Below are 115,343 nucleotides of genomic sequence, written 5' to 3'. Positions count from 1 at the left end.
CGGCGACGTGCAGTCCGACATCGTCGCGCAGGGCTTCGGCTCGCTCGGTCTCATGACCTCGGTGCTGATGACGCCGGACGGCCAGACGGTGGAGGCGGAAGCTGCCCACGGCACCGTCACCCGCCACTACCGCCAGCACCAGCGCGGCGAGCAGACCTCGACCAACCCGATCGCCTCGATCTTCGCCTGGACCCGCGGTCTGGCCCACCGCGCCAAGCTGGACAACAACGATGCGCTCCTGAACTTCGCCCTGACGCTGGAAAAGGTCTGCATCGACACGGTCGAATCCGGCTTCATGACCAAGGACCTCGCCCTCCTGGTCGGTCCGGACCAGGGCTGGATGACCACCACCGGCTTCCTCGACAAGATCGACGAGAACCTGAAGAAGGCGATGGGCGCCTGAGGGCTGCCTGAGGGCGGCCTGAGGGCGGCCTTTCCACCAATGACACAGCTCAAGGCGCGGCCCCCGAGCCGCGCCTTTTGCTTGAAGGCTGCTCTCGCTCCGTCATTCCGGACAAGGTGAGCGAACGCGAACCGCAGATCCGGAATCCAGCGTACCAGTGCAAGCGCCAGCGAGCGCATCAACGCAGAGCAGCCGCGAGCGCGAACGAGCACAAGAACACAGACCATGTGCCAGCATCAGCGATGCGCAAATGCATCTTCGCCGGAGCCGCAAGGGTTGGATCAAGTCTGTCGCGCTCCGCGCGGCTGATGTCTGGATCCCGGCTCGGCGCTTCGCTGACGCTCAGCTGGGCCGGGATGACGTGGGCTCTGCGATGGCACTTCCGCGCATATCCCTCCCCTTGAGGGCCTGTCTCGCACTCCCCCAACAACTCCACCCCATATGTTTCGCGCGCTGCCGCCGCGCCGGCATTCCGGAACAGGCACACCCGGGCTATCGTCAGGGCCAGTCTCTCAGCCCGATTCGAGGATGGCCATGTTCCGGAAGACCAGCCTGATTGCCGCAGCCAGCCTTGCGCTGACCCTTGCCTTCGCAGAGCCGTCTCTTGCCGCCGGCGCCTATGAGCCGGCGCGCGGCAGCGCCGAACGGGCCGCGATCAACGATGCCGTCCGGCCGATGATGGAAGCCCGGCTTGGCGCGCCGGTCGAGTTCGTGGTCGAGCGGATGCAGGTCGCCGAAGGCTGGGCCTTCGTCATCCTGCTGCCGCAGCGCCCCGGCGGCAAGGCAATCGACCTCAGCCAGACCATGCTGGCGGACCTTGCCGAGATCAGCGGCGATGCCAGCCTCTACGCGCTGCTGCGCGAGGCGAACGGCCGCTGGAACATCATCGATTTCGCCATCGGCCCGACCGATGCCTTCTGGTACGGCCAGCCGCTCTATGAACGGCTTCCGGCCGGTCTGATCCCCCAGTAAGCGCGGGGCCGCCTGGCGTCACCTCAGCGTGACCCGGCGTCGGGGGGAATGTCGAGCGCCTCGGCCTGGGTCAGTTCTTCCTCGGCAATGTCGCCTGCGCTGCGCTGGCCCCAGGCCTCACGGCTTGCAGCCTCGCGCTCGATGCGGGCCGCAATGTGGGGATTGCGCAGCAGCAACTGACGCAGCGCCCCGGCGTCGAGCACGAGAAGCTGTGTCCGGGTGACCGCGCGCACGGTCGCGGCCCGCCGCCGCTGCCGCAGCAGGGCCAGTTCGCCGAAGAAGGCCCCCTCCCCGAGCCGGACGGTTTCGGTGGGCAGATCGACCTGCACCTCCCCGGCCGCGACGAAATACATGCAATGGGCCGCATCACCCCGCTCGGCAATCACCTCACCGGCCAGCACCGTATGGGAGCGCAAGAGCTTGGCGATCTCCGCCACCTCGGCCGCGTTGAGATCCTCAAACAGCGGCACGCGCGAGACCATCGACCAGGTGACGACGAAGTCCCGGCTGTGCACCTCGCGCGCGAAGGCCGAGGCAATGATGCCGACAGGCAGCGCCAGCAGCGCATACCCGGTCATCATCACCACGGCGGCAATCAGCCGGCCGAGCGGCGTTACCGGCACGGCATCGCCGTAACCGGTCGTGGTGGCCGTGGTGACGGCCCACCAGGCCGCCAGCGGGATGCTGCCGAACACGTCCGGCTGCACGTCATGCTCGACCATGTACATCAGCGTCGAGGCCACCAGAATGACACCACAGACGATGAACAGGCTGCCGAGCAAGGCCCGGCGCTCGCCGACGACGGCAGAGACCAGGGACCGCAGCGCGGGCGAGTAGCGCACCAGCTTGAGGAAGCGCAGCAGCCGCAGCACCGCCAGGGCCGGCAGGGCCGAGACCGGCAACACGAGCACCAGCAGCAAGGGCAAGACCGCGAGCAGGTCGATCAGCGCCATCGGCTGCACCGCATAGCGCAGACGCGCCGCGACGGGACCATGGCGCCGCAGCGGCGGATGCAGGTCGGCGACATAAAGCCGCGCCAGGTACTCGCCCAGAAACACCAGCCCGGCGACCATCTGCACGTCGGCCAGCCAGCCCCCCGAGGCCGCATCGATGCCCGGCACCGTTTCGAGGACGGAAATCGCCACCGTGACCAGCACGAGCAGGATCAGCGCGGCGTTGATCCACCGTGCCACCACGTCGCCGTCGCGGCTGTCCTCAAGCCAGCGATAGAGATCGGTCTTCAGTGATGCCATGCCCTTGCTCCCGGATGCCCTTCCTTTTGGCACGGGGGCGAGGTCCGCGGCAAATCCCGGCCCCCGCGGATGCGGTCCTGCGCATTTCGGTCGAATGCAATAAAAGACATAGGAATATTTGAGTATATCAATTTAAACTCTGCAGCGCTTGTCGATTAACGTCTCCTTGATGCTTGGGTGTAACCCTGACGCAGGACTACTCATAGTCTTTCCCGGCAGGTTCCGTTATGGCAGTTCAAGCTCTGAATGACGACATCGTGGAAAACTACAGGGCCATGGACGACCTGCCCCACGGCGTCTGGGTCGTCGACAGGTCAGGCTGCTACATTTACCAGAACCGCGCGGATCGGGAGGCGTTCGGTGATCTCCGCGGCAGCCGCCCGGACCAGAGCTGGATCCCCGGCGATCAGGCTTGCGAATGGCTCAGGGCCCATGACCGGGCCCTTGCCGGCGAGACCGTGCGCTACACCCGCAAGGTCGCAACGCGTCAGGGCCTGTCCTATTTCGACACAACGCTTGTGCCGGTGCAGCAGAAGGGACGCATCGTCGCGGCCCTGGGTCTTGCCATCAACAACGACCCCTGGGTGGCCGCGCAACGCGAGGCCGAGGATGCCCGCGCGCTCCTGGACGACGTGATCGAGACCATCCCCGATGCGATCGCCGCCTATGACGCCAATGACAGGCTGATCCTGTTCAACGCGGCCTACAAGAAGCTCTACGCCCTGTCCTCGCCGGCGATCCGCATCGGTGCCCGGTTCGAGGACATCCTGCGCTACGGACTGGCGGCCGGACAGTATCTCGACGCCGGCGAGACCAGCGAGGACCACGAGGAGTGGCTGCGCCGCCGGCTGTCCGCCCATCTCTCGCCCCCGCCGACCGCCCTGATCCAGCAGCTGCCCAATGGCCGCTGGCTGCATGTGCGCGAGCGTTGCTCCGCCTCGGGCAACATCGTCGGCGTGAGGACCGACGTGACCGCGCTGAAGGACGCGGAAGCCGTGATCCGGCGGACGGCAGAAACCGACGCGCTCACCGGACTTGCCAACCGGGCGCTGATGCTGGACGCGCTCAACACCGTGCTGCGGGGCCAGCGCACCGGGGACCGCTCGGGGGCGCTGTTCATGCTGGACATCGACCACTTCAAGACCATCAACGACACGCTCGGCCATGCGGCGGGTGACCAGGTCCTGCGGACCATGGCGGACCGGCTGCGCAAGGCGCTGCGCGCCGAGGACACGATCGCCCGGCTGGGCGGGGACGAGTTTGCCGTCCTGGCGACGGGCTTTGCCCAGGAGGACGCCTGCGCGGTGGTTGCCCGCAACCTGCACCGGGCGCTCACCGAGGAAATCAACATCCAGGGCCGGCTGCTGCGGCCGGGCGTCTCCATGGGCATCGCGCTGTTCCCCCGCGACGGCATGACGGCAACCGACCTGTTCAAGAACGCCGACACGGCGCTCTATCGCACCAAGGAAAACGGTCGCAACGGCTGGACGCTGTTCAACCAGGACCTCGGGGAGCGGCTGCGGCGCCGGGCGCAGATGCGCGAGGATCTGGCGGACGCGATGATGCTGGGCACCATCGGAACCGCGTTCCAGCCGGTCATCGACGTGCGCAGCGGCGCGCATGTCGGCTTCGAGGCACTGGCCCGCTGGACCTGCAACGGCACCCCCGTGTCGCCGGCGGAATTCGTGGCCGTGGCGGAAGATGCCGGGATGGGGCTTGCGCTGGGGCAGGCCATCCTCGACCGGACCTGCGCCAAGCTGGCCGGCCTGATTGCCGAGGGGCTGGACCCGGGCTTTGCCGCCGTCAACCTCGAGACGACACAGCTGAAATGCACGTCCTTCCCGGACATGCTGATGGAGACCCTTGGTCGCTTCGGTCTGCGTCCCGCGCATATCGAGCTCGAGATCACCGAGAACACGCTGCTGGACCGCTCGATCGACCAGATCACGCGAACCCTGCATGACCTTCGCGACCTTGGTTTCCGCTTCATCCTGGACGACTTCGGCACCGGCTATGCCTCGCTCACCCACCTGAAGCAGTTTCCGGTGAGCGGCATCAAGATCGACCGCTCCTTCATCATGAACATCCAGGACGGTGGCCAGGATGCGGTGATCGTGCGGGCCATGGTCGAGCTGGCGCACGGGCTGGGCATGAGCGTGGTTGCCGAAGGCGTGGAGACTGCGGAGCAATATGCCTTCCTGCGGTCGATCGGCTGCGATCTGGCCCAGGGCTATCACATCTGCCGCCCGACAATGGACCCGGATGCCATTCACGCCTGGCTGGCACGGACGCCCGGCCCTCCCGGCTGAACGCAGTCACAAAAAAGGCCGCCGGATGTCCGGCGGCCCCTGTGTCTCCAGGACGGAGGGTCGCGGTCGTTCAGAGGCTGGCGAGATGGGCCTCAAGGGCTGCAACCGCAGCCTCGGCCTTGTCGCCGTCCGGTCCGCCGGCCTGGGCCATGTCGGGCCGGCCACCACCGCCCTTGCCGCCAAGCGCCTCCGACCCGATCTTGACCAGGTCGACGGCGCTCACCGCGCCGGTGAGATCCTTGGACACGGCCGTCACGATCGCGGCCTTGCCATCATCGGCCCGGCTGATCAGCACCACCACGCCAGACCCCACCTGGGCCATGGCCTCGTCGGCAAGTCCCTTCAGGTCCTTCGGGTTGATGCCCTCGACAATGCGGGCGAGCAGCTGGAAGCGCCCGACGGACCGCACGGCGGCCGCTGCGCCCTCGCTGCTTCCGCCCATGGCCAGCTTCTTCTTCGCCTCGGCCAGTTCCTTTTCCAGCCGGCGACGGTCATCGACCAGCTGGGCGACGCGGGCGGTGATCTCCGCAGGGCCGACCTTCAGCAGACCGGCGATCTCGCGCACGCGCTGGTCCTGCTCGTCCAGATAGGCGCGGGCGGCCGTCCCCGTCAGCGCCTCGATGCGGCGGACGCCGGCGGCAACCGCCCCTTCCGCGACCAGGCGCACGAGGCCGATGTCACCGGTGCGGCGCACGTGGGTGCCACCGCAAAGCTCCACCGAATAGGCCTTGCCCGCCTTGGCCCCATGCAGGGCCGTGCCCATGCTGACGACGCGGACTTCCTCGCCGTATTTCTCGCCGAACAGCGCCATGGCGCCGCTTTCGATGGCGTCATCGACGGCCATCAGCCGGGTGTCGACCGGGGCGTTCTGCAACACGATCTCGTTGGCATAGGCCTCGACGACCTTCAGCTCGTCGTCCGACATGGGCTTGGGATGGGAGAAGTCGAAGCGCAGCCGGTCGGCCGTGACCAGCGAGCCCTTCTGCGCCACATGACCGCCCAGCACCTCGCGCAGCGCCTCGTGGATCAGGTGCGTGGCGGAATGGTTGGAGCGGACCTGGCTGCGGCGGCCATGGTCGACGGTCAGCTCGAGCGCGAGGCCGGCGGTCAGCGCCCCCTCCTCCACCGTCACCGCGTGAATGAACAGGCCATCGGCCTTCTTCTGCGTGTCGGTCACCGTCGCCTTCACGCCGGTCGCGCGGATCAGGCCGGTGTCGCCGACCTGACCACCCGATTCGCCGTAGAAGGGCGTCTGGTTCAGGATGACGAAGCCGCTCTGGCCGGCCGCCAGTTCGGCGACTTCGTTGCCCTCCGTGACGAGCGCCAGCACGGCACCCTCGGCCTGCTCGGTCTCGTAGCCGAGGAATTCCGTTGCGCCGCACTTTTCCTTGAGCGCGAACCAGACCGTGTCGGTGGCTGCCTCGCCCGAGCCGGACCACGCCGCACGCGCCTCGGCCTTCTGGCGTTCCATGGCGGCGGCAAAGCCGGCCGTGTCGACGCCGATGCCGCGGGCGCGCAGGGCATCCTGCGTCAGGTCCAGCGGGAAGCCGTAGGTGTCATAGAGCTTGAAGGCGGTCTCCCCGTCGAGCTCGCCACCCTCGGCCAGATCCGAGGTTGCCGTGTCGAGCAGGCCAAGACCACGCTCGAGCGTCTTGCGGAAGCGGGTTTCCTCGAGGCGGAGCGTTTCGGTGATGAGCGCCTCGGCGCGCACCAGCTCCGGATAGGCCCGACCCATCTCGCGGATCAGGGCCGGCACCAGCTTCCACATCAGCGGTTCGCGGGCACCCAGCAGATGCGCATGCCGCATGCCGCGACGCATGATGCGGCGCAGGACATAGCCACGGCCCTCGTTGGACGGCAGCACGCCGTCGGCAATCAGGAAGCAGGACGAGCGCAGGTGGTCGGCGATCACCCGGTGGCTGGCCCGTGCCGCGCCATCCGCCTCGACGCCGGTGGCGTTGACGGACGCGGAGATCAGGGCGCGGAACAGGTCGATGTCGTAGTTGTCATGCACGCCCTGCAGCACGGCGGCGATGCGCTCCAGGCCCATGCCGGTGTCGATGGACGGGCGCGGCAGCGGCAGACGCCCTTCGTGGGTCTGCTCATACTGCATGAAGACGAGGTTCCAGACCTCGATGAAGCGGTCGCCGTCCTGCTCGGCCGATCCCGGAGGGCCGCCCCAGATGTGGTCGCCATGATCGTAGAAGATCTCGGAACACGGACCGCAAGGACCGGTGTCGCCCATCGACCAGAAATTGTCGGCCGTCGGGATGCGGATGATCTTGCTGTCGCTGAGGCCCGCGATCTTCTTCCACAGGCCATGCGCCTCGTCGTCCTCGGAAAAGACCGTGACGGTCAGACGGTCCTTCGGCAGGCCGTATTCCTTGGTGATCAGGTTCCAGGCCAGCTCGATGGCCCGTTCCTTGAAGTAGTCGCCGAACGAGAAGTTGCCCAGCATCTCGAAGAAGGTGTGATGGCGGGCGGTGTAGCCGACGTTGTCGAGATCATTGTGCTTGCCGCCGGCGCGCACGACCTTCTGCGAGGTGGCCGCGCGCTGGTAGTCGCGCTTCTCCAGCCCCGTGAAGACGTTCTTGAACTGCACCATGCCGGCGTTCGTGAACATCAGCGTCGGATCGTTGCGCGGCACCAGCGGGCTGGACTCCACCACCTGGTGATCGTTCTTGGCAAAGTAGTCCAGAAACGCTGATCTGATCTCGTTAACGCCGCTCATCTGGGTCTCGCTCTTGGCTCTTTCTCGAGGCCCGGACTGGTGTGTCCGGACCCTCTTGGCCGGATCCCGTCCCGCCCAGGTCCGTCGTGGTCCATGGCCGGGCGGTCCTCCCGCGCAAGCAATTAACGCCTTTTATCTTTCGCTCCCGGGTGTGTCCAGCCGCGTGACCGGAGGAGCGGACAGGCCTTGCATCGCCCGCGAGCCAGGACGCCGATCTGCAGCCTGACGAGCACCAGACTGCCTTGCGGGGAGACGAGAGAGGAGAAGAATGAGGGGGCCTACGCGACGGGGTCGAAAAGGGGCCGGAAGAAGAGGCATGGGCTGCGCGAGGCGCCCCGGTATCGGCCCGCGCAAGGCGACCGAGAAAGACGGGCGGGCCGGGGCGGCCTGCCGGAGAGCCCCGGCAGGCGGCGTCCGGCCCCGCCCCTGTCACTCGTCCATGGCCGGGCCGTCGCTGTCGTCGGCAATGATCGCATCGGCGAGGATGCCGGCGTTCTGGCGGATCGCAAGCTCGATCTCGGCCGCGACCTCGGCATTGTCGCGCAGGAACTGCTTGGCGTTCTCGCGGCCCTGACCGAGGCGCTGGCTGTTGTAGGAGAACCAGGCACCCGACTTCTCGACGATGCCGGCCTTGACGCCAAGGTCGATCAGCTCGCCCATCTTCGAGACGCCCTCGCCGTAGATGATGTCGAACTCGACCTGACGGAACGGAGGCGCAAGCTTGTTCTTGACCACCTTGACGCGGGTCTGGTTGCCGACAACCTCCTCACGGTCCTTGATCGACCCGATGCGGCGGATGTCGAGACGGACGGAGGCATAGAATTTCAGCGCGTTGCCGCCGGTCGTCGTCTCCGGCGACCCGAACATGACGCCGATCTTCATGCGGATCTGGTTGATGAAGATCACCATGCAGTTCGACTTGGAGATCGAGGCCGTGAGCTTGCGCAGCGCCTGGCTCATCAGGCGGGCCTGCATGCCCGGCAGGTTGTCGCCCATCTCGCCTTCCAGCTCGGCTTTCGGCGTCAGGGCGGCAACGGAGTCGATGACCAGCACCTCGATTGCACCGGACCGCACCAGCGTGTCGGCAATCTCGAGCGCCTGCTCGCCGGCGTCCGGCTGCGAGATCAGCAGGTCATCAAGATTGACGCCCAGCTTGCGGGCATAGACCGGATCAAGCGCATGCTCTGCGTCGATGAAGGCGCAGATGCCACCGCTCTTCTGGGCCTCGGCGATGGTGTGCAGGGCAAGCGTGGTCTTGCCCGAAGATTCCGGCCCGTAGATCTCGACGATGCGGCCCTTCGGCAGCCCGCCGATGCCCAGCGCGATGTCGAGGCTCAGCGAGCCGGTCGACACGGTCTGCACTTCCACGGCCTGACCCTGGCCCATCCGCATGATGGATCCCTTGCCGAAGGCCCGTTCAATCTGCGACAGCGCGGCGTCGAGCGCTTTGGTCTTGTCCATCTGGCTGCTCTCTACAAGGCGAAGTGAACTTTGCGACATGGTGCGAGGCTCCTTATTCCACGACGGACCCGCTGTTTCAAACTGCGCTTTTGTACCGTCTTTGTTCTCACTTGCCAAGCGCTTTTAGCGAATTGAAATTTCGTGAGAAAAATCAGTTTGTTCCGTGTATGTTCGGCAGACGTGACCCACAAACTTCCGCTAGGGCATTTTGCAGCTTGCGAAACACGTTTCACGGCCGCGCCAGAATCACCCGCCTTGCCCGCTGACGGCGGCCCTGCTACGCCCGGGGAGAGGCGGCGCGGCTCCGGACCGGAAACCCGGCCCGGCCGGACTGCCACCGCCCCCCTGCATGCCCCCTTGCCCCAGGTGCCCGATGTCCATGCCCAGCGCCATCGCCTGTCTTGGCGCCGTCCACGCCGATCTCATCGCCCATGGCGAGCGCGCGGTCCTGCGCGAGACGTCCACGCCCGGCACGATCAGGATGACGCCGGGCGGCGTGGCCACCAACGTGGCCCGGGCCCTGGCGCGGCTCGCGGTGCCGGTCCGCCTCGCCGGGGCAATCGGTCAGGACGCCGACGGCACGGCGCTGGCCCGACAGCTCGCCGAGGAGGGTCTTGACGTCGGCGCCCTCGCCCGCACCAGCCTGGCGACGGGCCGATACCTTGCCCTGCATGATCCCGACGGCAGCCTCGCCGGCGCCATCTGCGACACGGCGATCACCGAAAGTCTCGACGAGGATTTCGTCGCCGCCGTGGCGCCGTTGCTGGCGGCCGCGCCGGTCTGGTTCTGCGAGACCAACCTGCCCGAGGCCGCGCTGGCCGCGCTGGCGGAGGCGGCAGGCGAGCGGATGCTTGTCGCCGACGCCGTGTCGCGCGCCAAGGCGCCGAAGCTCGCCGTGCTGTCGGGCCGGCTGGATCTCGTCTTCCTGAACCGTGCGGAGGCCGCCGCCTGGACGGGCTTTGCCGAGGAAACGCCGGCGGTGCCGCTGGCCCTTGCCGTGGCCGCACTCGGACCGCGCCGCGTGGTCCTGAGCGACGGCGGCGCGCCCCTGACGCTGGTCGAGAACGGCGAGCCCTTCCAGCTGGAGCCCCCGGCCGCCCAGGTGGTCGACGTCACCGGCGCGGGCGATGCGCTGATCGCCGGGACGCTGGCCGGACTTGCCCGCAGCCTGTCGCTGGAGGACGCCGCCATTGCCGGTCTGCGCGCCGCGCGCCTGACGCTGGAGGCCACCGGCGCGGTCGCAGCCGGCCTGTCCTGGCCGGCAATCGCCCCGGCCGGAACTGGAACTGGAACCGGAACTGGAACCGGAGCGGGAGCCGGTGACTGCGCCGGGAGCGGACCGGACACGGCCGGCCACCCGGACGAGGCGCTCGACCATGAACCGGAGACCGACAGTGACGTGTTCCTGCCGGCGCCGGACACTCCGACCGGGAGAGATTGAACGCGGCCGTCCCCTGCCGCTATAAGCCACAGACCCCGCCGGGCGCCGCCCGAGGCCGGCCCTGCCGCGCCGCGGCCCCGGCCACCAGACATTGAAGGGATCCGCCTTGTCCGCATCCGACACCGCCCGTTCTGACGTGGCAGCTGGCCCGTTGAATGGCCCGCATTCCGACCTGCCTCGCGATCTGAGCGGGCTCTTGCAGTTTTCGCAGGAAGTTGCCGAGGCCCGTTCAGCCGGTCGCCCGGTGGTGGCGCTGGAATCCACCATCATCACGCATGGCATGCCGTGGCCGCAGAACGTCGAGACCGCCCGGCAGGTGGAGGCCGACATCCGCGCGGCCGGGGCGGTCCCGGCCACGATCGCGGTGCTCGACGGCCGCATCCGCATCGGTCTCGACGACGCTGATCTGGAACGCCTCGGCCAGGCGACCGGCGTGATGAAATGCTCGCGCGCCGATCTGGCCATCGCCATTGCGACCGGGCGTCCCGGTTCCACCACGGTTGCGGCCACCATGATGGCGGCGCATGCCGCCGGCATCGCCGTTTTCGCCACCGGCGGCATCGGCGGCGTGCACAAGGGCGCGGAGACCAGCTTCGACATTTCCGCCGACCTCGACGAGCTGTCGCGGACGCCGGTCTGCGTCGTCTGCGCCGGCGCCAAGGCGCTCCTCGACATTCCCAAGACGCTGGAAGTGCTGGAGACGCGCGGCGTTCCGGTGGTCTCCTACGGGGTGGACGAGGTTCCCGCCTTCTGGTCGCGCCTGAGCGGGCTTGCCTCGCCCTACCGCCTCGACACCCCGGCCGAACTCGCCCGCCTGATCCGGGCCCGCCAGCTCTTCGGTGACCATGGCGGCGTGCTGGTGGCCAATCCGGTCCCTGCGGAGAGCGAGATCCCGCAGGCCGAGATGGCCGGCTACATCGACACGGCCATCGCCGAGGCCGAGCGCCGCGGCATTCGCGGCAAGGCCGTGACGCCCTTCGTGCTCGCGCTGATCTACGAGCTGACCGGTGGCCGCAGCCTTGTCACCAACATCGCGCTGGTGCGCAACAATGCCCGCCTCGCCGCAGCCATCGCCGTCGCGCTCGCAGCCTGAGACCGTGCCGCCCGGGCAGGCCTGACACCAGCGTCCCCCGGGCGGACGTCCCCACTGGCAGACGTCCCCTCTGGCAGACGTCCCCTCTGGCGGACGTCCCGGGATGGGCCTCGCCCCTTGCGCCCCGGCCTCACGCGCTGCTCCGTGTCCCCTGTCTCCTGCCTCTGCAGGCGCCCCGGACGAGCCCGGGGAGCAAGCTGCCGCAGTGTCACGTTCCGGTTACAGGGCAGACGGATATGATTGACATGTCCCGCCAAGGCGTTGACTTCACCGCGGGGGGCTGACCTACTCGTGTGCACTGCGCAAGGCCGGTGACGGTCGCTGTCGGCAGCAGACAAGGGACAAGGGCTGCAGGGCCGGGGCAAAGTCACCCGGACCCCTGACGGCGGCAAGGCGGGCACAGGCAGGGTCGCGCTCCGGGATACAGGTGCCCGGGACGGCGGCCGGCGGAGACGTGACCCGCCACAGGTGAACAAGGAGCGGCAAATGACCGAGACGACTGCGCTTTCTCCCCTCCAGTATCTGGACAAGGCCGTTGGCGCCCTGCGCGACATGGGGCTCATGCCGGAGACCCAGGCCGACGCCCCGATCAACGCCCTGCTGGAGCAGATCTCCGACCTGTCGCCGGACCGGATCGCCGTGATCACCCGGACCCTCGGCCAGTCCTCGACCTTCAACGAGGTCGTGCGCAACGAGATCCGTGCCATGAACATCGGCGAGCGCTACGAGGCGATCACCGAGGCGTTCAACTCCATCCGCGACGATGCCAAGGCCCTCGTCGATCAGCTGGCGGACGGCAAGCTGTCCTTCATGGAAAACCTGTCGAACAAGTGGCGTGACATGCGCCGCGGCACGATTTCCGACCGCTTCGACGACATCCGCAAGACCTACATCGAGGTCGCCCGCGACACCAAGGACCAGATCCAGCGCGAGCAGACGATCCTCAACGCCTACCGCGACTATCGCGGCGCGCTGAAGCAGGCGGAGGTGCTGGCGCTGGAGGTGCTCAACACCGCGACCGCCCGGCTCAATGACGCCAAGGTGGCCCTGGAGGCCGCGTCGGCCGAGGTTGCCGCCTATGCCGGCACCGATCCGGCAGCCAAGGCCCGGCTGGAGCTGGCGCGCGACGAGAAGATGCGCCTGATGCAGGACGAGGAGAAGCGCTACCAGGTCGCTAAGGACCTCTCCGACAACCTGACGATCGGCTACAACACCTCCGAGGTGATCATGGCCCGTCTGATGCAGACGACCAACGCCAAGGAGCGGGTCTACGCCCAGTCGGTGAGCTTCTTCTCCACCAACGAATCCGTGCTGACCGCGCTGAACGCCTCCTTCACCGGGCTGCAGGGCCTGCATGAATCGACCGAGACGCTCAACGCCATGAAGGATGGCGTCAACAAGAGCCTGGAAACCCTTGCAGAGATTGGCGGCGCCGTGCAGGAAGCCGCGCTGAAGGCCGGCTACGGCCCGACCGTGCAGGCCGCCTCCGTCAAGAAGCTGGTCGACAGCGTCATCTCGTTCCAGGAGAACTCGCGCACCATCATCAACGAGATGCGCGAGATGTCGACGAAGAACTCGGAAGAGATCCGCCTGGCAGTCGAGGACGGCAAGCGCCGCCTCGCGAAGCTGGCAGCGGAAGGGAATGCGCTGCGCTGACCCCGCCCCGGCCCCGCCCGGCTGAGGCCACGCGGGGCCGGATGTCTTGCGCATGTATTCCGCGGGCCCATATCTGGGCCGGAGGACAGTGATGGCCGAAACGGCAAGACCCGGGCAGGCGCCCCTTGATGACCTGATGATGGCGATGGACGTGGTCGACACGCTGCGCCATGACGATGCGCTGGTGCAGCGGGAGCTGGGCCGCGATCTGTCCGACGCCGCCCTGATCACCCGCCTGCGCGAGATCTATGCCTCCCAGGGCATTACCGTTCCGGATCACATCCTGGAACAGGGCGTGGCCGGGCTGAAGCAGGACCGCTTCGTCTACGCGCCGCCAGCGGCCGGGGTCTCCCGTCTGCTGGCCCTTGCCTACATCCGCAGGGGCCGGATCGCCCGGGTCGGCGGCATCGCGGTCGCCATCGTGGTTGCCGCCGTCGTCGGCTGGCAGACGCTGGTCGTGGCCCCGCGGGAGCGGGCGGCGGCTGCCCTGGCCCAGGAACTCTCGACGTTGCTTCCCGGCGACGTCGGCCGCCTGACCGCCGCCATCGCCGCGGTCTCGAACGACCCGCAGGCGCTCACCCAGTCGGCCACGCTGGCTGCCGACGCCAACCGGGCCATTGCAGCCCGCGACATCGCCGCAGCGCGCAAGGCCGTTGCCGATCTGGCCGCACTCGAGGCCGAGCTGAACAGCCGCTTCGAGGTGCGCATCGTGTCGCGGCCCGGCACGCCGACCGGTGTCACCCGCATCCCGGACGTCAACCGGTCGACGCGCAATTTCTATCTGGTTGTCGAGGCGATCGGTCCGGATGGCTCGCCGATCGAGCGGACCATTACCTCGGAAGAAGACCGCAAGGCAAAGACCGTCACCATGTGGGCCCAGCGCGTGCCGGAAGCCGTTTTCAACCGCGTCCGCGACGACAAGGCCAATGACGGCATCGTGCAGAACGCCCGGCTGGGCACCAAGCAGCGCGGCCGGCTTGCCATCGACTGGGCCATGAAGGTCGAGGACGGAGCGATCACGTCATGGTAGCCCCCGTTTCCGCCCTTGCTGCATCGCGCCGGCAGACCTGGTCCGGCTTCCGGCTTGCCACCCGTCTGGCCCCCAATCTGGCCTCCCGTCTGGCCACCAATCTGGCCCCAAGCAGGAGCTGCGTGACATGCTGAGTGGACGCCAGACCCTCGGATCCATCGACCAGGCGCTCGCGGACCTGCGCCGTGAAGAGGCCGAGCTGAACCACCGCGTCGAACGGGCCACGCGTTCGATCACCGACCTGCACGCCCAGCAGGGGGACGCGTTCCGCGCCCTCGCCCGGTTCCGGCTGGAGACCGGCAAGGCCGCCGACATCGACAGCCGGCTCGACGGCGCCTCCAGGGGCGCGCGCGACCTGCTGGAGGCCCGCTCCCGCGAGCTGGCCGCGCTGAACGAGAAGCTGCGCCAGCGCGAGGCGCGCCGGGCCGAACTGGAGCGGGACCGCAGCAAGCTTGCCGACGAGCGCGATGCGGCTGAGGACAGGCTCGAGGGCCTGTCCCAGAGTCTCGCGGCGCATCTTGACGCCGATGCCGCGTATCAGGCGCTGAAGACACGGGCCGAAGAGGCCCGGGCAACGGCCGAGGCCGCGCGGGCCAAGGCCGCGACAGCCGCCAGCGACCGGGCCGAAAAGGGCAAGGCCTATGAGGCTGACCCCTTGTTCCTCTACCTGTGGCAACGCGGCTTCGGCACCTCTGCCTATGCCTCGACGGGCCTCGTGCGCTCGCTCGATCGCTGGGTGGCCGGGCTGATCCGCTACGACGAGGCGCGTCCCAACTATGCGATGCTGACCGAGATCCCCGAGCGGCTGGCGACCCATGCCACGCGCGTGGAAGCGGAGGCAGGGGCGGCGGCGGAGGCGCTCGAGCAGGCCACCCGGCAGGCAGCAACGCGGCTTGCCGGCGAGGATCTCAACGCCCTGATCGACGCGCGCGTCGCTGGCATGACGCGGATCGACGCGGATCTGGAAACGCTTGAAGACGAGATCACGGCCCTCGGCGCCGAGCTGCAGCGCTACGCCAGCGGCGACGACGACACCTATCGCGCGGCCGAGGGCAAGCTTGCCGAGGCGCTGCGGGCCACCGACCTGACGGACCTGTTCCGCGCCGCGCTCGACACGCCCTCGCCGGAAGACGAGAAGATCGTCCGCCAGCTGCAGGATCTCGAGGCGCAGGCAGAGGATCTCGCCCGCGAGGTCCGCCAGGACCGGGAGCTGCTGCGCGACCTGTCCCGGCGCCGGGACGAGCTGACGAAGGTGGCGACCCAGTTCCGCCAGAACGGCTACGACGACTGGGATTCCACCTTCAAGGACGACAACCTGACCACGGTCCTGCTGGGCGAGCTGGTCAAGGGCGCGATCACCGGGGCCGACTACTGGGCCCGGGCCAAGCGCTCCCACAGCCGCAAGCCGTCCAGCCGCCGGCAGGGCGGGTTGCCAGGCGGGTTGCAGGGCGGGTTCGGCGGCGGGTCTGGTGGCGGGTCAGGTGGCGGCTGGGGCGGCGGTTTCGGAGGGGGCTCCGGCGGCGGCAACCGGTCCGGCGGCGACGGCTTCCGGACGGGCGAAACCTTCTGAGCGCCCGCGGGGGAACCGAAGGGGCGCTCACGGCATTGGGCGGTCGGGACGCGAAGGACGGCCAGCTGGGCCCCGCGTCGACACCGGGCCCCTTTGGCAGGCTCCGGAAGCAGGTGCCCGGACTGGCCGCGGAGTTGGCAGCGGAACGCGTGGATATGTCGAAGGGCGCATTTTCCTTTGCCAGCCGGCCCTGTATCACCGGGCTCGACCAATGTTTGCCCGCAGGGCCCGGCAGGACGCCGGCCCCCGGGCGTTAAGGCTTTCGTAACGACATTTTGGCCTGCTGTGGGTCTTCGACCAGCCGGGCACAACCTCTCGAGCACAAGGGATCTCCCATGCGCCAGCTTCTCGTCCTGCCGCTTCTTGCCGGCCTTGCCGCCTGCCAGTCGCCGCGCCCCGAGCCCGTTGCCCCTGTCGCGGTTCCCCAGCCGGCGCTGAATGTTCCGGCCGGCGCCCAGTCGCTCACCATTGGCGCGAGCCCGGAACAGGTCCGCGCCGCCCTCGTCGAAAGCGCGCAGCAGCGCGGCACGCCGGTGGTGCAGCAGGATGCCAACATGGTCGTGATCGAGCGCAAGATGACCGGCGCCAATCCGGCGCTTGATGCGGAATTCGGTCCCTCCGACAACGGCGACCGGATCATTCGCGTGCGCGTCCGCTTCACCGGCCAGCCCTGCAGCACGCTTGCGGTGCAGGACCTTGCCGTGGTCAACAATGCGCGCACCGCGCTCGAACAGAGCTTCGTCCTGCCGGGCAATGCCAACACCATGGAAAGCCTGAAGGGCCTCAAGACCCGCGCCGAACAGACCTCCGGCTGCCCGGCCGTGTGACCGCGCCGCTGGCGCGCAACAGCCGGCGGACCGGCGTCCGGAGAGGGAGCGGGTCTGCGCGCCTGCGGAAGCCCCGCCGTGACGATGAACCTTGCGGCCCTCCCGGGGCGTTCCACGCCTCGGGCATGATCGCGTCCACCGGGAAAACCGGCGGGGCGGAAACCGACCGGCCCCTCTCCCCTCCCCGGTGCCGCCGGATCATGTCATCCCACATCCCGGGATTCCGGATCACGTGATCGGGCGCGACTGACACAGGCCCGGCGGAGGGACGCGAGGACCGAGGGCGGTCCAACGCCCGCAGCCGATTGCCCCTCAGCTCGACAGCACGTCCTTCACGGTGGTGGCCAGCTGCTTCAGCGTGAAGGGCTTCGGCAGGAAGAAGAACTTCTCGTTCTCCGGCAGGTTTTCCTCGAAGGCATCCTCGGCATAGCCCGAGACGAAGATGATCTTGAGGTCCGGGCGCGTCTTGCGCAGCTCGACCAGCAGCGTCGGGCCATCCATTTCCGGCATGACCACATCGGACACCACCAGGTCGATGGTGCCGCCGGTTTCCTCCATCACCTCAAGCGCCTCGGTGCCGGAGGAGGCCTCGTGCACGGTGTAGCCGCGCGAGGCCAGGGCGCGGGCGGCAAAGGCCCGCACCGCCTCCTCGTCCTCGACGAGAAGAATGGTCGCCGACCCGGTGAGATCCTTGACCTTTTCCGGTTCCTCGACCGGCTTCTTCTCGACCACCGGCGCTTCCTTGGGGATGTGGCGCGGGAAGAAGATGCGGAAGGTGGTGCCGACACCAACTTCCGAGGTGCAGAAGATGTAGCCGCCGGTCTGCTTGACAATGCCGTAGACGGTCGACAGGCCGAGGCCCGTGCCCTTGCCCACCTCCTTGGTGGAGAAGAACGGCTCGAAGATCTTTTCCATGATCTCCGGCGTCATGCCGTGGCCGGTGTCGACCACCTCGATCATGGTGTATTCGCCCGGGGGCATGCCACGGGTGTTCTCGAAGCGGGTGGACTCCTGCTCGCTGACATTGCCGGTGCGGATGATGAGCTGCCCGCCTTCCGCCATGGCGTCGCGCGCATTCACCGCCAGGTTCATGATCACCTGTTCCAGCTGGTTCACGTCGGCCATGACCGGCCACAGGTCGCGGCCGTGCATCATCTTCAGCTCGATGGTCTCACCGAGCAGCCGGTCGAGCAGGACCGTCAGATCCGCAAGCACGTCATTGAGCGCCAGCTGCTGCGGCCGGAGCGTCTGGCGGCGCGAGAAGGCCAGCAGCTGGCGGACGAGACCCGCCGCACGGTTGGCGTTCTGCTTGATGTTCATGATGTCCTGGAAGGACGGATCGGTCGGCCGGTGGCTGGCAAGCAGCAGGTCCGAGAAGCCGATGATCGCCGTCAGGACGTTGTTGAAGTCATGCGCCACACCGCCGGCGAGCTGGCCGATGGCCTGCATCTTCTGGCTCTGCGCGAACTGCGCCTCCAGCGCGCGCTGCTGGGTCGTCTCCAGGGCATAGACAATGGCGACCTCGCCGTCGCCCGCCCCGTCCTGCACCGCCGAGACATAGAAGGTCGCTGACCGCCCGTCGGCCGCATTGGCGAGCGGCAGGTCGAGCGGGGCGATTTCGCCGATGCCCTTGGCAGCGGCCGACAGCGCCTTGCTCAGCTCCTCGCGGCCCTGCTCGCTGACGAAGCTTTGCAGCCGTGTGCCATCTCCGGCCGGACCGAACAGGCGCAGGAACGGCGCGTTGGTGCGCAGCACCCTGCCCTCGGCGTCGAGCGAGGCAATGGCAATGGGCGTGTTGTTGAAGAAACGGGCAAAGCGCACTTCCGCCGCGCGCAGTGCCTCGGCCACTTCCTCCCCGCGCGAGCGGTTCAGCACCAGCGTGCGGCTGTCGCCGGCGATCCCGTCGGCCCCGAAGGGCACCCGGTGAAGCAGCCGCGCCGGCAGGCCGCGGCCGTTGCGCGTCACAAGGTCGAGATCGAAGGTCTCGCTCTTCACCTCGCCGGCCTGGCCGCGCACGGAGCGGACCAGCTCGGCCCCGTCACCGCGAATGATGTCGGCGAGCGCGATGTCGCCGGCCTGGAACTGCGCAAGGTCGAAGCCCAGCCAGTCGGCCAGCGTGGCATTGAGATAGACCAGCTTGCCGCGGGCATCGCAGGAGAAGAAACCGGCCGGCGCATGGTCGAGGAAGTTGATGACGCGCTGCAGCTCCTGGAACGAGCTTTCCTGGTCGGTGCGGTCGCGCGTGATGTCGGCCAGCTGCCAGACGGTGAGCCGCCGGCCGGAGCCGCCGTCCTTGCGCGCCACGTTGAGCGGCCGCACCATGACGCGATACCAGCGTGCGCCGCCGTCGCTGCCATCCAGCGCATAGGGCAGCCGCACCTCTTCCTGGGCCCGCCGCCCCTCGCGCATGGCCTGCGACAGGCGGAAGATCACGTCTGCCGCATCCGGATCGGAGGAGAACACCCGCTCGACCGTGCGCACGTCGGCGGCCGTTTCGGCACCTGTCAGCTGCGCATAGGCCTGGTTGGCGTAGATGAGCCGGCCATCGGCGTCGGTGATCATCGCGCCCTCGTCGAGACTGTCGAGGAAGGCAGCGCCGAGCGGATTGGACGGCGCGCGCGGCGCAAAGCGCAGGAGACCGATGGCGCCGGCGAACAGCGAGAACACGCCGACAACGGCAAGGATGCCGAGCAGCGCCAGAACATAGGGTTCGGAGGCATCACGCCCCATCACCGCGAAGGCCGTCGCCGCGCCCACCAGGGCAAGCGCAAGCACAAGCAGGACGGCAATGTTGCCAGACCGCTCGCCCCGATCGACCACCGGCGCTGCCGGCTCCCCGTCCCGTTCGTTCATTCCAGTCCTTCTCCCTCCCGCTGAGCGGGATTCGGCGTGTGTGCCAGCATTCTGCGGGACGCCGCGAAATTCAACCGACGCAACACTAATTCGCGCGCCAACCCTTGGTTTTCCGCATCCGGTAAACGAAACCGATGACTTCCGCGACCGCCTTGTAGTGTTCTTCCGGAATGAACTGGTCGATTTCGACACTGGCATAAAGCGCGCGCGCCAGCGGCGGGTTCTCGATGACGGGCACGTTGGCGCCCTTCGCGACCTCGCGGATCTTCAGCGCGACGGCATCCGTGCCCTTGGCGACGCACTGCGGCGCCCCCATGCCCTCGTCGTATCTCAGAGCCACCGCATAGTGGGTCGGGTTGGTCACGACCACGGTCGCCTGCGGCACGGCGGCCATCATGCGACGGCGGCTGCGCTCCATGCGCAGCTGGCGGATCTTGCCCTTGATCTGCGGATCACCTTCGGTCTGCTTGTATTCCTCCTTGATCTCCCGCTGGCTCATCTTCTGCTTCTCGAACCACTTGCGCCGCTGCCAGACATAGTCGCCGGCTGCGATGATCGTCATCACGGCGAGGATGGCCCCCACGAGCTGCAGGATCAGCTGCTGGCTTTCCTGCAGCATCACGAGCACGTCGGCGAAGATGATCGTCTCGGCCCGGTCGCGCTGCGGCCACAGCACCGCGACCATGAGCGCCGAGACCACCACGATCTTGATCAGGCCCTTGGCGAAGTTGAGCAGGCTCTCGGAGGAAAACAGACGCTTGAAGCCGGACAGGGGCGAGATCTTCGACAGCTTCGGCTTGATCGTCTCGGACGTGAAGATCAGCGTGTGCTGGATCGCGTTGCCGGCCACGGCCATCAGGAACAGCAGGATGAACGGCACGCCCGTGATCGCGATCAGCGCGACGCCGGCATCCCACATCAGCTGCTTCAGCGCGAAACTGTCGGCAGGAATGCTGTCGGCGTGCTCCAGATACCACTTGAGATGCGCGCCGAGATCGCGTGTTGCCCCGGGCGCGAAGAAGGCGACCACCATCGCCGTTCCGGCCATGAGGAACCACGTCGACACTTCCTGCGACTTGGCCACATCCCCGCGCTCGATCGCCTCCATGAGGCGTTTTTGCGTGGGGTCCTCGGTTTTCTCGGTATCGTCACCTTCCTCGGCCATCGCGCCTCCTCAGCCCGCCGTGAACCGGCCAAGCTGCTCGGTGAAGTGACCGAGATACCAGTTCATGATCGTCCCGATCAGAACCAGCAGCAGCGCGATCCCGAAGGTGATGCTCACCGGAATCGAGATGAAGAAGATCTGCAGTTGCGGCATGAGCTTGTTGAGCAGCCCCAGGCCGAAATAGAAGACCAGACCCACGACGATGAACGGCGCGCTCATGCGCACCGCGATCGTGAAGATATGCGAGAACGTGTCCAGCGCGACCTTGGCGAAATCGCCGATCGGCACGATGTTGCCCGGCGGAAACAGCGTGAAGCTGTCATGCAGCGCCGCGATGACGAGAAAATGCGCGTCGGTGACAAAGACCAGCGTCACCGCGAGGATCGACAGGTAGTTGCCGATGAGCGCGCCCTGCTGGCCGGTGCTGACCATGTCGGCGCCCATCGCGAAGGCCAGGCCGATCTGGTTGGCCATGATCGTACCGGCGATCTGCAGCGTGGCGGTGATCATGCGCGCCGACAGGCCGATGGCGAACCCGATGATGAACTCGCCCGCCACATAGGTGCCGAGGCGCGGGATGTTCGAGGTCAGGTCCTGCGGATAGAACCGCGACACGACAGGGTAAAGGACCAGCGTGAGGCCGAGCGCGATCGTCAGGCGCATGCGCACCGGGATCGCCGATTCCCCCAGGGCCGGCAGCAGCATCACCATGGTGCCGAGCCTTGCGAACATCAGCATGAACATGGCGGCCACGTTGGGCAGGAAGGACAGCTCCAGCGTCACGCCCCGCCCTCCCTCAGCCGGTCAGCAGGATCAGCTCGCTGATCCGGTTCATGAAGGCGCTGAGCAGGCTGCCCATGAAGGGCATTGTCAGCACCATCGTTATGAAGATGGCGAGGATCTTCGGCACGAAGACGAGCGTCATTTCCTGGATCTGGGTCAGGGCCTGGAACAGGGCGATGACAAGGCCGACCAGCAGGCCGACGACCATGGTCGGCGCCGCCAGCAACACCAGGGTCCAGACGCCCTCGCGCGCCACGTCCATCACTTCAGGTCCGGTCATGCCTGTCGTCCTGCGCCAGAAAGCTGCTCCGGTTGCCGCTCAGATCGGCATCCGCATGATTTCCTCGTAGGCCGCGATCACCCGGTCGCGCACGGTGACCATGGTCTCCAGGGCCACTTCCGTCTCGGCGATCGCGGTCACCACGTCGACCACATCCGCCTTGCCCTGCACCAGGCCGAGGGCCATGTCGTTGGCCTTCTGGCCATTGTCCACGACGTTGTTGACGGCATCACGAACCATGCCGCCGAAGTCGGCGCCGGCAACAGGGTCGACCGCCGTCTCGGCGGCGACCGGCTGGGTCATGCGCGCCATGTTCTGGTAGGCATTGGCGGCAATCGAGGGAATGGACATGACTGTTCCTCCTCAGGACGCGGGGCACTCAGCCGCGCAGGATGTCGATGGTGCGCTGGAGCATCCGGCGGGTGGCTTCGATGACGTTCAGGTTGGCCTCGTAGGAGCGCTGCGCCTCGCGCATGTCGACGCTCTCCACCAGCGAGCTGACGTTCGGCATCCGCACGTTTCCTTCCGCGTCGGCGGCCGGATGGCCGGGCTCGTAGCGGGTCGGAAACTGCGACCGGTCCTCCTCGATGCGACCGAGCGCGACGATCTCCGCCTGCAGCTCGCGGTCGAACTCGTTCTTGAAGGTCGGGATCTTGCGCCGGTAGGGATCCTCGTCCGGGGTCCGGCCGACGGAATCGGCGTTGGCGATGTTTTCCGCGATCACGCGGATGCGCCCGTTCTGGGCCTTCAGGCCCGAGGCGGAAATGAAAAGCGACTTGACCAGATCCATGGCATGCCTCCCTTACGCCGTCTTGCCGAGGGCGGTGCGGATGAGCCCGATGCTCTTGGTGTAGAGGGTGGTCACGGCCTGGTAGTCCATCTGGTTGGCCGTCACCATCATCATCTGCTCTTCGAGCGACACGCTGTTTCCGTCGGGCGTGATCTCGAAGGTCTCGATGCGCGTTTCCCGGTTCGACGACGCCGACATGAAGCCCTGCAGGTGGCTGGCCTGCGTCCTGGCCGTCGAGAGCCCCTCGCTTCCGGTGCTCTCCAGCTTGTCGAGATCGAAGGCCTTCATGTCCTTCGCCCGGTAACCGGGGGTGTCCGCATTGGCGACGTTTTCAGACAGGACGCTCTGGCGCGACTGGTGCCAGTGCATCTTTGACTTCAGCGCCCGGAACATGGAGAGGTCCGACAAGGCCATGCGAGTCACCATTTGTTAACGGATTAGGCAAGTGTTGCCGGTCAAATCGTTAACGAATGGTTAATCGACTGCATATTGCATTTTCCAACATCCGCCGCATTTCAGTGGAAATCATGGATTTCTGCGGCAAATTCGACCCTGTCGGCAGGTCCGGACCCGGCAATTTTTGCCGCACGGTGTTAACCTTTGCTAACAGCCGGACAGAATCACGCTGCAGGTCCGGTCGACGGCGGTCAGGGACATCGGCTCACGGTGCCGGGTGCACCGGCGGGTCGCTCCGGCCGCCCGGAGCGCAAGCTCCGCGCAGCGAAGCAACAGTATACCTGACCGGCTTCAGATGGTATCTGCACTGCACCCGTTGCGGCATCCAGCCGGTGGAAACCGGTGACAGTCGCCAGAAAACCGAAGGCCCAGAACGGCTTGAAGAGGTTCGCATGTACGAATGGATCGCGGAAACATTTGGCGTGGGCGAAGGAATCGCGAAGGCGATGTCCTTCATCATCGCCCTTGCCATTGTGTTCGGTCTCATCGGCCTCGTGCTTTTTGTCCTGCGTCAGCTGACCGGGAACCGGATTGCCACCGGACGCAACCGGCAGCCGCGCATCGCCGTCATGGACGCGATGCACATCGACACGCGCCGTCGCCTGCTGCTGGTGCGCCGTGACAACGTCGAGCACCTGATCCTCGTCGGCGGCCCGACCGATGTCGTGGTCGAACAGGCGATCGTCCGGGGCACGCCGGTCTCGGCAAGCTATCCGCGTCAGGCCCAGGTCGGACCGCAGTACGGCACGCCGCCCTACGAGGGCGAGAGTGATCCCTACGCGGCCCAGCAGGGCTGGGCGCCGCAGCCGGTTGCACCGCAGCCGGTCGCTGCGGCCGCCGGGTTGCCGCCGCAGCCGCAGATGAGTGCGCCGCAGCCGGTCGAGCCCGTGGCGCCGGTCGCGCCCGCCCCGGCTGCACGCGCGTCCTCGCTGCGCCAGAGCCCGCAGGAAGCCGCGCTTGCCGCGCTGCGCGGACGCAGCACGACCCCGCGCATCGAGGAGGCGCCGCAGGACCCGGACAGCGCGGACAACGTCAAGTCCCTGCGCCCGCGCATCGCGGCCCTGACCGAACCGCTGCGCCGGGTTGCCCCGGACCCGCAGGGGGCACCGCAGCCCGCGCCGCGCCCGGCGAGTGCCCCATCGGTCGCAGCGCCCCAGGCAGCCGCCATGGCCCCGTCGCAAGCCCAGTCCCAGGCCCAGCCACAGGTCCAGTCGCAGCAGGAAACATCCCGTGCGGCCGTCCGGGCGACGGAAGGCCTCGCCGCCGCAGCATCCAGCCTCACGTCGAAGGCAGGCTCGTCCGTGGCGGCGGCCGGCGCGGCCGTCGCCGATCTCGCGCGCAGCCTCTCGCGGTCGAGCGAGCGCACCGCCCCGGTGCAGGAGCCGGAGGTCAAGCGTCAGCTGACGCCGCCCTCCTCCGGTCCTGCCGCCCGCGCCCGCACGGCCTACCCGAATGCGCTTGCCGCACAGTCCGCGCCGGCCGACACCAGCGCCGGCGCTGAGGTGAAGGCTGCGGATGCAGCAGCGCCACAGGCGCAGGCTCCGGACGTCCGGAGCCCGGCGCAGCCGCAGGCTGCCGCCCAGGCCGCACAGCCGCAGCCGCAGGCTGCCGCCCAGGTCACACAGCCGCAGCCGCAGGCTGCATCCGTGCAGACCTCTGCCCCGACCGTGCGCGGATTTGCCGGCTTCCCGGCCCAGCCGCGTCCGCAGGTCGGAGCCGACAGCGCGGCCCAGGCCGGGCAGACCGTCGAGCCGGTTGCAGCCGCGCCTGCCGTGTCGCTCCAGACGCCGCCCCAGGCGCGTCCCGCCGCGATCGGCGAGGTCCGCCTGACACCGCCGGCACCGGCGTCGACCAGCGTCGCCGCTCCGGTCGGCCCGGCACAGGTCCAGTCTCAAGCCCAGTCATCGACAGAGACATTGGCACAGTCTCCGGCCCAGGTGCAGGCAACTCCCGCCGCGCCGGCGATCTCGTCCGAGGTCCGGCTGACGCCGCTCGGCGCTGCCGCACCGGCCGCCGCCGCAGCTGCGACCGGGGTCGAGGCGGAGGTGGGCAACGATGGCGCCAGTGATGACATCTTTGACGTGCTGCGTCCCGAACCGCGCGCAGCCGCGACACAGTCGGTGGCCGAGGCCGCGACGCTGGCCGAGCTGACCGTCGCGCCGCCGCTCGATGCGGAACCGGTGGCCCAGCCGCTGGCGCAGACCCAGACCCCGCCCGTCGTTCCGGTGGCGGCCCAGCCGACACCGGCCGCGCAGGTGATCCCGGAGATCCGGCTCAGCCCGGCGGATCTGGTCGCGGCCGTGAGCCAGCCTGCGGGCGAAAGCGCGGCGCCCGATGTGGCGCCGCTGCAGGCCCCGGGCCGGGCGCCGGCCGTGGAGGTCAGCCCGGCTCCGGCGAACCGCGACGAGGCCGGCGTCAACGCGATCGAGGAAGAGATGGCGCGCCTTCTCTCCGAGATCGGCGTGCAAGGACGGAAATGACGGCGCGGACCGTCAGCGCCGCGCCGGCTGGCAGAAGCCTCTGGCGCGGAGCTGTCCCCCCTGTCCGCCTGGCCCTGACAGGCCTCGCGGTTTTCCTGCTCGGGCTCGGTGGAGCCGAGGCCCAGCAGATCACCATCGGGTTCGGTGAAGGCACGACCGTCACGGAGCGGGCGGTCCAGCTCGTCGCGTTGCTGACGGTCCTGAGCCTTGCGCCCTCGATCCTGATCATGGTGACGAGCTTCACCCGCATCGTCGTCGTGCTGTCGCTGCTGCGCTCGGCCATCGGCCTGCAGACGGCACCGCCCAATTCGGTGATGATCTCGCTGGCGATGTTCCTCACCGCCTTCGTCATGGCACCGACCATCCAGGTGGCCTACAACGAAGGCGTCCGGCCGCTGGTGGAAGGCTCCATCGAGTTTGATCAGGCCTTCGAGCGCGCGTCCGAACCGTTCCATGTCTTCATGCGCTCCCAGGTGCGCGAGAAGGACCTGATGCTGTTTCAGGAGCTGTCGGGCCAGCCGGCGCCGGAGACGCCCGAGGAACTCTCGCTGCATGTGCTGATCCCGGCCTTCATGATCAGCGAGCTGCGTCGGGCCTTCGAGATCGGCTTCCTGCTCTACCTGCCCTTCCTGATCATCGACCTCGTGATCGCCTCGATCCTGATGTCGATGGGCATGATGATGCTTCCGCCCGTGGTGATCTCGCTGCCGTTCAAGCTGATCTTCTTCGTGCTGGTGGACGGATGGGCCCTGGTCGCCGGCAGTCTGGTCCGAAGTTTCGGAACCGGGGGATAGCTTCCGCCGCCGCCGCCCGGCCTGTCCGGACGCGGCGACGGCGCCTCTGCATCCGCTTGCCTGTCCGGGCTTCGGTTCAGTGACCGGTCAGCCGTTGCCGGTCTGGGCGTTGGCCATGGACTCGCCGCCCGGCTCCGGGCTCATGTACTGGCGGCGATACTCTTCCATGAAGGTGCTGAGCGTGTCGATGGCGGCCAGGCCGCGCGCGACCTCCAGAAACTCCACGCCCTGTGCCTCGATCGGACGCGTGACCACGTCGAAAGCAAAGGCTTCCGGGCTGTCCGACATCTTCGGGAGGTACTTCGTCCGCAGACGGTCGAGGCTGAGCTGGTCGCCGGCCAGCGAGTAGGCGATCCCCGCCTTGAGGATGTCGTTGCGCTCGATCTGTTCCAGCGGAATGTTGTCCGACCAGCGCGAGCCATACATGGCCTCGAGCTGGTCCCCCGCCTCGCGCCAGCTCTGCGCCGCCCAGAAGGTGTCGGCGCGCAGCCGGTCCACTTCCGCGCCCCGCATGTTGCGCACCAGTTCCAGCGCCAGATCCGGACGTCCGCTTTCCGTGAGCGCCCGCGCCTCGACGATGTTGCGCTGGCGGTCGAGGGTCGAAGGCAGGTTCGCCTGGCGGGTCCGGTTCAGCACCGCCAGTGCCCGCTCCGGCTTGCGGTCCATCAGATAGATGGCGGCGAGATCGGCAGCGATCTGCGATCGCGCGGCCCCCTTCAGCCGGTTGTCCACCTGGTGCTGCAGCAGTTCGGCAGCCTGATCAAGAAGCTCCACCTCCACGAGACGCTTGGCAAGGCCGCGCACCATCTCGTCGCCCTGCCGTCCGGGCGGCGTCATTTCGCGGAAGTCATAGAACAGGGCCAGCGCCTTGACGGCGGGCATCTCGTTCGCCTTGCCGTTCAGGAACAGGTTGGCGAAGAGCGCGTTCATCTCTTCCTGCAGCAGGCGCGTGGTCTCGGATTCGGAATCCGACTGGACCGCCAGCTTCATCGCCTCGAAGGCCTCGCGGTAATTGCCGCGCTCGGCCTGGAGCTGGGCGAGGAAGCGCAGTGTCCTCAGTTCCACCTCGTCGCCGCGCCACCAGGTTGCCAGCGTCGCCAGCTCGTCCACGGTCTGCTCGGTCGTCAGCTCGCCGTCCCGGTGGCGGATGCGCAGCGCCCGGTAGGTCGCCTCCGCCGCCCGCGGCCGGTCGTCGGTGCGGGCCACCAGATCGAACGCCGTCAGCGCCTCGAGCGACCGGCCGGATGCGTCGGCAACCCGGCCACGCAGCAGGTCGTAACGGGCCGCCTGGACCGGCGAGATCAGGCTCGGCTCGATTTCCGCGAGAATGGCATTGGCCATGCCGAAGTCGTTCAGCTCCACCATTGCCTGTGCGGCGGCAATGTTGAACTCCGCCTGGATGCTGACGGGATAGTTGCCGATCACGGCCCGGCCACGTGGCATGGAAATGCGGGCACCCGGCCAGTTGCCGAGCGCCACCTCGACGATGGTCTGCCACACCGCCGCATCGGGGCTGTTCTTCAGGTCCGGCCGGTTGAGATGCGGATAGGCCTGATCAGGACGCGCGGCCAGGGTCTGGGCCGCGCCCATCATCAGGTTGAACGCGCTCTCCTCCGCAAGAGCCGGATCCTCCTCAAGGGCCAGTTGCATCATGCCGAGCGCTTCGTAGGGCAGGAGATGCGCGAGGAAGAACCGGGCCAGATCCATGCGCGGCGCCCGGCGGCGCTCCTCCGGCGCGTTGGTCAGGGCCGTTTCCAGCTCCATGCGCCGTTTCATGAACTCCTCCTCGTCCTTGGTGGTGAGGCTGGTGAAGTCCACGTAGTTCGGCTGGTTCGGATCGACGATCGTGTTGAGGACGCGCGAGCCGCGCTGGTTGCCGTTCGACAGGGTCAGCCCCTGTTCGCGCTGGAGAATGATGTCGTCACCGGCCAGCTCCGGCTTGAACCCGTCGGTCTGCGGCACGACGGCCACGCCATGCGCCGAGGCCAATGTCTCCAGGTCGACGAACTTCTGCGGCTTGAGCAGGCCGCGCGCCGGACCGAAGCCGGTCACCACCACGATCTGGTCCCCGACAAAGGGATCGGTCAGCGTCCGGATTTTCTGCGGCTGCTGGAAGGGAATGCGCAGCACGCTGCCACCGTCGGAGCGCACGTTGCGTTCGATGGCCAGCGGACGGGTCGGTTCGACAATCATGTCGCCCACAACCAGGTTCCAGGCGTTGCCATCCGCCCCCACGGTCGCCAGCGCCGAGGAGACTACATCGACCCTGAGCGCCTGATGGTCCGGGAACTCCTTCATCTCGATGCCGGTGGCCACATCGGCCAGCGCCGAGCGGATCGCCCGGATGTCGATGGTCGCGGTGGTGTCGAACAGCATCCAGATCGAATCGTTGCGGCGGAACACCGCGGTGGCAACGGGCTCGCGGAACGGGAAGACCACGCGCACCGTGTTGCCGATGCGCCGTGCCTCGGCGGCAACGAAGTTTCGTACCTCGTTGGCCGCATCGACCGGCAGGCTTTCCGGCGAAGGCTCGGGGGTCGGCAGCACGGAGCGCGGCTCCGGGGTCGGCGCTCCGCCCTGCGCGCGCCAGGGATCCTGGCTGGGAGACGGCCCGGCCTGCCGCAGGTCAATCGCCTGCGGGATCTCGACGCCCTGCAGCACGCGCGGCTGCGGCTCGCCCTGATCGCTTGCCTGCACGCTCGGCGATCCGGAAAACGGCATCGGATCCAGCGGAATGGCATTGATGATGCGGTCGCCGAAGTCCTTCTGGGCGCCAAGCACGCGCGGCTCGCGGGCCGGCGTGCCGGTGGCAGTCTCGGCCACCTGGATCGCCGGCTGAGCCTCGGCGCCCGGGGGCATGAAGGCCACCGAACCGACCGTCGAGGGGTCGCCGCCCTCGGGAAGCACGGTGCCGGCGGCCATCTGCACCGGCGCGGGCGTGCTCGTTCCGGGCTTGGCGCGCGGAAGCGCAAAGGCCGGACCTGCGACAGGCCCGGCATCAGCCAGAACGGGAAGCGGTTCGACCTGCGGCCCTTCGGCGCCGGGGCGCGGCGCGGTCTCGGGCTGGCCGAAGGTTCCACCCGGCGGGCCACCGCCGGGCGCAGGCGCGGGAGCTGCAGGAGCAGCGGCGGCCGGATCGACCGGCGCCGGCGGCTGGTCCTCGCGCCGCGTCGCCGGGGCAACGATCAGCTGCTGAGCCCCTTGCGGGCGACCGTTCAACGCCTCGCCGATTGCGGCATTGACCGGATCGGTCGCGCGGCTCTCGGTCGGCGTGATGTCGATGACATAGGTCTGTTCTTCCCGGAAGGCGCGGATGTCGACCGTCGGGTCGATGCGCATCAGGAACTTCAGCTTGCCACCATCGAGGAACGAGGTCGCATCGACCACGCCGGGCGGCAGGTTGGCGCGCAAGCGGCTGACGTCGAGCTGGGCGGCCTGGTTGAAGGTCACCCGCACGATGTCGTCCTCGCGGACGAAGGAGGTGTCGAACTGCACGGTCCAGTCGAACACAAGCCGGGTGAAGGTCGGGTGCTCGCCGATGCGCAGGTCCACACGCGGCCCCTCCTCCGCCTTCAGCCGGGCCTGTTCCAGCGCGCGCACCTGGCGCATCGCCTCCTCGGCACGGCGGGCAAGCTCGCGCACGACATCATCGGGCAGCCCCGGGGGCAGACCCTGCCAGTTGGCAGGAAGGATGTCGACGAACAGCTTCTCGCCGGCCTCCAGCGTGTTGATGCGGAACTTGTCCTTGAGCGCAAAGCGGATCGCCGTGCCATCCGGGTCGCGCCGGGCAACGGCGATGTAGTCGCGCAGCTGCAGGGGAACATCGTCAACGCTGATGGCGATCGGCTCTTCAAAGGCGATGCGCAGGACGCCGCTGGTAACCGTCGCATCGTAATGCGGCAGCAGCGTCTTGTCCTTGAAGGTCAGGATGAGACGGCCATAGCCTTCCTCGGCCTTGGCCTGCAGCTCGACGATGGCAAGGTTCTCGGCCTGCGCGGTCCGCAGGGCAAGCGACAGGCAGAGCGGAACGAGAAGGATCTGGAGCGCGAGGCCGGCCGCCAGCAGCCGGGCAAACCGGGCCCGCGCCCTCCCCGGCAGAAGCCGGGCGGCTGCGGCGCCCCGGGACGAGGCGAACTCATACGCTTGCCTCACAAACATCAACAAAGTCAGGGTTATCCTCTCGCTCGGCGTCACGCCTAACCCTAGGGCGCTGGCCTTAACGCGGCCTTACATGAACCCCTTAAACTGGCCTGATTTCAGTTTCCGCCGATCTTGGGCAGCTGCGCCGGTGCGTCGGCGGAGGCCTGCTGGCCGGTATCGCCGCTGGCGATCGCCACCGTCAGCTTCTCGGCGGCTTCCGGGTTCATCTTGGCCAGAATGTCAGCCATCTTGCGCGGCTTCATCTGCCGCACGACCTTGAGCAGGATTTCAAGCTCCAGCCGGTCGAAAATGCGGGCCGCATCCTTCGGCTTCATGTTCTCGTACATGACCACAAGGGCGGCGACTTCGCTCTCTTCCTGCTTGCGCTTCTCCTCGACGGCCTGCTGGATCTTCTGCTCCAGAGCCTTCAGCTCGTCGACGCGCTGCTGGACCCGGTCTTCCGTTGCCTGCAGCAGCTTCTCGCGCAGGTCGATCTGCCCTTCCTGGTCCTGCAGCGCGCGCCGGCGCTGTCCGAGGCTTTCGAGCACCGCGCGCTCGGCGGCAGACCCGCCGATCTCCATTTCGGTCGGGATGGGCGGCTCGGCATTGGCGGCGGCATCGCCAGCGGGCGCGGCCTCGGCGGGGGCTTCGCCGGCGGCAGGGGCCGCCTGCCCGGCCTCGCCGGCAGGCGCGGCAGGCTCAGTCCCTGGGGCGGGAGGCTGCGCACCTGTGGCCGGTGGCGGCGGCGGCGTCTGGCCCGCCGGGGCCGATTGCGCCTGTGCTTCCTGAATCGGCAAGACATCGGTCGGGTGCCCGAGCACGAGCCCGAGCACCTTCAACCCCAGCAGGGCGCTGGCTGCAATGCCGACAATCGGAAGCAGTCGGAGCGTCAAGCTGCGGCCTCCTCCGACTTCTTGCGGAAGCGCTCAAGACGCGCCGTCGCCTCGGCAGCCGCCGCGCGGATGTCGCGGGTCGACACACCGGGCTGGGCGGTCATCGGAGCGGTGGGCTTCACGGCCGGGGCAGCGGGCGGCACCGGGGCCTGGGCAGCCGGACGGTAGGTGCCTGCGGCAGCCGGCTGATAGGCCGGGGCCGTCGCGGCCGGACGGGCAGCCGACTGCGGCGCGGTGAAGGCCGGGGTTGATGCGGGCGCCGGGGCCGCGGCCGCCGGGCGGGCAGACGGATAGCCGCCCTGTGCCGCGGCTGCCTGGGCGTAGGCCTGGGCCCGCGCCTGGATCTGGGCCTGAGCCTGGCTCTGGCCAGCGGCCCGACGCGCGGCCTCGGCCTGGTCTTCTGCGGCGCGGCGATTGGCCTCTGCGGTCTGCGCCGACTGGGCGCTGCGGGCGGCCTCGGCGATCTGCGAGATGCGCGCCAGGACAAGCTCGCCCTCGCCAAGCTGTTCGGCCAGCATCTTGGACATCTGCTCGGCCTGTCCAAGGCGGCTGCCCAGGGTCTTGTCGGCCTCGTTGGCAGTCGCCTTCAGGCCGAGAATGGCGCGCTCGGCGATTTCCGTTGCCGTGATCAGCTCGGAGATCGTGGCGCGCAGCGTTTCCTCGTCGGCCCTCAGCCGCTGCAGCCGGCGGTTGAGGATCCAGCAATATCCGATGGTGACGACCAGAAGCACCGCCACCAGGCTCTCGATGATCATTCCGATGGGCAGGGAGCTCATGTGCTTTCCATTTCCTTCTGCATCGCGCGCTCGAAGGCCGCCAGTGTCATCTTTGGCCGCCGCAAGCCGCGCGTGACCCGAATCGCGATCGAATCCTCAACTCGGCCGAGTGTACCCTCCGTCAGGGGCACGTTGCCGCATTTGATGGTGATGGGATCGGTTGGTTCCACATTGAAAATGAGCGTTTGACCCACGTCGAAGCTCAGAACACGGCCGAGAGGCAGGAAGGTCTCGTAGAGAACCGCGTCGACTTCGACTTCCGCTGCGTAAATTTCACTAGCCAGATGGCCTTCCCAGATCGGATCGCGGCCGAACTTCTCGCCCATGAACATCTGCAGGAGCAGATCGCGGATCGGCTCGAGCGTGGCATAGGGCATCATGATTTCGATCGTGCCGCCGCGGTCTTCCATGTCGATGCGCAGCTCGACAAGGATGGCCGCGTTGGCCGGGCGCGAAATCGCCGCGAAGCGCGGGTTGGTTTCGAGGCGCTCCAGATTGAAGTGCACCGGCGACAGCGGCGCGAAGGCCTGCTGCGCGTCGGCCAGGATGATTTCCAGCATCCGGCGGACGAGGTTCACCTCGATCGTGGTGTAGGGCCGACCCTCGACGCGGATGCCGCTGGTGCCGCGGCCACCGCCGAGCAGCACGTCGATGATTGAATAGATCAGGCTCGATTCAACCGTCACCAGGCCGAAACCGTCCCATTCCTCGGCCTTGAAGACGCCAAGGATCGCCGGCAGCGGGATCGAGTTCAGGTAGTCACCGAAACGCACGGACGAAATCGAGTCGAGCGAGACTTCGACGTTGTCGGACGTGAAGTTGCGCAGGGACGTCGTGGTCAGCCGGACGAGCCGGTCGAACACGATTTCCAGCATCGGCAGGCGCTCGTAGGACACCATTGCCGAGTTGATCAGCGCCCGGATGCCGCTCTGGTCGCCGGCGATCGTGTCCTCGATGTTGAAGCCGAGGAGGTTGTCGATTTCCTCCTGGTTCAGGACACGGTCGGCACCGCGCGTGGCGTTCTCGAGTTCCGGCTCGCTGTCGTCGATCATCGCCGCCCACTGGGCCGCCATGTCGTCGGCGTTGCCAACACCCTGCTCTTCCAGCGCAGCCCCCCAGGCGGCGGCGAGGTCGTCGTCGTCGTCCCCTACCCCCTGCTCGGCCAGGGCTGCGCCCCAGGCATCGGCCAGGTCGCCATCCGTCAGATCGTCGTCGTCGTCAGCCATGCCGCACCATCACTGGATCAGGATTTCCTTGAAGAGGACCGCATTCACCTTGGACGGATAGACCGAGAGGTTGATGCGGCGCAGCAGTTCTTCCTTGAGCCGGAACAGGCCGGCGGACCCTTCCAGATCCGCCGGACGCAGCTCGCGCAGGTAGATCTGGAACGCATCGAGAATGCGGGGCAGCAGCGGCGTGATCCGGTCGACCGTGGCCTGGTCCTGGACCTCGAGCGCAATGCGCACCCGCAGGTAGGTCGCCCGGCCCGTGGTCGACAGGTTCACCGTCATCTCCGGCAGCTCGAAGAAGACGACCGGCACCTGCTCCTCGACGGGCGGCGCGTTCGGATCGACTTCCGGCTCTTCGCCGCCGGCAAACAGGAAGAAGTATGCGCCGCCACCGATCAGCAGCAGGGCCGCCACGGCACCGCCGCCGATGATCATCAGCTTCTTCTTGCCTAGACCCTTCTTGCCTTCTGCGCCGTCTTCGCCTTCGGCTTCAGCTTCCGCCGCCATGGACTGCTCCGCCTGCCTCATCGCCGCCTGCGCGCGCGTGAAATGGTTTCTAAAGGGTTAATGGTTAACGAGTGGTTACCAATCCCTTACCGGATTCACCCGGCAGGTGTTGCCGACTGGTTCGTTTTTTCCTCACCTATTTGCCGACCCGGCCGAGGCCAAAAAACAAAAACCAATCGTTTCAACGATTTAGGAGTTGGCACGCTCCCTGCTTATGTGGGGACGGACGACGGGCCTGGGGAGGTCTGGCGTCCCTCGGGGAGCATAAGGAATCGTTAACATGGAAAACGCGCAGTTAATCAACCTGTCGCGTCAGATCACGCTGCGGCGCCAGATGGATGTGGTCGCGAACAACATCGCGAACCTCAACACCTCGGGCTTCAAGGCCAAGCGCATGATCTTTCAGGAGTATGTCATGCCTGTCGCGGAGGCGAGCGCCTTTCCGCGCGGCGACCTGCGGCTGTCCTATGTCCAGGATGCCCGCACGATCACCAATTTCCTCGCCGGCAGCATCCAGCTCACCGGCAATCCGCTGGACGTCGCGGTGGATGGCGAGGGCTGGTTTGCCGTCCAGATGGAGGATGGCACCGAAGCCTTCACCCGCAACGGCGCCTTCCACCTCAGCAACACCGGGCAGCTGGTGACCTCCGAAGGTCGCCCCGTGCTGACCGAAGGCGGCCCGATCAGCTTCACCCGCGAGGACGGCAAGATCTCCATCTCCGACGACGGCACGATCTCCACGGAGCTGGGCACGCGCGGCCGCCTGCGCCTTGTGGCCATGAACAACCCGCAGAACGCCATCGCCATCGGCAACAATCTCGTCACCTACGAAAATCCGGACCCTGTCGGCCGGGTCCGCGTGATCCAGGGCGGGCTGGAAGGCTCCAACGTCCAGGGCGTGGTCGAGATCGCCGACATGATCGAGATCACCCGCAAGTACGAGTCCGTCACCAAGATGCTCAAGGACACCGATGACCTGTCACGACAGGCCATCGAGCGCCTCGGCTCGACCCAGGCCTGAGCGGCAGGAGAACTGACAGATGAAGGCACTCCATATCGCCGCAACGGGCATGAAGGCCCAGGAACTCAACGTCGAAGTCATCTCGAACAACGTGGCCAACATGCGGACCACGGGCTTCAAGCGCCAGCGCGCGGACTTCCAGGATCTGCTGTACCAGAACCTGCGCCGCATGGGCACGGACACCTCGGCCGCCGGCACCATCGTGCCGACCGGCGTGCAGATCGGCTCCGGCGTGAAGACCGCCGCCACCGCCCGCATCATGAGCCAGGGCAACCTGCAGCAGACCGACAAGGAACTCGACGTCGCCATCCGCGGCGAAGGCTTCTTCCAGATCCAGCTGCCGGACGGTACCACCGCCTACACCCGCGACGGCTCCTTCGAGCGCGACGCCACCGGCACGCTGGTCACCGTCGATGGCTACTCGGTCCTGCCCGGCATCGTCATCCCGCAGGATGCCCGCGACGTGACCATCTCCACCGAGGGCGCGGTGCAGGCGATCGTCGGGGGAGCCGCGCAGCAGCTCGGCCAGATCCAGATCGCCCGCTTCGTCAACAAGTCCGGTCTGGAAGCCATCGGCGACAACCTGTTCCTCGAGACCGAGGCATCGGGTGCGGCCCAGGTCGGCAACCCGGACCAGGACGGCTACGGCAACCTGCAGCAGGGCTTCCTCGAGATGGCCAACGTGGAGGCCGTCTCGGAGATCGCCGACCTGATCGCCGCCCAGCGCGCCTACGAGATGAACTCGCGCGTCATCAAGGCGGCGGACGACATGTACTCCACCACCACCAACATCCGCTGAGGGGAGGATCTGATGCGTCGCTTCGTCCTTGCCGGTCTGGCGCTGCTGGCGTCGGCCCTGGCCGCCGTCCAGGCCCTTGCCCTCGAGGCTCCGGTCCTGCGCTCCCAGGTCGCCGTCAGCTCCGATGTGGTCACCGTCGGCGACTTCTATTCCAACGCCGGCCTGCTCGCCAACGTGCCGCTGTTCCGCTCTCCCGACCTCGGTCACAGCGGCCGGGTGCCGGCCGACGTGGTGGCCGAACGCGCCCGTGCGGCGGGCCTGTCTGCCGCCGGGACCGACGGGCTGCGGGACGTGCTGGTCGAGCGGCAGTCCATCGTTCTCGATGCCGACCGCCTGTCGGCCCTGGTCGCCGGAGCCCTCGCGGGCCAGGCCGAGGATGTGCGCCCCGAGGACCTCGACATCGCCTTCGCGCGGACACCGCAGCCGGTGCATGTGGACCCGGCCGCCGGCGATCCCGTGCGCATCGAACAGGCGCTGTGGTCGCGGGCCGATGGCCGCTTCGACGTGACGGTGGAGATGGTCACCGCTGCCGGCCCGCGCAAGCAGGTCATCAGCGGCGTGGCCCGGGAGATGGTGTCCGTCCTGACCCTGGCGCAGCCGCTGGAGCGCGGCCAGATCGTCAGCGCGGATGACTTCACGGTCATGCGCCTGCCGCGCAGCCGGGTTCCCGCCCGCTCGGTGACCGACCCGGCAGAGGTTGCCGGCCTCGCCGCCCGCAGCAACATGCGACCCGGCCGCCCCCTGTCGCGCAGCGACTTCGAGCGCCCGCAGCTCATCGCGCGCGGCGACCAGGTGACCCTCGTCTACGAGGTCGGTGCCATGCGCCTGACCACCAAGGGCCAGGCGCTGGCTGCCGGCGCCGAGGGCGATCTCATCGACATCGTGAACACCCAGTCCCGCAGGACCGTCACCGGAACTGTGATCGGGCGAGGTCAGGTCCGCGTCGGCACCGCGCCGCGCACCGTTGCCGCCCTGGACGAAACGCCGGCCAAGGAGACCGCGCAGTGACCCGCTCCCTTCTCTCCACCCTCGCCCTGTCCGTGCTGACCGTCGGGCTGGCCGCCTGCGGCACGGCTGACCGGCTTGCCCAGGTCGGCCAGCAGCCACCGCTCAATGCGATCCAGGACCCCACGACCATGCCGGGTTACCGGCCCGTGCAGATGCCGATGCCCGCGCCGCAGCCGGCGCATTACAATGCCAACTCGCTCTGGAAGTCGGGCAACCGCGCCTTCTTCGAGGACCAGCGGGCCGGACGGGTCGGCGACCTTCTGACCGTGGTCGTCACGATCTCCGACCGGGCGCAGATCGAGAACCAGACGGAGCGCTCGCGCACCGGCTCCGATTCGGCCGGGGCCGGCGGTGCGCTCGGAACGGCGATCGACACCGTCTTCCTGCCGGCCGGCGTCAGCGCCAGCAACCTGGCAACGCTCAACGGCGCCTCCAACTTCTCCGGCAACGGCACCATCGACCGCAGCGAGGTCCTGCGCACCACCGTCGCCGCCGTGGTGACCCAGGTCCTGCCCAACGGCAACATGGTGATCGAGGGCCGGCAGGAGGTGCGCGTCAACTTCGAGGTCCGCGAACTGGTCGTGGCCGGTATCGTCCGCCCGCAGGACATCCAGGCGAACAACACCATCGCCAGCGAGAAGATCGCCGAGGCCCGCATCGGCTACGGAGGCCGGGGCCAGATCACGGACGTGCAGCAGCCGCGCTATGGCGCACAGGTCATGGACATCCTGCTGCCGTTCTGACCCCGTCCCACCCGTCCAGCCAATCAGTCCCCCGGGCGACCTGAAGAACTCGAGCTTCAGGCCGCCTGATGGCGGGCACGGCGTCTCGCTCCCCGAGCGCCGTGCCCGCTCTCACCTTGTTGCCGCGGCCCGCCGCTCCCCACGGCCCGCATAATAGGGCAAACACCAAAAAAAGCCCCGGACTCGGCCAGTCCGGGGCTTTCTCAAATTCGGTCGCGGATTGTCCGCTCAGTCGTCGCGGTAGACCTTCTCGCGGCGCTCGTGGGCTTCCTGCGCCTCGATGGACAGAGTTGCAATCGGGCGGGCATCCAGGCGCTTGACCGAGATCGGTTCCCCGGTCTCCTCGCAGTAGCCGTAGCTGCCGTCCTCGATCCGCTCGAGCGCGGCGTCGATCTTGGAGATCAGCTTGCGCTGCCGGTCGCGGGCCCGCAGTTCGATCGACCGGTCAGTCTCGGAGGAGGCACGGTCGGCAAAGTCGGGATGGTTCTGGCTTTCTTCCTGAAGGTGGGCCAGCGTCTCGCGGCTTTCCCGCAGGATGTCCTCTTTCCAGGCAAGCAGCTTGTTGCGGAAATACTCGCGCTGCCGCTCGTTCATGAACGGCTCGTCCTCGGAAGGTCGATAATCAGACTCAAGTTCAACCGTCATCGAAAACTCCGGTTACCGTTAGGACGGGCGCAATATATCCCTCGTTCGGTGCGCGGACAACGGCTGTTCCTGAAAAAAATGTTAACGAATTCGGCTTTGGTATCAATTGGTTAAGAAATGCGAGGCGGATCCTTGCCCAGTCCTTCGCCGGCTCACTCGGTGAATTTGCCAAGCTTGGCGAGCTCAACCTTCACTCGCAATTCGATCTCGTCGATCACCCCGTCAAGCCGCGCGTCACCGCTCGGCTGACGGTCTTTCAGCACCGCCGCCATCTCGTCGAGGCGACCGGTCGGCACCAGACCGCCGAGCAGATCGGCCCGCAGCGCGTCGAGCGCATCGAGCAGGGAATGGCCGCGCCGGCTGGCAATGTCGCGCTCATCCGGCTGGACATCCACCTCTTGCAGCGCCAGCAGAGCGTCGATCCCGCCAAGCGCGGTGGCCGAGCTGGTCGTGGAGGCGGCTGCGGTCTCGGCCTCGCTGGAAATGAAGAAGCCGTCACTGCCGCCGCCCGCGCGCTTCTTGCCGCCCTTGCCCTGGACGGAGGAAATCGGCGGGTTCCCGGTGATGCGCATGAGCAGATCCCTTTCGGCGTGACGGTTCCGGGCGCTCCGCCCCGCCATCGGATCCCTCGGGGTACCGGACGCCGGGGGAGATCTCCGGACCGCGCACGGCGACGACGAGGACGGCTGATCCGGGCCGGCTGCCCGTCATTTTCTTCCCGGCCAGACTAAGCGATCGCCCCTTCCCCGGCAACTTTTGCCGCCGCTCGCCCGGCCTCTATCCCCGGGAGCCACATGGCGCGGTGTGAGTTCAGAGAAATTTAACCAATATCTCCAGAGCCTTAAGACAAGATCCCGAAACCGGCGCACACTGTGGCACGCCTCTCGCATAGAGGCCGGCAAACACTCATGTCCGGATCACCCCGAATGACGTCTGCCAACCTGTTCCGCTTCGGCGCCGTTTTCGTGCTCCTGGCCTGCCTGGCCACGGCGGCCTCGGCCGCCTCGCGCATCAAGGACATCGCCGACTTTGAAGGCATCCGCGAGAACCAGCTGATCGGCTACGGCCTTGTCGTCGGTCTCAATGGCACCGGCGACAGCCTGCGCAACGCGCCCTTCACCCGGCAAAGTCTGCAGGCCATGCTGGAACGCCTCGGCGTCAACACGCGCGGCATTGACCTCAACACCAACAACGTCGCTGCGGTGATGGTGACCGCCAACCTGCCGCCCTTCTCGACCCAGGGCACGCGCATCGACGTCAATGTCAGCGCCCTCGGCGATGCGGACAGCCTGCAGGGCGGCACCCTGCTGGTCACGCCGCTGATGGGTGCCGACGGCGAAGTCTATGCCATCGCGCAAGGCTCGGTGGCCATCGCGGGCTTTTCCGCACAGGCGGATGCGGCTGCCGTGATCCGGGGCGTGCCGACCTCGGGCCGCATCGCCAATGGGGCGCTGGTCGAGCGCGAGGTCGAGTTCAAGCTGGCCGGAATGACCAGCGTTCGTCTGGCGCTGCGCAATCCGGACCTCACCACGTCCCGTCGCGTCGCGCTGGCGATCAACGAGCTCATCGGCATGCCGACCGCCGAGCCGATGGATCCGTCCACGGTGCGCATCGACGTGCCCCGCGACTACAACGGCAACATCGTCGACCTCCTGACCGACATCGAGCAGCTGATCATCGAGCCGGACCTGCCGGCCCGGGTGGTCATCGACGAGAACTCCGGCATCATCGTGATGGGCCAGAACGTGAAGGTCTCCACCGTGGCCGTTGCCCAGGGCAACCTGACGGTCACGATCGCCGAAAGCCCGGAGGTGTCGCAGCCCCTTCCCTTTGCCAACGGCGAGACTGCCGTCGTGCCGCGCTCGGATGTGACCGTCGACGACAGCAGCGACAAGAAGCTCGCCATCCTCAAGGAAACCGTGACGTTGCAGGAACTGGTCACCGGGCTCAATGCGCTCGGCATCGGCCCGCGCGACATGATCTCCATCCTCCAGGCAATCAAGGCCGCCGGCGCGCTGCAGGCGGAAATCGAGGCGCTCTGATGTTGACCAGCACAAGCACCATCCCGGCCCTGCACACCCTGCCCGCCAGCACGCTGGCCGCACGCAACGCCGATCCCGAGACCCAGATCAAGGAAGCGGCCCGCGCCTACGAGGCCGTGTTCCTCAACACCATGCTTCAGTCCATGTTCTCCGGTCTGGAGGAAGGCGGGGCCTGGGGCGGCGGCGCGGGCTCGGAGACCTGGCAGGGGATGCTCGTCGACGAATTTGCAAAGAACATCGCCGGGCGCGGCGGCATCGGAATTGCCGCGACCCTCGAACGTGAACTGCTGACCCTGCAGGAGATACCCCAGTGATCGAGAAGGCTGAAGCCACCGCCGCCCTTCCCTTTTCCATCGAACGCCCGGTGAGCCGGCAGGAAGCCGAGAACTTCTGCAACGCCGTCCGCAAGACCATGGAACGTCTGCTCGAAGTGGTCGAGACGGAGACCGATCTGGTGCGCGCTGGCCAGCTGCGCGCCGCGGGCGACCTGCAGGGCGAGAAGGCGGTGCTGGTGCATCACTACACCCAGGGTGTTCTCTACGCGAAGGAACACTCCGTCGCGCTCGGCAACCTTGCGCCGGCGGCCGTGCAGGCACTGCGGCGCCAGCACGCCGAGTTCCAGCCCGTGCTGCGGATCAACCTTGCAGTCCTCGCGACGGCCCGCGAGGTGGCGGATTCGATCGTCAACACGGTTGCACGGGCCGTCGGCGCCAAGCAGCGCACCACCACCTACGGTCCCGCCGGCGCGCCGCCCGCGGCGCCGCGGCCGGCGGAAGGCATCTCCGTCAACCGGTCGCTCTGAGACCTGGCGAATCAGTGCGGAAAAAAGCAGCCCGTTAAAATCCTCTCATTTCCGTTAACGGCCGATTCACGTCCTTGTCGTAGCGTCATCCTGTAGCATCGGGTCTAGGAACCAGGATCCCGAGGAGGCCGCCATGGACACAGGAGTTGTCCGGTCGCCGTTGCCGTCCTACACGGCAATCACACCGGAAGCGCGGGCGGAGCAGCGCAACGCCCCCGCCACCAAGACAGAGATCGCACCGTCCAAGACGGTTCCGCCGTCCGAGGACACCCAGTCGGGCCGCACCGCGGCCGAAGACCGCAAGGCAGAGCCTGTCGGCGGCCAGCAGGTGCGCGAGCTTGTGCGCAAGAACAAGCTCGACCCGGAAAGCCAGTCCCTGATCTATGTGGCCATGGACCAGGAGTCCGGAGAGGTCGTGAACCAGGTGCCGAGCGAAACCTTGCGCAAGCTGCGCGCCTATGCCCGCAGCGTTGACGCACAGGCCGGCGAGCAGCCGAAGTCCACCGTGATGCGCACCGCCTGACTGCAGGCACCACCCTCACCCCAACGAGCAAGGCCCTCCGCCAACCGGCGCGAGGGCCTTTCGTTTACCCCACCAACGGACGAAACCCAAGCAAGGCAACGAAGCTTCTGAAGTTAACCAAGATTATTCACCAACACGATTAACGTAAATCCAAAATAAAGAAATCAGTTAAATTTACACCTGTTTAAACTTAAATTCGGGAAACCATATCGATTTACAAGTAATACAGCCCTTGTCCTGCATGGTTCCTTCGTCATTCAGAAAGGATGACAGGCGCAAACCAGAAGGAACAAGAAAATGGCAGGAATAACCCTCTCCAGCGCGGTGAGAACCAACCTCAACGCCCTGCAGTCCACCTCCGAGATGATGAGCAAGGTCCAGGAGAAGCTCTCCACGGGCAAAAAGGTCAACTCGGCGCTGGACAACCCGAACTCCTTCTTCACCGCGCAGGGCCTGTCCAACCGCGCCGGTGACCTGGGCACCCTGCTGGATGACATGGGCCAGTCGGTGCAGACCCTGAAGGCGGCCGACAAGGGCATCAAGGCCATCTCGGATCTGGTCGATGCCGCCAAGGCCAAGGCCAACCAGGCGTCCCAGACCTCGAGCCAGACCCAGCGCGCGCAGTACTCGAAAGAGTTCAACGAGCTGATGACGCAGATCGAGGACATCGCCAAGGATGCGGGCTACAGCGGCAAGAACCTGCTGGGTGGCACCGGTAACGACCTGAAGGTGACCTTCAACGAAAACGGCACCTCGAGCCTCAACATCTCGGCGGTGGACTACACCGACACCACATCTTCGGACGGCCTCAACCTGGCGCGTCTGGCGTCGGGCACCTCGGGCACCGCGACGATCTCGCTCACCAACGGCACCGCCTCGGCGGCCCTGACCGGCGGCAGCCTGCTGACCGCTGACCGCGAGTTTGCTGCCGGCGACGTGCTGACCCTGACGGACACCAACGGCACGGAAATTGGCAAGTTCGAGGTGAAGGCGACGTCGACGGTCAATGACCTCGAGAAGTTCCTCGACGACACCGCCGGCGTCAGCGCGTCGCGCACCGGCAGCACCATGACGGTGACGTCCGAGTTCAAGCTGACGATGGCCTCGTCCTCGTCCGCGTCGGGCTCCTTCGCGGACCGCACGACCAACAACTCGGCCGAATCCGGCTTTGCCAAGGACAGCGATATCCAGGCGACCCTGAAGAAGCTCCAGAGCGCCCAGGAAACCCTGCGCTCGCAGGCATCGACCTTCGGTACCAACCTGTCGATCGTGCAGAACCGCCAGGACTTCACCAAGGCGATGATCAACACCCTGCAGGAAGGCGCCGGCAAGCTGACCCTCGCCGACACCAACCAGGAAGGCGCCAACCTCCTCGCCCTGCAGACCCAGCAGTCGCTGGCCTCCACGGCCCTCTCGCTGGCCGCCTCTGCAGACCAGAACGTGCTGCGGCTGTTCTGATCAAGACACACAGGGAGAGCGTCGGACAACAAGACGCGGAAAGCGGCGGGCCTCTGGTCCGCCGCTTTACTTTTGAGCGCCGGCGTCAGGCTGCTGATCCGTCAGCATTTTGCAAATCCCTGTCAGATCAACTTTCAGCCTTGTTAAGGTTAATTACCACTAACCAAGTTCATTTACACCCAGTTACGAATTGAAGCGCAGGCTCACAGCTGTCGAACCCAGGAAGGGTTCAAGTAAAGAGTATTCCCAGGAAGGAATAAAACGATGGCTGGTATCACCATTTCGAGCGCCGTTCGCGCCAACCTCACCGCTCTTCAGTCCACGTCTGAGATGATGAGCCGCGTCCAGGAGAAACTCTCCACGGGCAAGAAGGTCAATTCCGCGCTCGACAACCCGAATTCTTTCTTCACCGCCAAGGGTCTCGAAAACCGGTCGAGCGATCTGGGCACCCTGCTCGACGACATGGGCCAGACGACCCAGACCCTGAAGGCGGCCGACAAGGGGATCACCGCGATCTCCGACCTGGTTGACGCCGCCAAGGCGAAGGCCAACCAGGCCGCCCAGTCCTCCAGCCAGGTCCAGCGCACCAAGTATGCCAAGGAGTTCAACGAGCTCCTGACGCAGATCGAGGACATCGCCAAGGACTCCGGCTACAAGGGCAAGAACCTGCTGGGTGGCACCGGTAACGACCTGAAGGTGACCTTCAACGAAAACGGTTCGTCGAACCTCGACATCACCGCCGTTGACTACACCGACACCACCCTGTCGGAAGGTCTGAACCTCGCCAATCTCGCCACCGGAACGTCGGGCACCGCGACGATCACGCTCACCAACGGCACCGCCTCGGCGGCCCTGACCGGCGGCAGCCTGCTCACCGCCGACAGCGAATTCGCCGCCGGCGACGTGCTCACCCTGACCGACACCAACGGCACTGAAGTCGGCAAGTTCGAGATCACCTCGACGACCACGGTCAACGATCTGGAGAAGTTCCTCGATGACACCGCCGGTGTCAGCGCAGCACGCTCCGGCAGCACCATGACCGTGACCTCCGAGTTCAAGCTGACGATGGCCTCGTCCTCGTCCGCTTCGGGCTCCTTCGCGGACCGCACGACCAACAACTCGGCCGAATCCGGCTTTGCCAAGGACAGCGACATCGAAGCGTCCCTGAAGAAGCTCCAGACGGCCCAGGAAACCCTGCGTGCCCAGGCGTCGACCTTCGGTACCAACCTGTCGATCGTGCAGAACCGCCAGGACTTCACCAAGGCGATGATCAACACCCTGCAGGAAGGCGCCGGCAAGCTGACCCTCGCCGACACCAACCAGGAAGGCGCCAACCTCCTGGCCCTGCAGACCCAGCAGTCCCTGGCCTCCACGGCCCTGTCGCTGGCCTCCCAGGCCGATCAGAACGTGCTGCGGCTGTTCTGATCGACATTCACTCACCGGAGTTCCGGTTTCGGACGGCGGGCCCCTGGCCCGCCGTTTTCGTTTGGTCCGTCCCCGTGCCCCCGCTTGCGCCGGGCCGATCGCAATCCTTGCCAGTCCGCCCCCCAGCCCAACCGCGCCAGAAATCAATGTTTACGAAAATTAACCTTGGTTAATTCTTCAAAAGCCGGCAGTATTCCGCCAGAAAGTCATGTTTACGTTTGATTAACCTTAAATTTGCCGATGTTTACCTTTGATTAGGGTTACCAAATCATGATCAGCCCATACCCGCTCAGAAAGAGCGGCGTCATGTGTGGACCCAGGAAAGGGACTAGTAATGGCTGATATCACCCTGTCGGCTGCCGTACGGCAGAACCTGCTGACGCTCCAGAGCACCGCCGACCTGATGTCAAACGTCCAGAACAAGCTGGCGACCGGCAAGAAGGTCAACTCGGCCCTCGACAACCCGAATTCCTTCTTCACCGCGTCGGGCCTGAGCAACCGCGCCAACGACCTCGGCACCCTGCTCGACGACATGGGCCAGGTGGTGCAGACGATGAAGGCGGCGGATCAGGGCATCACCTCGATCACCAAGCTGGTCGAGACCGCCAAGGCCAAGGCCAACCAGGCGCTGCAGACCCAGAGCCAGTACGAGCGCGCCCAGTACGCCAAGCAGTACAACGACCTGCTGAAGCAGATCGAGGACGTTTCCAAGGATTCGTCCTACAAGGGCAAGAACCTGCTGGCCGGCGAAGGCAACGACCTGACCGCGATCTTCAACGAGGATGCCACCTCGAAGCTGACCGTGTCGGCCGTCGACTACACCGACACGACGCTGTCCGGCGGCCTCAACCTGCAGGACCTGAAGGAAGCCAAGGGCGGCGCGTCGTCGCTGCAGATCGAGGGCGGCAAGGCCACCATCACCTTCACCAACACCTCCGGCAACACGCTGACCTCGGGCTCTCTGATCTCCGACGCCACCAGCCTTGACACCGGCGACGTTCTGCAGCTGCGCACGGCAGCCTCCGGCGGCGGTTCGATCGTCTCGGGAACGTCCGCAATCACAATTGGTGCCGGCACGACGGTTCAGAACGTCGTTGACGAGATCAACAAGGCCGCCGGTGTGCGGGCCGAGTTCGACGAGAAGACCGGCACGCTGACGATCACCTCGAACGACAACGTGTTCCTGCGCAACACCGACGGCGGTGCCGCCACGCCGGCCCCGGCTGACCTCGCCTCGGTGACCGCGAACAACTACACCGCCACCAGCCAGCTGCTCATGAACTCCGGCTCCTTCAACGTCGGCGACACGCTGACGCTGGAAGACGGCAACGGCTACGAGCTCGGCTCGCTGGAAGTCGGCAAGACCACCACTGTCGAAGACCTTGTCGACTTCATCAAGGACTTCAACGGCGTCAGTGCCTCCTTCAACACCGGCACCGGCAAGATCACCATCGAGAGCGATGTGTCCCTGACGCTGAAGAGCGACAACAAGGACTTTGCGGCGGCCGCCTTCACGGCGGACACGGATGGCGTCAATGTGGTGGCCCAGCAGGATTCGGGCTTCGCGTCGGACGAGGCGATCAACAAGACGATCGACCGCCTGAACAACGCCCTCTCGAACCTGCGTGCCCAGGCTTCCGAGTTCGGCACCAACCTGTCGACCGTGGAAATCCGGCAGGACTACACCAAGAAGATGATGAACACGCTGCAGGAAGGCGCAGGCAAGCTGACCCTCGCCGACACCAACATGGAAGGTGCCAACCTCCTTGCCCTGCAGACCCGGCAGCAGCTGGCCTCCACATCGCTCTCCTTCGCGTCGCAGGCGGATCAGACGGTGCTGCAGCTCTTCTAAGCCGGCACCGCCGCGCGACCCACAACCTGACACTCAGACCGAAGGCGGGGCCCATGGCCCCGCCTTCTGCGTTTTCCCGCCCCGGCTCCGAACCGGCCCGGGATCCTCCCGCAACCGGCTGCGTCATGTCCGGCGCAAAGGCATGAGGGCGACTGCACCGACCGCGCCCGGACAAACCCACCGGACCACCTGGCACCGGACGCTGGCTGGACCGCATGACCGGCCAGCGCAGACGCGCATCCCTCCCCGCCTGCACCCTGCCCAAGTCAAACGCCGATTCGGCATCGAATCATCAAGCACTCAACGTCTGCCCTTGCAGTTTGCGAGGCCACCCGGACGGCCGGACAAGGCTTCGTTAACGCGCGTTAACGAAACCTGAAGGAACGGACAGCAAGAGGCCCCTCCCGACACCGATCCGTTACCGATTTCCCCCGTTTCCCTAACCTTCGTGGAGGGATCGTAAACACCTGCGAACGCCTGTTAACCTTTGATTAAGATTAACAAATGATGATCAGGCCGTACCCGCTCAGGACGAGCGGTGGAAATAGATGCCCCCAGGAAAGGGACATGTAATGTCTGATATCACGCTGTCGGCTGCCGTACGGCAGAACCTGCTCACCCTTCAGCAGACCGCCGATCTGATGTCCGGCGTCCAGAACAAGCTGGCGACCGGCAAGAAGGTCAACTCGGCCCTCGACAACCCGAACTCCTTCTTCACCGCATCTGGCCTCACCTACAGGGCCAACGACCTGAACACCCTCCTCGACGACATGGGCCAGGTGGTGCAGACGATGAAGGCAGCAGATCAGGGCATCACCTCGATCACCAAGCTGGTCGAGACCGCCAAGGCCAAGGCCAACCAGGCGCTGCAGACCCAGAGCCAGTACGAGCGCGCCCAGTACGCCAAGCAGTACAACGATCTGATGAAGCAGATCGAGGACGTCGCCAAGGACTCGTCCTACAAGGGCAAGAACCTGCTCGGCGGCGAAGGCAACGACCTCACCGCCATCTTCAACGAGGACAACACCTCGAAGCTGACCGTGTCGGCCGTCGACTACACCGACACGACGCTGACCGCGGGTCTGAACCTGACCGACCTGCAGGAAGCCAAGGGCGGCGCGTCGTCGCTGCAGATCGAGGGCGGCAAGGCCACCATCACCTTCACCAACGCCTCCGGCAACACGCTGACCTCCGGCTCGCTCATTTCCGATGCCACCAGCCTTGACGTCAACGACGTGCTGCAGCTGCGCACCGCGGCCACCGGCGGTGGCTCACTGGTTTCCGGCACCTCGGCCATCACCATTGGCGCCAACACCACTGTCCAGAACGTCGTCGACGAGATCAACAAGGCTGCCGGCGTGCGCGCCGAGTTCGACGAGAAGACCGGCACGCTGACGATCACCTCGAATGACAACGTGTACCTGCGCAACACCGACGGCGGTGCGGCCACGCCGGTCCCGGCTGACCTCGCCTCGGTGACGGCGAACAACTACACCGCCACCAGCCAGCTGCTCATGAACTCCGGCTCCTTCAACGTCGGCGACACCCTGACACTGGAAGACGGCAACGGCTACGAGCTCGGCTCGCTTGAAATCGGCAAGACCACCACTGTCGAAGACTTGGTTGACTTCATCAAGGACTTCAACGGCGTCAACGCCTCCTTCAACACCTCCACCGGCAAGATCACCATCGAGAGTGATGTGTCGCTTGTGCTGAAGAGCGACAACCGTGACTTCAACGCGGCCGCCTTCACGGCGGACACGGATGGCGTCAATGTGGTGGCGCAGCAGGAATCCGGCTTTGCCACCGATGCCGCGATCAACAAGACGATCGACAAGCTGAACACGGCCCTGTCGAACCTGCGTGCCCAGGCTTCCGAGTTCGGCACCAACCTGTCGACCGTGGAAATCCGGCAGGACTACACCAAGAAGATGATCAACACGCTGCAGGAAGGCGCCGGCAAGCTGACCCTCGCCGACACCAACCAGGAAGGTGCCAACCTCCTTGCCCTGCAGACCCGGCAGCAGCTGGCCTCCACATCGCTCTCCTTCGCCTCGCAGGCGGACCAGACGGTGCTGTCGCTGTTCTGAGAATCATCAAGGCGAATCGCCGTTCGGCGGCGTCTGCAGAGGCGGGGCAACAGCCCCGCCTCTTGGCGTTTGTAACAGGGCCCCGCGCCTTATCCCCGCGAGAATTTTTCGCTTTGTTTTCAATGACATCAAAGAAAGGCTTTGGTAACTCGGCTCACCGAAGGGTTAACAGGTACACAGGCCATTTACTTTTCATTAAGAAATAAGGTCAGAACATCGTTAGTGGTTTGTTAAGGAACCACCCTTGTAGAGATCGGTGAGCACCACATGAGCGACATTGTCCTGTCCAGCGCAGTCCGGGAGAACCTGCTCTCGCTCAAGAATACCGCCGGCCTGATGTCGACAACCCAGAACCGTCTGGCGACCGGGTTGAAGGTGAACAGCGCTCTCGACAACCCGAATTCGTTCTTCACGGCAGCAGGTCTCAACGACCGCGCCAAGGATCTCAACAACCTGCTCGACAACATGGGCCAGGCGGTCCAGACCATCAAGGCAGCGGACAACGGCATCACGTCCATCACCAAGCTGGTGGAATCCGCCAAGGCCATCGCCAACCAGGCGCTGCAGACCCAGAGCGAGTACGAGCGCAAGGTCTATGCCGAGCGTTACAACGCCGTGCTCGAGCAGATCGAGGACATGGCGCGGGATGCCAGCTACAAGGGCAAGAACCTGCTCGCCGGCGCCGGCAACGAGCTCACCGTGATCTTCAACGAGGACAGCACCTCCAATCTCAAGGTCCTGCCCGTCGACTACACCGACACGACGCTCGACACCGGTCTGGCGCTCAAGGACCTGGCGACCGGAGCCGGTGCGACCTCCTCCTTTGCACTCAATGCGGCGAGCGGCACCCTGTCCCTGACCGGCCTGCAGGCCTCTTCCAACCTGTCGGATCTTGCAGCCTGGGCCGACGGCGACGTGGTCTCCGTCTCCGACGGCGTCACCACCCGCACCTTCACCGTCGGCAGCGGCGTCGGCGAGATCAAGACCGTGCAGGATTACGTCAATGCGCTGAACAGCCTCGGTGGCATCAAGGCGACCTTTGACGAGGGCACCGACGCGATCACGGTGACGTCCGGTCTCGGCGCCAACGTGACGATCTCCAAGAACGCGGCCGGCGGTGGCACGGCCACGAACGGCGGCGTGGGCACCGGCACGACCACCCTCACCCCGACGGCGATGACGGCCAATTCCAAGCTGGTCAATTCCGGCAGCTACAAGGTCGGTGACGTGCTGACCATCGTCGACGGCAACAACTACGAACCGGCGTCGCTCGAGATCACGGCCAACACCACGGTCGACGACCTCGTGAAGCTGATCAATGGCGTCAAGGGTCTCGATGCCGGCTTCTCGGGCGGCACGATCAGCCTCGTCGGTGACATCTCCTTCAACATCAAGAGCACCAACCCCGACTTCAACATCGGCGCCCTGGCGACCACCGATGGCACCGTCAAGCTGACAGCGACGGACTCCGACTTCAAGGACGACACCGATATCGAGCGCACCCTGCAGGCCATCAACGCCGCCCTGGACACCCTGCGCTCGTCGGCCTCCTCCTTCGGCACCACGCTGTCGACCGTGGAGGTGCGGCAGAAGTTCACCGGCCAGCTCATCAACACGCTGGAAGTCGGTGCCGGCGCGCTGACCATTGCCGACATGAACCAGGAAGGCGCCAACATGCTGGCCCTGCAGACGCGCCAGCAGCTCTCCTCGACGGCACTGTCCCTCGCCAACCAGGCCGACCAGAGCGTTCTGAGCCTGTTCGGCTGATCGGGCCGGCTGAGAACGTTAAGAAACCGCAAGTCCGCGTTAACCTTTTGGTTAACACTCGTGAACGATACTGGTCAGTGGAGGGCTGGCAATGGCGCTCAAGGTCGAGCTGAAGCCGGGCGAGAGGATCATCGTCGGCGACAGTGTCATTACAAATGACAATCAGCGCACGCGCCTCTTCATCGAGGGCCAGGCGCCGATCCTCCGCGAGAAGGACATCCTCACTCCCGCAACGGCAGATACGCCCGCCAAGCGTATCTACCTGGCGGTGCAGCTGATGTATCTTTCTTCCGATATAGAGAAAATTAAGGACGACTACTTTACATTGGTGAATGACATCATCCAGGCTGCCCCGAGTACCATCCCGTATGTTACAAAGGTAAGCAATTCGATCCTGGGTGGTGCCTTCTACAAGGCTCTGAAAGAAGCAAAAAAGCTTATCGAGTACGAGAGGACGCTTATCAGTCATGTACAAGCAGGCAGCGCAGGCTTATCAGAAAACAAGCCAGGTGGCGGTCTCGCCTCGGGAGCTGGAAGCGACCATCCTGATGAAGGCGGCCGCTAGGCTGCAGCTGGTCAAGGACGAGTGGGAACAGACCTCCTTCGCCGAGAAGGACGAGGCGCTGACCTACAACCGCAAGCTCTGGACCGTTCTGGTCACCTCCGTCACCAGCCCTGACAATCCCCTGCCCCAGCCCATCAAGGACAACATCGCAACCCTTGGCGTCTTCATCTTCCGCCACACGATGGACATCCTGATGAACCCCGAGCCGGACAAGCTCGGCACGCTGATCTCGATCAACCGCAGCATCGCCGAAGGCCTGCGCGCGCAGCCGCAGACAGCCGGCTGAACGAGCACGGCGGATCGCGGCAGCACCGTCCTGCCGACCGGAACCGTGTTCCAGACTGGCAAGGTCATCCGACGGGCACTGCCCCCAAGACAAAGGCCGCAGCGGCAAGCCGCGCGGCCTTTTCCTTTCTGAAGCGGGCGTGCTGGGTCAGAGATAGTCGGCGAGCGACATCTTCATGGCAATCGACGAGGCACGGTAGGAGGCTTCCAGCATCGTCTGGAGCTGCACGATCTCCACCGCGAGCGTTTCCTTGTCGATCCCCTCGATCTCGGCAATCGTGCCAAGATACCCGGACTTCAGCGTGGTGTGGCGCTCGGCCGTGTACTCGATCGAGCGGAAGGCAATCGCCACCTCGGTCGTGATGTCGACGATGCCGGACCGGGCCGTCCCCTCCGGCTGGATGGTTGCCTTCATGCGGTCCGCAAGGGCCGAGTAGTATTTCTCGTCCGTCGCCGTGTTGGCGGAGAAATCGGCTGCGATGAAGGTGGACAGGGTCTTGACCACATTGGCAAGTCCCCGCTCGTTGGCCCGCACGCCGTAGCCGAGACGCAGGTTGTCGTCGACGGCCGCGATCTTGTCCTGCCGCGGATCGGTCGTGGCGGTGTTCTCGCCGACGTACCAGGAGGTCGTGGTCGCCGACCCGTCCACGAGCGTGGTCGCGGTGTTGAAGGGCGGACCGGCCACCCGCATCGGCGGAGTGCCGCCGAAGGTATCGAAGAAGGAGTTGGCGGCCCATTCGTCGGAGGCCCCGCGCAAGGTGGTCTTCGCCTCTTCGGTCAGCGCGGCCATCACCGCATTGCGCAGGTTGGTCGTTGTCTGTTCGAGATCCGCGCCCACCAGGAAGGTGTTCGGCGCGTTCCCGCTCGCAGCAACGGTCAACTCGACCCGCGTCGTCCGCGCCCCTGTCGGCGGCAAGCCGAGCTCGATGCTGATCTTCTGACCCGGCACCGGCTGTCCGGTCAGCTCGATGCCGAAACTGTCCGGATCCGCGCCCGTCGGCGGCGTCAGCGTGACATTCACCATGTTGGTGGTCACGGCCTTGATGTCGAAGCCAAAGGTGTGGGCGCCGTCCTCGCTGACCGTGAACGAGGAGGTCAACGGCGCGCCACCGCCGCTGTAGGTGGTGTTCTGCGCCGACACGGTCATGCGGCCATTCTGGCCGGCGCCCGCATTGGCCTGCCAGAACTCGGACAACACCTGCTTCAGCCCCGCCTTGCCGTCGACCCCGTCGAGGATCTGCTGCATCTGCAGCACCGGGTTCTTGCTGGCATCGCTGCCACCGAACAGGAAGTGCCCTCCGACCTCCGAGTTGAGCAGGCTGATGGCTTCCGTCAGAAGGATTTCCGCCGTCGCCTGGGTTGAGGTCTGACCGTCGGCCTGAAGCTCGAAATTGTTGAGATCCATGGCATCCTTGGCCTGGATCCGGAGCTTCTCGAGACGTTCCAGATTGAGATTGAGCGTCTTGATGTGCAGACGGCTCATCGTGATCGTTTCCTGGTAGGCCTCGATCCGCTTCACCTTCTGCGACAGCTCCAGGTCGAGCTGTCGCTGGTTGCCGACGCCGCCATAGGTGGTCGACACCTTGCCGGTTGCCAGCTGCGCGGTCTTCTCAGTCAGCGTCCGGCTCAGGGTGGTCAGCTGCTGCGTGAGATACCCGCGCGACGATGTGATCGTGCCAACTGCCATGACTACCTCTAGACCGAGTTCAGAAGAACGTCGAACATTTCACGTGCCGCCTGCATCACCCGGGCATTGGCCGAGTAGGCGTTCTGCAACTGAACGAGGAAACCAAGCTCTTCATCGACATCGACCTTGTAGTCTTCCTCATAGCGCAGGGCGAGGTTCTGGGTCAGGGTCGAGCGGGCACTTGCCTCTTCCTTGGCCGTTTGCGCCTGCTCGCCCTGGAACGTGACGAACTGCGTGACGAAGTTCATCACCGTGCCCCGGAACGGATCGCCTTCGGTGCCGATTCCCACGGCCGCATCGAACGGCCGGTTGGTCTTCGTGAGCGCATCGAGCAGATACTGCGGCCGGGAGGAGTCCTTCGGCGAATTGGTGGTCGGCGTCGTCTGGTAGTTGACCAGACGGGAGCTGTCCGTCTTCAGCGTGGCATCCAGGGCGATCGAGCGGGCAAAGCCTGTCTTCTGTCCGCCGTTCTCCAGCGCCCCGGTGTAAAGCTGCTGCCCGTTGCGGGCATCGACGAAGACGGCCAGCCCGAGACCCTGGTTGGCGGAGCCGGTGACGGTGACATTGGCCGACAGCGACCGCATCACCGTGCCCGAGGCCGTATCGCCCAGCACACGCAGCTTTCCCGTGCCGTCGTTGGCCACCGCCAGATTGGAACCGGTCAGGGCGGTGGCGATCTGGGCAATGTAGGTTGCGGTGTTCCCGCTGGAGATGTCGATGCCATAGACGATGTCGTCCGGCCGGGCCGTGGTCGATGCCGGCAAGGGCAGCAAGGCCGGATCACGCACGGCAACGAAGCTCACATTGCGCGTGACACCGCCGCTGTCGACATAGGTGAGCGAGACCGCGTTGCCCGACTGCAGCCCAGCCAGATCCAGAGTGGCGCCGGTCTCGGCGCCGACCGTGGCCGGCGTGCTGGCAACAGGAACATTCGAGAAGGCCAGCGAAAGCTGCGAGGCAAGCTCGTCCAGCTGCGCCTGGGCCTGAGGCATCGTGTTGTCGCGCAGGTTGACCAGCGCCATCAGCGAGCCGGAGCGGGAGGCGTCGACCAGATCGTAGGGCGTGCCACCGGGGGTCACGACGGTGATGGAGTTGCCGTCCTGGCCCGGCTTGAGGGTGCCGGTCGTCTTGAACTCGATCTGCGCCGCCTTGCCTTCCGCGAAGAGGATCTGTCCGGAATAGGTGTTGATGCGGGTGTAGCCGTTGGTGTCGAACGAGACCGACACGTCCAGATATCCCGAAAGCTGTTCGAGATACCGGTCGCGCTGGTCGTAGAGGTCGACACCCGGCATGCCGGTCAGCTTGGCCTTCTGGATGGCCGCGTCGATCTCCTCGACGCGCTTGAGCAGCTGGTTGACCTCGCCGACCTGGTTGCCGATGGCACTGTCCGCCCGGGCCCGCATGTCCTGGAAGGATTCGTAGGTGGAGTTGAGCCGCCGCGCCAGCAGATCGGCTGTCCCGAGAAACTCCTGACGCGCCGCATAGCTGTCCGGCGCGCTGACCAGCGCGGCAAGGTTGGTGTTCAGCTTCGACATCAGCGACGGCAGGGAGGAGGAGTCCCCGATCGTGCCGATGGTCCGGTCGATCTCGCTGGTATAGCCCGAAAAGGTCCTGGCATAGGCATTGGCCGCCAGACTGTCCCAGTATCCGGCCTGAATGGCGCGGTCGACATCGCGGCGGATGTCGCTGGTGAGCAGGCCCGAGACATTGCCGTGCTTGTCGAAATAGACGTCGGCTTCCACGCGCTTTGCGGTGTAGCCGGCGGTGTTGGCGTTGGCGATATTGGCCGCGGTGACATCGATCTGACGCTGGTTGTGCGTCAGGCCAAAGATGGCGGTGTTGAGCGCGGATGTCAGACCCATATGCGCCTCCGGTACCCCTACTCAAGACGGGGACGGCCGCAGAGCCGTCCCCGCACCAAAGCCCGCATCAGCGGATCATGTTGAGGGCGTCGCTCAGCATCTCGTCGGCCGAGGTCACGACCCTGGAGTTGGCCGAATAGGCCTGCTGCGTGATGATCAGCTTCGAGAATTCGGCAGCGATGTCGGCATTCGATGCCTCGTAGCTGTTGGACAGCACCGAACCGCCCTCGCCGAACACCGGAACACCCGACAGCGGCGTCGCGGCAAAGGCGGCACCGTCCACGCGACGCAGGTTGTGCTCGGCGCTGAAGGTCGCGATCGGGATCTCGTAGACCGCCAGCTGCTGCTGGTTGGAGTAGGACGCCGTCACGCGGCCAGCCGCATCGATCGTCACGCCGATGACCTGACCGGCAGCATACCCGTCCTGCTTCAGCGACACGGAGGTCGCCAGGCCCTTGGGATCGGCATACTGGGTCAGGCTGTCATTCTTGAAGGTGAACTGGATGTCGCCGGCGTTCACGCCGCCGACAGTCAGGTCATCGATGACAAAGCCCGTGTTGCCGGGGGCCAGCGTGTTGGTGCCACGCGGCGTGAGCGTGTCCATCTTGCCGGCCGGCGTGAAGGTCACCTGACCGATCAGGTTCCACATGACGTCGGTGGCCGCCGCCGTGGTGGCGTCGCGTCCGGCGGAGTAATAGGCATTCCAGGTGTTGGCGGCCGTCTGCGCCCAGCGGATCTCGACGTTCACCGGGGCACCGTTGGCATCATAGCCCGTGATGGCCTGACCGGAGATCGAGGAATCCAGGAAGTCCTGCAGGTCCGCCTTGGTCACGTTCGAGGTGGCCGTGATGGCACCCGATGTGTCGAGGAACTGGCTGCCCGGAACGGTCTTGTTGGCATTCTTGGTCAGCGGATAGGTCGGCAGGTTGGCCTGATACCGGATCTCCGAGGTGGCCTTGGCCGCCATCGGCTGGTTCGGGACCTGGATCACGGTCGCGCTGTCGCCCACGGCGTTGCCGGTGAGCGGATCGAGCTTGTAGCCCTTGAGGTAATAGCCGGCGCTGTTGACGAGGAAGCCGTTCTCGTCCAGCTCGAAGTCACCGGCGCGGGTGTAGTATTCCGCGTCGGCGAAGGTCGTCTGACCATCGATCACGTCGCTGGCCTCGGTGACGACGAAGTACCCCTTGCCGTTGATGGCGAGGTAGGTGTCGACCTGGGAGGCGACGATGGCGCCCGACACGGTGTTGGTCGCGCGGGACGTCGCAAGGGTCGTACCCGCGACCTGCTTGCCCTGCACCGCGCCCCCGCTCGACACGAGGTCGGAGAAGGTGGTGTCGAGGCGCTTGTAGCCAATCGTCTGGGAGTTGGCGACGTTACCCGAAATGTTTTCAAGCGCCTTCGATTGGGCCGCAAGGCCCGAAGTCGCCGCATTGATTGCCCCGTAGATACTCATTCCGCTTCCTCTTGAACTCAACGAACAGGAGTGGCCCTGCCGCGACTTCGCAAGCGCCGTGCCAAGTGTAATGCACAGACCAAGGCACTGGATTTATTGATCTATTCGGAAAACCATCCGCACCGCCCGCAGGCCGGGAACCAGCACGAAGCTGCCGGGCAACGGCAAAAGATGCCGAGCCGCCCGGAAATTCCGTCCCAGCCGGCAAGGCTTGCACCGCTCGGGGTCGCGCCCTACTCTCCCGCCCGACTGATCCGGGAGCCGATGCACCATGCGTTTTGAGGGAACTAGCAACTACATCGCCACGGAGGACCTGCGCGTTGCCGTCAATGCCGCGGTCACGCTTGAGCGGCCGCTGCTGGTCAAGGGCGAGCCGGGCACCGGCAAGACCGTGCTGGCGCATGAGGTGGCGGCCGCGCTCGACGCCCCCCTGCTGGAGTGGCATGTCAAGTCGACCACCAAGGCTCAGCAGGGTCTCTATGAATATGACGCCGTCTCGCGGCTGCGTGACAGCCAGCTGGGCGACGAACGGGTGCACGACATCCGCAACTACATCCGCAAGGGCAAGCTCTGGGAAGCTTTCGCCAGCGAACGGCGACCGGTGCTGCTCATCGACGAGATCGACAAGGCCGACATCGAGTTCCCCAATGACCTGCTGCAGGAACTCGACCGCATGGAGTTCTTCGTCTACGAGACCGGCGAGACCGTGAAGGCCCGCCAGCGCCCGGTGGTCATCATCACCTCGAACAACGAGAAGGACCTGCCGGACGCGTTCCTGCGCCGGTGCTTCTTCCACTACATCAAGTTTCCCGACCGGCAGACGATGACGGACATCGTCGAGGTGCATTTCCCCGGGCTCAAGGAGCGGCTGCTCAAGGAAGCCCTGGCGCTGTTCTACGACATCCGTGAGGTCCCCGGCCTCAAGAAGAAGCCCTCGACCTCGGAGCTGCTGGACTGGATCAAGCTGCTGGTCAACGAGGACATCGACCCGTCGGTGCTGCGCGAGAAGGACCCGAAGCGGCTGATCCCGCCGCTGCATGGCGCGCTGCTGAAGAACGAACAGGATGTCCACCTGTTCGAGCGGCTTGCCTTCATGGCGCGCCGCGAGCAACGCTAGGGGCATGCCGGAGACACGACCAGATTCGCCCCAGCCCCCGCAGCCAGGACCGACCCTCCCCGGGCGCCGCGAGCGGCCGGGTCTTGGGCGCCGGGAAGCTGCCTGCCGGGTCGCGTCCGCTCTTGCAGCCTGGCTGGTCATCGCCTCGCTGGGTGCGGTGGCGGCAGCACTGGTTCCGGGATCTGCCCTCGCCCAGACCGCAGCCCCGCGCGTGCAGAGCGAGTACGAGGCCGGCTGGGTCAACGACGCCCTCGGCATGCGGCATTACTCCGGCCTGAGCTGCCCGAACCGCATGGGCTCGCTGACGCGCACCAAGGTCATGCCGACCGGCCGCACCCGGATCGCCGGCTGCATCTACACCTCGGACCAGGGCTTGCAGGTGGTCATTCGCCAGCACGCCCAGGACACCGGCCCCACCGAGGCAGACCTGTTTGCCAGAACGTACCTGAAGGCCGGCTTCGCGCCGGTGCGGCTGAGCGGTGTGGCCGGGCGCGGCATCACCTTCCGCACCTCCGGCAACGCTGACCGCTCGCTGCTTGAGACCCTGTGGCATTTCAGGGGCAGGTCGGCTGACTACACGCTGTGGATTGCCTACACGCTGCCCGAACACGAGATGGCACTGGAGCCGGCCTTTCTCGACGTCGAGACGCAGCTGGCGCGCCTGCGGTAGGCAGGCTCCCCCCCGACATCAGCCCCCGCACATCCGGCCCCACTGGACCTCGCAGCGGCGGCAGCGGCGCCCTCGCCCCGGCCGAGACAAGGGTCAGGATCAGGATCAGAATCCGGGGCCAGACCAGGGCCGCCTCTCAGCCGGCCCGTTGCTCGGCGAACCGGTCGAGCGCCTGCAGCCGCCAGTATTCGATCTGGGTGGCAACGCGGCCGGCCACACCGCCGCCCCAGCGGGCCTTGAACGGCGCGAACAGGGTCCAGCGGTCGTCCCCCTCGGCAATGGCGGCCGCAACCAGCACGCCGGCCATGGCCGTGGTGTTGAGGCCATGCCCGCCAAAGCCGGTCGCCACCCACAGGCCCGGCTTGAACTGCCCGATCAGCGGCATGCGATGCCGGGTGTAGCCCATCAGCCCGGACCAGGCGAACTCCACCTTGAAGTCGCCAAGTTGCGGATAGATCCGCAGGATGTCCGCCTTGAGCCGCTCCGCCAGACGATGCGGCTCACCCCGCCGCGTCGTGATCCGGCCGCCCCAGAGCAGGCGATCCTCGGCAACGACCCGGTAATAGTCGCCCGCCCGCCGGGTGTCCGAGAGACAGCCGCGGAAGCGGATGGTGTCCGTGAGACGCGCGCCCAGCGGTTCCGTGGTGACGACATAGGTGGCCACCGGCAGGATCGCCCGGTCGAGCGGGCGGTAGGTGTGGTTGAGCACGCCATAGGCACTGGTGGCCAGCACCACCTGTTCGCAATGAACCACACCCCGGTCGGTCTCCACCCGCCACCCGGCCCCGACCTGCGCCACGCGGCAGACGGGACTGGCCTCGAAGATCCACACCCCGACGCCCCGGCAGCGCTCGGCCATCAGCCGCGCGTAGGCCAGCGGATCGATGTGGAAGGCGGCCGCGTCATGCAGCGCGCCATGATAGCGGGACGTGGCGAGGACATCGGCGAGGCGCGACCGGTCCCAGACATCCAGCCGGAGACCGTAGAGGCTGGCCAGACGCTCCTGGCGGCGGTCCAGCGCATCGCCGGGCGGCGTGCGCCACAGACTGAGGCCACCCCGGCCGCCGACGATGTCACGCCGGTCGCTGCTGACCAGGGTCTCGGCGACATACTGCACGCCCATGCGCGACAGGTCATGCAGCCGCCGGGCATGATCGAGGCCAAGGCGGGCCTCGAGCGCGTCAAGGCCCTCGGCAAAGCCGCCGGAAACGAAGCCGGCATTGCGACCCGACGCGCCCCAGCCGATACGGTCGGCCTCGAGCAGCAGCACCCGGCGGCCGCGCCGCGCCAGTTCATGCGCCGTCGTCAGTCCGGCCAGCCCACCGCCGATGACGCAGATTTCGGCATGCGCGCGGCCGTCCAGCGCCAGAAAGCCGTCACCGCCGGCAAATGCCGCGCGCGGCGCAGATGCACGATAGAAAGACGCCACATGCTCATGTGGAACAGACATGAGACCCCTACCAGTTACCCGCCCGCGCTGGTCCTATTCAATCAGCCGGGATTGAGCAACCGGAAAACAGATATGACGTTGGGTCAGTGATAAAATTTGCTTCGACAAAGCTAAACCGGCTATTTTCTTGACAGCAGCCCTCCGCAAATGCACTTTGTCTGATTTAGAACAAATCAAATTTATCTAATATTGCGAAGACCAGCGACCGGCGTCTGCTTCGGACCGGCAGGATCGGGAACAATCCCGATGCCATGGCGTCCCGGACCTGCTATCCAGACGACATGCGACCGGGAGGTTTTCATGCCGAGACTGATCCTCTACCGCCATGCCAAGTCCGACTGGAGCACACCCGACCTTGCGGACCATGATCGCGGGCTTGCGCCGCGCGGGGTGGACGCGGCGCTGCGTCTGGCGGCCTGGCTCGACCAGTCCGGGTTCCGCCCAGACCGGGTCCTGTGCTCCACTGCGCTGCGGACCCGCCTGACGCTGCAGCCGCTGCTGCCGCTGCTGTCTTCGGACTGCGACATCCAGCTGACCCGCGAGATCTACGACCTGCGCGATGCCGATTACATCGAGCTCATGCGGCGCAAGGGCGGCGATGCGCGCTGCCTGATGCTGATCGGCCACAATCCGGCGATGCACGACACCGCGCGGGAGCTGGTGATCGAGGGCGCTGCCGCCGATCTGCATGCGCTTGGCGAGAAGTTTCCGACCGCGGGCCTGGCCGTGATCGACCTGCCCTGCGCCGACTTTGCAGGGCTCGTCGCCCAGAGTGGTCGCCTCCTGCATTTCATCCGGCCGCGCGACCTCGTCTGACCCGGCGTTGCGGCCCGCCTGCGGGCTTCCTACATCCGGGTGAGACAAGGATGCCGCAATGAAACTCTCCTCCCTGGCCGACGAAGCCCTGCTGGCGCTGGAAAACCTCGCCGGCACCGCGAGCGATCTCGGCGTCCCGAGCCTCCGGCTGGGGGTCACGGGCCTTGCACGGGCCGGCAAGACCGTCTTCATCACGGCGCTGGTGCACAATCTGCTGCATGGCGGCCGTCTGCCCCTGTTCGACGCCGCCGCCGGACGGCGGATCACGTCAACCTCGCTGCAACCGCAGCCGGACGACGCCGTGCCCCGGTTCGACTACGAGGCGCATGTGGCGGCGCTGGTCAATGACCGGATCTGGCCGCAGTCGACCCGGCAGGTGTCGGAGCTGCGCCTGACGATCGACTATGAATCCGCGTCCTTCCTCAACCGGACGCTCGGCCGCGGCCGCCTGCATCTCGACATCGTCGACTATCCCGGGGAATGGCTGCTCGACCTGCCGCTGCTGGCAAAGGACTTCCGCAGCTTCTCCGACGAGGCGTTGCGACTGGCGCGTGCGCCCGGCAGGCAGGCGCTGGCGGGGGACTACCTGGACGTCCTGTCGCGCATCGACCCGCTCGGGCCGGAAAGCGAGGCGGAGGCGCGCGCCCTCGCCAAGGCCTTCACCGCCTACCTTGCCGCCTGCCGCGCCGACGACCACGCGCTGTCGATGCTGCCGCCCGGACGGTTCCTGATGCCGGGCGACATGGACGGGTCACCGGCCCTCACCTTCGCGCCGCTGGACCTGACCGGCACGCCGCAGACAGCGCCGCAGGGATCGCTGCGCGCGATGATGGAACGCCGCTACGAGGCCTACAAGAAGCATGTGGTGCGGCCGTTCTTCCATGACCATTTCGCCCGGCTGGACCGGCAGATCGTGCTCGTCGACGCGCTGCAGGCCCTCAATGCCGGGCCGGCAGCGCTGCGCGACCTGGAGACCGCGCTTGGCCAGGTGCTGACCTCGTTCCGCCCGGGCAAGGCCAGCTGGCTGTCGTCGATCCTGACGCGTCGCATCGACCGGATCCTGTTTGCCGCCACCAAGGCCGACCACCTGCACCGCGACGACCACGACCGGCTCGAGGCCATCCTGCGCCGGCTGGTGGCCCGGGGCATCGAGCATGCCGAGTTCCGGGGGGCCGAGATCGAGGTTCTGGCGCTCGCTGCCGTTCGCGCAACGCGTGAGGCAACGGTGCGCCATGCCGGCGAAGACCTGCCGGCCATTCTCGGAACGCCGCTGCCGGGCGAGACCGTTCACGGCGACGCCTACGACGGAAAAACGGAAATCGCCATGTTTCCCGGGGACTTGCCACGGGATCCGGACTCACTTTTCGAGCCGCTTGAATCAGAATCATCACGTGCAGAGCTTGATTCTCCTGCTGAACCGCAAGGCACCGGGCCCCTGCGCGGCGCCGGAGCGGCAGGGCTGCGCTTTGTCCGTTTCCGCCCGCCTGCCCTGGAACGCACGGCCGAGGGCCTGACCCTGTCGCTGCCGCATATCCGCCTCGACCGGGCGCTGAACTTCCTGATCGGAGACCGGCTCGCATGACCGAAGAGCCCCGCAAGCCCCGTCGCCCGGCCGCCTTCCGCCTCGACGACGCCAATGTGCGCTTCGAGGATGGCAGCCTGGGCAGCCCGCTCCGCAACGAGGCGCGGATCATCCCGGCAGCCGCGGACGCGGACGAACTGCCGCCGCCGCCCGAGCCCTCTGCCGCCGGCCACCGCTTCGGCCGCTGGCTGCTGGCGGGTCTCGCAGGCCTGACCAGCCTTGCCCTCGGCCTGGCCATCGACAGCCTGATCCGCGACCTGTTTGCCCGCACCGACTGGCTGGGCTGGTTCGGTCTCGGGCTGGTGGCGCTGGCGGCCCTTGGCTTTGCCGGGCTGGTGATCAGCGAGCTGGCGGGGCTCGCCCGGTTGCGCCGGATCGACCGGCTCAGGGACGCCCTCGCAACGGCGGCCGCAGAGGACGACGCCCGCAAGGCCAAGGCGGCCATCGGCGAGCTGCTTGATCTCTATGCCAAGCGGCCGGAGACCGCCCGGGGACGTGCCGCGATGAAGGCACACCTGGCCGAGATCATCGACGGACGCGACCTCGTCCTGCTGGCGGAGCGGGAGCTTCTGGCACCGCTGGACGCGGCCGCGCGCCGGATCGTGACCGACAGTGCCAAGCGCGTGTCGCTCATCACGGCCGTCAGCCCGCGCGCCGCGCTCGATCTCCTGGTGGTGCTGGCGGAGAACATCCGCATCATCCGCCGCCTGTCCAGCCTCTATGGCGGCCGGCCCGGCACCCTGGGGTTCCTCCGTCTGGCGCGCGAAGTGGCCGGCCATCTCGCCCTGACAGGAGGAATGGCGGCCGGCGACAGCCTTGTCTCGCAGTTTCTCGGCCATGGCCTTGCGGCCCGGCTGTCGGCACGGCTCGGAGAGGGCGTGATCAACGGCCTGCTCACGGCCCGGATCGGCGTTGCCGCCACCGACGTCTGTCGCCCGGCCCCCTTCGTGGGCACGCGCGGGCCCCGCATCTCCGATTTTCTCGGCGAGCTGACCAAATCCGATCCGCGGGCGGATGCAGGCAACAGTCCCACATGACCGCAAGCCGAACGGGAACAGCCCGGACACGGGACTGACCTCGATCAACGTCTTGATCGGATTTGCCTGCTAAGCTTTGATGCCTGAGACGGGCTGTTCCCGGGGGGAGATCGCATGACCGAAGACGCATCCGCAGACAAGCCGGCACGCGCCGCACGCAAGCCCTCCAGCCGCACCGGCGCCCGGCGCACGACCGGAGCCCGGAGCCCTGCCGGCGCGACAGGCAGCACCGCTGCGGCCGAGGTGCAAGCAACCCCGGCAGCCGGCGCCGCCTCCCCTGAGGTCCCGGCCACGCCGGTTGAGGTCGGGGCCGCAGCACCGGCTCCGGCAGCGGCGCCGACGCCCGCGCTGGAGCCTGCCCCGGCACCGGCGCCAGCCCCGCGTCGCAGCATCACCGAGATGCGCCACGACCCGGCAACGATCCGCCAGATCTTTGAAACGGGCGAGTACCCCTATGCCACGCGCATGCGGACGGAGCCTTACGAGAAGCGCAAGGAGAAGCTGCAGGTCGAGCTGCTGAAGGCGCAGCGCTGGATCAAGGAGACCGGCCAGCGCGTCATCATCCTGTTCGAGGGCCGCGACGCCGCCGGCAAGGGCGGCACCATCAAGCGCTTCATGGAGCATCTGAACCCGCGCGGCGCAACGGTCGTGGCCTTGCAGAAGCCGACAGAGCGCGAAGCCGGACAGTGGTACTTCCAGCGCTACATCCAGCACCTGCCCGCCGCCGGCGAGATCGTCCTGTTTGACCGCTCGTGGTACAACCGCGCCGGCGTCGAGCGTGTGATGGGCTTCTGCACCGCCAACCAGTATCTGGAGTTCATGCGCCAGTGCCCGGAGTTCGAGCGCATGCTGGTGCGCGACGGCATCCGGCTGTTCAAGTACTGGTTCTCGGTGACCCAGGAGGAGCAGCGCAAGCGCTTCACCGAACGCCAGACCGACCCGCTGAAGCAGTGGAAGCTCTCACCGATCGACCTGGCCTCGCTCGACAAGTGGGATGACTACACCGAGGCCAAGGAAGCCATGTTCTTCTACACGGACACGGCCGACGCGCCCTGGACCATCATCAAGTCCGATGACAAGAAACGGGCCCGCCTCAACTGCATGGAGCACTTCCTCAACACCCTGCCCTACCCGGACAAGGACCATCATCTCGTCGGCCAGCCGGACCCGCTGATCGTCGGCGCGGCGCACCATGTCCTCGGCAACGACGCCCATGTTCTGGGCAGGAGCCTGCACCCGGACCTGCGCGACAGCGGCGGCTGAGCCGCAGGCCGGCAGCCCGGCAGGGGGCAGACGCCGCGCCCGGTGACGGACGGGCTGGCCGGCTCTCGACAAGGCTGGCCGCTCCGCCTACCTTCCGTGCATGTTCATCACCTTCTTCTCCGAGCTGAAGGCGGCGGGTGTGCCCGTCTCCCTGCGCGAATATCTCGACCTGATGCGCGCGCTGGAACTCGACCTTGCCGGGCGCAAGGTCGAGGATTTCTATTATCTGGCCCGCACCGCGCTGGTGAAGGACGAGGCCAATCTGGACCGGTTTGACCGGGTCTTCGGCCATGTCTTCAAGGGTCTCGACCTCATCAGCGATGCGCCGGGGGCGGAGATCCCGGAGGACTGGCTGCGCAAGCTGGCGGAGAAGCACCTCAGCGAGGAAGAAAAGGCGCTCATCGAGAGCCTCGGCGGCTTCGACAAGCTGATGGAGACGCTGCGCAAGCGGCTGGAGGAGCAGAAGGAGCGCCACCAGGGCGGCAACAAGTGGATCGGAACGGCCGGCACCTCGCCGTTCGGCGCCTATGGCTACAATCCGGAGGGCGTGCGCATCGGCCAGAAGGAAAGCCGCCACCGCCGCGCCGTCAAGGTCTGGGACCAGCGCGAATTCCGCGACCTCGACGACACGGTCGAGATCGGCACGCGCAACATCAAGGTGGCCCTGAAGCGGCTGCGCCGCTTTGCCCGCACCGGTGCGGCCGACGAACTCGACCTCGACGGGACGATCCGCTCCACGGCGCACAAGGGACTGCTCGATGTCCGGATGCGGCCCGAGCGGCGCAATGCGGTGAAGGTGCTGCTGTTCTTCGACATCGGCGGCTCGATGGACGATCACATCCGCGTCTGCGAGGAGCTGTTCTCGGCCGCCCGGTCCGAGTTCAAGGTGATGGAGCACTTCTACTTCCACAACTGCCTGTACGAGCATGTGTGGAAGGAGAACCGTCGCCGGCACAGCGAACGGCTGCCGACGATGGACGTGCTGCACAAGTATCCGTCGGACTACAAGATCATCTTCGTGGGCGATGCGTCGATGAGCCCCTACGAGATCGTCTCGCCGGGCGGCTCGGTGGAGCACTGGAACGAGGAACCGGGGCTGGTCTGGATGCAGCGGCTGCTGGGACTTTACGCCCGTGCCGCCTGGCTCAATCCGGTGCCGGAACAGCACTGGGACTACACCCACTCCATCCGGATGATGCGCGAGATCATGGGCGGCCGCATGTACGGCCTGACCCTTGAGGGCCTGAGCGACGCGATGCGCGATCTGGCCCGTTGACCGCGCCCGGCTTTCTCCGCGCCGCCCGTCCCGGGTGCGCGGTCCCGGCTGGGTCCTCCTGAGCCCAGCGCGCGGTGTCGCCGAGACACCGGCTGTGGCGCGCGGGACCGGGACGGCTCTGCCTGGCACCCTGCACCGGCCAACTTGGGCCGGAACACCGGGGCCCCAAACACCGGGGCCCCAAACCGGGCTGACGCGCCTCCTGCCTATGTCCCCTGCCTATGCCCCCTGTCGCAGGACCATCACCGAGCAGGTCGAATGGCGCACGATCTTGGCCGCATTGGATCCGAGCAGGTAGGTGGACAGATCCGGCCGGTGTGATTCCATCACGATGAGATCGGCGCCGACCTCCTTCGCCTCCTCGATGACCTCGTGATAGATCGACCCGATCCGCACGCTCACGGACACCTGCTCCTTCGCCAGACCGAGACCATGCCCGAGATCATCCAGCATCGCGCGGGTATCGGCCACCGCCTTTTCCTCGAAGTCCGGCGGCAGGTAGCTGGAGACAAAGCCCTGCGAATGGGCGAGGACGGCAACGAGCCGCAGCCTGCTGCCATAATCGCGGGCAAAGCGGCTGGCGGCCTCGAGCGCCGGCGCGGAAAACTTCGGCTCGCCCGGATCGACCGGCACGACGACGGTGTTGAACATCGGATCCTCCTCTGGGTCTCGTCCGCCCGAAACCTCGCACCGCCAGAAGCACTTGGCGTTGAGATGGATCAACACGGACCCGGATCGGCGATCGCCCGGGCCGCCAGGATCAGGCCGTCAGGGAGGGCTCGAAGTAGCGCCCGGGCGTGACGCCGAAGGCCTTGCGGAACGTGGCAACGAAGGCGCTCGGCCCCTCGTAGCCGAGCCGAAAGGCGACATCGGAGACGCTGCAGCCGGAGGCCAGCAGCTCCAGCGCCCGGAACAGCCGCGCCTGCCGGCACCAGCTGCGGAACGACAGCCCCGTCTCCGCCTGGATGCGACGCTCGAAGGAGCGCACGGACAGGGCGCAGCTCTCGGCCGCTTCGGTCAGCGGCGGCGCGGCGGCAGGATCCCGCGCGATGCGCTCGCACAGCCGTCGCATCCGGTCCTCCGCTGGCATCGGCAGGTCGAGCCCCTGCGCCGGTTGCAGCACCAGCTGGTCAAGGATGACCGCCCCGATGCGGGCGGCCGGCCCCTCGGCCGTCTCCGCGCGCGCAAAGGACATGTAGGCCAGGATCAGCTCGCGCAGAAGCTGGGTCATCTGCAGGATGCGAGGCTCTGCCGGCAAGGCACCGGCGGCATCGCGCTGGACATAGAGGTAACGGACCTCGGACTGGGTCAGGTAGCGCGTCTCGTGGGCAAACCGGGCCGGCATCCAGACAGCCCGCTCCGGCGGCACGAAATAGGTGCCCCGTTCGGTGTCGATGGCGAGCGAGCCCCGCACCACATGAAAGAGCTGTCCGGCATCGTGGCAATGCAGCCGCGTCACCGACCCGGCCGCCTGATGCGCCGAATAGCCGTAGATCGGCGCGACGACGGGGCCGTCCGGCAGGGCGTAAAGCTCGGGATGAATGGGCAAGGTCAGCCCCTCTTTTTGGCAACTCGGCGACATTTGATGACAAAACATCGCTAACGGGCAAGGTGCAGGCGGGAGTATACCCGAAAAATGAACCGTACCGTACGGTTCAGAAATGGGCTGACCGGCCTCGCGCCGGCAGACGGACGGACCCGACATGAGCTTCTTCACCCGCAGCGCAGACCCGATGACGGCAACCGGCTGGCGCTCGCCGCTGGTGCTTCTGATGGTGATGGCCGGGGCGATGCAGCTGTCCTTTGCCGGCTGGTGGAACCTGGTCAACAACTTCGCCGTCCAGGAACTGGCCTTCACCGGCAAGGAAATCGGCATCCAGCAGTCGATCCGGGAAATTCCGGGGTTTCTCGCCTTTACGGCTGTCTATCTGCTGCTGCTGGTGCGGGAGCAGACGCTGGCCTATGCCGCGCTGCTGTGTCTCGGCCTTGGCGTCGCCGTGACCGGGTACTTCCCGACCGCGATGGGCTTCTATGTCACCACGCTCATCATGTCGATCGGCTTCCACTATTACGAGACAATGGCCCAGTCGCTGTCGATGCAGTGGCTGCCAAAGCAGACCGCCGCTGCCGGCATGGGCAAGATCCTGGCGGTCGGCGCCTTCGCGCAGCTGGTTGCCTACTCGCTGATCCTGGTCGGCTGGAAGACATTCGGCCTGACCTTCGAGACCGTGTTCCTGATTTCCGGCGTGACGACGCTCCTGGCCGTGGCCGGCCTGCTGGTCGCCTTCCCGAAGTTCCGCGAGGGCGTGCCCCAGCACAAGAAGCTGATCCTGCGCCGGCGCTACTGGCTCTACTACGCGCTCACCTTCATGGCGGGGGCAAGGCGTCAGATCTTCACGGTCTTCGCCGGGTTCCTGATGGTGGAGCGCTTCGGCTACGACGTGCATGAGGTGGCCGGCCTGTTCCTGATCAACGGCCTCGTCAACATGCTGGTCGCCCCCAGGATCGGCCAGATGATCGGGCACATCGGCGAGCGGCGCGCGATGGCGATCGAGTATGGCGGGCTGTTCCTCGTCTTCGTCGGCTATGCCTTCGTGACGAACGCGATGGCCGCGGCGGCGCTCTATGTCATCGACCACATGTTCTTCGCGATCTCGATCGCCATGCGGACCTATTTCCAGAAGATCGCAGACCCTGCCGACATCGCCCCCACGGCTGGCGTGGCCTTCACGATCAACCACATCGCGGCCGTGTTCATCCCTGTCGTGTTCGGACTGCTCTGGCTGGTCTCGCCGGCAGCGGTGTTCCTGACCGGAGCCGCCATGGCCCTGTGCAGTCTGGCACTGTCCAGACTGGTGCCGCGTCACCCGGACGCCGGCAACGAGGTTGTCCTGCCCTGGAGCAGCACATCCGCCCGACCGGCGGAGTGAGGGTCAGGACACACGAAAACGCCCGCGTCTCCCAGCGCGGGCGTTTTCTGCTTCTTTGGGAAGGCTCAGGCCTGGCGTTCGGGCACGTGGACCACGAGCCCGTCGAGGGCGGCGCTCATCTTGATCTGGCAGGACAGGCGCGAGGTCGGACGCACGTCATAGGCAAAGTCGAGCATGTCCTCTTCCATCGGCTCGGGGCTGCCGGTTTTCGCGGCCCAGGCCTCGTCGATGTAGACATGGCAGGTGGCGCAGGCGCAGGCGCCGCCGCACTCGGCCTCGATGCCGGGGACCATGTGCTTGATGGCGCTTTCCATGACGGTCGCGCCTTCGGCGGCGTCGACTTCATGGCGCGCGCCATCGGTGGTGATGAAGGTGATATGAGGCATGTAACGCGTCCGTCCGATGGGAAAAACCTGACGTGTCCGAGATAAAGGTTCGCGGCGAAACGTCAAGGCGCAAGGTCGTGCCCGGCGAAACCCGGAGAGCGCCCGACAGCCGGTGCTGAGCCGCGCGCCCGGCCGCCTGCCTCAGGCAAGCAGGACGCGGCGGATGTAGTCCTGTGCCTCCTCGACGAGGCTGACCAGCGTCAGCATGGCCGGCGCCTCGCCGGCGCGCAGCTCCGCCTCGACCGTCTCGCAGACGCCCGCCAGCCGGTCGGCCCCGATGGCCCGGGCCGAGCCCTTGAGCGTATGGACGAGGTCGGCGCGCTCCGGCGCGGCCTCGACGTCACCAAGGCGGCAGACGAGCGTTTGCGACTGGGTGAGGAACAGCCGCAGCACCTCCTGCTCGAGATCGCGGTTGCCGAAGGTCGCTTCCGCAAGCTGGGCCCGGCGCACCGGCGGGGTCGGGCCATAGCGGTCCCGGTCAAAGGCCGCCTCCTCATCGGCTGCAAGCGCCATCTGATTCTCTCCCACGACCGTGCGGCACGCCGGAACAGGCGCAACCCCATGCCAAGCAAGCGGAATGTTTTGAAAGATTTGCGCGCGGTTCCGGAAATGCGAGGTTAAGAGCGCGGGCACTGACGGTGCAGCGGCGCAACTCTCCCCAACAAAGTGAATCATTGGTTAACGACGGTGTGGAGAGCGGGCGGAGAGGCTGCTGCACTGCGTCAGGACCGGGGCCGGCGGACGGCCCTCCGGACGCCGGACGCGCGCCCTGCGCCGCCGGAAGAGCCGCCGCGCCGGCCCGGCGCCAGCGGTGCACCACTGACCGGCGCGGCGGTCGCCGGGACGAAATGGATTGGAAAACCAAGACCATGCCGGATCGCGGCCGGACCCGGCGCCAAGGGGACCGGCCAGGGAACGGGATCCGGGATCGTCAAAAAACACGAGTGTCGAGCGGTGTCAGCGCGACGCGGACAGGCCTCGCCGCAGGTGCTCAGTGCTCAGGCGGCAAACGATCGGCCGCCCCTCCGGCGCAGGCACAAGACCCCGAGACTGGACGACTTTACGCGCCGTTCCAGCGCCGCTCCAGCCCCTGAGAAGCCTGATGCATAACGGCGTTTCTTGTTCCTTAACACGGTTTGTGCCATTAGATTGAGTAATGCGGCAGGGTGGGGAAAAGCATGTCCGGCGATGCGGCGGGACAGGCAGGCGGCACCCCGTTCCAGGCCACAGCCCACGTGACACCGACAGGACCAGGTCCGGTCGTCAGCCACGGGGACCGCGTTCGGCGGCTTCGGCCTCCGATATGTAATGAGTACGGATGTGAGGCGATCCAAGATGGCAAATCCCCCGAAGGTGAAAGATCCTGCGGAAGCGGCCCTGTCGGCGGTCGAAGAGGCGCTGAAGCTCGACTTCGGCGGCCCCGACAAGGCGGCGGCTCCCGGCGACGATGCAGTGCGCGCCGCCCTTGGCGAAGCACTGGCGGAAAAGCCGGGCACCGGGGCAACGGAGCGCAGCCCGGCCAACGACGCCGGACCGGCTGACGGACGTCGCGGACGTGGCCGGGGCGGACGCCCGCCTGCCGCCAACGACGACCGCCGCAGCATCGGCAACCTGATCTACGCCCTCCAGGCCCGTCCGTCGAACATGCCCTTCTGGGTCGCGCTTGCCCTCAGCGTCGTCTGGGGCGCGATCGGCGGCGTCCTGCTGATGAGCGGGTTCAGTGCGGAGATCGCCACCCTCGGCAGCACCGGCGGACTGATGGCCTCGCCCGGCCTCGTCCTCGCCGGCGTCGGCATCGTGGTGCCGATCCTCTTCTTCTTCGTCATGGCCATGATGATCTGGCGCGCGCAGGAAATGCGCATCGTGGCCCGCGGCATGACCGAAGTGGCCCTGCGTCTGGCCGAGCCGGAAGACATGGCCAAGGAGTCCGTCCTCACCGTCGGCCAGGCGATCCGCCGCGAGGTCGCAGCCATGGGCGACGGCATCGAGCGCGCCATCGCCCGCGCCAGCGAACTCGAGGTGCTGGTGCACAACGAGGTCTCGTCGCTGGAACGCTCCTACAATGACAACGAGCTGAAGATCCGCGCCCTGATCGACGAGCTGGTGTCGCAGCGCGAGGCAATCATCGCCAACGCCGAACGCGTCCGCGAGACGATTTCCGGCGCGCACGAGAACTTCTCCGGCCAGCTTGCCGCCACCTCGGACGAGATCTCGAAGACCGTCGACACAGCCACCTCGCGCCTCGTGGCGGCCGTCGAAGACCGGATCAACGACCTCACGGGCTCGGTCGACAGCCGCATCGAAGCGCTCAACTCGTCCCTCACCGCCTCCGGCTCCGAGCTGGTCGAGGCGCTCACCGAACGCGCCGGCGACTATGTCGCTCGCCTGACGACCACCGGCAGCGAAATGGTCGACAACCTGTCGCGCACCGGCAATGACCTGTGGGAGACGCTGAGCCTGCGCGGCCAGGACGTCAACGACCGGTTCGCCAGCACGGCGAAGGAATTCGTCGAGACGCTGACCGTCCGCGGCGGCGAGATCAACGCAACGCTGACCGAGCGCACCCAGGCCTTCACCGATGCGCTCGAGCGCACCGGCGCCTCGGTCGGCGACACGATCGCCCTGCGCGGCGACGAGCTGAACGCGACGCTCGCCCTCACGAGCGGCCGCCTGATCGACACGATCACCGCCCGCACCAGCGAGCTGATCACCACCGTCGACACCCGCGTCACCCATCTCGACAACTCGCTGAACGAAACCGGCGAACGCGTCGTGGAAAGCATTTCCCAGCGCGGCCAGCAGGTCACCGACACCATCTCGGTGAAGGGCGCCGAGATCGTCGAGACCCTGTCCGAGCGCAGCGCCGAAGTGGCCGAAATCCTGCGCGGCACCGGCGAATCCATCGTGGTCGACCTGTCCCTGCGCGGCGGCGAGATCGCCGCCAAGCTGGACGAGACCTCCTCCAGCCTGACGCAGACCATCACCGTGCATGGCGGCTCGCTCGCCGAGCGCCTCGGCACGATCAGCGACCGGATCGAGACCGCCATCACCGTGCATGGCGAGGAGCTGGACAAGCGTCTCGGCGCCCGCGGCACCGAAATGGCCCTGCTGATCGAAAGCCAGACCATCGACTTCCGCGAAACCCTGGCCACCGCCTCCTCGGAGATCTCGGCAAGCCTGGGTCAGCGCACGACCGAGCTTGCCCAGAAGCTGGCCGAAACCGGCACCGAACTGGCCCGTCTGATCGGCACCCGTGGCGAGCGCGTGTCCACCGACATCGGCTCGGTCGGCGACCGCATCGCCGCCACGCTCGACGAGCGCGGCCAGGCACTGCAGGAAGGCCTCTCGGAACGGCTCACCGAGCTGGAGCAGATCGTTGCCAACCGCGGCTCGCAGCTGGTCCAGTCCTTCGACAGCCGTGCCCAGATCCTCGCCCAGACCCTCGACAGCCGTCTGGAAACGCTCGATGCGACCTTCGACACCCGCGTCAGCGGCCTGGATGCATCGCTCGACAGCCGGATCAACAGCCTCGACCTGACCCTGGAACAGCGCACCGCCTCCTTCGAGGCTGCGCTGGAATCGCGCACCAGCCTGCTTGCCGAAGCAATCGGCACCCGCACCGAAGCGCTCAGCGAGACGCTGGAGCAGAAGTCGCGCACCATTGCCGAGGTTCTGGCCGACCGCTCCGACGCGATCACCTACGAGCTGTCGCGGCGCGTGGAATCCGCCGGTGAACAGCTGGTGGAGAAGGCCGAGACCGTCGGCCAGCTCATCGCCGAGAAGGTCGACACGGCCGCGCTGACGATCTCGGAAAAGGCCGAGCATCTGACGCAGAACATGATCTCGGGCACCGAGCGCATCGACCAGACGCTCGACAGCCGCGCGCGCCAGATCAGCGAGACGCTGATTGCCCGCACCCGCGAGATCGCGAAGGCCTTCGTCGACGGCCAGGCCGAGATGACGCAGGCACTCGACAGCCGCCTCGACGAGGCCGGCAGCGTGCTGGCCCGCCAGAGCGCGGAACTGACCGAGTCCCTGTCGGAGCGCATCGCCGAGATCAATGTTTCGCTCGGGGCCAAAGTCTTTGAAGTGGCCGAAACCCTCGACACCCGCGCCAGCCAGCTGGAAGCGGTTCTGAACGAGCGCCTGACCTCGATTTCCGGTACCCTGTCGAGCGAGACCGAGAAGGCGCGCGACACGCTGACCAGCGCCATGTCCGAGGCCAGCTCCGTCCTGGCCGACGAAAGCGGCCGCGTGCGGGACATGGTTCTCGACGTGGTCACCCGCGCCGCCGCCTCGCTTGCCGAGGAACGCGAGCGCACCGTGGACACCGTCAACGTCACCTTCAGCGACGTCACCGGCAAGCTCAGCGGTGAGGGCGAACGCCTGCGCCAGCTGGTGCTCGGAGCCGTGGGCGAGGCACGCGGCGTGCTCGTCGGCGAAAGCCAGAAGGCGGCCGAAACGGTCACCAGCGCCATGGCGGAAGCAACCGGCATGCTGTCCGGCGAGAGCCAGCGCGCAGCACAGACGGTCACCAGCGCCATGGCCGAGGCCACCGGCCAGCTGTCCGGCGAAAGCCAGCGCGCTGCGCAGACGGTCGCCAGCGCCATGGCGGAGGCCACCGGCCTGCTGTCCGGCGAGGGCAACCGCGTGCGCGATCTGGTGCTGACGGCGGTCGCCGAGGCGGCCCGCTCGATGGCCGCGGAAAGCGAGAAGGCCCGCACCCTCTACGTGGGCACGCTGGCCGACTTCTCCGGATCGCTCACCGGCGAAAGCGAAAAGGTCCGTGCGGACCTGTCGCGCACCATCGCCGAGATCTCCGGCAACCTGACCGCCGAAAGCGAACATGCGCGCGTCACCCTCACCCGCACGGTCGAGGAAATGCGCAACCTGATGTCCGGCGAGGCCGACGCGGTGCGCAGCCGTGTCAGCAGCACCGTGCAGCAGGCCGCAGACCTGCTGACGCAGCGCGGCACCGCAGTGGCCAAGGAAATGCTCGACAAGGCCGCAGAACTCAACGCGGCCTTCGGTGAGCGCAGCGGCGAGTTTGCCCGCCTGGTCGGCACCGACGGCAACGACCTCGTCGCCGCCATCGAGGCCCGCGCCGGCGAGCTCACCACCCGGATCGGCGAAATCCATCGCGCCATCCTCGACGCCGTCGTCGTCAAGGGCCGCGATGTCTCCGACAGCTTCGCGCATCATGGCCTCGAAGCGACCCGCTCGCTGGTGGATGCCGGCGACCGGATCATCTCGGGCATCGACGAGCGCTCGACCCGCGCCGTCGCGCTGCTGGAGAAGACCAAGGGCCAGCTCGAGGCGGACGTGTCCGCGATCCTCGACCGGCTGGACCAGTCCAATGCCACCCTGCAGGACGTCATGTCGCACGCCGGCGCCAACCTGGCCGACGTCGAGATGAACCTGGCCCGCCGGGCGAACGAGTTCCGCAATGCCGTCGACCGCGCGGTTGCCGAGACGAGCGCCTCGACCGGCCTCATCGACGGCCAGGTCGGCGCGCTGCGCGATGTCACGAGCACCGTTCTCGCCGACATCCAGGCGCTGGCCTCGCGCTTCGACCAGCAGAGCCAGAGCCTGATCGCCGCCGCCCGCCATCTGGAAGAGACCAACCGTCTCGTCGAGAACCGGGTCGGCGAGCGCAAGACGGCGATCGAGGCCGTGGCCGACACGCTGCTCGCCAAGACGGAGACCGTCGACACGCTGATGCGGACCTTCACCAACACCCTGTCCGAGACGCTGGAAACGGCCGACGACAAGGCCCGTGAAGCGGCCGCAATGCTGGCGGCTGCAGCCGAAGCGGCGTCGCGCCAGGTGGCGGAACAGTTCGAGTCCATGCGACTGACGGCCGGCATGGAAGGCCAGCGCGCCCGCGATGCCATCCGCAACGTCCAGGACGAGATCATGAAGGAGATGACGCGGACCGTCGCGGAAGCCTCCGAACGCTTCGGCGAAGCCGCAACGCGCATGCGCGACGTGGCCCGCGAGGTGCATCGCGAGCTGGAGACCACGCGCAAGGAACTGAAGCAGGGCGTGATGAACCTGCCGGAGGAGGCCGAGGAGTCCACGGCCGCGCTGCGCAAGGTCGTCAACGAGCAGATCCGGGCCCTGACCGAGCTGTCCGAGATCGTCGCACGTCAGTCCAACACGCTCGACATCTCCCGTCCGCAGCAGGACCGTCTGGTCGCCTCGGCCAGCGCCCCGGCCCCGGCGGCCTCGTTCCAGAGCCAGCCGGCCCCGCGCCCGGCCGCCCCGGCCCGGACCGAGATCGAGCGTCCGGCCCCGCGCGCCGAGGCCCCGCGCCGTCCGGCCCCGGTCGAGGCGCCTGCAGCCCCGGCCGAGAGCGGCAGCAAGGGCTGGGTGAGCGACCTCCTGCGCCGCGCCTCGCGCGACGAGGAGACCGCGCAGCCCAAGACGCCGCGCTCGCCGCTGCACATGGTCGAAAGCCTGAACTCGCTGTCCATGGACATCGCCCGGGCCATCGACCACGAGACCTTCGTGGACCTGTGGGACCGCTACAAGCGTGGCGAACGCCATGTCTTCACGCGCCGGCTCTACACGCTCCAGGGCCAGCAGACCTTCGACGAGATCCGGCAGAAGTACGGTCGCGATCCGGAGTTCCGGACCGCCGTGGACCGCTACATCGCCGATTTCGAGGCTCTGCTCGCCCAGGTCTCGCGCAATGACCGCGACAACATGCTGGGTCAGACCTATCTGACCTCCGACACCGGCAAGGTCTACACGATGCTGGCCCACGCCAGCGGCCGCCTCGACTGAGACCGGTTCGGCACGCGCTGAACACAAAGAAGGGCCCGCCAGATCCTCTCTGGCGGGCCCTTTTTCTGTCTCATGCCAGCGCGCGCGCCGGGCGCTCCCCTGCCCGTCCCTGGCGCCAGCGCAGAGGTCACCGGGCCGGCCGGACGCCTCCAATGGCTGCAAGGCAAAACGCCCGGCCGTGACGGGCACGGACCGGGCGCATGACCTTTCGTGGGAGCGCCGCGCGGCGGCAGCAGCGCGACGGGACCGGCCTCAGACCTTGGAGAGCACCCAGACCGCCATCTCGCGGAACACCTGATCGGCCGCCTGGTTGAGCGCCGACACGGCCTGTTCCACCGACGCGCCGCCGGCAGGAACCGTTGCCGTGAAGATCCGGCTGTCGACTGCCCGTCCATTGCGATCATTCACAAGCTTGGCGGCGATCTCGACGACCGCCCGGTTGCCGCCCTGAACGTCGAGCTGGAAGGAGCGCAGTTCGGTCTGCAGCTGGAAGTCGATCAGCAACCCCTCGCCGGCAAGACCGACCCCCTTGAGCCGGTTGGTGTTCTCGAGCGTCTGGACAAGCCCGGCCTGCACCACGTTGGACAGCTGGTCCGTCCAGGCAGCCTGCGGGAAGTAGCTGTAGGCCAGCCCCTTGTCCACCACGGCAATGTTGGAGGTGTCGAGCGCGCTGAGCGCCCGGGGCGTGGCCACCAGGACCTGAACCGGACGCTTCGGCCCCGCATCGAAGCCGGATGCCGCCCGCAGGCCATAGAGCGCACTGGGCGCGGTGGAGGCACAGGCGGCCAGCATGAGGCAGCCGCAGGCAAGCCCCAGCGCCCTCATGCGCAACGACAGCCGCCCGCCCCCGGGGCGCGTGCCGCCATCCTGCTGCCTCGTGTCACGTCCGATCATGGCTTCATCCTGTCCAGGCGCCCTAGCGCCGCTGCGCCCCGTTGAACCGCGGCACCTCGTCACCCCCGAAGATGACACGGTTGGGCGCCCGGTCGAAGTTGTCGACTGCGCGCTGGATCGCGGCAAAGGTCCGGTTGATCTGGTCCAGCGTGGCCGCGAAATCCGTCGAGCCCTGCTGTGCGAACTTGCTCAGGCCATCGGCAATGCCGCCGGCCCGGCTCTCGAAGGTCTCGGCAATCTTGCGGATCGCGGCCGCTGCCTTGGTCGCCTCGACGATCAGCCCCTCGCCATTGCCCTCAACCATCGAGTTCACGTTGTCCATCAGGCCATTGAGCTTGTCGGAGGCGGTCGTCAGGTTGCCGGAGACGGTGCGGGCATCGGTGATGATCTGGTCGACATCGCCGCGACGGGCGTTGAGATCGCGGGTGAAGGTCTCGATGTTGGCTGCCGCGGCCCGCGCCGAGCTGACGGTTGCGGTGATCGCCTCGCCCTGGGCCGAGACGTCGGTGATGACCCTGTCCACATTCGCCAGGATGTTGCCGACGCGGGCCGGATCAACCGCCGCCACGACGCCCCCGGCCGACTGCACCGTCTTCAGCAGTTCGTCGACGAGCTGACGCCCCTCGGTCAGGAAGGCGAGGAAGTCGGCTTCCCGCGCCCGCACCGTGTCGGTGATCTGGTCGAGGTTTTCCATCGTCCCCGCCGTCGAGGCAATGACCCGGTCAATGTCGGGCGAGCGGCTGGCGAGCACGTCACCGAGAGCCGCAGCCCCGTCGACGACCCGCGTCACCGCCTGCGGATCGACCGCGTTGACCACGGCCTCGATCTGGCTCAGCGATCCGTTCAGGCGTTCGGTGAACTGGTTGATGTTGGCCGTTGCAGACTCTGCGTCAGCCACGATGCGCTCGATCTCCGGCCCGGCATCGCGCAGCGACTGGGAGAAGGCCGTGACATTGCCGACGAGCTCGTCGACCTTGTCGGCCGGCACGGCCGCGAGAATGCGCTCGCCCTCGCTGACAAGCCCTTCCATGCGCCCCGCCAGCGACTTGAAGGCCGTCGTCGCCTCGCCGATCGAGCTCATGAATTCCTTCACGCCGTCGGCATTCTGCGCCAGCGCGGCCGAGAACACCTCGGCATTGCGCACCGTGGCGGCAACGGCAGGCCTGTTCTCCTGGATGATCGTGTCGACGGAGGCCAGCGTCCGGTCGGCCTTGCGCAGCACCTCCCGGCCATGGTCGATGATGTCGTCGAAGAAGGAGCGGTCCGCGTAGATCACCGGCTCCTGACCGTTGCTGTTGCTGAGCAGCAGGTCGGTGCCGGTGGTCCCGCCGGTCAGGTCGACATAGGCGACGCCGGTCAGGCCCTGGAAGCCCAGCGTCGCCTTCACGTCCTTGCGCAGCGGCGCGGTCGGCGTGACGCGGATGGTGGCGATGACGATGCGCGGGTCATTCGGGTCGAAATCGAGCGCTCCCACGTCACCGACCTTGATGCCGTTGAACAGCACCTGACCGCCCACCGGCAGACCGGTCACGGGACCCGGGAACACAACCTTGACGTTGACGCTCGACCGGCTGTCCGCCGTGGCTGCAAGCCAGTAGATGAAGAGGAACGCGGCAAAGAGAATGCCGAGAACGAAGCCGCCGATGATCACATAGTTGGCGCGGGTTTCCATTTAACGTCCTTCAAACCCTGCGCAGGGCGCGCTCGCCCCGGAAATAGGATTTAACCCAGGCATGATCACTGGCCATCATGTCTTCGATTGTGCCTGCCAACAAGACCCGGCGCTCCCCTAGTACCGCGATTCGATCACAGATGCTGTGCAGACTGTCGAGATCATGTGTCACCATGTAGACAGTGAGCCCGAGGGTTTCACGGAGCTTCGCGATCAAATTGTCGAAGGCGGCCGCACCGATCGGATCAAGGCCGGAGGTCGGCTCGTCCAGGAACACCAGATCGGGATCAAGTGCCAGCGCCCGGGCAAGGCTCGCGCGCTTGACCATCCCGCCGGAGAGTTCCGAGGGGTACTTGTCGGCCGCATCCCGCGGCAGGCCGACCAGCTCGAGCTTCAGCCAGGCCAGCTCGTCCATGAGAACCTGCGACAGGCCCGTATACTCGCGCATCGGCACCTGGATGTTCTGCTTCACCGTCAGCGACGAGAACAGCGCGCCCTGCTGGAACAAGACGCCCCAGCGTCGCTCGATCTGGTTGCGCTGCTCGGGCGTGGCGCTGTCCAGATCCTGGCCAAACACCGTGATCTGGCCTGCCCGGCGCGGGGTGAGGCCGAGAATGGTGCGCATCAGGACCGACTTGCCGGTGCCGGAGCCGCCGACAAAGCCGAGCACCTCGCCCCGGTAGACATCAAGATCGAGGTTCTCGAGGATCAGCTTGCTGCCGAAGCCCACGGTCACGCCCCGGGCAGACAGGAGCACGGGCCGCCCGCCGGCGGGAACCGTCTGACCGTCGCGGGCTGGCTGCTGGAGTTCGCTCACGACGGCCTCACACGTTGATCGCGGCAAAGAAGATGGCGAAGAGGCCATCGACGACGATCACAAGGAAGATGGCCTTGACGACCGAGAGGGTGGTGTGGCGGCCGAGGGAATCTGCCGAGCCGCCGACCTTGAGCCCCTCGACGCAGGCGATGAGCCCGATGATCAGCGCCATGAACGGCGCCTTGACGAGGCCGACGAGGAAGGTCTGCAGGGTGATCGCTTCCTGCAGACGCGAGATGAAGGCCTGCGGCGGGATTTCCAGATAGGCCCAGGACACCAGGGCCGCCCCGGTCAGCGCCGAGACATCGGCGATGAAGGTCAGCACCGGCACGGCCGCCATGAGCGCCAGGATGCGCGGCAGCACGAGGACTTCCGTCACGCTGAGGCCGATCACGTGCAGGGCGTCGATCTCCTCCTGCATCTTCATGGAGCCAAGTTCGGCGGTGAAGGCCGAGCCGGAGCGCCCGGCGACCATGATCGCCGTCAGCAGCACGCCGATCTCGCGCAGGACCAGCACGCCCGCCAGATCGACCACGAACAGGTCGGCGCCGAACTGGCGCAGATAGAAGCCGCCCTGCTGCGAAATGATCGCACCGATCAGAAAGCTCATCAGCGCGACGATCGGCACCGCCCCGATGCAGGTCTTGTCGAACTGCACGGCGATGGCAATGCCACGCAGGCGCCTCGGATTGAACAGGACGGTGAAGATCACCATGCTGAGCGACCCGAGGATATGCAGCATCGCCACACAGTCCTGCCAGGCGTCGACAACGGCGCGGCCGGTGGTCTCGAACAGACCGATGATGGAAAACTTCTGCGCGTCGGGAACGAAGGTCGGCGGATGATGGGCATCGACCTCGCCCATCAGCAGGCGCTGTTCCTCGCTGACACCGGCAAGCTGGACACGCGCGCCGGTGTATTCGACACGGCCGCGCAGCTTGTGGATGATCCAGGCCCCGGCCGTGTCGAGACGCTGCACCGCCGAGAAATCCACCACGACGATGGCGGCGCGGACATCGGCGCAAAGCTGTTCGACCAGACGTTCTCCGGTCATTGCGGTGGTGATGGTCCAGTCCCCCGACAACGCCAGAATGAGGCGCTCCCCTTCATGACGGGTGGCGCAGCCCGGCTCGATCAGTTCGTTCAGAAAGCCCATGGCGCGGTCGGCGAGCCTCTTGCCGGTGTGAAGGACAACCCCCTATACCTGACGGGACAGCGGCGCGTCCAGCCGCGCGGCTCCCGTGGCTTCGGCAAAGGCGGAAACAAATCATGGATATTGCCAACCCCTACCTCCTGTTCCTCGGCGATGTTCCCGATGCCCTTGCGGCCAAGACCGCGCTCGGCGTGGTCGACTGGCGCCGGGAGTGGTGTCTGGGGCAGAATCGCCTGCCGGGATGCCAGGCGGACGCCGGGTTGCCGGACATGACCATCGACGCTGCCGCCAGGGCCGGAGCCCGCACGATGATCGTGGGCGCCGTGAATGCCGGCGGCCGGCTTCCCGACCACTGGATTGCCTCGATCGTGGCAGCGCTCGAGGCCGGACTGGACGTGGCCAGTGGCCTGCATGTGCGGCTCGGGTCCATCCCGGCGATCCGCGAGGCGGCCGAGCGCAACGGCCGCAAGCTGTTCGACGTGCGGCACTCCAGCGAGACCTTTGCAACCGGCAAGGGCACGAAGCGGCCCGGCCTGCGCATTCTCACCGTTGGCACGGACTGCTCGGTGGGCAAGAAGTACACCGCGCTTGCAATGGAGCGCGACATGCGCGCCCGCGGCTACTCCTGCGACTTCAAGGCGACAGGCCAGACCGGCGTCTTCATCTCCGGCCGGGGCGTTGCCATCGACGCGGTGGTGGCCGACTTCATTTCCGGCGCCGTCGAATGGATCTCGCCAGCCATGGATCCCCGTCACTGGGACGTGATCGAAGGTCAGGGCTCGCTGTTCCATCCCTCTTTCGCGGGCGTGACGCTGGGGCTCCTGCACGGGGCCCAGCCCGATGCCTTCATTGTCTGTCACGAACCGACCCGCCGCACCATGCGCGGCGTCGAGACGCCCCTGCCCTCGATCCAGGACGTGATCGACCTGACCATCCGCTGCGGCCAGCTCACCAATCCCGCGATCCGCTGCATCGGCCTGTCGGTCAACACGGCCGCCCTCGGCGACGGCGAGGCCCGTGCCTACCTGAAGGACCTGTCGGCCAAGTATGACCTGCCGGCGACGGACCCGGTCCGCTACGGCATGGGTCCGGTGATCGACCGGCTGGCGCGCGACTTCGGAGACGCCTGATGCTCGCGGTCGACATTGCGCATGAGCGCTTCGAGATCGCGGGTGGCTTCACCATCTCGCGTGGCAGCCGCACCCATGCCGATGTGGTCGTGGTCACCCTGTCCGACGGCACGCACACGGGCCGGGGCGAATGCGTGCCCTACCCCCGCTACGGGGAAAGCATCGACAGCGTCATCGCCGAGATCCGCCAGACGGCCGATGCGCTCGGGATTGGGCTCGACCGCAAGCGGCTGCAGGCGGCGCTGCATGCGGGCGCGGCACGCAACGCCCTCGACTGCGCGCTCTGGGACCTGGAGGCCAAGCGGTCCGGAACTCCGGCTGCCGCGCTTGCCGGCGTCGGCACCCTTGCGCCCCTGACAACCTGCTTCACGCTGAGCGTCGGCACGCCGGACAGCATGGCGGAGGCAACCCGCAAGGCGGCCGGACGACCGCTCCTCAAGGTGAAACTCGCCGGCCCGGGCGATGCCCAACGGATTGCCGCCGTGCGGGCGAATGCGCCCGACGCCCGTCTGGTCGTCGATGCCAACGAGGCCTGGAGCGAGGACTGCTACGCCGAGAACATGGCGGCCTGCGCGGCCGCCGGGGTCGAGCTGATCGAGCAGCCTCTTCCGGCTGGCCGGGACACGGCTCTCGAAACCCTCCCGCGTCCGGTTCCGGTGTGCGCCGATGAAAGCCTGCACACCCGCGCGGACCTGGCCGCCCTGCGCAAGCGCTACGATGCCGTCAACATCAAGCTCGACAAGGCCGGCGGCCTGACCGAGGCGCTGGCCCTTTACGGCGATGCCCGCGAGCTGGGCTTCAAGGTGATGGTCGGCTGCATGCTGGGCACGTCGCTGGCGATGGCGCCGGCCGTGCTGGTGGCGCAGAAGGCGGACTACGTCGATCTCGACGGCCCGCTGCTTCTGGCGCAGGACCGCGACGGCGGCCTGCGCTTCGAGGCCAGCCTGCTGATCCCGCCCGCCGCAACGCTCTGGGGCTAGTGCGCCTCGTCGGCGGCCTGCTCGGCCGCCGAGGTCACGCGGCGCGCCAGTACCAGCAGAGCGACGAGCCCGGCCAGCGAGACAGCCGACATGAACCAGAACGCGAAGGCCGGGTCCCGGCCGTAGAGCGGGCCGCTCGCCCAGGTTGCCAGCGCATTGAGCAGGCCGATCGAGGTCGCCATCAGGCTTTGTCCCGTTGCCGACCAGCGCGAGGGAACGATGCGGCCGAGCAGGCTGACCGTGCCCAGATGCACCGCCCCGAAACTGAGCCCGTGCAGCCCCTGCAGCAGCACGATGGACCAGAGCGAGGTGGCCTCGGCAAAGACCATCCAGCGCAGGATGCCGGCAAGGCCACCGATCAGGATCAGCCGCAGCGGCGTGAACCAGCCCGGCAGGCGGCTGGCATAGATGAAGAGACAGATCTCCGTCACGACGCCCAGCGACCAGATCAGGCCGATCAGGGTATCGGGCACCCCGGCGCCGCGCCAGAAGATGGTGGCAAAGGCGTAGTAGCCTGCGTGGCTGGCCTGCAGCAGGCCGATGGCAACAAGCATGGCGAGGAACCAGGGCTGGCGGAAGACATCCGGCCGGACCTCACGCGGCATGGCCCCGGCGCCCACGCGCGGCTGCGCGGGCGGCAGGGTGATCGCCACCAGCGCGGTGGCCAGGAGCGACAGCAGGATGCCCGCGAGATAGGGCATCGCGGTCGAGAAGGAAATCAGCCAGCCGCCGGCGAGGTTTCCGACGATGAAGGCGACGGAGCCCCAGAGCCGCATCCTGCCATACTGCCCCCCGAGCCGGCGGACCACGTCCAGCGCATAGGCATCGGCAAGCGGGATGATCGGCGCCCAGAAGATCATCAGGCCGGAAATGGCGATCAGCGTCGCCAGATAGCTGTCGGTGAAGGCAAACAGCGCCAGAAACACCACCCCGGCCAGCGAATAGAGGAAGATCGACAGGCGACGGCGACCGGTCTTGTCGGAAATCGAGGTGAGAACCGGCGCCGCCACGATGCGCGCGATGGTTGCCAGGGCCAGCGCCGTCGCAATTTCCGAAACGGAAAGCTGCCGGTTGCTCAAAAGCAGCGGAAAGAACGGCAGAAAAATGCCCGACCCGATAAAGTGAGCCCAGAAAAGACCACTCACACGTGTAGACAAGCCGGTTTGGAATTTTATCATGACCATCAACCGGAGCTGGCCGGCCTAAAGAGATGTTAACCGTTGGGGCCGTAGGGTGACCGGCAGTATCGGCGATCTCGTCGAATCACAGGCCGACCGCGGCGAAAAGGACATCGAGACGTTTACGATGGCAGCAATCGAACCGCCAGTCCTGATGCAGGAAACCGAGTACACGGTCCTTGAACAGACGTTGACCGAGTCTGATCGCGGGCGCCGCTTCCTGGCCGAATTCCTGCGGCGCAACCGCAGCACCGAGACCAACACCATCCTTGATGCCATCGGCAGGCTGGAGAAGGTGATGCGCCGGGAACGCACCGTTCCCGACCTCAACCGGATCAAGCTCGACCTCGCCGAGATGCACGAGGCCATCGAGCGCACCAAGCGCGAGATCGCCAACATCAAGATGGAAGACGAGGAAGGCAACCGCTTCACGACCACGTCGAGCGAGCTGGATGCCATCGTCACCCAGACCGAGCGCGCGACGCAGGACATCCTCGCCGCGGCCGAACGCATCCAGGAACAGGCCTGGACCCTGCGCGAGGCCGGCGCCGATGACGCGGTCTGCGACGAGATCGACGCCAAGGCGACCGAAATCTTCATGGCCTGCTCGTTCCAGGACCTGACGGGCCAGCGCACCCAGAAGGTGGTGCATGTGCTGCGCTACCTCGAAAGCCGCATCAACCTGATGATCGGCATCTGGGGCATTGCCGAGGTCAAGGCGGACGAGACGGCCGGCCCTGTGGACACGCGTCCGGATGCGCATCTGCTGAACGGACCGCAGATGGACGGCAAGGGCGTCAGCCAGTCCTTCGTCGACAGCATGATGGACACGGAATCGCCGACCAGCCCGCTCTATGACATGGAGTTCGGCCACGCCGGGGACGCTGCTGCCCAGAGCCAGAGCCAGAGCCAGAGCAAGTCTGTCCCGGGGACCGCACCCAAGGCCGCCGCCGTGGCTGCGGCTGTCGCGACGGTCGAGACCGCGAGCGAACAGCTCGACGCCGCAACCATCGAGGCGATCTTCGACGAGACCGGTGACGATTTCGCCTCCGCTGACGGCAACGCCGACGAAGTCATGAACGCAGCCGACATCGACGCTCTCTTCGACACCCACGGCGACGACGAGGACACGGCGACCGCTGGCGACGAGGGCACTGCGGACGCCGCCTGGGAAGAAGAGGAAATGGCGGTCACGGCCGAAGAGAACGATCCTCTCGCCATGCTGTCCGAAAACGAGCGTCAGGCCCTGTTCAGCTGAGGCTGAGCCCGCCGACGGCAGACAATCAAAGGCCCCGGAGAGTGTCCTCTCCGGGGCCTTGTTCTTTGCCCCCGGGGGCCGGGAGGCCGACGCATCACGCCCTGCCATGGCTCAGGCGCCGCAGCCCGGTCACGCAGTCCAGTCACGCAACCCGGTCACGCAGCCGCATCGGGCTGCGTCAGGACATCGGCAAGGAAGCGCCGGGCGCTCAGGTCGAGGTCCGCAGCCTGCGCCTTCAGGCTGCCCGACATGTGCGACACGTGGCTGGCCGAATCCCGGGTGCCCTGTGCCATGTCGCGGATCGACGCCAGTTCGTCGCTGAGCGACGCCGTTCCGGCTGCCGCCGTCTGGACGCTGCTCGAGATCTCCGTCGTGGCCTGCATCTGCTGCTCGACCGCCGTCGAGATCTCGGAGGCGATGCGGGCAAGGTTGCCGATGGTCGCCGTGATCTGGCTGATGTCGGCCACCGACTGGCGCGTCGCGGCCTGGATGGCGGCAACCTGCCCGGTGATCTCCTCGGTCGCGCGGGTGGTCTGGCTGGCAAGTTCCTTCACTTCGGCCGCCACGACCGCGAAGCCGCGCCCCATTTCCCCGGCCCGCGCCGCCTCGATCGTCGCGTTGAGGGCGAGCAGGTTCGTCTGCCCGGCAATCTCGGAGATGAGTTCGATCACCGACCCGACCCGCTCGGCTGCCGCCGACAGGCTCTGGACGCTGTCATTGGTGCGGCGCGCGTTGTCGAGCGCCTCGTTGGAAATGTCGCGCGACATGCCGGCCTGACGGCTGATCTCGTGGATGGAGGCCGCCATCTGTTCCGTCGCCGCCGCGCTCGCATGGACGCCGCGCGTGGAGGTCGCTGCCGAGCCTTCCATGGAGCCGATGCGGGCACTTGTCTCGCGGGCGACGCCGCTCAGCTCTTCCGCCGTGTGCTCAAGGGCTTCCGAGGCCTGCGTCAGGCCACCAAGGGCGGAGCGGAGCTGGCCCTCAAAGCCCTCGACGGCCGAACGGATGCGCTGTTCGCGCTGGCGTGCCGCCTCGACCATCGCCTCGCCATAGGTGGAGACGGCGATGTCCATGTCGAGCAGGACGATCCGGGTGACGACCGACGTCAGTTCCGCGGTCCGCCGGCCCGAGAACCGGTGGCGACGCCCGAACAGCTGCGTCAGATGCGAGAGGACGAAGCCGTAGCCGCCGATGTACCAGCTGGGTTCCAGACCGATGCGCACATGCGCCCGGCCGATCCGCAGCGCACTCTCCTGATAGGCCGCGTCGAACCCGTTGCAGAACAGCTGCCGCCAATGCGAAGTCTGCGCCTTGATGAGATGCGCCTGGCGACCGCCGATGATGGCAGCCAGTGACGGCACCCGGGCCACATGGGCGTAAAAGCTCTCGAGCATCCCCGGCAAGGCCGGCTCGATGAGCTGCCAGGCCTCGCGCGCCACGCGCAACTCTTCCGCGCTCAGCTGAAAGAAGCCGAGCCGGTCCGCAATCTGCATACTGGGCATTTCCCCTCCATGGACATGCGTAAGAACAAGCGGGGACAAGCCAGGTCCGTCCAGACTGGCTCGCCGGCGGGGACCATCAGCCGAGCTGTTCTAATGGACGGTAAATCCACAACCCAAGATCTTCATTTAAGTATTTTCCGTTAGCGGCACCCTGAAACCGGCCCGGAACCTGACGATACGGCATTTTCTTCTGGCACGCATCGATCCCGGCCCGCATCCCTGATCGCAAGCGATGTTGTCGATGGAGCCGGAGCAACCGTAATCTGCCCGCGACATGCGCTTTACCTTTCAGCCAAAGGAACTAATGATTCACAGTTGTGTAGAATGATAATGTTCAAACAACAGAAGCTGAAAAGCCGGCGGGGACTGCAAGAAATTTCATGCTGAGGGAACGTCTCGAACAGCTCGCACGCAACAAGGACGCGGCCGCTCGCTCGGAGCTGATCCGGACCCTGGGTGCAGAATATGCCAATCCGTCCTCGCCCGATCCGACGCCGATGGAACGGGAGCTCTTCTCAGCGCTTGTGCTCGACGTCTTTCACCAGCTCGACCGGCCAACCCGCTACGATCTGGTCGTGCGCCTGGCCCGGACGAACCGCATCACCTCGCCGCTTGCAGACCGTCTGGCGCAGGAGGACTACGAGCTGAGCGAACCGGTGCTCGAGTTCTCGCCGACGATCAGCCAGCAGGCGCTCAGGACCATCGTGACAAGTCGCTCGGACCGGCACCGCAGCGCCATCGCCCGCCGTCCGGACCTGCCGGAGGATCTGGTCGACACGATGATCGCCCGCTCGGGGCGCGGTGTCACCCATGTGCTCCTGACCAATCCCGCCACCCGGTTCTCCCCCCGCGCGATCCTGGCGCTGCTGATCTTTGCCAATGTCGAGGCCCCCGTGCTTGCCGGGATCGCCCGTCGCGCGCTGCAGGACCCGGTCTTCCACGCCGACCTCTGCACCATCCTGGAGGCGCAGTGTCCCCTCGTGCCGCCGGAACTGGCGAAAGCAATGGAGGCAGAGGATCTGGAGCCGCTGGCCCGGCGTGCGCTCGCCGACGGCAAGGCGCTGGACATCAACGTCAACGGCCAGACGATGTCCTATCACGAGGCCCATGTTCAGATCGCCTCGGGAGAACTGTCGTTTGATTCCATCCTGCTGACCCTCATCGACCAGAACCGGCAGGACGCCTGCGTCTGGCTGATCGCCCGCAAGATCGGCCTCGTCGAGAGCACGATCGCCAAGATCCTCCGGTCGGAGGCCGACAGCGCGGTCACCAACATGATGCGCGAAACCGGCATCGAATACCGGACCTTCCGCAAGTTCCTGGAGGCACGCTGCGTCTGGTTCGACAAGAGCCCGCGGACGATCCCGGACGAGGTGCTGCGGTTCCGCACCGGTCGGCGCGCGCCCTCCGTCTGAGGATTTCAGGCCGCAGCCGTCGCAAGCGCCTGCTGCATCATCTGCGGATCGACGTTGCCACCCGACAGGACGATGGCAACCGGCGTGTCGCCGGGCGGGATCCGGCCAGCCAGGACCGCAGCCAGAGCCACCGCTCCGCCGGGCTCGACGACGAGTTTCAGGTCGGTGAAGGCAAAGGCGACGGCGGCCAGCGCCTCGGCGTCGGAGACGACAAGCCCCTGCGCTCCGCGCGCCGCAAGCAGTCCGAAGGCGATCTCGCCGGGTCGGTCGGTCAGAATCGCGTCACAGACCGAACCGCTCGCCTGGGCGTTGCCAAGCCGGGTGCCCGCCGCCAGTGATCTGGCGTAGTCATCGAAGCCGGCCGGCTCGGCCGTGAACACGCGGGCCTCCGGCGCCTCGAGCTGGAGCCCCAGCGCAATGCCGCTGGCAAGCCCGCCGCCGCCGGTGCAGGCCACGACGGTGGCGGGAACCAGCCCCATCGCCCGCGCCTGCGCGGCGATCTCCAGCCCGACGGTCCCCTGCCCCGCAATCACGCCCGGGTCGTTGAAGGGGTGGATGAACGTGGCGCCCGTCCGCTCGACGATCGCGGCCGCAATCGCATCCCGGTCGTCGCGGCCCCGCCGGTAGGTGATCACCTCGGCGCCAAGCTCCCGGGTGCGCCGCAGCTTGATCGCCGGCGCATCCTCCGGCATGACGATGGTCGCTGCCATGCCGTGGAGCCGCGCGGCCTCTGCGACGCCCTGGGCATGGTTGCCGGACGAACAGGCCACGACACCCCGCTGGCGTAGCGCCTCGGGGATCAGGGCGATGCGGTTGCAGGCGCCGCGAAACTTGAACGACCCCGTGCGCTGCAGGGTCTCCGGCTTGACGAGCACAGGGCGTCCGGCCCGCGCATCCAGCGCCGGAAAGCGCAGCAGCGGCGTCATCGTCGCAAGGCCGCTGAGGCGCTCGCGCGCCTGAAGGACCATCTCGAGGGTCGGGGTCTGATGCATGTCGGCCTCCCTGGACACCCGGACAGGCCTAACAGGCCGGAGCGACAGAGACAACCGCCCCCGTTCAGGCCGGAGCGGGCGCGCCGGGCAGCGGGCTGTCGGCCACGGACCGGCCGATGAGATGCGCGGCCTCGGCATTGTCGAGGAACTGCCGCGTGCTGTTTTCCCAGGAGAACTGAAGCGCTGCCTCGCGGCAGAAGTCGCGCGGCACGTCGAGCGCCGCCAGCGCCGCTTCGCGCAGGTCCGCAGACAGGACGCCGGCCCCGGTCTCGCCGATGACGTCGAGCGGCCCCATGACCGGAAAGGCCGCCACCGGCACGCCGCAGGCCAGGGCCTCAAGCAGGACATTGCCGAAGGTGTCCGTCAGCGACGGAAAGACGAAGACATCGGCGGCGGCATAGTGGCGGGCCAGATCCTCGCCGAGCTTGGCCCCCGTGAACAGCACGTCCGGATAGGCCCGGCGCAGCGTCTCCAGCTGGGGCCCTTCGCCGACGACCACCTTGGTGCCGGGCAGGTCGAGATCGAGGAAGGCGGTGATGTTCTTCTCCACCGCCACCCGCCCCACGTTCATGAAGATCGGACGCGGCAGGTCGGCCGGGAGCACGCTGCCCTCGTAGGGCCGGAACAGGTTGGCATCAACGCCGCGCGACCAGCGCATGAGATGCGTGAAGCCGCGGCCGGCCAGATCGTCCTCGAGCGAACGCGTCGCCACCATGCAGCCCTGACCCGCATTGTGGAAGCTGCGCAGCCAGGCATAGGTCCAGTCCAGCGGCACCGGCAGGCGGGCCGACAGATACTCCGGAAACCGCGTGTGATAGCTCGTGGTGAAGACCTGTCCGCGTTTCAGGGCAACGCGCCGGGCGAGAAGGCCGAGCGGGCCCTCCGTCGCGATATGCAGGTGATCGCAGGCAAAGCCGTCGATCAGCCTTTGCACCTGCCGGCGCGTGGTGAGCGACAGCCGGATCTCGGGATAGGTCGGACAGGGCAGCGTCCGGAACAGCCGGGGGGTCAGCAGCTCGACGCGCACGCCCATGCGCTGCAGTTCGTCCGCCGTGCGTTCCAGCGAGCGCACGACCCCGTTGATTTGCGGATGCCAGGCATCCGTCACGATCAGGACAGAGGTCATGCGGCGACCGGCTGCTCCTGCGCGGGGCCAGCTGACGTTTCCGAAACGGCGCGTTCCACCCATCGGATCACCTCGAACGTCCCGTCGTGATGCTCGGCCACGGCCGTGCAGCTTTCGACCCAGTCACCGGTATTGATGTAATGGATCCCGTGCGTCATGTGGCTGGCGGCGTGGTGGATGTGGCCGCAGATGACCCCATGCGTGCCCTGGCGGCGGGCCTCGTCGGACAGCGCCTCCTCGAAGCGACCGATGAAGCTCACGGCATTCTTGACCTTGAGCTTGGCCCAGGCGGACAGCGACCAGTAGGTCAGGCCGATGCGCCGGCGCACCATGTTGACGGTGGTGTTCAACGCCAGGGCCGTCACATAGGCCTTGTCGCCGAAGAAGGCGAGCCACTTGGCATGCCGGATGACCACGTCGAACTGGTCGCCGTGAATGACAAGATACTGCCGCCCGTCCGCCGAGGTATGGATGACGCTGTCCACCACCTCCACGCCGCCGAAATGGGTGCCGAGGAAATCGCGCAGGAACTCGTCATGATTACCCGGAATGTAGACGATGCGGGCGCCCTTGCGCGCCTTGCGCAGGATCTTCTGGATGACGTCGTTGTGCGCCTGGGGCCAGTGCCAGGCCCGCTTCAGACGCCAGCCGTCGACAATGTCGCCGACGAGGTAGACGGTTTCCGCATCGTTGTACTTGAGAAAATCGAGCAGCAGGTCCGCCTGGCAACCGCGGGTGCCGAGATGGACATCGGAAATGAACAAGGCCCGATAATGCCGCGCTTCCTTCCGCGCTGTCATCGCCCGCACTCCATGTAAGGATCGAGAGCCTTAGACGCGATTCAGGTATCAGGAATATGACAAATGGCGGAAACCCGACGTTTCCGGGCCCCGTCGCCGCGCTGGCGCCCCGTTTGGGGGCCGGAATGTGACAGCAACCTTAACGGCTGCAAGGCGGATGTGACACGGCCGGCGCCACCGGAGGCCCCAGCGAAAAGGGGCCGGCGCTTGGCGCCGGCCCCCCTGTCAGCCAGTCTGGCCGCTCAGTGCTTGCCGCCCCAGCGGTAGCGGAAGGAGGCGGTGAAGATGTTGACGTTGCTGTCGGCGCTCGCCGTCAGGCGACCCACAGCCGGGTTGTAATCCTGGTGACCCGGGCCGATGTTGATCTTCGTGCTCTCCGGGATGATGTGGGTGTAGCCGAGATCAAGCGACATGTTCTCCATGACCTTGTAGCTCAGGCCGGCGGAGAGCCAGTAGCGGTTGTTGTCCGGCAGGCGGGCGGAGCGGATCTTCTCGTCGATCGGCGACAGCTCGTAGGCCAGACCGGCACGCAGCGTCAGCTTCTCGTTGTAGTCGTATTCGCCACCAAGGGCAAAGAACCAGCCGTCGTTGTAGTTGAACTTCAGGTCCGGCGTCGCCATCGTGCCGGACTTCGGCTTGGTGTGGATGGTGCCGAGGCGGCTCCAGTTCGTCCACTCGACCGTACCGGCCACGCGGAAGGCATCCGTCACGCGCTGCTTGACCGAGAAGGTCAGCATCTCCGGCGTCATGGTCGCGGCCGTGATCCCGGTGGTGGAGGCTGCGAACGGGGTTCCGGACGGCAGCAGCACGCCCGCCGGCTGGATGTATTCGCCGTCAAGCTTGTGCGAGACCGCGGAGCGGAAGCCGAGGCCGAATTCGGTGCCTTCGACCGGCTTGATGGTCACGCCCGCGTTGAAGCCGAAGCCGATGTCGTCGCCCTTCACTTCGGCGGTCTGCGCGGAGGCGGAGAGCGGGAAGGCGGACTTCAGGCGGACCTGCAGGTACTGGATCTGCACACCCGCGCCGACCGAGATCATGTCGTTGATCTTGTAGCCGACGGTCGGGTTGATGTTGACCGAGAACACTTCCGAGGACCGGTTGTACCACTTGCCGCCCCAGCTCGGGCTCGGCTTGGTCGCCAGGCCGAAGGGCGCCGTGACCGACAGGCCGACGAACAGGCTGTCATTGACCTTGTAGGCATTGTAGCTCGCCGGGATCCAGGCGTCCGAGCCGATGTCGCCGGTCTTGCCCGAGGCAGAGCCGATCCACGGCACGGCGCCGCGCGTGAAGTTGTAGTCGAGCTCGGCGCTCGGAAGGATCAGGGAGCTGTGCGATTCAAACGTGATGCCGTCGCCTGCCCCGGTGATCGTGGCCGGGTTCCAGAAGATCGACGAGATGCTCGGCCCGGTGGTGCCGTTGCCGGCAAAGGACATGCCCTGGTAGTAGCCACTCTGCTCACGCAGCGCAAAACCACCGGCCTGCGCCTGGCCGGCCACCGCGATCAGGCTCAACGCCGAGCCGCACAGAGCAGCAGCCTTAAGTGCACGGTTCATATCTGAGTTCCCTCCCATTAAGTCAGGATCCAGCCCTGCCAAGCTTTCACCATTGATCGCAGGATCAGGAAAACACGTAGCAAGTGCAATTGCGAAAATCGGCAGGCGGGAATGGCTGCCAAGTCTGCTGCAGCGCAGCAATCAACTCGACGGAAACCGCCGTCTTGGTCAGCCGGCTTCCGATAACGTCAATTTCCGGTGGTTCGCGACATTTCTTGCAGGGGCGCGACGCGAAACACTTCATTTGCACAATTTTTAGGCAAATCAGCCTCGACACAGAACAGACATATTTTCGCCTCGGGCGTTGCGAAACTGCAACAATCCGGCCGCACCCGGACTGCCGGTTTCCTGGTCCGGTGACCTTGCATCGGCAGGCAGACGCATGAGAATGGCGCCCAGCCTGCGCGGGTCCGCCAGGCGCTGCACGAGGTCAGAAGAGGGCAAAAATGAAACTGTGTCGATTCGGAGAGGCAGGCGCGGAACGGCCGGGCCTCATGGCCAGCGATGGCAGCCTGCGCGATCTGGGCGCCATCATCGGCGACCTGGACGCCGCCGCCTATGACCAGCCGGTGCTCGACCGCTTGCGTGCCCTCGACGTGGCAACCCTGCCCGAGGTCAAGGGTCCCGTGCGCTTCGGCCCGCCGATCCACCGCCCGGGCCATTTCATCGCCATCGGGCTGAACTACGCCGACCATGCGGCGGAGTCCGGCATGCCCGTGCCGGCCGAACCGGTTGTCTTTTCCAAGGCGCCGAGCTGCATCAGCGGCCCGAACGATCCCGTCATCATCCCGGCCGGGTCGACCAAGCTGGACTGGGAAGTGGAGCTGGCCTTCGTCATCGGCCGGCGCGCCTGGCAGGTGAGCGAGGCGGAGGCCCTGTCGCATGTGGCCGGCTACCTGATCTGCAACGACATTTCCGAACGGGCCTGGCAGATCGAGGGCACCGGTCAATGGATCAAGGGCAAGAGTGCGCCGACCTTCGGACCGCTCGGCCCCTTCGTCGTCACCGCCGACGAGATCCCCGACCCGCAGGCCCTCGACCTGACCCTTGACCTGAACGGCGTGCGCACCCAGACCGGATCCACCCGGACCATGATCTTCCCCGTTGCCACCCTCGTCAGCTTCCTGTCGCAGCTGATGGTGCTGGAGCCCGGCGACGTGGTGACGACCGGCACGCCGCCGGGCGTCGGGATGGGCAAGAAGCCGCCGCTCTATCTCAAGCCCGGCGACGTGATGGAACTCGGCATCTCCGGTCTCGGCACGCAGCGCCAGGTGGTTGTCGCCGGGAGCTGACCGGAGCCCGGAACGGGCTGCGGCCGGCCCCGCATGGCACCGGCCGCAGTCATCCTCCACGCGCCCGGACAGGGGCCGACGTCAGGCCCCGTCGCGGGCGGACAGGAAGCGCTGCACGGAGACACGGCTCCACGGCGCCAGCCGCGCGATGGCGGCCGCATAGCTCTCGTAGATGCGTCCGGACAGCGGGTCCCTGGTGGCAAAATCGGCCAGCACCGCAGCGCTTTCCTTGCGCAGCCCGGCCAGCACGTCGTCCGGATAGAAGCGGACGTCGACGCCGTCCTTCTCCTGCAGCGTCGCCAGGGAACCGGCGTTCATCCACTCGCTCTCGGTCAGGGCCAAGGCATTCTCGGCGCGGCAGGCCTCAAGCACGATGGCCTGCAGCTCGGCCGGCAGCCCGTCGAGCGCTGCCTTGTTGAACAGCGCCTCGCCCGTGCCGTTCGGCTCGTGGAAGCCCGGCGCGTAATAGTACTTCGCCACCTTCTGGAACCCCATGGCCTGATCGCTCCAGGGCCCGAGGAACTCGGTCGCGTCGATCACGCCGGACTGCAACGCCTGGAAGATCTCCCCCGGCGGCAGCGCCACCGGCGTCGCGCCGAGCCGCCGCAGCACCTCGCCGCCGAGCCCCGGCATGCGGATTTTGAGGCCTGCCAGATCATTCAGCGACGTGATCTCGCGCTTGAACCAGCCGCCCATCTGAACGCCGGTGTTGCCGGCCATCACCGGCTTGATGCCAAAGGGGGCATAGAGCTCGTCCCACAGCGCCTGGCCACCGCCCTGTTCGATCCAGGTCATGTGTTCCAGCGGCGTCAGACCGAAGGGAATGGCGGTGAAGAACACGGCGGCCGGCATCTTGCCCTGCCAGAAGAACGAGGCGGTGTGCCCCATCTGGGCGGTCCCGCCCGCAACCGCATCGAGCACACCGAGCGCCGGCACGAGTTCACCGGCCGCAGACAGGCGCACCCGCATGCGGCCGCCGGAGAGGGTCTCGATCCGGTCGCAGATCCGCTGCGCGGTCACGCCGGGGCCTGGCAGGTTCTTCTGCCAGGAGGTGACCATCTTCCAGTCGATGGTCGCGTTTGCCCGCACCAGCGACGGAGCGGCAAGGGCGCCCGTGGCGGCTGCGACGCCGAGGCCAAGGGCCCGGCGGCGGGAATAGGTCGAAGTCGTCATGCAGATGCCCCCCAGAATGCGTGGAAATGATGCACGGGCCCATGTCCCGAGCCGATTGTGAGCCGGTCGGAAGACCGGATCGCCGCGGTGACATAGGCCTTGCCGGCCGCCACCGCCTCGGCGAGCGGCAAGCCCCGGGCGAGCCCGGCCGTGATCGCCGATGACAGGGTGCAGCCCGTGCCATGGGTGTTGCGCGTCTCGTGCCGGGGCGCGCTCAGCCAGGTCTCGGCCCCGTCGCCGGTAAGCAGGCAGTCCTCGCTGGCCGGCCCCCCGCCATGACCGCCCTTCAGCAGCACCGCCCTTGCCCCGAGCCGCAGCAGCGCCTGCGCCTGGTCGCGCATCGCCTCGCGCCCTTCGGCAACGGAGGTCTCGAGCATGCGCGCGGCCTCCGGAAGGTTGGGCGTGATCAGCGCGGCTCTGGGAAGAAGATGCTCGATGATGACGGCCACCGCCTCGGGAACGAGCAGCGGATCGCCGGAGGCTGCGACCATCACCGGATCCAGAACGACGGCCTGCATGCCATGCGCATCCAGTCCCTCTGCCACGGCGCGGATGACGTCAGGCTGCGACAGCATGCCGATCTTCACCGCGTTGACGGCCAGATCCCCGAGAACGGCATCCATCTGCGCCCGCACGAAGGCCGGGGGCACGTCGTGGATCGCCGAGACACCATGGGTGTTCTGCGCCGTCAGCGCCGTCAGCACGCTGGCGCCATAGACGCCGAGCGCCGAGAAGGTCTTCAGGTCGGCCTGGATCCCGGCGCCACCGCCGGAGTCGGAGCCTGCAATGGTAAGGGCAATCGCGGTCATGCGGGTTTCCCTGAGGTGGTGGAGAAAGAGGGGGCCGCGCTCAGGCGAGGCGCAGGTGCTGGCCAAGGCTGGCAGCGTCCAGCGCATGCAGCGCGTCCAGGAACAGCGGCACGAAACTGCCGGGCCCGGCGGCAGAGCGGGCTGCCAGCTCTCCGGCAATCGCCACGAAGCTGAGCCCGGCCGCAGCCGCCAGCAACGGATCCGGCTCGACAGCCAGACAGGCCCCCAGCACCGCTCCGGCTGCACAGCCGGTGGCCGTGACGCGCCCCATCATCGGATGGCCGTTGGCAAGACGCAGGGTGCGCGCACCGACCTGCACGAGATCGACGGGCCCGGTCACGGCAAGCGGCACGCCGGCCAGCGCCTCCGCGCCGCCCAGTGCCGCCAGTTCGCCGGCGTTGACCTTGAGCAGCGACGGACGACGGGCGGCAAGATCGCGGGCGAGCGCGAGCCGCGGCGGCGACCGGTCGACGAACACGGGGTCAAGCACCCAGGGCTTGCCCGTCGCCTCGGCGACCTCAAGCCCGAGGGCAAAGGCGGTGCGCCGGCTCTCGTCGAGCGTGCCGAGATTGACAAGGATCGCATCGGCGCTGGCGGCAAAGGCCGGCACCTCTTCGGCGGCAAGCGTCATCGAGGGGATCGCGCCCAGCGCGAGCAGGACATTGGCCGTGAAGGCCTGGGCTACGGCATTGGTCAGGCAGTGAACGCGCGGCGCGGCAGACCGCAGCCGGTTGAGCACACGGCCGATGTCGATCGAAAGGGCGTCCGCCGTCGGCGCGGTTGCGGTGGCCGGGGCCGTCATGCGTCCCGCCTCCGCGATGTCCGCGCAGCGCGCATGCCGGTGCCTGTGTGATGAAGCTCGTCACGCGCCGCAGCCGTGACCCGTATCGACTGGTCCGTCATCCCAAATCCCTCCGCCGGTACGAGCCGGATCAGGTTCAAGGAGTTGGCGCCTGCGCCTCTCAGCCCGTCAGTGGGCACCCCCATGAGATGGCATGACAGCTAACAACTGCGACGCGTCATTGCAAGCAGATTGGCGCGGCAGGCCGACGCGGGTCAGCGCCCGCACGGCATCGGACGGCAGGGGGCGACCTTGGCGCGTCGGGGCGGCTTGTCGGGGCGGCTTGTCGGGGAAGCTTGGGGACCGCAGCGCATGATTGACGGCCCGCCCCGGATCAGCCATTCAAGCCAGAACGAAATGCCCCCGCCCGGGGGCGTCACGGGACCCGAGCCATGAAGCCGTTCTTCATCATGATCAAGTGCCACCTGGGGGAGACCTACAAGGTGGCCAACGCGATTGCCGACGCCGAGATCGCCTCGGAGATCTACTCGACGAGCGGCGACTACGACCTGCTGGTCAAGGTCTACATCGAGGACGGCGACGACATCGGCCACTTCGTGAACCAGAAGCTGCACTGTCTGGAGGGCATCCGCGACACCCGGACGATCATCACGTTCAAGGCATTCTGAGCCGGGCCGGCACCGCTGCCCAAGCCCGGCGGTTGAAGCCGGCGGCCGTCACGGCCTGAGCGGGCCCGAGGCCTCGCGCGCCTTCGTGTCATCGCGTCCAAGCTGACGCTCGCGAAACATCACGAACAGGCCGGCCGCCGTCACAATCAGCGAGCCGACGATCACCTGCCAGACCGGCACCTCGGCAAAGAACATCCAGCCGAGCACGACCGCCCAGATCATGTTGGCGTAGTCGAAGGGGGCAATCGTCGAGGCGTCGGCGTAGCGATAGGCCTCGGTCATGACGATCTGGCCGACACCGCCCGACAGCCCCACGAAGATGAGCAGCGCGGCCGTTTCCCAGTCCGGCAGGACCCAGGCGAAGGACGGATCGAGCCAGCCGAGGGGGATTGTCGCCAGCGCCATCACCGAGGCGCAGGCCGAGAACCAGAGGACGATGGTCGAGGTGCGCTCCGTCTCGCACAGCTTGCGCACGAAGATCATCGCCATGGCCGAGAACAGCGCCCCGAGCGCGGCAGCCGCGGCTCCGAACCAGGTCGCCCCCGTGATCGTCAGCCCGCCCATGTGCGGCGACAGGATGATGAGGATGCCGACAAAACCGAGGGCAACAGCGCTCCAGCGGTAGATGCGCACTGCCTCGCCCAGAAACAGGAAGGCCAGCACCACGACGAACAGCGGCGAGGCAAAGCCGATGGCGGTGGCATCGGGCAGCGGCAGGTACTTCAGCGAGGTGAAGGAACAGATCATCGCCGAGATGCCGACGGTGGCACGGCCGATATGGCCGAGCGGCTGATGCGTGCGGACCGCCGTGGTCAGCTGCCGCTGCCACAGCAGCATCATCAGGACCGGCAAGATGCCGAAGAAGTTGCGGGCAAACACCACCTGACCGATCGGCACCCGCTCGGCCGCGATCTTCAGCGCCACCACCATGATCGAAAAGATCAGGGTCGAGGCGACCTTGAGGCCGATGCCGAGCAAAGGCCTGTACTCCGTCCGGTCGAGGACCTGCGGAGCGGCGACCTCGTCCGGGCGGGGATCGGGCTGCCCTTGCGGGGATTGCGGCTCTCCAGCGTCCCTCAACGCCATGTGCAACTGTCCTTCCTGCCCGGCGTCCCCCGCACGCACGGGTGCCGCCGCCGGCGATTCCCACCTCTGGCCAGACTGGTCTTACCAGCATTCCCTCGTTTGAACCGCAAAAAGTGGCAAGTCCAAGACAGCCGACCCTGTGGCGCCGAGCCGGTGCAGCCGAGACGGTGCAGCCGAGCCGGGCGGGCGGACGGCGGCGACGGCTCAAGCCTCAGGCCGCGGGTCCGAGCCTTCCGGGCCGGAGGCGCGGATTTCAGGGATAAACCGGATTTGTGACGGAATGAGCAGATGAACTCGAGGCGATTCTCACCCTACCCTTTTGCACGATCAGGAGGGTGCGGGGATGTTCAGATCCTTTTTCATGAGCAGGCAATGGTTCTTCTGGGCCTGGCTGGGGTCAGCGCTGATCCTGTCGGTGACCTGGTACAAGGTCCAGCTCGATGTGCAGATCAACGAGTGGTTCGGCAGCTTCTTCGACATGGTGCAGAAGGCGCTCGGCACGCCCGGAGCCGTGACCCTCGAGAGCTATCTGGGCGAGATGTCGACCTTCCTGCAGATCGCGGGCCTCTACATCGTCATCGCCGTGGTGCTCGAGTTCTTCGTCCGTCACTTCATCTTCCGCTGGCGCCAGGCGATGAACGACTTCTACATGGCCCACTGGCACCTCGTGCGCGACGTCGAGGGGGCAGCCCAGCGCGTGCAGGAGGACACGATGCGGTTCGCGCGCATCATGGAGGGCCTCGGCGTCCTGTTCATGCGCTCGCTGATGACGCTCGCCGCCTTCATCCCGCTGCTGTGGGGCCTGTCGGAAAAGGTCACCGAGCTGCCCTGGATCGGGCCGGTTCCCCATTCGATGGTCTTCGTCGCGCTGCTGTCGGCCGCCTTCGGCACGGTGCTTCTGGCCGTTGTCGGCATCAAGCTGCCGGGCCTGGAGTTCCAGAACCAGAAGGTCGAGGCGGCCTATCGCAAGGAGCTGGTCTATGGCGAGGACCACGCCGACCGCGCCACGCCGCAGACCGTGGCCGAACTGTTCGCGCAGGTCCGGAAGAACTACTTCCGCCTGTTCTTCCACTACCTCTACTTTGATGTCGCCAAGTGGAGCTATCTGCAGGCAACCGTGCTGGTGCCCTACATCGCGCTCGGGCCGACGGTGGTCAGCGGCACGATCACCCTGGGCGTGATGCAGCAGATTACCCGGGCCTTCGACCGGGTGGAGAGCTCGTTCCAGTTCCTGGTCAACTCCTGGTCGACCATCATCGAGCTGATCTCGATCTACAAGCGCCTCGCCGCCTTCGAGCAGCGCATCCGGATCGCCAGGGCCGCAGCCCCCGTCGCCGCGGCCTGACACGCGAGACGAAGCGCCAGGCGCGGGAAAGCTGCGACGGGCTCTGCCCGTCTCAGCTCTTACGCCTGTCCAGGGAGCCTGTCTGTGCAGCCTGTCAGCCCCGCGCTGCCTGGATCGCCTGCCACACCTTCTGCGGCGTGGCCGGCATGTCGATGTGCTGCACGCCAGCGCCCTCCCGCAGCGCCATCTGCAGCGCATTCATCACGGAGGCGCAGCCGCCGATGGTGCCCGCCTCCCCCGCGCCCTTGATGCCCAGCGCATTGGTGGTGGAGGGAATGTTGTTGGTCTCGAAATGGATGTCCGGCAGGTCGGCAGCGCGGATCAGCCGGTAGTCGAGCAGCGAGGCCGTCAGCAGCTGGCCGTCGGCATCGTAGACGGTCTCCTCGCAGAGCGCCTGGCTGATGGCCTGGGCCGTGCCGCCGATCACCTGCCCGGCGAGCAGGATCGGGTTCACCGTGACGCCGAAATCGTCAACGATCGTGTAGTTGGTGATGGTGATGTCGCCCGTCTCCGGGTCCACCTCCAGCTCGCAGACATGCGTGCCGTTCGGATAGGTCGCCTCGACCTGCTTGACCTCTTCCTGACCGGCAAGCGGCTCGGGCGCACCGGCGGCGATCTCGGCCAGCGTCACCATCCGGTCCGTGCCGACGACCCGCACGGTGCCATCGACCAGCTCCAGATCCTCCGGCCCGGCCTCCAGCTTTTCGGCCGCCTGGTCCTTGATCTTCTGCACGAGGCTCTTCGACGCCTTCAGCACGGACGGCAGCCCCAGCGGAATGGAGCGCGAACCGCCTGTGCCCCCGCCCTTGCGCACCCGGTCAGTGTCGCCCTGGATGACCTCGATGCGGTCCATGTCGAGACCGAGTTCCTCGGCGATGACCTGGGCATAGGAGGTGGCATGGCCCTGGCCGTTGGTCTGCGTGCCGATCAAAAGCGTCACCGTGCCGTTGCCATTCAGCTCGACGGTCGCTTCCTCCCCGCCCGGGAAGGCGCAAGCCTCGATGTAGCAGCACATGCCGATGCCGCGGAACTTGCCACGGGCGGCGCTGTCGGCCTTGCGCGCGGCAAAGCCGGCCCAGTCGGCCACCTGCAACGCCTTGTCCATGTGGGCGGTGAAGTCACCCGTGTCGTAGAGGCGTCCCGTCGGCGTGCGATAGGGCAGCGCCTCCTTCGGGATGAAGTTGCGGCGGCGGATCTCGTCGGAGGCGAGGCCCAGATCCAGGGCAGCCTGCTCGATGAGCCGCTCGATCAGATAGGCCGCCTCCGGTCGTCCGGCGCCGCGATAGGCATCGGTCGGCACCGTATGCGCATAGACGCCCGTCGCCGTCACATGCAGCGCGGGGATGTCGTAGAGCCCGGTCGACATGGACGTGCCGACAAAGGGAATGAACGGCCCGAACTGGTGCAGATAGGCCCCCATCGCCGCCAGCACATGAATGCGCAGCCCGAGGATCTTGCCGTTTGCGTCGAGTGCCAGCTCCGCCGTCGTCACGTTGTCGCGGCCATGGGCATCGGTGACGAAGTGGTCCATGCGCTCGCCGGTCCACTTGACCGGCCGGCGCAGTTTCTCGGCCGCAAACAGGCAGAGCGGATATTCGCGGTAGACGAACATCTTGGTGCCGAAGCCGCCGCCGACCTCGGGCGTGACGATGCGCAGCTGCGACGGCTCGATGCCGAGGATGTCGCGGGCGATGATGTCGCGCATGCCGTGGCCACCTTGCGTGCCGGCGGTCAGGGTGTAGCGTCCGCTCGCCGGATCGAATTCGGCAACGCAGGCGCGCGGCTCCATGTAGTTGGCCACAAGCCGGTTGTTGTGCAGCTTGATCTGCGACACATGTGCGGCCGAGGCAAAGGCCGTCTCCGTCTTTGCGGCATCGCCATGGCCGAGCGTGAAGGCGCGGTTGGTGCCGAACTCGGGCCAGACCAGCGGCGCGTCGTTCTGCAGCGCCGCCTCGATGTCCACCACCACGTCGAGCGGCGTGTAGTCCACCTCGATCAGCTCCGCAGCGGATTTCGCGGCATTGACGCTGTCGGCGACGATGAAGGCGATGGCGTCACCCACATGGCGGACCGTGTCAGAGCACAGGACCGGGCGAACCGGCACCTTGTGCGTCGTGCCGTCGACCTGCCGCATCACGGCCTTGGTCGGCATCGGCTTCATCGCACCGAGATCGGCGGCAGTCAGCACCAGATGGACGCCGGGTGCGGCCCGGGCCGCGTCGAGCCCGTCCAGCCTGATCGTGGCATGGGCCATGGCCGAGCGCAGCACGTAAGCCTGCAGCACGCCCTCGGGTGCAAAGTCGTCGGTGTAGCGGCCGCGCCCGGTGATCAGGGTCGCGTCTTCCTTGCGCCGGATCGGTGCCCCGATTCCGAACTTCTTCGGCGTCATGTCGTTCATCTGGAAACGGCCTTCGGATGGTGAAACGGCCGGCAGCTGGAGGAACCGCCGGACCTTGCCTGTCGTCTGGCAAGGAGAATAACGCGCAGCCCCCCATCCGGCCAGCCCCGTCCCGCCAACCCCGTCACGCCGTTCCCCTGCGGCTCCGCCTGATGCCGGTCCGTCCGCAGCTCTGCGGCAGCTCGAGGCAGGAGACGAAAGCAGGCGGCCCTGCCAGCAGGACTGGCAGGGCCACCGGAGATTGCGGACCGGGAGCACGAGACGGCGACAGGCCCGGGGCCCCCCGCCGTCAGGCGACAGAAAACCCGCGCGGTCAGGCCGCGGAGGCAGACGCCCGCTTGGCGGCTTCTTCCTCGACCAGTTCCTTTTTCGACAGCTTGCCGACCATGGTCTTGGGCAGGGCCTCGCGGAACTCGATATCCCGGGGCATCTCGATCGGCGACAGGTGGTCCTTCAGGAAGGTCTTGATGTCGTCGGCCGAAACGCTGTGCCCGGCGCGGACCTTGATGAAGGCCTTGGGCGCCTGACCGCGGTAGGTGTCCGGAACGGCGATGACGATGGTCTCCTCGACAGCCGGGTGCTGGTAAAGCGCCTCCTCGATCATGCGCGGATAGACGTTGTAGCCCGAGCACAGGATGAGGTCCTTGATGCGGTCGACCAGATAGATGAAGCCATCCTTGTCCCGGTAGCCCACGTCGCCGGTGTGCAGGAACCCGTCCTCGATCGTCTGGCCGGTCTCGTCCGGACGCTTCCAGTAGCCCTTCATCACCTGCGGGCCCTTGACGCAGAGCTCGCCCTTCTCGCCCTCGGCGACCGGCTTCGAGCGGTCCTCGAGCGAGCGGAACTCAAGCTCGGTCCAGGGAACGGCCTGGCCGATGGATCCGGCGCGACGGTTCTCGTCGAGCGGATTGACGGCGACCACCGGCGAGGCTTCCGTCAGTCCGTAGCCCTCGACCAGCACGCAGCGCGTCAGCTTCTCGAACTTCTCCTTCACCTCCACCGGCAGCGGCGCACCGCCGGACAGGCAGAGCTTGATGCTGGTGAGGTCATAGGAGGCCGTCATCGGCGAATTGTTGATCGCCGTGTAGATCGTCGGCACGCCGGGGAACAGGCTCGGCCGCGTGCGCTTGATCGTGTCGAGCAGCATCTTGAGGTCGAAGCGCGGCATCAGGACCATCTCGGCCCCCAGCACGACGGCCAGGTTCTGCGCCACCGTCATGGCGAAGACGTGGAAGAACGGCAGCACGCACAGCATCTTCTCCTTGCCCATCTCGGCCGCCGAGAAGACGCGCTTCATCTGTTCGATGTTGCCCGACAGATTGGTGTGCGTGAGCATCGCGCCCTTCGGCACGCCGGTGGTGCCGCCGGTGTATTGCAGCACGGCCACGTCCTCGTCCGGGTTGATCGTGACGGGCGTGACCTTGCCGCCACGGGTCAGCAGCGAGGCAAAGGCAACGTGAGCGGCATCTTCCGGCACCTTCGCCCGTTCCTTGCCCTTGAACAGGGAGAAGAGGAACTTCTTCGGCTGCGGCAGGATGTCGGTGAAGGGACAGACGATGATCTTGTCGAGAATGCCCTCGCGGCGCACCGCCTCGACCTTGTCATAGATGACCTTCAGGTCGAGCGTGACCATGATGCGGGCATCCGCATCCCGCGCCTGGAAGGCGATCTCGCGCTCGACGTAGAGCGGATTGAAGTTGACGACCGTGGCGCCGATCTTGAGCAGCGCGAAGTAGAAGATCGGGTAGTAGGGTGTGTTGGGCAGGCAGAGCCCGACCTTGGTGCCCTTGGTCACGCCCATGGCCTGCAGGCCGGCGGCCGTCCGGTTCATGAGGGCGCCGATCTCGGCATAGGTCCAGGTCTTGCCCAGAAAGTCGACGGCCCGGCACTTGCCGTAGCCGCGAATGGTCTCCTCCAGATAGTCGTGCACCGGGCGAGCCCGGAACACCGGGCCGAATTCCTCCGCATTCGTCATGGCGGTCTCCACCGTGGTTGTTCCCGCCTGCCCTCAGTCTGTCAGCCCGCCGTCGACCGGTGCCCCCACCGGCCCCATCCGGTTGCCCGGATGTCCTTCCCCGTCGAACTGCCCGAGGGCAGATGGCGGTCCTTGTTACCGGACCCTGAAGCCAGATTTGTACAGGCCTTCCGTTTGCGTCAACCCGCAACGTTACGGCACCTGCCCAAAAAGATGTGCGGCGCCTGCGAGGCTGCGACGGGCTGTCGGCCCTGTCAACAAAACACCTTGCAGCTAAAGAAATTTAGGGCAGGATAACGCGAATGGCAATTTATGCGCGCACCAAATGTCGGGCCACACCTGCTTGCCGGACTGTCCGCCTGCCGTAACGAGATTTCTGAAGAACTTCAGGATTTTGGCGGTTTCATTCCGCGTCGCACCTACGAAATGCCGCAACGCAACACAGGATTCCGATTGACCTGGGACCGATCGCGTTATTAATTAATTCAACAATAATTATTCGGTGCCGCAGGCCAGACAGCCAGCCGCGGGGAGGACGCTGAATGACAAGATCCGAGGGAGGCCGGGGGGCCGGTGCCGGCACGGGACGCGGCAGCAACTCCGCCCAGCTGCGCCGTTACAACGAACGCATCGTGCTGCAGATCCTGCGGCGGGCCGGCGAGGCATCCAAGGCCGATCTGGCGCGGGCAGCGAACCTGACCAATGCGGCGATCGGCGCCATCATCCAGGAGCTGGCCCGCGACGGCCTGATCGAGGAAGTCGGCAAGCGGCACGACGGCGGCCGCGGCCAGCCGGCAACCATGCTGCGGCTGGCGGCGCGCGGCGCCTTCGGCTTCGGCGTGCGTCTGGGACGCGCCGGCATCGAGACGGTGCTGGTGGACTTTTCCGGCCGCGTCATCGGCCGCAGCGCCCATGACATGATCCTGCCGGTTCCCGACAAGGCAATCGACATCATCCGGCGCGACATCGAGAGCCTGCATGAGCTGCTGTCGCCGGTCGAACGGCGGCGGATCACCGGCATCGGCCTCGCCCAGCCGTTCAATCTCGGCGCCTGGCTGCGCGAACTCGGGCTGCCGGCGGAGAACTTCAAGCCGTGGGACGAGGTCGATGTGGCCGCGGCCCTCGAGAAGGCGACCCGCCTGCCGGTCTTTGCCGAGAACGATGGCACGGCGGCGGCGGTGGCCGAGCTCTTCTACGGCCTTGGCCGGCACGAGGACGATTTCCTCTACCTGTTCATTGGCCCGGCCATCGGTGGCGGGCTGATCCTGCACGGCGACGTGGTGCGCGGCCGCACGGGCAATGCCGCCGACGTGGCCGTGATGCCGGTCCAGCCGAGCCGGCTGGCCAGCGCCCCGCGCCCGGCCGGCGCCTGGGACATCCTGCTGACGCGGGCCTCGCTCGGGGCCCTGGCGCGGCATCTGACACCGGGAACGGGCCTGCGCCCGTCCCGTTCCGACCTCGAACAGGCCATCGCCACGGGCCGGGTCGAGGTCGAGGAATGGCTGGATGACTGCATCGATGCGCTGACGCCGTCCGTGCGGGCAAGCCATGCCCTTCTCGATGTGCCGCTGGTCGTCGTCGACTGCGACGTCGACGGCGGCCTGCTGCAGAGACTTCTGGCCCGCCTGCAGGCGGACCTGGAGGCCAGCGCTCCGGAGGCCCGGAGCGCACCACGGGTGGAACGGGGCAGTTTCGGACAGGATGCCGGCGCGCTCGGCGCGGCCAGCCTGCCGATGTTCTTCAACTTCTCCCCCCGGGCCGCGATCCTGACAGGAGGAAACGGATCGACCGCCGCAAACGGCATGATCCGGACGGAGGAACCGCTCCACACCTGAGGAGCCCGAACATGCGTGCACCGCACGCCGACCTTCGATCTGCAGGCAACTGGTCGGCCTGCGGACGGGAGACCTTTTGCCAACGGCCAGGGAGGAAAACCAATGATCCGCAAGATGCTTCTCGCAGGTTCCGTTCTCGCCGCCATGGGCGCGCTGCCGGCGCAGGCCGCCGGGACCAGCGCCTGCCTGATCACCAAGACGGACACCAATCCCTTCTTCGTCAAGATGAAGGAAGGCGCCACCGCCAAGGCGGCCGAACTGGGCATCACGCTGAAGTCCTATGCCGGCAAGGTGGACGGCGACCATGAGAGCCAGGTGGCGGCCATCGAGACCTGCATCGCCGACGGCGCCAAGGGCATCCTGATCACCGCGTCCGACACCAAGGCCATCGTTGACAGCGTCAAGCAGGCCCGCGACGCCGGCATCCTCGTCATCGCCCTCGACACGCCGCTGGAGCCGATCGACGCCGCCGACATGACCTTCGCCACCGACAACTTCAAGGCCGGCGAGCTGATCGGCACCTGGGCCAAGGCAACCCTGGGCGACAAGACCAAGGACGCCAGGATCGCCATGCTTGACCTGTCGATCAGCCAGCCGTCGGTCGACGTGCTGCGCGACCAGGGCTTCCTCACCGGCTTCGGCATCGACGTGGTCGATCCGAACAAGTGGGGCGACGAGAAGGATCCGCGCATCGTCGGCAACGAGGTCACCTCGGGCAACGAGGAAGGCGGCCGCAAGGCCATGGAAAACCTGCTGACCAAGGATCCGATGATCAACGTGGTCTACACGATCAACGAGCCGGCAGCCGCCGGTGCCTATGAGGCGCTGAAGGCCGTGGGCCGCGAGAAGGACGTGCTGATCGTCTCCGTCGACGGCGGCTGCCCCGGCGTCAAGAACGTGGCCGAGGGCGTCATCGGCGCGACCTCGCAGCAGTACCCGCTGCTGATGGCCTCGCTCGGCATCGAGGCGATCAAGACCTTCGCCGACACCGGCGCCAAGCCGAAGCCGACCGAAGGCAAGGCCTTCTTCGACACCGGCGTTGCCCTGGTGACCGACAAGCCGGCAGCCGGCGTGCCGTCGATCGACACCAAGGAAGGTCTCAACAAGTGCTGGGGTTGACCCGGATCTGAGGGCCAGCTCCCCCCGTGGCCAGGGCCGCGGGGGGAGCGCCCCGACCAAATGGGGAGGAGAGGATGAGCGAACAAACAACCACGCGGCAGGATTTCGAGAAGGGGCTGGAGGGCAGCTCGACCAAAGTCGCCAGTTTCGACAGCCACAACCGGGGCCTTCTGTCCAGGATCCAGCATGCGCTGCACTCGGCCCCGGCGGGCGTGCCGCTGATCGTGCTGTCCGCCTCCATCATCATCTTCGGACTGATCCTCGGCGACAAGTTCTTCACGCCCTTCTCGCTGACGCTGATCCTGCAGCAGGTCGCGGTCATCGGCATCGTCGGCGTCGCCCAGACGCTGGTGGTTCTCACCGCCGGCATCGACCTGTCGGTCGGAGCCATCATGGTGCTGTCGTCGGTGGTGATGGGCCAGTTCACCTTCCGCTACGGCCTGCCGGCGGAGCTTGCGGTGCTGTGCGGCCTGGCCGTCGGTGCCTTCTGCGGCTTCATCAACGGCGTTCTGGTTGCGATCATGCGGCTCCCGCCCTTCATCGTCACGCTGGGGATGTGGCAGATCGTGCTGGCCTCGAATTTCCTCTATTCGGCCAACGAGACAATCCGCAGCCAGGACATCTCCACCCAGGCGCCGATCCTTCAGTTCTTCGGCGAGAAGATCAACATCGGCGGCGCGGTGTTCACCTACGGGGTGATCCTGATGATCCTGCTGGTGCTGCTGTTCCATTACCTGCTCAACCACACCGCCTGGGGTCGGCATGTCTACGCGATCGGCGATGACCCGGACGCCGCAGAACTGGCCGGCGTGCGCGTCTCGCGGATCCGGATCTCGGTCTACACGCTGGCGGGCCTGATCTGCGCGCTGGCCGGCTGGACGCTGATCGGCCGCATCGGCTCGGTGTCGCCCACCGCCGGACAGTTCGCCAACATCGAATCCATCACCGCTGTGGTGATCGGCGGCATCTCGCTCTTCGGCGGGCGCGGCTCGATCCTCGGCATGATCTTCGGCGCCCTGATCGTCGGCGTCTTCTCCCTCGGCCTGCGCCTGATCGGCACCGATCCGCAGTGGACCTATCTCCTCATCGGCGCGCTGATCATCGCCGCCGTCGCCATCGACCAGTGGATCAGAAAGGTTGCGTCATGAGCCAGTCTTCCGCTCACCTCGCCCCGGTCCTCACCGGCCGCGGTCTCGTCAAGCGCTATGGTCGCGTCGTCGCCCTCGACCATGCCGACTTCGATCTCTACCCGGGCGAGATCCTCGCCGTCATCGGCGACAACGGGGCCGGCAAGTCGACGCTGATCAAGGCGATCTCGGGCGCGGTCACGCCGGACGAGGGCGAGATCCGTCTGGAGGGCAAGCCGGTCCAGTTCAGCTCGCCGATGCAGGCAAGGGAGGCCGGCATCGAGACCGTGTACCAGAACCTTGCCCTGTCGCCGGCCCTGTCGATCGCCGACAACCTGTTCATGGGCCGCGAGATCCGCAAGCCCGGGTTCATGGGCAAGTACCTGCGGGCACTCGACCGCAAGGCGATGGAGCGGATCGCGCGGGAGAAGCTCAGCGAGCTGGGCCTGCTCACCATCCAGAACATCAACCAGGCGGTGGAGACCCTTTCGGGCGGCCAGCGGCAGGGCATCGCGGTTGCCCGGGCCGCCGCCTTCGGCTCCAAGGTGGTCATCATGGACGAACCGACGGCAGCGCTCGGCGTGAAGGAAAGCCGGCGCGTGCTCGACCTGATCCGCGACGTGCGCGCCAGGGGCTTGCCCATCGTGCTGATCAGCCACAACATGCCGCATGTGTTCGAGGTCGCGGACAGGATCCACATCCACCGCCTCGGCCGTCGGGCCTGCGTCATCCGGCCGGGCGACTTCTCGATGTCGGATGCGGTGGCCATCATGACGGGCGCGAAGGAGCCTCCGCGGGACCTCGCAGCCTAAGTGGGCAGCCTAAGTGGGCAGCCTGAGTGGGGAAACCTGAGCGGGGGACTGAAGGGGGAAAGCCGGGGCGGGACCAGAGGGGCCCCGCCCTTTCGACCCGGGTGGCGCAGCCCTCGGCCCGACTGGTCCGGGGGCTTCTGCCCTAAGGGAAGAAATCTCCCTTCGGCATTGCACAAAAGAACCTCTTCCCTTATTAAAACGATTGAAAATTGCCGGCGGCCGCTTCGGGCCGCAGTTTCCGGGAGATCTGGCTGATGGCCGTACGCGTGATCGAGGTGGATGATTTCGACCTGGTGGTATTCGGAGGCACCGGCGATCTTGCCCATCGCAAGCTCCTGCCTGCCCTCTATCACCGCGACCTCGACGGCCAGCTTCCTGCCGGTGCCCGCATCATCGTCACCTCGCGCCGCGAGTTCACCCACGACGAGTACCAGGCCTGGGCGGAAGGCGCGCTCGGCGAGCACGTCAAGGACCTCGAGCCGGCCGCGGTGAAGCGGTTCCTGGCGCGTCTCACCTACATCGCGATCGACGTGGCGGCCGAGGCCGGCTGGGCCGATCTCGGCAAGATCCTGAACGCGCGCCCCAATGTCATCCGTGCCTTTTATCTCGCCGTCGCGCCGGACTTCTTCGGCACCATCTGCGACGGCATCGGCCGCCACAACCTCGTCACCTCGAAGACGCGGGTCGTCATCGAGAAGCCGATCGGCAAGGACGGGAAGTCGGCGCAGGCGCTGAACGAGACCATCGGCAAGGTGTTCAAGGAACACCAGATCTTCCGCATCGACCATTATCTCGGCAAGGAGACGGTGCAGAACCTCATGGCGCTGCGCTTTGCCAACGCGCTGTTCGAGCCGCTGTGGAACGCGGCCCACATCGATCACGTGCAGATCACCGTTGCCGAGTCGCTCGGCGTCGGCGGCCGCGCGGGCTACTACGACACCGCCGGCGCGTTGCGCGACATGGTGCAGAACCACATCCTGCAGCTCCTCTGCCTCGTGGCCATGGAGCCGCCGGAATCCATGAACGCCGACAGCGTGCGCGACGAGAAGCTGAAGGTGCTCAAGGCCCTTGCCCCGATCACCCCGGAACTGGCCGAAAAGCACATCGTGCGCGGCCAGTACAAGGCAGGGGCTTCGGACGGCGGTGCGGTGCCGGGCTATCTCGACGAACTCGGCCGCGACGACAGCCTCACCGAGACCTTCGTCGCCATCAAGGCGCAGATCGCCAACTGGCGGTGGGCCGGCGTGCCGTTCTACCTGCGCACCGGCAAGCGGCTCGCCACCCGCGTGTCCGAGATCGTCGTGCAGTTCCGCCCGATCCCGCATTCGATCTTCGGGCCGGAAGCCGGCGTCATCTCGGCCAACCGCCTGATCATCCGCCTGCAGCCGGATGAGGGCGTCAAGATGCAGGTCATGATCAAGGATCCCGGCCCGGGCGGCATGCGCCTGCGTCAGGTTCCCCTGGACATGAGCTTTGCGGACGCCTTCAAGGTCCGCAACCCGGATGCCTATGAACGCCTGATCATGGATGTCATCCGCGGCAACCAGACCCTGTTCATGCGCCGCGACGAGGTCGATGCGGCCTGGGCCTGGGTCGATCCGATCCTCGAGATCTGGGCAGCGGCCAAGGATCAGCCGAAGGCCTATACCTCCGGCACCTGGGGTCCGTCCGCCTCGATCGCCCTGATCGAGCGGGACGGCCGCACCTGGGCCGAGGACGGGATCTGACAGGCACCTTCCGGCTGCTGCGGCGCGCGGCAGCCGGCCCCTGGATCCGGGCCCTGCGGGGCCCATTTCCCGGGTGAACATTAAATCGATTGAATCCAACGTCTTGTTTCGCGCAATCGCGCGGTCTGGATGCCGGTGCTGGGCTGGGGACCGGAACAGATGCAGCCTGAGGGAGAGGTCAATGACCATCAATGCCCGTGTCGGTGAAGTGACCGAACGCATCGCCCGCCGCAGTCGTGACAGCCGCTCGCGCTATCTGGAGCGGATCCGCCTCGCCGCCGACAAGGGGCCGGTGCGCTCGCGCCTGTCCTGCGGCAACCTGGCCCATGGCTTCGCTGCCTGCGGGGCCGGCGACAAGGCCGCGCTCGCCGGCGATGTCGTGCCCAATCTCGGCATCATCACGGCCTACAACGACATGCTGTCGGCGCATCAGCCTTACGAGACCTATCCGGAGCTGATCCGCCAGGCCGCCCGGGACGCGGGCGCCGTGGCCCAGGTGGCCGGTGGCGTGCCGGCCATGTGCGACGGCGTGACCCAGGGCCAGGACGGCATGGAACTGTCCCTGTTCTCCCGCGACGTGATCGCCATGGGGGCGGCCGTCGGCCTGTCGCACCAGATGTTCGACGCGGCCGTCTATCTCGGCATCTGCGACAAGATCGTCCCGGGGCTGGTGATGGCCGCCCTCTCCTTCGGCCACCTGCCGACGATCTTCATCCCGGCCGGCCCGATGACCACCGGCATTTCCAATGACGAGAAGGCCAAGGTCCGCCAGCTTTATGCGGAGGGCAAGGTCGGCCGCAAGGAACTGCTGGAATCGGAGAGCAAGTCCTACCACGGGCCGGGCACCTGCACCTTCTACGGCACGGCCAACTCCAACCAGATGCTGATGGAGATCATGGGCCTGCACATGCCGGGCGCCTCCTTCGTCAACCCGAACACGCCGCTGCGCGACGCGCTGACGCGCGAGGCCGTCCGGCGTGCCCTCGCCATCACCGCCTCGGGCAACGAATACACCCCCGTGGGCGAGGTGATCGACGAGCGGGCCATCGTCAACGGCGTCGTCGGCCTGCATGCCACCGGCGGCTCGACCAACCACACCATGCACCTGGTCGCCATGGCCTTTGCCGCCGGCATTAGGCTGACCTGGGACGACATCTCCGACCTGTCGGATGCGGTGCCGCTGCTGGCCCGCGTCTATCCGAACGGCAAGGCCGACGTGAACCATTTCCATGCGGCCGGCGGCATGGGCTTCCTGATCCGCGAGCTGCTGTCGGACGGCTACCTGCACAAGGATGTCCGCACGGTCAACGGCACCGGTCTCGACGGCTACACCGTGGAGGCCAAGCTCAACGCCGACGGCACGCTGCGCCGTGATCCGGCTCCTGCCAAGTCGGGCGACGACAAGGTGCTGGCCCCCGTCAGCACCCCCTTCCAGGCCAACGGCGGCCTCAAGGTGCTGAAGGGCAACATCGGCCGGGCCGTCATCAAGGTGTCTGCGGTCGCCCCCGAACGCCACGTGATCGAGGCGCCGGCTCGCGTGTTCCACTCGCAGGACGACCTGCAGGCCGCCTTCAAGGCTGGCGAGCTGACGTCGGACGTGGTGGCGGTGGTCCGCTTCCAGGGGCCGAAGGCCTGCGGCATGCCGGAACTGCACAAGCTGACGCCCGCGCTCGGCATCCTGCAGGACCGCGGCCTGAAGGTCGCGCTGGTGACGGATGGCCGCATGTCGGGCGCCTCCGGCAAGGTGCCGGCCGCGATCCACGTCACGCCGGAGGCCTGTGACGGCGGTTCGATTGCCCGTATCCAGGATGGTGACATCATCCGCATCGATGCGGTGACCGGTGCCCTGGAAGTGCTGGTGGACGCGGCCGAGTTCAACGCCCGTCCGCTCGCCTCCAAGGATCTGTCGGCCAACCAGTTCGGCGTCGGACGAGACCTGTTTGCCGGGTTCCGCGCCATGGTCGGCCCGGCGGACGAGGGAGCCCACGTCTTCGGAAGCTGAGGTGGATGGCCGCGATCCGGCGGCCGAGCCCGGGCAACCAGGCACGGGCAGCGGCACCGGATCAGGACAGGCACGAGACTGCCGGCCCGCAGGAGCGGGCCGGTCCCCTTGACCGGACCCGCGGCCACAGACCCCGTCGCGCGTCCCCGGTCCCGGACGATGGTCCGCAGACCCCAGTCCGCGCACGTGACGCAAGTGAAAGGAACCTTTGGAATGGCTCAGGATACCGCCCGCATCGAAGCCGTGATGCTTGCAGCCCCCGTCATCCCGGTGCTGATCGTGGACGATCCGAAAAGCGCCGTTCCGATGGCCCAGGCCCTGGTGCGCGGCGGCCTGCCGGCGATCGAGATCACCCTGCGCACGCCGCGCGCGCTGGAAGCCATCCGTGCCGTCGCCGACCATGTCGAAGGCGCGATCCCGGGCGCCGGCACCGTGCTCGACGCGGGTCAGTACGAAGCGGCGGTGAAGGCCGGTTCGCGTTTCATCGTCTCCCCCGGCGCGACGCCGAAGCTCCTGGACGCTGCCGCCGATCATGACGTGCCGCTCCTGCCCGGCGCTGCCACCGCCTCCGAGGTGATGGCCCTGATCGAGCGGGGCTACCTGCGCCTCAAGTTCTTCCCGGCCGAACAGGCCGGTGGGGCCGCCTATCTCAAGTCGCTGTCCTCGCCCCTGTCGCAGGTCAAGTTCTGCCCGACCGGCGGCATCAGCCTCGAGAAGGCGCCGACCTACCTGTCCCTGCCGAACGTGCTCTGCGTCGGCGGCTCGTGGATCGCCGATGCCAAGGCAATTGCCTCCGAGGACTGGTCGGGCATCGAGGCCCGCGCCCGCGAGGCAGCCAGCCTGGCGCGCTGAACCGGGTTTGCGGCGAAAAACATCTGCATTTTCGCCAGCGTGTCTTGAACAGACGGCAATTGGCTCCCAAGTTCGCACGGACCCGCTAAGCAGTTTCGCGTATCGGGTCCCGATGGCCGGGTCGCAACGACCGGACTGACGCTGAAAGACCGGCAGGCTCTGGGCATGCCGTCTTTTGCAGGTTTTCAAACGCAGCCACTTCGGACTGGGACGGATCTGCAAGCGGGCGCGCAAGGGGCACAACAACTATGCTGATGGAAATCCTGTTTTTGATAATTGGCCTCGCGCTGCTGTTTGCAGGCGGCGAGGCCCTCGTTCGCGGTGCGGTCGCCCTGGCGGCCAAGATCGGGATGTCTCCCCTGATCATCGGCCTGACCGTTGTCGGGTTCGGCACATCGACACCGGAACTGGTCGTGTCCATCAAGGCGGCCTTCGAGGGCTCGGCTGATATCGCCGTCGGCAACGTCGTCGGCTCGAACACCGCCAACATCCTCTTCATCCTGGGCCTTGCAGCCCTGATCAGCCCCATCCCGACGATGATCGCCGGGATCCGGCGCGACCTCTACGTCATGCTGGCTGTGGCCGTGCTGATGCTGGGTCTGGGCTACATGGGCATCATCGACCGTCTGGCCGGTGGCGTCATGGTGGCCCTGCTGGTGGCTTATGTTGCCTATGCGGCGGTCAACAGCAAGACGTCCCCCGAAGACCAAGACGAGACGCAGCAGCAGGCGAACATGCCGGTCTGGCAGCAGGCCGCCTACATCATCGGTGGCCTGGTCCTGCTGATCCTCGGCGCGGACTACCTGATCGGCTCGGCCACCACGATCGCCCGTGCCATCGGCGTTTCCGAGGCGGTGATCGGCCTGACCATTGTCGCGGTCGGCACCAGCCTGCCGGAGCTTGCGACCTCGGTGATCGCGGCCTTCCGCAAGCATTCCGAGATCGCGATCGGCAACGTCGTCGGCTCGAACATCTACAACATCCTGGGCATTCTCGGTGTCGCCTCGCTGCTCAAGCCGCTGTCGATCGCGCCGACGATGACCAGCTTCGACATCCCGGTCATGCTGGCCGTCACCTTGTTGCTGGTGGTGGCGATGCTTGCGTTCCGCAGCATCTCCCGCAGCATCGGCGCCGGCTTCGTGCTGATCTATGTCGCCTACTGCGTGTGGCTCTACACCCAGACCCCGGCGGCCTGAGCGGCCTGACCAGACACTGCGGACCGGCGCGCCTCACGCGGGCCGGTCCACCGGGCCTCCGGCCTTGACCCAGGCTCCGAAGCCGCCCTCCAGATGCACGACCGGCTTCAGGCCCATGTCGAGCGCCGTGACCCCGGCAAGCGCCGAGCGCCAGCCGCCGGCACAAAAGAAGACGAAGGTCCTGTCCGCGGCAAAGACCGGCTTGTGATAGGGACTGGCCGGGTCGATCCAGAACTCCAGCATGCCTCTCGGGCAATGGAAGGCGCCCGGGATACGTCCCTCGCGCTCCAGCTCGCGCGGATCACGCAGGTCGACAAAGACATGGTCGTCCCGCGTCAGAAGGTCCTTCGCCGCCTCGGCGCTGATCGCCGGAACCCGGGCATTGGCCTCCGCCAGCAGCGTTTCTATTCCCCGTGTGATCGTCTGCGGCATGCCGCGGCTCCTTCTGTGACCTCGCTGATCCTGTCTCCTGCCGCGTCGCTGCAAGCAGACGGCGGCCAGCAGCCGGCAATTGGGCCTATCTCGCGCCGCGCAAATGGCGTAAGGGACGGCAGACCCCAACCGGAGCCCAACCATGCCACTCTCGGCCGCCGAACGCGACCTCCTCATCACGCGCGCCGGTGGCTGCTGCGAACTGTGCGGCGCAACGGCGGAACTCGCCGCCTCCGCGGTCGCGCCCCGGCCGGGCGACAGCGCTGACGAGACCATCCTCGCCTGCCGGACCTGCCGCGAGGCCCTCGACGGCATTGCCGAGCCGGATCACCGCTGGCACTGCCTGAGCGAGAGCGCGTGGAGCCCGGTGCCGGCTGTGCAGGTCGTCGCCTGGCGCCAGCTGGAGCAGCTGGACACGGAGGCCTGGGCGCAGGATCTCCTCGAGCAGCTCTATCTCGACGAGCCGACGATGGCCTGGGTGCGGGCCACGGCCGACGCGGAGCCTGATGGCGCTGCGCCGGTGCTGCACCGGGACACGTTCGGCGCGGTGCTCAACGCCGGCGACACCGTCACGCTGATCAAGGATCTGAAAGTCAGGGGCGCGAACTTCACCGCCAAGCGCGGGACGGCCGTGCGCAACATCTCGCTGGTTCCGGACAACCCGGATCAGATCGAGGGCCGCGTCAACGACCAGCGCATCGTCATCCTGACGGAGTTCGTGCGCAAGCTGTCCTGATCGGGGCAATGCGGCCCTTGCGGCCGCAGAAGGCCGGATTCGACCTGCCCAACCGCTCCGGCCTGTGCTATCCCATCGTCGCGCCGCACAACGGCCGGATGTTGATTTAAATCGGTTCAGGAGCTCGCATGTTCACCGCTGACCACTGGCAGTCGCTGAAGTCCCACGCCGAGGCCCTCAAGGGCACCAGCCTGCGGCAGCTCTTTGCTGCCGACCCGGAGCGCTTCGGCCGGCTGAGCCGGGCGCACAACG

General features: G+C 66.8%; 94 protein-coding genes and 1 riboswitch (2 of these 95 only partly in view). Of the genes, 52 read left to right on the top strand and 42 right to left on the bottom strand.

The annotated features are described in order from the left end of the window. Both GWI72_RS02835 and GWI72_RS02830 read left to right on the top strand, forming a co-directional pair. On the top strand, positions 1-403 hold the 3' portion of the coding sequence (locus GWI72_RS02835; protein ID WP_161707814.1) for an NADP-dependent isocitrate dehydrogenase. The gene continues 812 nt to the left of window position 1, outside the view; 403 of the gene's 1,215 nt are visible here — the last part of the coding sequence; its start codon lies off the left edge, out of view; its stop codon occupies positions 401-403. Between the two features lie 534 nt (positions 404-937). Then, entirely contained in the window at positions 938-1,375 is a 438-nt protein-coding gene (locus tag GWI72_RS02830; RefSeq protein ID WP_209000041.1) for a hypothetical protein, read from the top strand. Positions 1,376-1,398: 23 nt separating this feature from the next. Here the strand turns inward: GWI72_RS02830 and GWI72_RS02825 are convergent, their stop codons facing one another. Continuing rightward, on the bottom strand, positions 1,399-2,628 hold the full coding sequence (locus GWI72_RS02825) for a cyclic nucleotide-gated ion channel (protein WP_161707813.1): 1,230 nt from the start codon (positions 2,626-2,628) through the stop codon (positions 1,399-1,401). Positions 2,629-2,855: 227 nt separating this feature from the next. On the opposite strand from GWI72_RS02825, the gene GWI72_RS02820 reads away from it, so the two are divergent. Beyond that, positions 2,856-4,937: a putative bifunctional diguanylate cyclase/phosphodiesterase gene (locus GWI72_RS02820; protein WP_161707812.1), complete on the top strand. Its 2,082-nt coding sequence runs from the start codon at positions 2,856-2,858 to the stop codon at positions 4,935-4,937. A gap of 70 nt (positions 4,938-5,007) precedes the next feature. Here GWI72_RS02820 and alaS read toward each other — a convergent pair whose 3' ends face one another. Both alaS and recA read right to left on the bottom strand, forming a co-directional pair. After that, the gene (gene alaS / locus GWI72_RS02815; RefSeq protein WP_161707811.1) at positions 5,008-7,668 is read right to left on the bottom strand and encodes an alanine--tRNA ligase; all 2,661 of its coding nucleotides are present in this window, start codon (positions 7,666-7,668) and stop codon (positions 5,008-5,010) included. 429 nt (positions 7,669-8,097) lie between these two features. Then, positions 8,098-9,168 carry a recombinase RecA gene (gene recA, locus GWI72_RS02810; protein WP_161675556.1) on the bottom strand — a complete coding sequence of 357 codons (1,071 nt, stop codon included), beginning with the start codon at positions 9,166-9,168 and terminating at the stop codon, positions 8,098-8,100. Between the two features lie 340 nt (positions 9,169-9,508). Between recA and GWI72_RS02805 the strand changes: the two genes are divergently transcribed. The 6 genes from GWI72_RS02805 to GWI72_RS02780 all read left to right on the top strand — a co-directional run bounded on the left by GWI72_RS02805 (position 9,509) and on the right by GWI72_RS02780 (position 16,746). After that, on the top strand, positions 9,509-10,570 hold the full coding sequence (locus GWI72_RS02805; protein WP_161707810.1) for a PfkB family carbohydrate kinase: 1,062 nt from the start codon (positions 9,509-9,511) through the stop codon (positions 10,568-10,570). Positions 10,571-10,766: 196 nt separating this feature from the next. After that, positions 10,767-11,663, top strand: coding sequence for a pseudouridine-5'-phosphate glycosidase (locus tag GWI72_RS02800; protein WP_348272787.1), 897 nt, complete (start codon positions 10,767-10,769; stop codon positions 11,661-11,663). 486 nt (positions 11,664-12,149) lie between these two features. Then, on the top strand, positions 12,150-13,319 hold the full coding sequence (locus tag GWI72_RS02795) for a cell surface protein (RefSeq protein WP_161675554.1): 1,170 nt from the start codon (positions 12,150-12,152) through the stop codon (positions 13,317-13,319). Positions 13,320-13,410: 91 nt separating this feature from the next. Next, positions 13,411-14,349 carry a DUF6384 family protein gene (locus tag GWI72_RS02790; RefSeq protein WP_161707809.1) on the top strand — a complete coding sequence of 313 codons (939 nt, stop codon included), beginning with the start codon at positions 13,411-13,413 and terminating at the stop codon, positions 14,347-14,349. Between the two features lie 127 nt (positions 14,350-14,476). After that, positions 14,477-15,919, top strand: coding sequence for a coiled-coil domain-containing protein (locus GWI72_RS02785; protein WP_161707808.1), 1,443 nt, complete (start codon positions 14,477-14,479; stop codon positions 15,917-15,919). Positions 15,920-16,254: 335 nt separating this feature from the next. Then, complete coding sequence (locus tag GWI72_RS02780; protein ID WP_161675552.1) at positions 16,255-16,746, top strand: hypothetical protein; 492 nt, start codon at positions 16,255-16,257, stop codon at positions 16,744-16,746. A 312-nt stretch (positions 16,747-17,058) separates the two neighbouring features. Here GWI72_RS02780 and cckA read toward each other — a convergent pair whose 3' ends face one another. The 7 genes from cckA to flgB form a co-directional block, all read right to left on the bottom strand. After that, positions 17,059-19,599, bottom strand: coding sequence for a cell cycle histidine kinase CckA (cckA, locus tag GWI72_RS02775; protein ID WP_161675551.1), 2,541 nt, complete (start codon positions 19,597-19,599; stop codon positions 17,059-17,061). Positions 19,600-19,684: 85 nt separating this feature from the next. Further along, on the bottom strand, positions 19,685-20,764 hold the full coding sequence (gene flhB / locus GWI72_RS02770) for a flagellar biosynthesis protein FlhB (RefSeq protein WP_161675549.1): 1,080 nt from the start codon (positions 20,762-20,764) through the stop codon (positions 19,685-19,687). A gap of 9 nt (positions 20,765-20,773) precedes the next feature. Continuing rightward, a complete protein-coding gene (gene fliR / locus GWI72_RS02765; protein ID WP_161675547.1) occupies positions 20,774-21,547 on the bottom strand; it encodes a flagellar biosynthetic protein FliR in 774 nt (257 codons plus the stop codon). A gap of 13 nt (positions 21,548-21,560) precedes the next feature. Then, the gene (fliQ, locus tag GWI72_RS02760) at positions 21,561-21,827 is read right to left on the bottom strand and encodes a flagellar biosynthesis protein FliQ (RefSeq protein ID WP_161675545.1); all 267 of its coding nucleotides are present in this window, start codon (positions 21,825-21,827) and stop codon (positions 21,561-21,563) included. Positions 21,828-21,866: 39 nt separating this feature from the next. Beyond that, positions 21,867-22,178, bottom strand: coding sequence for a flagellar hook-basal body complex protein FliE (locus GWI72_RS02755; protein WP_161675543.1), 312 nt, complete (start codon positions 22,176-22,178; stop codon positions 21,867-21,869). Between the two features lie 28 nt (positions 22,179-22,206). Beyond that, positions 22,207-22,617: a flagellar basal body rod protein FlgC gene (gene flgC, locus GWI72_RS02750; protein ID WP_161675541.1), complete on the bottom strand. Its 411-nt coding sequence runs from the start codon at positions 22,615-22,617 to the stop codon at positions 22,207-22,209. Between the two features lie 12 nt (positions 22,618-22,629). Next, positions 22,630-23,031 carry a flagellar basal body rod protein FlgB gene (gene flgB, locus GWI72_RS02745; protein WP_161675539.1) on the bottom strand — a complete coding sequence of 134 codons (402 nt, stop codon included), beginning with the start codon at positions 23,029-23,031 and terminating at the stop codon, positions 22,630-22,632. Positions 23,032-23,465: 434 nt separating this feature from the next. On the opposite strand from flgB, the gene GWI72_RS02740 reads away from it, so the two are divergent. Then, entirely contained in the window at positions 23,466-25,553 is a 2,088-nt protein-coding gene (locus GWI72_RS02740) for a flagellar biosynthetic protein FliO (protein ID WP_161707807.1), read from the top strand. Continuing rightward, positions 25,550-26,347: a flagellar type III secretion system pore protein FliP gene (fliP, locus tag GWI72_RS02735; RefSeq protein ID WP_161707806.1), complete on the top strand. Its 798-nt coding sequence runs from the start codon at positions 25,550-25,552 to the stop codon at positions 26,345-26,347. Before GWI72_RS02740 ends, fliP begins: the two co-directional genes overlap by 4 nt. Before the next feature lie 87 nt (positions 26,348-26,434). On the opposite strand, the gene GWI72_RS02730 is transcribed toward fliP, so the two are convergent. The 5 genes from GWI72_RS02730 to GWI72_RS02710 form a co-directional block, all read right to left on the bottom strand. Continuing rightward, a complete protein-coding gene (locus GWI72_RS02730; protein WP_209000040.1) occupies positions 26,435-30,505 on the bottom strand; it encodes a hypothetical protein in 4,071 nt (1,356 codons plus the stop codon). A 98-nt stretch (positions 30,506-30,603) separates the two neighbouring features. Beyond that, positions 30,604-31,380, bottom strand: coding sequence for a MotE family protein (locus GWI72_RS02725; protein ID WP_161707805.1), 777 nt, complete (start codon positions 31,378-31,380; stop codon positions 30,604-30,606). Then, the gene (locus tag GWI72_RS20095) at positions 31,377-32,156 is read right to left on the bottom strand and encodes a DUF6468 domain-containing protein (RefSeq protein WP_161707804.1); all 780 of its coding nucleotides are present in this window, start codon (positions 32,154-32,156) and stop codon (positions 31,377-31,379) included. The genes GWI72_RS02725 and GWI72_RS20095 overlap by 4 nt, the downstream gene beginning before the upstream one ends. Beyond that, positions 32,153-33,382, bottom strand: coding sequence for a flagellar motor switch protein FliM (gene fliM, locus GWI72_RS02715; RefSeq protein ID WP_161675531.1), 1,230 nt, complete (start codon positions 33,380-33,382; stop codon positions 32,153-32,155). Before fliM ends, GWI72_RS20095 begins: the two co-directional genes overlap by 4 nt. Before the next feature lie 9 nt (positions 33,383-33,391). Next, positions 33,392-33,892 carry a flagellar basal body-associated FliL family protein gene (locus GWI72_RS02710; RefSeq protein WP_161675529.1) on the bottom strand — a complete coding sequence of 167 codons (501 nt, stop codon included), beginning with the start codon at positions 33,890-33,892 and terminating at the stop codon, positions 33,392-33,394. Positions 33,893-34,172: 280 nt separating this feature from the next. Between GWI72_RS02710 and flgF the strand changes: the two genes are divergently transcribed. From flgF to flgH, 4 genes are read left to right on the top strand one after another with little or no spacing between them, the layout of a single operon-like run. Continuing rightward, positions 34,173-34,913, top strand: a complete 741-nt coding sequence (gene flgF, locus GWI72_RS02705) for a flagellar basal-body rod protein FlgF (RefSeq protein WP_161707803.1) — start codon at positions 34,173-34,175, stop codon at positions 34,911-34,913. Positions 34,914-34,932: 19 nt separating this feature from the next. Next, positions 34,933-35,712, top strand: coding sequence for a flagellar basal-body rod protein FlgG (gene flgG / locus GWI72_RS02700; protein ID WP_161675526.1), 780 nt, complete (start codon positions 34,933-34,935; stop codon positions 35,710-35,712). A 12-nt stretch (positions 35,713-35,724) separates the two neighbouring features. Continuing rightward, positions 35,725-36,720: a flagellar basal body P-ring formation chaperone FlgA gene (gene flgA / locus GWI72_RS02695; RefSeq protein ID WP_161675525.1), complete on the top strand. Its 996-nt coding sequence runs from the start codon at positions 35,725-35,727 to the stop codon at positions 36,718-36,720. Beyond that, complete coding sequence (gene flgH / locus GWI72_RS02690) at positions 36,717-37,463, top strand: flagellar basal body L-ring protein FlgH (protein ID WP_161675523.1); 747 nt, start codon at positions 36,717-36,719, stop codon at positions 37,461-37,463. Before flgA ends, flgH begins: the two co-directional genes overlap by 4 nt. Before the next feature lie 228 nt (positions 37,464-37,691). Here the strand turns inward: flgH and dksA are convergent, their stop codons facing one another. After that, entirely contained in the window at positions 37,692-38,108 is a 417-nt protein-coding gene (gene dksA, locus GWI72_RS02685; RefSeq protein ID WP_161675521.1) for an RNA polymerase-binding protein DksA, read from the bottom strand. A gap of 152 nt (positions 38,109-38,260) precedes the next feature. Beyond that, the gene (locus tag GWI72_RS02680; RefSeq protein WP_161675519.1) at positions 38,261-38,680 is read right to left on the bottom strand and encodes a flagellar assembly protein FliX; all 420 of its coding nucleotides are present in this window, start codon (positions 38,678-38,680) and stop codon (positions 38,261-38,263) included. Between the two features lie 354 nt (positions 38,681-39,034). On the opposite strand from GWI72_RS02680, the gene GWI72_RS02675 reads away from it, so the two are divergent. From GWI72_RS02675 to flaF, 11 genes are all read left to right on the top strand, one after another. Then, positions 39,035-40,150 carry a flagellar basal body P-ring protein FlgI gene (locus GWI72_RS02675; RefSeq protein ID WP_161675517.1) on the top strand — a complete coding sequence of 372 codons (1,116 nt, stop codon included), beginning with the start codon at positions 39,035-39,037 and terminating at the stop codon, positions 40,148-40,150. After that, positions 40,150-40,464: a rod-binding protein gene (locus tag GWI72_RS02670; RefSeq protein ID WP_161675516.1), complete on the top strand. Its 315-nt coding sequence runs from the start codon at positions 40,150-40,152 to the stop codon at positions 40,462-40,464. Before GWI72_RS02675 ends, GWI72_RS02670 begins: the two co-directional genes overlap by 1 nt. After that, positions 40,461-40,952, top strand: coding sequence for a hypothetical protein (locus GWI72_RS02665; protein WP_208995753.1), 492 nt, complete (start codon positions 40,461-40,463; stop codon positions 40,950-40,952). Before GWI72_RS02670 ends, GWI72_RS02665 begins: the two co-directional genes overlap by 4 nt. A 133-nt stretch (positions 40,953-41,085) precedes the next feature. After that, positions 41,086-41,475 carry a hypothetical protein gene (locus GWI72_RS02660; protein ID WP_161675514.1) on the top strand — a complete coding sequence of 130 codons (390 nt, stop codon included), beginning with the start codon at positions 41,086-41,088 and terminating at the stop codon, positions 41,473-41,475. Positions 41,476-41,772: 297 nt separating this feature from the next. Beyond that, positions 41,773-42,933 (top strand): flagellin N-terminal helical domain-containing protein, encoded by a 1,161-nt coding sequence (locus GWI72_RS02655; RefSeq protein ID WP_161675512.1) that lies wholly within the window; start codon positions 41,773-41,775, stop codon positions 42,931-42,933. Positions 42,934-43,197: 264 nt separating this feature from the next. Then, on the top strand, positions 43,198-44,358 hold the full coding sequence (locus GWI72_RS02650) for a flagellin (protein ID WP_161675511.1): 1,161 nt from the start codon (positions 43,198-43,200) through the stop codon (positions 44,356-44,358). Between the two features lie 334 nt (positions 44,359-44,692). Further along, positions 44,693-46,210: a flagellin N-terminal helical domain-containing protein gene (locus tag GWI72_RS02645; protein WP_161675509.1), complete on the top strand. Its 1,518-nt coding sequence runs from the start codon at positions 44,693-44,695 to the stop codon at positions 46,208-46,210. A gap of 572 nt (positions 46,211-46,782) precedes the next feature. Then, positions 46,783-48,300, top strand: a complete 1,518-nt coding sequence (locus tag GWI72_RS02640; protein WP_161675507.1) for a flagellin N-terminal helical domain-containing protein — start codon at positions 46,783-46,785, stop codon at positions 48,298-48,300. Positions 48,301-48,567: 267 nt separating this feature from the next. Beyond that, entirely contained in the window at positions 48,568-50,067 is a 1,500-nt protein-coding gene (locus GWI72_RS02635; protein ID WP_161707802.1) for a flagellin N-terminal helical domain-containing protein, read from the top strand. Positions 50,068-50,158: 91 nt separating this feature from the next. After that, the gene (gene flbT, locus GWI72_RS02630; protein ID WP_161675505.1) at positions 50,159-50,632 is read left to right on the top strand and encodes a flagellar biosynthesis repressor FlbT; all 474 of its coding nucleotides are present in this window, start codon (positions 50,159-50,161) and stop codon (positions 50,630-50,632) included. Continuing rightward, on the top strand, positions 50,535-50,918 hold the full coding sequence (flaF, locus tag GWI72_RS02625; protein WP_161675503.1) for a flagellar biosynthesis regulator FlaF: 384 nt from the start codon (positions 50,535-50,537) through the stop codon (positions 50,916-50,918). Before flbT ends, flaF begins: the two co-directional genes overlap by 98 nt. Before the next feature lie 147 nt (positions 50,919-51,065). On the opposite strand, the gene GWI72_RS02620 is transcribed toward flaF, so the two are convergent. The 3 genes from GWI72_RS02620 to GWI72_RS02610 form a co-directional block, all read right to left on the bottom strand. Beyond that, positions 51,066-52,604, bottom strand: a complete 1,539-nt coding sequence (locus GWI72_RS02620) for a flagellar protein (protein WP_161707801.1) — start codon at positions 52,602-52,604, stop codon at positions 51,066-51,068. Positions 52,605-52,612: 8 nt separating this feature from the next. Then, positions 52,613-54,466 carry a flagellar hook-associated protein FlgK gene (flgK, locus tag GWI72_RS02615; RefSeq protein ID WP_161707800.1) on the bottom strand — a complete coding sequence of 618 codons (1,854 nt, stop codon included), beginning with the start codon at positions 54,464-54,466 and terminating at the stop codon, positions 52,613-52,615. Positions 54,467-54,533: 67 nt separating this feature from the next. After that, positions 54,534-55,919, bottom strand: coding sequence for a flagellar hook protein FlgE (locus GWI72_RS02610; RefSeq protein ID WP_161675496.1), 1,386 nt, complete (start codon positions 55,917-55,919; stop codon positions 54,534-54,536). Between the two features lie 271 nt (positions 55,920-56,190). Between GWI72_RS02610 and GWI72_RS02605 the strand changes: the two genes are divergently transcribed. Then, positions 56,191-57,036, top strand: a complete 846-nt coding sequence (locus GWI72_RS02605; RefSeq protein WP_161707799.1) for an AAA family ATPase — start codon at positions 56,191-56,193, stop codon at positions 57,034-57,036. Positions 57,037-57,193: 157 nt separating this feature from the next. Beyond that, positions 57,194-57,706: a hypothetical protein gene (locus GWI72_RS02600; RefSeq protein ID WP_161707798.1), complete on the top strand. Its 513-nt coding sequence runs from the start codon at positions 57,194-57,196 to the stop codon at positions 57,704-57,706. 136 nt (positions 57,707-57,842) lie between these two features. On the opposite strand, the gene GWI72_RS02595 is transcribed toward GWI72_RS02600, so the two are convergent. Further along, on the bottom strand, positions 57,843-59,156 hold the full coding sequence (locus GWI72_RS02595; protein ID WP_161675490.1) for an NAD(P)/FAD-dependent oxidoreductase: 1,314 nt from the start codon (positions 59,154-59,156) through the stop codon (positions 57,843-57,845). A 300-nt stretch (positions 59,157-59,456) separates the two neighbouring features. On the opposite strand from GWI72_RS02595, the gene GWI72_RS02590 reads away from it, so the two are divergent. The 5 genes from GWI72_RS02590 to GWI72_RS02570 all read left to right on the top strand — a co-directional run bounded on the left by GWI72_RS02590 (position 59,457) and on the right by GWI72_RS02570 (position 65,130). Continuing rightward, positions 59,457-59,972, top strand: a complete 516-nt coding sequence (locus GWI72_RS02590; RefSeq protein ID WP_161707797.1) for a SixA phosphatase family protein — start codon at positions 59,457-59,459, stop codon at positions 59,970-59,972. Between the two features lie 58 nt (positions 59,973-60,030). After that, entirely contained in the window at positions 60,031-61,554 is a 1,524-nt protein-coding gene (locus tag GWI72_RS02585) for a YcjX family GTP-binding protein (protein ID WP_161675486.1), read from the top strand. Further along, positions 61,551-62,591: a YcjF family protein gene (locus GWI72_RS02580; protein ID WP_161707796.1), complete on the top strand. Its 1,041-nt coding sequence runs from the start codon at positions 61,551-61,553 to the stop codon at positions 62,589-62,591. The genes GWI72_RS02585 and GWI72_RS02580 overlap by 4 nt, the downstream gene beginning before the upstream one ends. 114 nt (positions 62,592-62,705) lie before the next feature. Continuing rightward, positions 62,706-63,854 carry a polyphosphate kinase 2 gene (ppk2, locus tag GWI72_RS02575; RefSeq protein WP_208995752.1) on the top strand — a complete coding sequence of 383 codons (1,149 nt, stop codon included), beginning with the start codon at positions 62,706-62,708 and terminating at the stop codon, positions 63,852-63,854. A 100-nt stretch (positions 63,855-63,954) separates the two neighbouring features. Continuing rightward, positions 63,955-65,130, top strand: a complete 1,176-nt coding sequence (locus GWI72_RS02570; protein ID WP_161675482.1) for a vWA domain-containing protein — start codon at positions 63,955-63,957, stop codon at positions 65,128-65,130. A 219-nt stretch (positions 65,131-65,349) separates the two neighbouring features. On the opposite strand, the gene GWI72_RS02565 is transcribed toward GWI72_RS02570, so the two are convergent. Together GWI72_RS02565 and GWI72_RS02560 are read right to left on the bottom strand one after the other, a co-directional pair. Beyond that, entirely contained in the window at positions 65,350-65,781 is a 432-nt protein-coding gene (locus tag GWI72_RS02565; protein WP_161707795.1) for a universal stress protein, read from the bottom strand. Between the two features lie 109 nt (positions 65,782-65,890). Next, positions 65,891-66,679 (bottom strand): AraC family transcriptional regulator, encoded by a 789-nt coding sequence (locus tag GWI72_RS02560; protein ID WP_161707794.1) that lies wholly within the window; start codon positions 66,677-66,679, stop codon positions 65,891-65,893. Between the two features lie 154 nt (positions 66,680-66,833). Here GWI72_RS02560 and GWI72_RS02555 point away from each other — a divergent pair, with 154 nt between their 5' ends. Next, positions 66,834-68,060 (top strand): MFS transporter, encoded by a 1,227-nt coding sequence (locus GWI72_RS02555; RefSeq protein ID WP_161707793.1) that lies wholly within the window; start codon positions 66,834-66,836, stop codon positions 68,058-68,060. A gap of 65 nt (positions 68,061-68,125) precedes the next feature. On the opposite strand, the gene GWI72_RS02550 is transcribed toward GWI72_RS02555, so the two are convergent. Together GWI72_RS02550 and GWI72_RS02545 are read right to left on the bottom strand one after the other, a co-directional pair. Beyond that, on the bottom strand, positions 68,126-68,446 hold the full coding sequence (locus GWI72_RS02550; protein WP_161707792.1) for a 2Fe-2S iron-sulfur cluster-binding protein: 321 nt from the start codon (positions 68,444-68,446) through the stop codon (positions 68,126-68,128). 141 nt (positions 68,447-68,587) lie between these two features. Beyond that, a complete protein-coding gene (locus tag GWI72_RS02545) occupies positions 68,588-68,959 on the bottom strand; it encodes an Hpt domain-containing protein (protein WP_161707791.1) in 372 nt (123 codons plus the stop codon). Between the two features lie 822 nt (positions 68,960-69,781). Between GWI72_RS02545 and GWI72_RS02540 the strand changes: the two genes are divergently transcribed. Further along, a complete protein-coding gene (locus GWI72_RS02540; protein ID WP_161707790.1) occupies positions 69,782-75,235 on the top strand; it encodes an apolipoprotein A-IV repeat region-like domain-containing protein in 5,454 nt (1,817 codons plus the stop codon). Positions 75,236-75,487: 252 nt separating this feature from the next. Here GWI72_RS02540 and GWI72_RS02535 read toward each other — a convergent pair whose 3' ends face one another. From GWI72_RS02535 to GWI72_RS02520, 4 genes are read right to left on the bottom strand one after another with little or no spacing between them, the layout of a single operon-like run. Further along, on the bottom strand, positions 75,488-76,129 hold the full coding sequence (locus tag GWI72_RS02535; protein WP_208995751.1) for an ABC-type transport auxiliary lipoprotein family protein: 642 nt from the start codon (positions 76,127-76,129) through the stop codon (positions 75,488-75,490). Between the two features lie 22 nt (positions 76,130-76,151). Then, complete coding sequence (locus GWI72_RS02530) at positions 76,152-77,801, bottom strand: MlaD family protein (protein ID WP_161675469.1); 1,650 nt, start codon at positions 77,799-77,801, stop codon at positions 76,152-76,154. 10 nt (positions 77,802-77,811) lie between these two features. Next, on the bottom strand, positions 77,812-78,618 hold the full coding sequence (locus GWI72_RS02525; RefSeq protein WP_161707789.1) for an ATP-binding cassette domain-containing protein: 807 nt from the start codon (positions 78,616-78,618) through the stop codon (positions 77,812-77,814). 7 nt (positions 78,619-78,625) lie between these two features. Then, complete coding sequence (locus GWI72_RS02520) at positions 78,626-79,774, bottom strand: ABC transporter permease (protein WP_161675464.1); 1,149 nt, start codon at positions 79,772-79,774, stop codon at positions 78,626-78,628. 113 nt (positions 79,775-79,887) lie between these two features. On the opposite strand from GWI72_RS02520, the gene dgcN reads away from it, so the two are divergent. Together dgcN and dgcA are read left to right on the top strand one after the other, a co-directional pair. Beyond that, entirely contained in the window at positions 79,888-80,901 is a 1,014-nt protein-coding gene (dgcN, locus tag GWI72_RS02515) for an N-acetyltransferase DgcN (RefSeq protein WP_161675462.1), read from the top strand. After that, positions 80,901-81,881, top strand: a complete 981-nt coding sequence (dgcA, locus tag GWI72_RS02510; protein WP_161707788.1) for an N-acetyl-D-Glu racemase DgcA — start codon at positions 80,901-80,903, stop codon at positions 81,879-81,881. The genes dgcN and dgcA overlap by 1 nt, the downstream gene beginning before the upstream one ends. Here the strand turns inward: dgcA and GWI72_RS02505 are convergent. Then, the gene (locus GWI72_RS02505; RefSeq protein ID WP_161707787.1) at positions 81,878-83,059 is read right to left on the bottom strand and encodes an MFS transporter; all 1,182 of its coding nucleotides are present in this window, start codon (positions 83,057-83,059) and stop codon (positions 81,878-81,880) included. The two genes, dgcA and GWI72_RS02505, sit on opposite strands and share 4 nt — an antisense overlap. A 55-nt stretch (positions 83,060-83,114) precedes the next feature. Between GWI72_RS02505 and GWI72_RS02500 the strand changes: the two genes are divergently transcribed. Next, positions 83,115-84,317 (top strand): protein phosphatase CheZ, encoded by a 1,203-nt coding sequence (locus tag GWI72_RS02500; protein ID WP_209000037.1) that lies wholly within the window; start codon positions 83,115-83,117, stop codon positions 84,315-84,317. A 155-nt stretch (positions 84,318-84,472) separates the two neighbouring features. Here the strand turns inward: GWI72_RS02500 and GWI72_RS02495 are convergent, their stop codons facing one another. Beyond that, a complete protein-coding gene (locus GWI72_RS02495; RefSeq protein WP_161707786.1) occupies positions 84,473-85,819 on the bottom strand; it encodes a globin-coupled sensor protein in 1,347 nt (448 codons plus the stop codon). 380 nt (positions 85,820-86,199) lie between these two features. Here GWI72_RS02495 and GWI72_RS02490 point away from each other — a divergent pair, with 380 nt between their 5' ends. Then, positions 86,200-87,234, top strand: coding sequence for a DUF2336 domain-containing protein (locus tag GWI72_RS02490; protein ID WP_161707785.1), 1,035 nt, complete (start codon positions 86,200-86,202; stop codon positions 87,232-87,234). Positions 87,235-87,239: 5 nt separating this feature from the next. On the opposite strand, the gene GWI72_RS02485 is transcribed toward GWI72_RS02490, so the two are convergent. From GWI72_RS02485 to GWI72_RS02470, 4 genes are all read right to left on the bottom strand, one after another. After that, positions 87,240-88,226 carry a threonine ammonia-lyase gene (locus tag GWI72_RS02485; protein ID WP_161707784.1) on the bottom strand — a complete coding sequence of 329 codons (987 nt, stop codon included), beginning with the start codon at positions 88,224-88,226 and terminating at the stop codon, positions 87,240-87,242. 64 nt (positions 88,227-88,290) lie between these two features. Then, positions 88,291-89,352 (bottom strand): glycosyltransferase family 4 protein, encoded by a 1,062-nt coding sequence (locus GWI72_RS02480; RefSeq protein WP_161707783.1) that lies wholly within the window; start codon positions 89,350-89,352, stop codon positions 88,291-88,293. Beyond that, positions 89,349-90,152, bottom strand: a complete 804-nt coding sequence (locus tag GWI72_RS02475; RefSeq protein ID WP_161675446.1) for a UDP-2,3-diacylglucosamine diphosphatase — start codon at positions 90,150-90,152, stop codon at positions 89,349-89,351. The genes GWI72_RS02480 and GWI72_RS02475 overlap by 4 nt, the downstream gene beginning before the upstream one ends. A gap of 242 nt (positions 90,153-90,394) precedes the next feature. Then, positions 90,395-91,705, bottom strand: coding sequence for an OmpP1/FadL family transporter (locus tag GWI72_RS02470; RefSeq protein ID WP_161675443.1), 1,311 nt, complete (start codon positions 91,703-91,705; stop codon positions 90,395-90,397). A 446-nt stretch (positions 91,706-92,151) separates the two neighbouring features. Here GWI72_RS02470 and GWI72_RS02465 point away from each other — a divergent pair, with 446 nt between their 5' ends. After that, positions 92,152-92,997: a fumarylacetoacetate hydrolase family protein gene (locus tag GWI72_RS02465; RefSeq protein WP_161707782.1), complete on the top strand. Its 846-nt coding sequence runs from the start codon at positions 92,152-92,154 to the stop codon at positions 92,995-92,997. Positions 92,998-93,078: 81 nt separating this feature from the next. On the opposite strand, the gene GWI72_RS02460 is transcribed toward GWI72_RS02465, so the two are convergent. Genes GWI72_RS02460 through GWI72_RS02450 form a run of 3 tightly spaced genes read right to left on the bottom strand, consistent with a single transcriptional unit; the run spans position 93,079 to position 95,781 of the window. Continuing rightward, complete coding sequence (locus GWI72_RS02460) at positions 93,079-94,170, bottom strand: TRAP transporter substrate-binding protein (RefSeq protein WP_161707781.1); 1,092 nt, start codon at positions 94,168-94,170, stop codon at positions 93,079-93,081. Then, positions 94,167-94,979 carry a bifunctional hydroxymethylpyrimidine kinase/phosphomethylpyrimidine kinase gene (gene thiD / locus GWI72_RS02455; protein ID WP_161675435.1) on the bottom strand — a complete coding sequence of 271 codons (813 nt, stop codon included), beginning with the start codon at positions 94,977-94,979 and terminating at the stop codon, positions 94,167-94,169. The genes GWI72_RS02460 and thiD overlap by 4 nt, the downstream gene beginning before the upstream one ends. Before the next feature lie 40 nt (positions 94,980-95,019). Then, positions 95,020-95,781 (bottom strand): hydroxyethylthiazole kinase, encoded by a 762-nt coding sequence (locus tag GWI72_RS02450; RefSeq protein ID WP_161707780.1) that lies wholly within the window; start codon positions 95,779-95,781, stop codon positions 95,020-95,022. Positions 95,782-95,870: 89 nt separating this feature from the next. Then, a riboswitch (TPP riboswitch) is annotated at positions 95,871-95,974 on the bottom strand. 238 nt (positions 95,975-96,212) lie between these two features. On the opposite strand from GWI72_RS02450, the gene GWI72_RS02445 reads away from it, so the two are divergent. Beyond that, positions 96,213-96,449 carry an Lrp/AsnC ligand binding domain-containing protein gene (locus GWI72_RS02445; protein ID WP_161675431.1) on the top strand — a complete coding sequence of 79 codons (237 nt, stop codon included), beginning with the start codon at positions 96,213-96,215 and terminating at the stop codon, positions 96,447-96,449. A 48-nt stretch (positions 96,450-96,497) separates the two neighbouring features. Here GWI72_RS02445 and GWI72_RS02440 read toward each other — a convergent pair whose 3' ends face one another. Further along, a complete protein-coding gene (locus tag GWI72_RS02440; RefSeq protein ID WP_161707779.1) occupies positions 96,498-97,535 on the bottom strand; it encodes a DMT family transporter in 1,038 nt (345 codons plus the stop codon). A gap of 343 nt (positions 97,536-97,878) precedes the next feature. Here GWI72_RS02440 and GWI72_RS02435 point away from each other — a divergent pair, with 343 nt between their 5' ends. Further along, positions 97,879-98,880 carry a putative transporter gene (locus tag GWI72_RS02435; protein ID WP_161707778.1) on the top strand — a complete coding sequence of 334 codons (1,002 nt, stop codon included), beginning with the start codon at positions 97,879-97,881 and terminating at the stop codon, positions 98,878-98,880. Between the two features lie 94 nt (positions 98,881-98,974). Here GWI72_RS02435 and GWI72_RS02430 read toward each other — a convergent pair whose 3' ends face one another. Both GWI72_RS02430 and GWI72_RS02425 read right to left on the bottom strand, forming a co-directional pair. Beyond that, positions 98,975-101,278, bottom strand: a complete 2,304-nt coding sequence (locus tag GWI72_RS02430; RefSeq protein ID WP_161707777.1) for a xanthine dehydrogenase family protein molybdopterin-binding subunit — start codon at positions 101,276-101,278, stop codon at positions 98,975-98,977. 313 nt (positions 101,279-101,591) lie between these two features. Continuing rightward, positions 101,592-103,253, bottom strand: coding sequence for a long-chain-fatty-acid--CoA ligase (locus GWI72_RS02425; protein WP_161675423.1), 1,662 nt, complete (start codon positions 103,251-103,253; stop codon positions 101,592-101,594). Positions 103,254-103,795: 542 nt separating this feature from the next. On the opposite strand from GWI72_RS02425, the gene GWI72_RS02420 reads away from it, so the two are divergent. The 8 genes from GWI72_RS02420 (at position 103,796) to GWI72_RS02385 (ending at position 113,923) form a co-directional block, all read left to right on the top strand. After that, on the top strand, positions 103,796-105,088 hold the full coding sequence (locus GWI72_RS02420) for an ROK family transcriptional regulator (RefSeq protein WP_161675421.1): 1,293 nt from the start codon (positions 103,796-103,798) through the stop codon (positions 105,086-105,088). Positions 105,089-105,190: 102 nt separating this feature from the next. Continuing rightward, positions 105,191-106,207, top strand: a complete 1,017-nt coding sequence (locus GWI72_RS02415; protein WP_161675420.1) for a sugar ABC transporter substrate-binding protein — start codon at positions 105,191-105,193, stop codon at positions 106,205-106,207. A 74-nt stretch (positions 106,208-106,281) separates the two neighbouring features. Then, entirely contained in the window at positions 106,282-107,355 is a 1,074-nt protein-coding gene (locus tag GWI72_RS02410; protein ID WP_161675419.1) for an ABC transporter permease, read from the top strand. Further along, positions 107,352-108,146 carry an ATP-binding cassette domain-containing protein gene (locus tag GWI72_RS02405; protein WP_161675418.1) on the top strand — a complete coding sequence of 265 codons (795 nt, stop codon included), beginning with the start codon at positions 107,352-107,354 and terminating at the stop codon, positions 108,144-108,146. Before GWI72_RS02410 ends, GWI72_RS02405 begins: the two co-directional genes overlap by 4 nt. A gap of 254 nt (positions 108,147-108,400) precedes the next feature. Further along, positions 108,401-109,873 carry a glucose-6-phosphate dehydrogenase gene (gene zwf, locus GWI72_RS02400; protein WP_161675417.1) on the top strand — a complete coding sequence of 491 codons (1,473 nt, stop codon included), beginning with the start codon at positions 108,401-108,403 and terminating at the stop codon, positions 109,871-109,873. 181 nt (positions 109,874-110,054) lie between these two features. Beyond that, positions 110,055-111,875 carry a phosphogluconate dehydratase gene (edd, locus tag GWI72_RS02395; RefSeq protein WP_161675416.1) on the top strand — a complete coding sequence of 607 codons (1,821 nt, stop codon included), beginning with the start codon at positions 110,055-110,057 and terminating at the stop codon, positions 111,873-111,875. A gap of 213 nt (positions 111,876-112,088) precedes the next feature. Next, entirely contained in the window at positions 112,089-112,727 is a 639-nt protein-coding gene (locus tag GWI72_RS02390) for a 2-dehydro-3-deoxy-phosphogluconate aldolase (protein WP_161675415.1), read from the top strand. 254 nt (positions 112,728-112,981) lie between these two features. Then, positions 112,982-113,923, top strand: a complete 942-nt coding sequence (locus GWI72_RS02385) for a calcium/sodium antiporter (RefSeq protein WP_179956007.1) — start codon at positions 112,982-112,984, stop codon at positions 113,921-113,923. Between the two features lie 33 nt (positions 113,924-113,956). Here GWI72_RS02385 and GWI72_RS02380 read toward each other — a convergent pair whose 3' ends face one another. Next, positions 113,957-114,355 carry a rhodanese-like domain-containing protein gene (locus GWI72_RS02380; RefSeq protein WP_161707775.1) on the bottom strand — a complete coding sequence of 133 codons (399 nt, stop codon included), beginning with the start codon at positions 114,353-114,355 and terminating at the stop codon, positions 113,957-113,959. 142 nt (positions 114,356-114,497) lie between these two features. Here GWI72_RS02380 and GWI72_RS20090 point away from each other — a divergent pair, with 142 nt between their 5' ends. After that, a complete protein-coding gene (locus GWI72_RS20090; protein ID WP_161707774.1) occupies positions 114,498-115,091 on the top strand; it encodes a PhnA domain-containing protein in 594 nt (197 codons plus the stop codon). Positions 115,092-115,219: 128 nt separating this feature from the next. After that, positions 115,220-115,343, top strand: the beginning of a protein-coding gene (gene pgi, locus GWI72_RS02370) for a glucose-6-phosphate isomerase (RefSeq protein ID WP_161707773.1). It continues 1,502 nt past the right edge of the window; the window shows 124 of its 1,626 coding nt (coding positions 1-124); its start codon is at positions 115,220-115,222; the stop codon falls past the right edge of the window.

Origin of the sequence: Pannonibacter sp. XCT-53 (assembly GCF_009915765.1) — a bacterium.
In the GTDB taxonomy this organism is placed as follows: domain Bacteria; phylum Pseudomonadota; class Alphaproteobacteria; order Rhizobiales; family Stappiaceae; genus Pannonibacter; species Pannonibacter tanglangensis.
Note: the sequence above shows the minus strand (reverse complement) of the source record. Positions and strands in the feature narration are given on the sequence as shown.

Excerpts from the sequence above, each read along its gene's own strand:
- GWI72_RS02540 (WP_161707790.1), top strand. The coding sequence starts at position 69,782 with ATGGCAAATCCCCCGAAGGTGAAAGATCCTGCGGAAGCGGCCCTGTCG.
- recA (WP_161675556.1), bottom strand. The coding sequence starts at position 9,168 with ATGTCGCAAAGTTCACTTCGCCTTGTAGAGAGCAGCCAGATGGACAAG.
- GWI72_RS02405 (WP_161675418.1), top strand. The coding sequence starts at position 107,352 with ATGAGCCAGTCTTCCGCTCACCTCGCCCCGGTCCTCACCGGCCGCGGT.
- GWI72_RS02445 (WP_161675431.1), top strand. The coding sequence starts at position 96,213 with ATGAAGCCGTTCTTCATCATGATCAAGTGCCACCTGGGGGAGACCTAC.
- flgC (WP_161675541.1), bottom strand. The coding sequence starts at position 22,617 with ATGGATCTGGTCAAGTCGCTTTTCATTTCCGCCTCGGGCCTGAAGGCC.
- GWI72_RS02440 (WP_161707779.1), bottom strand. The coding sequence starts at position 97,535 with ATGGCGTTGAGGGACGCTGGAGAGCCGCAATCCCCGCAAGGGCAGCCC.
- thiD (WP_161675435.1), bottom strand. The coding sequence starts at position 94,979 with ATGACCGCGATTGCCCTTACCATTGCAGGCTCCGACTCCGGCGGTGGC.
- GWI72_RS02620 (WP_161707801.1), bottom strand. The coding sequence starts at position 52,604 with ATGGCAGTTGGCACGATCACATCGTCGCGCGGGTATCTCACGCAGCAG.
- GWI72_RS02580 (WP_161707796.1), top strand. The coding sequence starts at position 61,551 with ATGACCGAAGAGCCCCGCAAGCCCCGTCGCCCGGCCGCCTTCCGCCTC.
- flbT (WP_161675505.1), top strand. The coding sequence starts at position 50,159 with ATGGCGCTCAAGGTCGAGCTGAAGCCGGGCGAGAGGATCATCGTCGGC.
- flgF (WP_161707803.1), top strand. The coding sequence starts at position 34,173 with ATGGAAAACGCGCAGTTAATCAACCTGTCGCGTCAGATCACGCTGCGG.
- GWI72_RS02655 (WP_161675512.1), top strand. The coding sequence starts at position 41,773 with ATGGCAGGAATAACCCTCTCCAGCGCGGTGAGAACCAACCTCAACGCC.
- flgG (WP_161675526.1), top strand. The coding sequence starts at position 34,933 with ATGAAGGCACTCCATATCGCCGCAACGGGCATGAAGGCCCAGGAACTC.
- GWI72_RS02605 (WP_161707799.1), top strand. The coding sequence starts at position 56,191 with ATGCGTTTTGAGGGAACTAGCAACTACATCGCCACGGAGGACCTGCGC.
- GWI72_RS02425 (WP_161675423.1), bottom strand. The coding sequence starts at position 103,253 with ATGACGAATGCGGAGGAATTCGGCCCGGTGTTCCGGGCTCGCCCGGTG.
- fliQ (WP_161675545.1), bottom strand. The coding sequence starts at position 21,827 with ATGACCGGACCTGAAGTGATGGACGTGGCGCGCGAGGGCGTCTGGACC.
- GWI72_RS02585 (WP_161675486.1), top strand. The coding sequence starts at position 60,031 with ATGAAACTCTCCTCCCTGGCCGACGAAGCCCTGCTGGCGCTGGAAAAC.
- GWI72_RS02555 (WP_161707793.1), top strand. The coding sequence starts at position 66,834 with ATGAGCTTCTTCACCCGCAGCGCAGACCCGATGACGGCAACCGGCTGG.
- GWI72_RS02415 (WP_161675420.1), top strand. The coding sequence starts at position 105,191 with ATGATCCGCAAGATGCTTCTCGCAGGTTCCGTTCTCGCCGCCATGGGC.
- GWI72_RS02570 (WP_161675482.1), top strand. The coding sequence starts at position 63,955 with ATGTTCATCACCTTCTTCTCCGAGCTGAAGGCGGCGGGTGTGCCCGTC.
- GWI72_RS02485 (WP_161707784.1), bottom strand. The coding sequence starts at position 88,226 with ATGCATCAGACCCCGACCCTCGAGATGGTCCTTCAGGCGCGCGAGCGC.
- GWI72_RS02565 (WP_161707795.1), bottom strand. The coding sequence starts at position 65,781 with ATGTTCAACACCGTCGTCGTGCCGGTCGATCCGGGCGAGCCGAAGTTT.
- GWI72_RS02390 (WP_161675415.1), top strand. The coding sequence starts at position 112,089 with ATGGCTCAGGATACCGCCCGCATCGAAGCCGTGATGCTTGCAGCCCCC.
- GWI72_RS02830 (WP_209000041.1), top strand. The coding sequence starts at position 938 with ATGTTCCGGAAGACCAGCCTGATTGCCGCAGCCAGCCTTGCGCTGACC.
- GWI72_RS02790 (WP_161707809.1), top strand. The coding sequence starts at position 13,411 with ATGGCCGAAACGGCAAGACCCGGGCAGGCGCCCCTTGATGACCTGATG.
- GWI72_RS02680 (WP_161675519.1), bottom strand. The coding sequence starts at position 38,680 with ATGCGCATCACCGGGAACCCGCCGATTTCCTCCGTCCAGGGCAAGGGC.
- GWI72_RS02380 (WP_161707775.1), bottom strand. The coding sequence starts at position 114,355 with ATGCCGCAGACGATCACACGGGGAATAGAAACGCTGCTGGCGGAGGCC.
- GWI72_RS02435 (WP_161707778.1), top strand. The coding sequence starts at position 97,879 with ATGTTCAGATCCTTTTTCATGAGCAGGCAATGGTTCTTCTGGGCCTGG.
- dgcN (WP_161675462.1), top strand. The coding sequence starts at position 79,888 with ATGGATATTGCCAACCCCTACCTCCTGTTCCTCGGCGATGTTCCCGAT.
- GWI72_RS02505 (WP_161707787.1), bottom strand. The coding sequence starts at position 83,059 with ATGATAAAATTCCAAACCGGCTTGTCTACACGTGTGAGTGGTCTTTTC.
- dksA (WP_161675521.1), bottom strand. The coding sequence starts at position 38,108 with ATGACGGTTGAACTTGAGTCTGATTATCGACCTTCCGAGGACGAGCCG.
- GWI72_RS02825 (WP_161707813.1), bottom strand. The coding sequence starts at position 2,628 with ATGGCATCACTGAAGACCGATCTCTATCGCTGGCTTGAGGACAGCCGC.
- flgB (WP_161675539.1), bottom strand. The coding sequence starts at position 23,031 with ATGGCCTTGTCGGACCTCTCCATGTTCCGGGCGCTGAAGTCAAAGATG.
- fliM (WP_161675531.1), bottom strand. The coding sequence starts at position 33,382 with ATGGCTGACGACGACGACGATCTGACGGATGGCGACCTGGCCGATGCC.
- GWI72_RS02520 (WP_161675464.1), bottom strand. The coding sequence starts at position 79,774 with ATGGGCTTTCTGAACGAACTGATCGAGCCGGGCTGCGCCACCCGTCAT.
- GWI72_RS02470 (WP_161675443.1), bottom strand. The coding sequence starts at position 91,705 with ATGAACCGTGCACTTAAGGCTGCTGCTCTGTGCGGCTCGGCGTTGAGC.
- GWI72_RS02480 (WP_161707783.1), bottom strand. The coding sequence starts at position 89,352 with ATGACCTCTGTCCTGATCGTGACGGATGCCTGGCATCCGCAAATCAAC.
- GWI72_RS20090 (WP_161707774.1), top strand. The coding sequence starts at position 114,498 with ATGCCACTCTCGGCCGCCGAACGCGACCTCCTCATCACGCGCGCCGGT.
- GWI72_RS02730 (WP_209000040.1), bottom strand. The coding sequence starts at position 30,505 with ATGTTTGTGAGGCAAGCGTATGAGTTCGCCTCGTCCCGGGGCGCCGCA.
- GWI72_RS02465 (WP_161707782.1), top strand. The coding sequence starts at position 92,152 with ATGAAACTGTGTCGATTCGGAGAGGCAGGCGCGGAACGGCCGGGCCTC.
- GWI72_RS02755 (WP_161675543.1), bottom strand. The coding sequence starts at position 22,178 with ATGTCCATTCCCTCGATTGCCGCCAATGCCTACCAGAACATGGCGCGC.
- GWI72_RS02475 (WP_161675446.1), bottom strand. The coding sequence starts at position 90,152 with ATGACAGCGCGGAAGGAAGCGCGGCATTATCGGGCCTTGTTCATTTCC.
- GWI72_RS02660 (WP_161675514.1), top strand. The coding sequence starts at position 41,086 with ATGGACACAGGAGTTGTCCGGTCGCCGTTGCCGTCCTACACGGCAATC.
- GWI72_RS02780 (WP_161675552.1), top strand. The coding sequence starts at position 16,255 with ATGCGCCAGCTTCTCGTCCTGCCGCTTCTTGCCGGCCTTGCCGCCTGC.
- GWI72_RS02550 (WP_161707792.1), bottom strand. The coding sequence starts at position 68,446 with ATGCCTCATATCACCTTCATCACCACCGATGGCGCGCGCCATGAAGTC.
- fliP (WP_161707806.1), top strand. The coding sequence starts at position 25,550 with ATGACGGCGCGGACCGTCAGCGCCGCGCCGGCTGGCAGAAGCCTCTGG.
- ppk2 (WP_208995752.1), top strand. The coding sequence starts at position 62,706 with ATGACCGAAGACGCATCCGCAGACAAGCCGGCACGCGCCGCACGCAAG.
- GWI72_RS02450 (WP_161707780.1), bottom strand. The coding sequence starts at position 95,781 with ATGACGGCCCCGGCCACCGCAACCGCGCCGACGGCGGACGCCCTTTCG.
- cckA (WP_161675551.1), bottom strand. The coding sequence starts at position 19,599 with ATGAACGAACGGGACGGGGAGCCGGCAGCGCCGGTGGTCGATCGGGGC.
- GWI72_RS02640 (WP_161675507.1), top strand. The coding sequence starts at position 46,783 with ATGTCTGATATCACGCTGTCGGCTGCCGTACGGCAGAACCTGCTCACC.
- GWI72_RS02710 (WP_161675529.1), bottom strand. The coding sequence starts at position 33,892 with ATGGCGGCGGAAGCTGAAGCCGAAGGCGAAGACGGCGCAGAAGGCAAG.
- GWI72_RS02495 (WP_161707786.1), bottom strand. The coding sequence starts at position 85,819 with ATGCCCAGTATGCAGATTGCGGACCGGCTCGGCTTCTTTCAGCTGAGC.
- alaS (WP_161707811.1), bottom strand. The coding sequence starts at position 7,668 with ATGAGCGGCGTTAACGAGATCAGATCAGCGTTTCTGGACTACTTTGCC.
- GWI72_RS02645 (WP_161675509.1), top strand. The coding sequence starts at position 44,693 with ATGGCTGATATCACCCTGTCGGCTGCCGTACGGCAGAACCTGCTGACG.
- GWI72_RS02820 (WP_161707812.1), top strand. The coding sequence starts at position 2,856 with ATGGCAGTTCAAGCTCTGAATGACGACATCGTGGAAAACTACAGGGCC.
- GWI72_RS02670 (WP_161675516.1), top strand. The coding sequence starts at position 40,150 with ATGTTGACCAGCACAAGCACCATCCCGGCCCTGCACACCCTGCCCGCC.
- flaF (WP_161675503.1), top strand. The coding sequence starts at position 50,535 with ATGTACAAGCAGGCAGCGCAGGCTTATCAGAAAACAAGCCAGGTGGCG.
- GWI72_RS02545 (WP_161707791.1), bottom strand. The coding sequence starts at position 68,959 with ATGGCGCTTGCAGCCGATGAGGAGGCGGCCTTTGACCGGGACCGCTAT.
- GWI72_RS02805 (WP_161707810.1), top strand. The coding sequence starts at position 9,509 with ATGCCCAGCGCCATCGCCTGTCTTGGCGCCGTCCACGCCGATCTCATC.
- GWI72_RS02635 (WP_161707802.1), top strand. The coding sequence starts at position 48,568 with ATGAGCGACATTGTCCTGTCCAGCGCAGTCCGGGAGAACCTGCTCTCG.
- GWI72_RS02535 (WP_208995751.1), bottom strand. The coding sequence starts at position 76,129 with ATGATCGGACGTGACACGAGGCAGCAGGATGGCGGCACGCGCCCCGGG.
- dgcA (WP_161707788.1), top strand. The coding sequence starts at position 80,901 with ATGCTCGCGGTCGACATTGCGCATGAGCGCTTCGAGATCGCGGGTGGC.
- GWI72_RS02420 (WP_161675421.1), top strand. The coding sequence starts at position 103,796 with ATGACAAGATCCGAGGGAGGCCGGGGGGCCGGTGCCGGCACGGGACGC.
- GWI72_RS02490 (WP_161707785.1), top strand. The coding sequence starts at position 86,200 with ATGCTGAGGGAACGTCTCGAACAGCTCGCACGCAACAAGGACGCGGCC.
- GWI72_RS02650 (WP_161675511.1), top strand. The coding sequence starts at position 43,198 with ATGGCTGGTATCACCATTTCGAGCGCCGTTCGCGCCAACCTCACCGCT.
- flgA (WP_161675525.1), top strand. The coding sequence starts at position 35,725 with ATGCGTCGCTTCGTCCTTGCCGGTCTGGCGCTGCTGGCGTCGGCCCTG.
- edd (WP_161675416.1), top strand. The coding sequence starts at position 110,055 with ATGACCATCAATGCCCGTGTCGGTGAAGTGACCGAACGCATCGCCCGC.
- GWI72_RS20095 (WP_161707804.1), bottom strand. The coding sequence starts at position 32,156 with ATGAGCTCCCTGCCCATCGGAATGATCATCGAGAGCCTGGTGGCGGTG.
- GWI72_RS02595 (WP_161675490.1), bottom strand. The coding sequence starts at position 59,156 with ATGTCTGTTCCACATGAGCATGTGGCGTCTTTCTATCGTGCATCTGCG.
- GWI72_RS02675 (WP_161675517.1), top strand. The coding sequence starts at position 39,035 with ATGACGTCTGCCAACCTGTTCCGCTTCGGCGCCGTTTTCGTGCTCCTG.
- GWI72_RS02460 (WP_161707781.1), bottom strand. The coding sequence starts at position 94,170 with ATGACGACTTCGACCTATTCCCGCCGCCGGGCCCTTGGCCTCGGCGTC.
- zwf (WP_161675417.1), top strand. The coding sequence starts at position 108,401 with ATGGCCGTACGCGTGATCGAGGTGGATGATTTCGACCTGGTGGTATTC.
- GWI72_RS02430 (WP_161707777.1), bottom strand. The coding sequence starts at position 101,278 with ATGAACGACATGACGCCGAAGAAGTTCGGAATCGGGGCACCGATCCGG.
- flhB (WP_161675549.1), bottom strand. The coding sequence starts at position 20,764 with ATGGCCGAGGAAGGTGACGATACCGAGAAAACCGAGGACCCCACGCAA.
- flgK (WP_161707800.1), bottom strand. The coding sequence starts at position 54,466 with ATGGGTCTGACATCCGCGCTCAACACCGCCATCTTTGGCCTGACGCAC.
- GWI72_RS02740 (WP_161707807.1), top strand. The coding sequence starts at position 23,466 with ATGTACGAATGGATCGCGGAAACATTTGGCGTGGGCGAAGGAATCGCG.
- GWI72_RS02785 (WP_161707808.1), top strand. The coding sequence starts at position 14,477 with ATGCTGAGTGGACGCCAGACCCTCGGATCCATCGACCAGGCGCTCGCG.
- GWI72_RS02610 (WP_161675496.1), bottom strand. The coding sequence starts at position 55,919 with ATGAGTATCTACGGGGCAATCAATGCGGCGACTTCGGGCCTTGCGGCC.
- GWI72_RS02795 (WP_161675554.1), top strand. The coding sequence starts at position 12,150 with ATGACCGAGACGACTGCGCTTTCTCCCCTCCAGTATCTGGACAAGGCC.
- GWI72_RS02410 (WP_161675419.1), top strand. The coding sequence starts at position 106,282 with ATGAGCGAACAAACAACCACGCGGCAGGATTTCGAGAAGGGGCTGGAG.
- GWI72_RS02385 (WP_179956007.1), top strand. The coding sequence starts at position 112,982 with ATGGAAATCCTGTTTTTGATAATTGGCCTCGCGCTGCTGTTTGCAGGC.
- GWI72_RS02590 (WP_161707797.1), top strand. The coding sequence starts at position 59,457 with ATGCCGAGACTGATCCTCTACCGCCATGCCAAGTCCGACTGGAGCACA.
- GWI72_RS02530 (WP_161675469.1), bottom strand. The coding sequence starts at position 77,801 with ATGGAAACCCGCGCCAACTATGTGATCATCGGCGGCTTCGTTCTCGGC.